Source organism: Herbaspirillum sp. WKF16, assembly GCF_028993615.1.
Taxonomy (GTDB): Bacteria; Pseudomonadota; Gammaproteobacteria; order Burkholderiales; family Burkholderiaceae_D; genus Herbaspirillum.
The window spans coordinates 3,335,718-3,449,882 of sequence record NZ_CP118632.1 but is presented as its reverse complement, the minus strand read 5'-3'; the positions used below and the strand labels follow the sequence as shown (position 1 = coordinate 3,449,882).

At 66.3% G+C, this 114,165-nt stretch carries 95 protein-coding genes, 2 tRNA genes and 1 pseudogene (2 of these 98 running past the window's edge); 63 read left to right on the top strand and 35 right to left on the bottom strand.

The features are described from left to right. Window positions 1-495 carry the 5' portion of a D-hexose-6-phosphate mutarotase gene (locus Herbaro_RS15655; RefSeq protein ID WP_275010542.1) on the bottom strand. 444 nt of this gene lie to the left of the window's left edge, so the window shows 495 of its 939 coding nt (coding positions 1-495); the start codon lies at window positions 493-495; the stop codon falls past the left edge of the window. Window positions 496-676: 181 nt separating this feature from the next. Here Herbaro_RS15655 and Herbaro_RS15650 point away from each other — a divergent pair, with 181 nt between their 5' ends. Next, on the top strand, window positions 677-1,591 hold the full coding sequence (locus Herbaro_RS15650) for a LysR family transcriptional regulator (RefSeq protein WP_275010541.1): 915 nt from the start codon (window positions 677-679) through the stop codon (window positions 1,589-1,591). Here the strand turns inward: Herbaro_RS15650 and Herbaro_RS15645 are convergent. Beyond that, window positions 1,588-2,508: a LysR family transcriptional regulator gene (locus Herbaro_RS15645; RefSeq protein ID WP_275010540.1), complete on the bottom strand. Its 921-nt coding sequence runs from the start codon at window positions 2,506-2,508 to the stop codon at window positions 1,588-1,590. The two genes, Herbaro_RS15650 and Herbaro_RS15645, sit on opposite strands and share 4 nt — an antisense overlap. Window positions 2,509-2,694: 186 nt before the next feature. Between Herbaro_RS15645 and Herbaro_RS15640 the strand changes: the two genes are divergently transcribed. The 3 genes from Herbaro_RS15640 (at window position 2,695) to Herbaro_RS15630 (ending at window position 6,825) form a co-directional block, all read left to right on the top strand. Then, complete coding sequence (locus Herbaro_RS15640) at window positions 2,695-3,213, top strand: sigma-70 family RNA polymerase sigma factor (protein ID WP_275010539.1); 519 nt, start codon at window positions 2,695-2,697, stop codon at window positions 3,211-3,213. Then, window positions 3,210-4,193: a FecR domain-containing protein gene (locus Herbaro_RS15635; RefSeq protein ID WP_275010538.1), complete on the top strand. Its 984-nt coding sequence runs from the start codon at window positions 3,210-3,212 to the stop codon at window positions 4,191-4,193. Before Herbaro_RS15640 ends, Herbaro_RS15635 begins: the two co-directional genes overlap by 4 nt. A 115-nt stretch (window positions 4,194-4,308) precedes the next feature. Further along, window positions 4,309-6,825 carry a TonB-dependent siderophore receptor gene (locus Herbaro_RS15630; protein WP_275010537.1) on the top strand — a complete coding sequence of 839 codons (2,517 nt, stop codon included), beginning with the start codon at window positions 4,309-4,311 and terminating at the stop codon, window positions 6,823-6,825. A gap of 77 nt (window positions 6,826-6,902) precedes the next feature. Here the strand turns inward: Herbaro_RS15630 and Herbaro_RS15625 are convergent, their stop codons facing one another. Then, window positions 6,903-7,970, bottom strand: coding sequence for a substrate-binding domain-containing protein (locus Herbaro_RS15625; protein WP_275010536.1), 1,068 nt, complete (start codon window positions 7,968-7,970; stop codon window positions 6,903-6,905). 219 nt (window positions 7,971-8,189) lie between these two features. Between Herbaro_RS15625 and Herbaro_RS15620 the strand changes: the two genes are divergently transcribed. From Herbaro_RS15620 to Herbaro_RS15540, 17 genes are all read left to right on the top strand, one after another. Further along, window positions 8,190-9,839 carry an OFA family MFS transporter gene (locus Herbaro_RS15620; protein ID WP_275010535.1) on the top strand — a complete coding sequence of 550 codons (1,650 nt, stop codon included), beginning with the start codon at window positions 8,190-8,192 and terminating at the stop codon, window positions 9,837-9,839. A 469-nt stretch (window positions 9,840-10,308) separates the two neighbouring features. Then, window positions 10,309-10,788 carry a formate dehydrogenase subunit gamma gene (locus Herbaro_RS15615; protein ID WP_275010534.1) on the top strand — a complete coding sequence of 160 codons (480 nt, stop codon included), beginning with the start codon at window positions 10,309-10,311 and terminating at the stop codon, window positions 10,786-10,788. Beyond that, window positions 10,785-12,344: a formate dehydrogenase beta subunit gene (locus tag Herbaro_RS15610; RefSeq protein ID WP_275010533.1), complete on the top strand. Its 1,560-nt coding sequence runs from the start codon at window positions 10,785-10,787 to the stop codon at window positions 12,342-12,344. The genes Herbaro_RS15615 and Herbaro_RS15610 overlap by 4 nt, the downstream gene beginning before the upstream one ends. A gap of 30 nt (window positions 12,345-12,374) precedes the next feature. After that, window positions 12,375-15,248 carry a formate dehydrogenase subunit alpha gene (gene fdhF, locus Herbaro_RS15605; RefSeq protein WP_275010532.1) on the top strand — a complete coding sequence of 958 codons (2,874 nt, stop codon included), beginning with the start codon at window positions 12,375-12,377 and terminating at the stop codon, window positions 15,246-15,248. Between the two features lie 224 nt (window positions 15,249-15,472). Continuing rightward, window positions 15,473-16,318, top strand: coding sequence for a formate dehydrogenase accessory sulfurtransferase FdhD (gene fdhD, locus Herbaro_RS15600; RefSeq protein WP_275010531.1), 846 nt, complete (start codon window positions 15,473-15,475; stop codon window positions 16,316-16,318). Between the two features lie 44 nt (window positions 16,319-16,362). After that, a complete protein-coding gene (locus Herbaro_RS15595) occupies window positions 16,363-16,590 on the top strand; it encodes a formate dehydrogenase subunit delta (RefSeq protein WP_275010530.1) in 228 nt (75 codons plus the stop codon). Window positions 16,591-17,013: 423 nt separating this feature from the next. Then, window positions 17,014-18,114 carry a LacI family DNA-binding transcriptional regulator gene (locus tag Herbaro_RS15590; RefSeq protein ID WP_275010529.1) on the top strand — a complete coding sequence of 367 codons (1,101 nt, stop codon included), beginning with the start codon at window positions 17,014-17,016 and terminating at the stop codon, window positions 18,112-18,114. A gap of 242 nt (window positions 18,115-18,356) precedes the next feature. Next, window positions 18,357-19,160 carry a transporter substrate-binding domain-containing protein gene (locus tag Herbaro_RS15585; RefSeq protein ID WP_275010528.1) on the top strand — a complete coding sequence of 268 codons (804 nt, stop codon included), beginning with the start codon at window positions 18,357-18,359 and terminating at the stop codon, window positions 19,158-19,160. Window positions 19,161-19,306: 146 nt separating this feature from the next. After that, window positions 19,307-20,002 (top strand): amino acid ABC transporter permease, encoded by a 696-nt coding sequence (locus Herbaro_RS15580; protein ID WP_275010527.1) that lies wholly within the window; start codon window positions 19,307-19,309, stop codon window positions 20,000-20,002. Continuing rightward, window positions 20,002-20,652: an amino acid ABC transporter permease gene (locus Herbaro_RS15575; RefSeq protein WP_275010526.1), complete on the top strand. Its 651-nt coding sequence runs from the start codon at window positions 20,002-20,004 to the stop codon at window positions 20,650-20,652. Before Herbaro_RS15580 ends, Herbaro_RS15575 begins: the two co-directional genes overlap by 1 nt. Further along, the gene (locus Herbaro_RS15570) at window positions 20,639-21,373 is read left to right on the top strand and encodes an amino acid ABC transporter ATP-binding protein (protein WP_275010525.1); all 735 of its coding nucleotides are present in this window, start codon (window positions 20,639-20,641) and stop codon (window positions 21,371-21,373) included. The genes Herbaro_RS15575 and Herbaro_RS15570 overlap by 14 nt, the downstream gene beginning before the upstream one ends. Beyond that, a complete protein-coding gene (locus Herbaro_RS15565) occupies window positions 21,370-22,113 on the top strand; it encodes a sugar phosphate isomerase/epimerase family protein (RefSeq protein WP_275010524.1) in 744 nt (247 codons plus the stop codon). Before Herbaro_RS15570 ends, Herbaro_RS15565 begins: the two co-directional genes overlap by 4 nt. A gap of 16 nt (window positions 22,114-22,129) precedes the next feature. Next, complete coding sequence (locus Herbaro_RS15560) at window positions 22,130-23,080, top strand: sugar kinase (RefSeq protein WP_275010523.1); 951 nt, start codon at window positions 22,130-22,132, stop codon at window positions 23,078-23,080. 33 nt (window positions 23,081-23,113) lie between these two features. After that, a complete protein-coding gene (locus Herbaro_RS15555; RefSeq protein ID WP_275010522.1) occupies window positions 23,114-24,073 on the top strand; it encodes a 2-hydroxyacid dehydrogenase in 960 nt (319 codons plus the stop codon). Window positions 24,074-24,303: 230 nt separating this feature from the next. Next, window positions 24,304-25,059, top strand: coding sequence for an electron transfer flavoprotein subunit beta/FixA family protein (locus Herbaro_RS15550; protein WP_275010521.1), 756 nt, complete (start codon window positions 24,304-24,306; stop codon window positions 25,057-25,059). A 2-nt stretch (window positions 25,060-25,061) separates the two neighbouring features. Beyond that, the gene (locus Herbaro_RS15545; protein ID WP_275010520.1) at window positions 25,062-26,000 is read left to right on the top strand and encodes an electron transfer flavoprotein subunit alpha/FixB family protein; all 939 of its coding nucleotides are present in this window, start codon (window positions 25,062-25,064) and stop codon (window positions 25,998-26,000) included. Between the two features lie 136 nt (window positions 26,001-26,136). Beyond that, window positions 26,137-27,921 (top strand): acyl-CoA dehydrogenase, encoded by a 1,785-nt coding sequence (locus tag Herbaro_RS15540; protein WP_275010519.1) that lies wholly within the window; start codon window positions 26,137-26,139, stop codon window positions 27,919-27,921. Window positions 27,922-28,008: 87 nt separating this feature from the next. Here the strand turns inward: Herbaro_RS15540 and Herbaro_RS15535 are convergent, their stop codons facing one another. Further along, entirely contained in the window at window positions 28,009-28,431 is a 423-nt protein-coding gene (locus Herbaro_RS15535; protein ID WP_275010518.1) for a TM2 domain-containing protein, read from the bottom strand. Between the two features lie 314 nt (window positions 28,432-28,745). Between Herbaro_RS15535 and rpsP the strand changes: the two genes are divergently transcribed. From rpsP to trpS, 11 genes are all read left to right on the top strand, one after another. After that, complete coding sequence (rpsP, locus tag Herbaro_RS15530) at window positions 28,746-28,997, top strand: 30S ribosomal protein S16 (RefSeq protein WP_275010517.1); 252 nt, start codon at window positions 28,746-28,748, stop codon at window positions 28,995-28,997. A 69-nt stretch (window positions 28,998-29,066) separates the two neighbouring features. Next, window positions 29,067-29,684, top strand: coding sequence for a ribosome maturation factor RimM (gene rimM / locus Herbaro_RS15525; protein ID WP_275010516.1), 618 nt, complete (start codon window positions 29,067-29,069; stop codon window positions 29,682-29,684). 77 nt (window positions 29,685-29,761) lie between these two features. Beyond that, entirely contained in the window at window positions 29,762-30,511 is a 750-nt protein-coding gene (trmD, locus tag Herbaro_RS15520) for a tRNA (guanosine(37)-N1)-methyltransferase TrmD (protein WP_275010515.1), read from the top strand. A gap of 177 nt (window positions 30,512-30,688) precedes the next feature. Next, complete coding sequence (gene rplS / locus Herbaro_RS15515) at window positions 30,689-31,066, top strand: 50S ribosomal protein L19 (protein WP_141912584.1); 378 nt, start codon at window positions 30,689-30,691, stop codon at window positions 31,064-31,066. A 107-nt stretch (window positions 31,067-31,173) separates the two neighbouring features. Further along, window positions 31,174-31,845: a CoA pyrophosphatase gene (locus Herbaro_RS15510; RefSeq protein ID WP_275010514.1), complete on the top strand. Its 672-nt coding sequence runs from the start codon at window positions 31,174-31,176 to the stop codon at window positions 31,843-31,845. 131 nt (window positions 31,846-31,976) lie between these two features. After that, window positions 31,977-32,936, top strand: a complete 960-nt coding sequence (locus Herbaro_RS15505; RefSeq protein WP_275010513.1) for a CobD/CbiB family protein — start codon at window positions 31,977-31,979, stop codon at window positions 32,934-32,936. A 324-nt stretch (window positions 32,937-33,260) separates the two neighbouring features. After that, entirely contained in the window at window positions 33,261-33,608 is a 348-nt protein-coding gene (locus Herbaro_RS15500; RefSeq protein WP_275010512.1) for a DUF3579 domain-containing protein, read from the top strand. A gap of 289 nt (window positions 33,609-33,897) precedes the next feature. Further along, window positions 33,898-35,286 (top strand): class II fumarate hydratase, encoded by a 1,389-nt coding sequence (gene fumC / locus Herbaro_RS15495; protein ID WP_275010511.1) that lies wholly within the window; start codon window positions 33,898-33,900, stop codon window positions 35,284-35,286. A 324-nt stretch (window positions 35,287-35,610) separates the two neighbouring features. After that, the gene (locus Herbaro_RS15490; protein WP_275010510.1) at window positions 35,611-35,937 is read left to right on the top strand and encodes a hypothetical protein; all 327 of its coding nucleotides are present in this window, start codon (window positions 35,611-35,613) and stop codon (window positions 35,935-35,937) included. Between the two features lie 70 nt (window positions 35,938-36,007). Then, window positions 36,008-36,568 (top strand): glycine zipper family protein, encoded by a 561-nt coding sequence (locus tag Herbaro_RS15485; protein ID WP_275010509.1) that lies wholly within the window; start codon window positions 36,008-36,010, stop codon window positions 36,566-36,568. Between the two features lie 302 nt (window positions 36,569-36,870). Continuing rightward, window positions 36,871-37,905, top strand: coding sequence for a tryptophan--tRNA ligase (trpS, locus tag Herbaro_RS15480; protein ID WP_275010508.1), 1,035 nt, complete (start codon window positions 36,871-36,873; stop codon window positions 37,903-37,905). Window positions 37,906-38,107: 202 nt separating this feature from the next. Here trpS and Herbaro_RS15475 read toward each other — a convergent pair whose 3' ends face one another. Then, the gene (locus Herbaro_RS15475) at window positions 38,108-39,487 is read right to left on the bottom strand and encodes an ATP-binding protein (protein ID WP_275010507.1); all 1,380 of its coding nucleotides are present in this window, start codon (window positions 39,485-39,487) and stop codon (window positions 38,108-38,110) included. Next, window positions 39,484-40,221 (bottom strand): response regulator, encoded by a 738-nt coding sequence (locus Herbaro_RS15470; protein WP_275010506.1) that lies wholly within the window; start codon window positions 40,219-40,221, stop codon window positions 39,484-39,486. The genes Herbaro_RS15475 and Herbaro_RS15470 overlap by 4 nt, the downstream gene beginning before the upstream one ends. Window positions 40,222-40,441: 220 nt before the next feature. Here Herbaro_RS15470 and Herbaro_RS15465 point away from each other — a divergent pair, with 220 nt between their 5' ends. From Herbaro_RS15465 to Herbaro_RS15445, 5 genes are all read left to right on the top strand, one after another. Continuing rightward, entirely contained in the window at window positions 40,442-40,984 is a 543-nt protein-coding gene (locus Herbaro_RS15465; protein ID WP_275010505.1) for a Spy/CpxP family protein refolding chaperone, read from the top strand. Between the two features lie 381 nt (window positions 40,985-41,365). Then, complete coding sequence (locus Herbaro_RS15460) at window positions 41,366-42,958, top strand: MdtA/MuxA family multidrug efflux RND transporter periplasmic adaptor subunit (protein WP_275010504.1); 1,593 nt, start codon at window positions 41,366-41,368, stop codon at window positions 42,956-42,958. A 9-nt stretch (window positions 42,959-42,967) separates the two neighbouring features. Next, a complete protein-coding gene (locus tag Herbaro_RS15455) occupies window positions 42,968-46,114 on the top strand; it encodes an MdtB/MuxB family multidrug efflux RND transporter permease subunit (RefSeq protein WP_275010503.1) in 3,147 nt (1,048 codons plus the stop codon). An 11-nt stretch (window positions 46,115-46,125) separates the two neighbouring features. After that, the gene (locus tag Herbaro_RS15450; protein WP_275010502.1) at window positions 46,126-49,362 is read left to right on the top strand and encodes an efflux RND transporter permease subunit; all 3,237 of its coding nucleotides are present in this window, start codon (window positions 46,126-46,128) and stop codon (window positions 49,360-49,362) included. A gap of 32 nt (window positions 49,363-49,394) precedes the next feature. After that, window positions 49,395-50,900 (top strand): efflux transporter outer membrane subunit, encoded by a 1,506-nt coding sequence (locus Herbaro_RS15445; RefSeq protein WP_275010501.1) that lies wholly within the window; start codon window positions 49,395-49,397, stop codon window positions 50,898-50,900. A 139-nt stretch (window positions 50,901-51,039) separates the two neighbouring features. Here the strand turns inward: Herbaro_RS15445 and Herbaro_RS15440 are convergent, their stop codons facing one another. Further along, entirely contained in the window at window positions 51,040-52,167 is a 1,128-nt protein-coding gene (locus tag Herbaro_RS15440) for a nuclease-related domain-containing protein (protein ID WP_275010500.1), read from the bottom strand. A 343-nt stretch (window positions 52,168-52,510) separates the two neighbouring features. Next, window positions 52,511-54,334 (bottom strand): chorismate-binding protein, encoded by a 1,824-nt coding sequence (locus Herbaro_RS15435; RefSeq protein ID WP_275010499.1) that lies wholly within the window; start codon window positions 54,332-54,334, stop codon window positions 52,511-52,513. A 136-nt stretch (window positions 54,335-54,470) separates the two neighbouring features. Here Herbaro_RS15435 and Herbaro_RS15430 point away from each other — a divergent pair, with 136 nt between their 5' ends. From Herbaro_RS15430 to Herbaro_RS15420, 3 genes are read left to right on the top strand one after another with little or no spacing between them, the layout of a single operon-like run. After that, window positions 54,471-55,889: an MFS transporter gene (locus tag Herbaro_RS15430; RefSeq protein WP_275010498.1), complete on the top strand. Its 1,419-nt coding sequence runs from the start codon at window positions 54,471-54,473 to the stop codon at window positions 55,887-55,889. A 24-nt stretch (window positions 55,890-55,913) separates the two neighbouring features. Then, entirely contained in the window at window positions 55,914-56,810 is an 897-nt protein-coding gene (locus Herbaro_RS15425) for a DMT family transporter (protein ID WP_275010497.1), read from the top strand. A gap of 51 nt (window positions 56,811-56,861) precedes the next feature. Then, the gene (locus Herbaro_RS15420; RefSeq protein ID WP_275010496.1) at window positions 56,862-57,848 is read left to right on the top strand and encodes a magnesium and cobalt transport protein CorA; all 987 of its coding nucleotides are present in this window, start codon (window positions 56,862-56,864) and stop codon (window positions 57,846-57,848) included. Between the two features lie 39 nt (window positions 57,849-57,887). On the opposite strand, the gene Herbaro_RS15415 is transcribed toward Herbaro_RS15420, so the two are convergent. The 4 genes from Herbaro_RS15415 to Herbaro_RS15400 are packed head-to-tail and all read right to left on the bottom strand — an operon-like array spanning window position 57,888 to window position 60,750. After that, entirely contained in the window at window positions 57,888-58,595 is a 708-nt protein-coding gene (locus Herbaro_RS15415; RefSeq protein WP_275010495.1) for a glutamine amidotransferase, read from the bottom strand. Next, entirely contained in the window at window positions 58,592-59,398 is an 807-nt protein-coding gene (locus tag Herbaro_RS15410; protein WP_275010494.1) for a YggS family pyridoxal phosphate-dependent enzyme, read from the bottom strand. Before Herbaro_RS15410 ends, Herbaro_RS15415 begins: the two co-directional genes overlap by 4 nt. Further along, entirely contained in the window at window positions 59,398-59,931 is a 534-nt protein-coding gene (locus tag Herbaro_RS15405) for a carboxymuconolactone decarboxylase family protein (protein ID WP_275010493.1), read from the bottom strand. Before Herbaro_RS15405 ends, Herbaro_RS15410 begins: the two co-directional genes overlap by 1 nt. 57 nt (window positions 59,932-59,988) lie before the next feature. Continuing rightward, a complete protein-coding gene (locus Herbaro_RS15400) occupies window positions 59,989-60,750 on the bottom strand; it encodes a hypothetical protein (RefSeq protein ID WP_275010492.1) in 762 nt (253 codons plus the stop codon). Between the two features lie 93 nt (window positions 60,751-60,843). Between Herbaro_RS15400 and Herbaro_RS15395 the strand changes: the two genes are divergently transcribed. After that, window positions 60,844-61,728 carry an AraC family transcriptional regulator gene (locus Herbaro_RS15395; protein ID WP_275010491.1) on the top strand — a complete coding sequence of 295 codons (885 nt, stop codon included), beginning with the start codon at window positions 60,844-60,846 and terminating at the stop codon, window positions 61,726-61,728. Between the two features lie 10 nt (window positions 61,729-61,738). On the opposite strand, the gene Herbaro_RS15390 is transcribed toward Herbaro_RS15395, so the two are convergent. The 6 genes from Herbaro_RS15390 to Herbaro_RS15365 all read right to left on the bottom strand — a co-directional run bounded on the left by Herbaro_RS15390 (window position 61,739) and on the right by Herbaro_RS15365 (window position 71,317). Further along, complete coding sequence (locus tag Herbaro_RS15390; protein WP_275010490.1) at window positions 61,739-62,185, bottom strand: cupin domain-containing protein; 447 nt, start codon at window positions 62,183-62,185, stop codon at window positions 61,739-61,741. A gap of 74 nt (window positions 62,186-62,259) precedes the next feature. Next, window positions 62,260-63,570 carry an MFS transporter gene (locus Herbaro_RS15385; RefSeq protein WP_275010489.1) on the bottom strand — a complete coding sequence of 437 codons (1,311 nt, stop codon included), beginning with the start codon at window positions 63,568-63,570 and terminating at the stop codon, window positions 62,260-62,262. 69 nt (window positions 63,571-63,639) lie between these two features. Further along, window positions 63,640-64,398, bottom strand: a complete 759-nt coding sequence (locus Herbaro_RS15380; RefSeq protein WP_275010488.1) for an aldolase — start codon at window positions 64,396-64,398, stop codon at window positions 63,640-63,642. Window positions 64,399-64,547: 149 nt separating this feature from the next. Continuing rightward, the gene (locus tag Herbaro_RS15375) at window positions 64,548-65,426 is read right to left on the bottom strand and encodes a LysR family transcriptional regulator (protein WP_275010487.1); all 879 of its coding nucleotides are present in this window, start codon (window positions 65,424-65,426) and stop codon (window positions 64,548-64,550) included. 77 nt (window positions 65,427-65,503) lie between these two features. Then, window positions 65,504-69,523: a translocation/assembly module TamB domain-containing protein gene (locus Herbaro_RS15370; protein ID WP_275010486.1), complete on the bottom strand. Its 4,020-nt coding sequence runs from the start codon at window positions 69,521-69,523 to the stop codon at window positions 65,504-65,506. A 36-nt stretch (window positions 69,524-69,559) separates the two neighbouring features. Beyond that, a complete protein-coding gene (locus Herbaro_RS15365; protein WP_275010485.1) occupies window positions 69,560-71,317 on the bottom strand; it encodes an autotransporter assembly complex protein TamA in 1,758 nt (585 codons plus the stop codon). Between the two features lie 299 nt (window positions 71,318-71,616). On the opposite strand from Herbaro_RS15365, the gene Herbaro_RS15360 reads away from it, so the two are divergent. Together Herbaro_RS15360 and Herbaro_RS15355 are read left to right on the top strand one after the other, a co-directional pair. Next, window positions 71,617-72,402, top strand: coding sequence for a ferredoxin--NADP reductase (locus Herbaro_RS15360; RefSeq protein WP_275010484.1), 786 nt, complete (start codon window positions 71,617-71,619; stop codon window positions 72,400-72,402). 107 nt (window positions 72,403-72,509) lie between these two features. Then, window positions 72,510-73,223: a response regulator transcription factor gene (locus Herbaro_RS15355; RefSeq protein WP_275010483.1), complete on the top strand. Its 714-nt coding sequence runs from the start codon at window positions 72,510-72,512 to the stop codon at window positions 73,221-73,223. 126 nt (window positions 73,224-73,349) lie between these two features. On the opposite strand, the gene Herbaro_RS15350 is transcribed toward Herbaro_RS15355, so the two are convergent. The 4 genes from Herbaro_RS15350 to Herbaro_RS15335 all read right to left on the bottom strand — a co-directional run bounded on the left by Herbaro_RS15350 (window position 73,350) and on the right by Herbaro_RS15335 (window position 76,678). After that, a tRNA-His gene (locus Herbaro_RS15350) sits at window positions 73,350-73,425 on the bottom strand. Between the two features lie 129 nt (window positions 73,426-73,554). Next, window positions 73,555-74,376, bottom strand: a complete 822-nt coding sequence (gene murI, locus Herbaro_RS15345) for a glutamate racemase (RefSeq protein ID WP_275010482.1) — start codon at window positions 74,374-74,376, stop codon at window positions 73,555-73,557. Between the two features lie 106 nt (window positions 74,377-74,482). Beyond that, entirely contained in the window at window positions 74,483-76,024 is a 1,542-nt protein-coding gene (locus Herbaro_RS15340) for a fumarate hydratase (RefSeq protein WP_275010481.1), read from the bottom strand. 33 nt (window positions 76,025-76,057) lie between these two features. Further along, window positions 76,058-76,678 carry a YqhA family protein gene (locus tag Herbaro_RS15335; protein ID WP_275010480.1) on the bottom strand — a complete coding sequence of 207 codons (621 nt, stop codon included), beginning with the start codon at window positions 76,676-76,678 and terminating at the stop codon, window positions 76,058-76,060. Between the two features lie 400 nt (window positions 76,679-77,078). Between Herbaro_RS15335 and acs the strand changes: the two genes are divergently transcribed. The 3 genes from acs to Herbaro_RS15320 all read left to right on the top strand — a co-directional run bounded on the left by acs (window position 77,079) and on the right by Herbaro_RS15320 (window position 80,678). Then, entirely contained in the window at window positions 77,079-79,061 is a 1,983-nt protein-coding gene (gene acs / locus Herbaro_RS15330) for an acetate--CoA ligase (RefSeq protein WP_275010479.1), read from the top strand. Window positions 79,062-79,246: 185 nt separating this feature from the next. Then, a tRNA-Ser gene (locus Herbaro_RS15325) sits at window positions 79,247-79,337 on the top strand. A 405-nt stretch (window positions 79,338-79,742) separates the two neighbouring features. Then, on the top strand, window positions 79,743-80,678 hold the full coding sequence (locus Herbaro_RS15320) for an exopolyphosphatase (RefSeq protein ID WP_275010478.1): 936 nt from the start codon (window positions 79,743-79,745) through the stop codon (window positions 80,676-80,678). A 101-nt stretch (window positions 80,679-80,779) separates the two neighbouring features. Here Herbaro_RS15320 and Herbaro_RS15315 read toward each other — a convergent pair whose 3' ends face one another. The 3 genes from Herbaro_RS15315 to Herbaro_RS15305 all read right to left on the bottom strand — a co-directional run bounded on the left by Herbaro_RS15315 (window position 80,780) and on the right by Herbaro_RS15305 (window position 82,492). Then, window positions 80,780-80,983, bottom strand: a complete 204-nt coding sequence (locus Herbaro_RS15315) for a hypothetical protein (RefSeq protein ID WP_275010477.1) — start codon at window positions 80,981-80,983, stop codon at window positions 80,780-80,782. A 205-nt stretch (window positions 80,984-81,188) separates the two neighbouring features. Next, window positions 81,189-81,929 (bottom strand): SOS response-associated peptidase, encoded by a 741-nt coding sequence (locus tag Herbaro_RS15310; protein ID WP_275010476.1) that lies wholly within the window; start codon window positions 81,927-81,929, stop codon window positions 81,189-81,191. Window positions 81,930-82,039: 110 nt separating this feature from the next. Continuing rightward, a complete protein-coding gene (locus Herbaro_RS15305) occupies window positions 82,040-82,492 on the bottom strand; it encodes a hypothetical protein (protein ID WP_275010475.1) in 453 nt (150 codons plus the stop codon). A 313-nt stretch (window positions 82,493-82,805) separates the two neighbouring features. Here Herbaro_RS15305 and Herbaro_RS15300 point away from each other — a divergent pair, with 313 nt between their 5' ends. Continuing rightward, entirely contained in the window at window positions 82,806-83,603 is a 798-nt protein-coding gene (locus Herbaro_RS15300; RefSeq protein WP_275010474.1) for a transporter substrate-binding domain-containing protein, read from the top strand. Window positions 83,604-83,769: 166 nt separating this feature from the next. Beyond that, entirely contained in the window at window positions 83,770-85,401 is a 1,632-nt protein-coding gene (locus Herbaro_RS15295; protein WP_275010473.1) for a methyl-accepting chemotaxis protein, read from the top strand. A 644-nt stretch (window positions 85,402-86,045) separates the two neighbouring features. On the opposite strand, the gene Herbaro_RS15290 is transcribed toward Herbaro_RS15295, so the two are convergent. From Herbaro_RS15290 to Herbaro_RS15260, 7 genes are all read right to left on the bottom strand, one after another. After that, window positions 86,046-86,843: a transporter substrate-binding domain-containing protein gene (locus Herbaro_RS15290; protein WP_275010472.1), complete on the bottom strand. Its 798-nt coding sequence runs from the start codon at window positions 86,841-86,843 to the stop codon at window positions 86,046-86,048. A gap of 37 nt (window positions 86,844-86,880) precedes the next feature. Further along, window positions 86,881-87,864, bottom strand: coding sequence for a M14 family metallopeptidase (locus tag Herbaro_RS15285; RefSeq protein ID WP_275010471.1), 984 nt, complete (start codon window positions 87,862-87,864; stop codon window positions 86,881-86,883). Window positions 87,865-88,093: 229 nt separating this feature from the next. Further along, entirely contained in the window at window positions 88,094-89,002 is a 909-nt protein-coding gene (locus tag Herbaro_RS15280; protein ID WP_275010470.1) for a LysR family transcriptional regulator, read from the bottom strand. A gap of 261 nt (window positions 89,003-89,263) precedes the next feature. After that, window positions 89,264-90,055: a MetQ/NlpA family ABC transporter substrate-binding protein gene (locus Herbaro_RS15275; protein WP_275010469.1), complete on the bottom strand. Its 792-nt coding sequence runs from the start codon at window positions 90,053-90,055 to the stop codon at window positions 89,264-89,266. Between the two features lie 46 nt (window positions 90,056-90,101). After that, window positions 90,102-90,773, bottom strand: a complete 672-nt coding sequence (locus tag Herbaro_RS15270) for a methionine ABC transporter permease (protein WP_275010468.1) — start codon at window positions 90,771-90,773, stop codon at window positions 90,102-90,104. Beyond that, window positions 90,770-91,780: a methionine ABC transporter ATP-binding protein gene (locus Herbaro_RS15265; protein ID WP_275010467.1), complete on the bottom strand. Its 1,011-nt coding sequence runs from the start codon at window positions 91,778-91,780 to the stop codon at window positions 90,770-90,772. The genes Herbaro_RS15270 and Herbaro_RS15265 overlap by 4 nt, the downstream gene beginning before the upstream one ends. A 2,413-nt stretch (window positions 91,781-94,193) precedes the next feature. Next, a complete protein-coding gene (locus tag Herbaro_RS15260) occupies window positions 94,194-95,399 on the bottom strand; it encodes an aminotransferase class V-fold PLP-dependent enzyme (RefSeq protein WP_275010466.1) in 1,206 nt (401 codons plus the stop codon). A gap of 285 nt (window positions 95,400-95,684) precedes the next feature. Here Herbaro_RS15260 and Herbaro_RS15255 point away from each other — a divergent pair, with 285 nt between their 5' ends. The 10 genes and pseudogenes from Herbaro_RS15255 to gcvH all read left to right on the top strand — a co-directional run bounded on the left by Herbaro_RS15255 (window position 95,685) and on the right by gcvH (window position 106,704). Further along, the gene (locus Herbaro_RS15255) at window positions 95,685-96,620 is read left to right on the top strand and encodes a LysR family transcriptional regulator (RefSeq protein ID WP_275010465.1); all 936 of its coding nucleotides are present in this window, start codon (window positions 95,685-95,687) and stop codon (window positions 96,618-96,620) included. Window positions 96,621-96,764: 144 nt separating this feature from the next. Further along, window positions 96,765-98,222, top strand: coding sequence for a SidA/IucD/PvdA family monooxygenase (locus tag Herbaro_RS15250; protein WP_275010464.1), 1,458 nt, complete (start codon window positions 96,765-96,767; stop codon window positions 98,220-98,222). Then, window positions 98,219-99,193: an ABC transporter permease gene (locus tag Herbaro_RS15245; RefSeq protein ID WP_275010463.1), complete on the top strand. Its 975-nt coding sequence runs from the start codon at window positions 98,219-98,221 to the stop codon at window positions 99,191-99,193. The genes Herbaro_RS15250 and Herbaro_RS15245 overlap by 4 nt, the downstream gene beginning before the upstream one ends. 14 nt (window positions 99,194-99,207) lie before the next feature. Further along, window positions 99,208-100,143 carry an ABC transporter permease gene (locus Herbaro_RS15240; protein WP_275014035.1) on the top strand — a complete coding sequence of 312 codons (936 nt, stop codon included), beginning with the start codon at window positions 99,208-99,210 and terminating at the stop codon, window positions 100,141-100,143. Further along, entirely contained in the window at window positions 100,140-101,150 is a 1,011-nt protein-coding gene (locus Herbaro_RS15235) for an ABC transporter ATP-binding protein (protein WP_275010462.1), read from the top strand. Before Herbaro_RS15240 ends, Herbaro_RS15235 begins: the two co-directional genes overlap by 4 nt. Beyond that, window positions 101,143-102,147: an ABC transporter ATP-binding protein gene (locus Herbaro_RS15230; RefSeq protein ID WP_275010461.1), complete on the top strand. Its 1,005-nt coding sequence runs from the start codon at window positions 101,143-101,145 to the stop codon at window positions 102,145-102,147. Before Herbaro_RS15235 ends, Herbaro_RS15230 begins: the two co-directional genes overlap by 8 nt. A gap of 93 nt (window positions 102,148-102,240) precedes the next feature. After that, window positions 102,241-103,827 (top strand): ABC transporter substrate-binding protein, encoded by a 1,587-nt coding sequence (locus tag Herbaro_RS15225; protein WP_275010460.1) that lies wholly within the window; start codon window positions 102,241-102,243, stop codon window positions 103,825-103,827. Window positions 103,828-103,831: 4 nt separating this feature from the next. Beyond that, window positions 103,832-105,163, top strand: a complete 1,332-nt coding sequence (locus Herbaro_RS15220; RefSeq protein WP_275010459.1) for an acyl-CoA thioester hydrolase/BAAT C-terminal domain-containing protein — start codon at window positions 103,832-103,834, stop codon at window positions 105,161-105,163. Next, a pseudogene (locus Herbaro_RS22480) lies at window positions 105,160-106,295 on the top strand (CMD domain protein). Before Herbaro_RS15220 ends, Herbaro_RS22480 begins: the two are co-directional and overlap by 4 nt. Window positions 106,296-106,326: 31 nt before the next feature. Next, window positions 106,327-106,704: a glycine cleavage system protein GcvH gene (gene gcvH / locus Herbaro_RS15205; protein WP_275010456.1), complete on the top strand. Its 378-nt coding sequence runs from the start codon at window positions 106,327-106,329 to the stop codon at window positions 106,702-106,704. Between the two features lie 214 nt (window positions 106,705-106,918). On the opposite strand, the gene ssuD is transcribed toward gcvH, so the two are convergent. Continuing rightward, window positions 106,919-108,046 (bottom strand): FMNH2-dependent alkanesulfonate monooxygenase, encoded by a 1,128-nt coding sequence (ssuD, locus tag Herbaro_RS15200; RefSeq protein ID WP_275010455.1) that lies wholly within the window; start codon window positions 108,044-108,046, stop codon window positions 106,919-106,921. Window positions 108,047-108,545: 499 nt separating this feature from the next. On the opposite strand from ssuD, the gene tauA reads away from it, so the two are divergent. The 3 genes from tauA to Herbaro_RS15185 are packed head-to-tail and all read left to right on the top strand — an operon-like array spanning window position 108,546 to window position 111,231. Then, entirely contained in the window at window positions 108,546-109,541 is a 996-nt protein-coding gene (gene tauA / locus Herbaro_RS15195) for a taurine ABC transporter substrate-binding protein (RefSeq protein WP_275010454.1), read from the top strand. Window positions 109,542-109,585: 44 nt separating this feature from the next. Continuing rightward, window positions 109,586-110,362 (top strand): taurine ABC transporter ATP-binding protein, encoded by a 777-nt coding sequence (locus Herbaro_RS15190; RefSeq protein WP_446719337.1) that lies wholly within the window; start codon window positions 109,586-109,588, stop codon window positions 110,360-110,362. Beyond that, window positions 110,359-111,231 carry an ABC transporter permease subunit gene (locus Herbaro_RS15185; RefSeq protein ID WP_275010453.1) on the top strand — a complete coding sequence of 291 codons (873 nt, stop codon included), beginning with the start codon at window positions 110,359-110,361 and terminating at the stop codon, window positions 111,229-111,231. Before Herbaro_RS15190 ends, Herbaro_RS15185 begins: the two co-directional genes overlap by 4 nt. Window positions 111,232-111,237: 6 nt before the next feature. Here Herbaro_RS15185 and Herbaro_RS15180 read toward each other — a convergent pair whose 3' ends face one another. Next, window positions 111,238-112,122, bottom strand: a complete 885-nt coding sequence (locus tag Herbaro_RS15180) for a LysR substrate-binding domain-containing protein (RefSeq protein WP_275010452.1) — start codon at window positions 112,120-112,122, stop codon at window positions 111,238-111,240. 76 nt (window positions 112,123-112,198) lie between these two features. On the opposite strand from Herbaro_RS15180, the gene Herbaro_RS15175 reads away from it, so the two are divergent. Both Herbaro_RS15175 and Herbaro_RS15170 read left to right on the top strand, forming a co-directional pair. After that, window positions 112,199-113,365 (top strand): MFS transporter, encoded by a 1,167-nt coding sequence (locus Herbaro_RS15175; RefSeq protein ID WP_275010451.1) that lies wholly within the window; start codon window positions 112,199-112,201, stop codon window positions 113,363-113,365. 126 nt (window positions 113,366-113,491) lie between these two features. Continuing rightward, on the top strand, window positions 113,492-113,647 hold the full coding sequence (locus tag Herbaro_RS15170; RefSeq protein ID WP_275010450.1) for a hypothetical protein: 156 nt from the start codon (window positions 113,492-113,494) through the stop codon (window positions 113,645-113,647). Window positions 113,648-113,673: 26 nt separating this feature from the next. Here Herbaro_RS15170 and epsC read toward each other — a convergent pair whose 3' ends face one another. After that, window positions 113,674-114,165 carry the 3' portion of a serine O-acetyltransferase EpsC gene (epsC, locus tag Herbaro_RS15165; RefSeq protein ID WP_275010449.1) on the bottom strand. 447 nt of this gene lie beyond the right edge of the window, so 492 of the gene's 939 nt are visible here — the last part of the coding sequence; its start codon lies off the right edge, out of view — the gene reads right to left on this strand; the stop codon is at window positions 113,674-113,676.

Genomic DNA, 114,165 nt, shown 5'->3' with positions numbered 1-114,165 from the left:
GCGGGTGACCAGGTTCAGGTGCAGGCGCTCGTCCAGCAGGATCTCCAGGCGCAGCGACAGGCCCGCCGGCAAGTGGCGCAGGCTGGGCGAATCGGTGACCGGCGGGATCGCCAGCGACAGGCGCACGCTGTCGCCTTCGATGGCGTGTTCCGTCAGGATCCAGTCGATGCCGCGCACCAGGCCGTGCGCCGGCAGGCGGCCGCCCGAATGCAGCGCCTGCACCTGCGGCGGATTGCGCATCAGGTCGCCGAACCAGGGCCAGCAGACTGGCACCCCGCCGCGCACCGCGTTGCCGGTTTCGAAGGCGGCTTCCTCGCTCATCCAGATGATCGGCTCCTGGCCGTGCTCCTGGTAGCGCAGCACTTGCGCGCCTTGCTCTGCGATCAGCAGCTCGGCCCTGGCGGTCTGCACCCGCAGGCATTGCAGCTGGTTGACCTCGATGCGCTGGATATGCGGCAGCTCGGCCGGGACTTCCTGGTCCTCTGTGAAGATCATGCTGTGAAACTCCGAAAGATCATTGCAATGCCGCAAGCCTGCCACATTTCGGCAGCGCGCGGGAGGGATTTCCCTGTCCGCGGCCGCCAATACCCGGGCTTCTCATGACAAAACGGCAAAGCGCATGGTCCGGCGCGGCTGGCTATAATCCACGCATCGTTGACTTGATCAGACACAAAACGTGAACAATTCCCCTTTGCTCGAAGACCTGCGCCTGTTCTGCGTGGTCGCCCGCCGCAGCAGCTTCGCCGAGTCGGCCAAGGAAGTCGGCGCCTCGCCTGCCTATATCAGCAAGCGCATCGCGCTGCTGGAGCAGGCGCTCGGGGTGCGGCTGTTCCACCGCACCACCCGCAGCGTGGTGATGACGGAGGAGGGCGGCAACGTCCATGAATGGGCGCGGCGGATTCTCGACGATGTGGAACAGATGATGGAAACCGTCAGCAGCGCCAAGCGCGTGCCGCGCGGGCTGCTCAAGGTCAGCACCAGCTTCGGGCTGGGGCGCAAGTTCGTCTCGCCCATCCTGTCGCAATTCGCGGCGCTGCATCCGGAACTGAAGATCCAGCTGGAGCTGGTGGACCGGCAGATCGACCTGGTCAACGAAGGCATCGACCTCGATATCCGCGTCGGGCCGGGGCATGAGCAGCACCTGTTTTCCAAGCGCCTCCTGCCCAGCCAGCGCGTGCTGTGCGCCAGCCCGGCCTATCTCAGGAAGCATGGCGCGCCGGCCGACCTGGCGGCGCTGCGCCAGCACCAGTGCCTGGTGATCCGCGAGCGCAACCAGGCCTTCGGCATCTGGCGCATGATGGGGCCCAAGGGCTTGGAGACGGTGAAGGTGTCGGGCGGCCTGGCGTCCAACCATGGCGAGATCATCCACCAGTGGGCGGTCGACGGCCACGGCATCATCCTGCGGTCAATCTGGGACGTCGCCGAGAGCCTCAAGCGCGGCCGCCTGGTGCGGGTGCTGCCGCAATACCACCAGGAGGCCGACCTGTGCGCGGTCTATCCGCTGCAGCTGAAGAATTCGGCCAAGGTGCGCGAATGCGTGCGCTTCCTGCAAAAGCACCTGGACGTGAACGCCCCGGCGCTGACGCTCTAGCGGCCGGCGACGTGCCGGCGCACCACGCGTTCCAGCGCCTGGGCCACATGCACGACGGCGATGTCGTCGTCGCTGCGCTGGTGGCGCAGCAGGTGCAGCGACAGGCCGGCCACCGGCAGCGGCGGCCGCAAGCAACCCAGCGGCACCGGATGGGCGGCGGTGGCGGCCGGCACGCAATGCATGGGCATCAGGGCAATCAGGTCGGAGGCCTGCAGCAGCGGCGCGGCCATCAGGAAATTGGGGACCGACACGCCGATGCGCAGCGCCAGTCCCTGCGCCGCCAGTTGCTCGTCCAGCATGCGATTGAGCGTGTCGTGGCTGGAGACCCGCAACTGCGGATAGGCCAGCCATTTCTGCAAGGTCAATTGCTGCGCCGCCGGGTGGTCGTGGCGCATCACCGCCACGCAGCGTTCCTGCAGCACCTCGCGGCTGTAGATCGGGCCATGCAACGGCGCCGGCGAGCCGATCACCAGGTCGACCTCGCCGCGCTCCAGGCGCAGGGCGGCGTCGGCGTTGCTGCGCCAGGGCTGGAACTCCAGATCCAGCCGCGGCGCGCTGGCCGCCAGTTCCGCATACAGCGGCTGCGCCACCGCCTGGGCCGGGTAATCGGCCATCAGCAGGCGCACGCGTTGCGCGATGCCGGCCACGCCGGCTTCCCGCTCGGGCCGGCCGTGGCCGGCGGCGGCCAGCGCCAGGCGCAAGGGCTGGCGCAGGGCCTGCGCCGCGCTGGTCAGGCGCATCGCCTGGCCGCCGTCTTCCAGCAGGGGATCCTGGAACAGCTGGCGGCAGCGCTCCAGCGCGCTGGCCGCGGCCGGCAGCGGCAGCCCGACGCGGGCGGCGGCGCGCGCCAGGTGGACTTCGTCGAATACGGCGTTGAGCAGGAAGAGAAGCTTGGGGTCGACTGAGGCGAGATTCATGAAACTGAGTGGTCCGGTTCTTCCAGGCCGGCGGCGGCGATGTATCGCGGCCGGCGCAGGGCGCGGCAGTTTAGCGTGATCGGATAGGCTGGACAAGCGGCGTACCGGTGCAATGCTGGTAGAATGATATTTATTCTCATTCAATAAATGCCGGCAACCGGCTCCTTCGCCCCTCGATAGCGCCCCATGTCTACGACCGATCCGCAGCATCGGCATCTGGCGATGCTCTACAGCGACCACCACGGCTGGCTGAAAACCTGGCTGCGCGGCAAGCTGGGATGCGCGGCCGATGCCGCCGACCTGGCGCAGGACACCTTCCTGCGCCTGCTCAATCGCGACGAGCCGGCGGCGGCGATGCAAGGCCTGCGCCAGCCGCGCGCCTACCTGACCCGCATCGCGCAGGGGCTGGTGATCGACCATTGGCGCCGGCGCGATGTCGAGCGCGCCTACCTGGATGCCCTGGCCGGCCAGCCGGAAGCGCAAGCGCCGTCGCCGGAGACGCGCGCGCTGATCATCGAAACCCTGGTGCGCATGGACGCCGCGCTGGACGCGCTCAAGCCCCGCACGCGCGAGGCCTTCCTGCTGGCGCAGCTGGAGGGCATGAGCGGCCCGGCCATCGCCGAGCGCCTGGGCGTCTCGCTGGCCACCGTCGAGCGCGACCTCAACGCCGGCTGGCAGCAGTGCTATCGGGTGTACTTCCTGTGAGCGCCATCCCGACGATCGATCCCAAGCTGGTCGACCAGGCCATTGCATGGAGCGTCCGGCTGCGCCTGCACGCGGCCGACCCGCGGCAGTTGCAGGCCTTCCAGGCCTGGCGCCGCGCCGATGCCGGCCATGAGGCCGCCTGGCAGCGCATCGAGGCGATGCAGCAGGCGATCTCCGCATTGCCGCCGCAGGTAGCCGGCCAGGTGCTGGCCGCGCGCGCGGCCGGGGCATCCGGCCGCAAGGGGCGCCGCCAGGCGCTTAAGCTGATGCTGGGCGCCGCCATGGTGGGCGCGGGCGCCTATGCCGGCCGCGATACGCCATGGGCGCAGCAAGCCATGGCGGACTACGCCACCGGCACCGGCCAGCGCCGCCAGGTGGTGTTGGAGGACGGCACCGAACTGCTGCTCAATACCGGCACCGCGCTCAATGTGCGCTACGCGGCGGGCCAGCGGCTGGTGGAGCTGCGGCGCGGCGAAGTCATGATCACCACCGGGCGCGACGAGGCCTCGCCCCAGCGCCGTCCCTTCCTGGCCAGCACCAGCGACGGCGCGATGCTGGCCAAGGGCACGCGCTTCCTGGTGCGCAAGGACGAGGACCGCACCCGCCTGACCGTGCTGGAACACGCCGTCGAGCTCGACAATGCCGCCGGCGCGCCGGTGCTGGCGCAGGCCGGCGACAGCTACTTCATGTCGCGCCAGGCGATCTGGAGGGCCGACGCGGCCGAGTTCGACCCCAGCGCCTGGACCGAAGGCCTGATCGCCGCGCGCGAGATGCGCATGGATCGCTTCCTGGCCGAGCTGTCGCGCTATCGCCCCGGCTTGCTGCGCTGCGACCCGGCGGTGGCCGGCCTGCCGGTGTCGGGCATCTTCCAGCTGGCCGACACCGACCGCACGCTGGAAGTGCTGCTGGCCACGCAGCCGGTCGCGGCGCACTACCGCACGCGCTGGTGGGTGACCATCATCCCGCGCCGGCCGGAATGAGGCGCCGCGCCGGGCGCACGAAAAAATAATCGAAAAGCATGAGGGGATTGGCGATTTGCAGCGGCATACCAGTTGAAGCTCCCATCAACCTGACCCGATGCCCCATCCCAATCCCATGTCTACCGGAAACAAACTGTCCGCCGCGCCCGCCGCCGCGCTCCACGTCCCCGCTCTTCGTCCGCTCGCGCATGCCGTCGCCGGCGCCTTGCTGATCCTGGCTTTCGGCCTGCCGGCGGCGCAATCGGCGCGGGCGCAAGGCGTCCCCGGCAGCGCCGCGGCGCACGCCTATCGTATTCCCGCCGGTCCGCTGGACGCGACGCTGGACCGCTTCGCGCGCGAAGCGCGCATCACCCTGGCCTATGACGCCGCCAGCCTGCGCGGCCTGCAAAGCGCGGGCCTGAACGGCAGCTATACCGTCGACGCCGCGCTGGGCGCGTTGCTGGCCGGCAGCGGCATGGGCGCGGTGCGCCTGGCCGACGGCGACTACACGGTACGCCCGGCCGGCGCCGCGCAGGCGGCCGCGCCGGTGTCGCAGGCCTTGCCGACGGTGGTAGTCAAGGAGCGCGCCGAGGCTGAAACCGCCTTGACGCCGGTGGTCGGCAACGTGGCGCGCGTGAGCCGCTTCGGCACCAAGACCGACACCTCGCTGAAGGAAACCCCGCAGTCGATTTCCGTGATCACGCGCGACCAGCTCGACGCCCAGGGCGTGGAAAGCCTGGCCGAAGGCCTGCGCTACACTCCCGGCGTGGTCACCCAGTACGGCAACACCGACCTGCGCTACGACTGGCTGACGGTGCGCGGATTCGTGCCGGGCCGCTACCTCGACGGCCTGCGCCTGCCGTTCGGCTCGCGCGGCTATTCGCAGCCGCGCATCGAACCCTTCGGCCTGGAGCGCATCGAGGTGCTGAAGGGGCCGTCCTCGCTGCTCTACGGGCAGGCGGCGCCGGGCGGCCTGGTCAACATGGTCAGCAAGCGTCCCACCACCGACACCGTGCGCGAGGTGGAGCTCCAGTACGGCAACAACAACCGCAAGCAGCTGGCCCTGGACCTGGGCGGCCAGTTCGACGAGCACAGCGACCTCAGCTACCGCCTGGTCGCGCTGGCGCGCAAGAGCGACACTTCCTACGACTATGTGAACGAAGAGAAGACCTACTTCGCGCCCTCGCTGACCTGGCGTCCGGACGCTTCCACCCAGCTCACGCTGCTGGCCCAGTACCAGAAGATCGATTCCAGGGGCGGCGGCGGGGCGCCGGTGCTGCCGGCCAACGGCACGCTCTACACCAGCGTCTACCCGGCGCTCTCGCGCAGCACCTTCGCCGGCGAGCCGAACTACGACCGCTTCACCAACGAGCAGTATTTCATCGGTTATGAGTTCGAGCACCGCTTCAACGACGACTGGAGCGTGCGCCAGAACCTGCGCTTCGGCGAGGTCGCTGCCGACACCCGGCGGGTGCAGGCCTTCTGCCTGTCCGCCGCCGCGTGCAATCCGAGGTCGCTGCTGCGCTATGCCTGGGCCTTCCCCGAGACCTCGCGCATGTGGACCATCGACAACCAGCTGCAGGGCAAATTCAATCTCGGCGCCACCCGCCATACCTTGCTCGTGGGCGCGGACTACTCTTCGGAGAGCAGCCACTATGAGGAGAGCAGCCTGAGCGTGCTGGCCGGGACCTTCAACGCCTATGCGCCGGTGTACGGCAGCTACGGCGGCGCGGTGCCGCCGGTGGCCACGCGCATCCAGCAGGATCGCGACCAGTTCGGCGTCTACCTGCAAGACCAGATCCGCCTCGACCGCTGGACCCTGGTGGCCGGCGGCCGCTACGACTGGGCCGACACCGATACCCTGACCACCACCGCCACCACGCGCGTGGCAGCCAGGCAGCGCGACAGCGCCTTCACCGGCCGCCTGGGCCTGCTGTACAGCTTCGACAACGGCATCACGCCTTACCTCAGCTATTCGACCTCGTTCCAGCCGACGGTGGGCGTGAGCCGCACGCAGGACGTGTACAAGCCGACCAAGGGCAAGCAGACCGAAGCCGGCGTGAAGTACCAGCCGGACGGCTCGCGCACCATGGTCACGCTGTCGGCCTATGAGATGACCCAGCAGAACGTCACCACGCCCGATCCGCTCAATACCAGCTTCAGCGTCCAGACCGGCGAAGTGCGCGTGCGCGGCGCCGAGCTGGAAGGCAAGGTGCAGATCGACCGGGGCCTGGATCTGATCGCTTCGTATGCCTATACCGACAGCAAGATCACCAAGGCCAACACCAGCGGCGGCGTCAACACCACCGGCAACCGCCTGGCCTTCGTGCCGCGCAACCAGTTCAGCGCCTGGCTCGACTACACGGTGCAGGACGCCGCGCTGGCCGGCCTGGGCGGCGGGGTCGGCGCGCGCTACCTGGGCGAGAGCTATGGCGACAACACCAACCTCTATCACGTGCCCGGTGTGACGCTGTTCGATGCCGCGCTGCGCTACGACTTCGGCAAGACCAATGCGCAACTGAAGGGGTTGCGCATGGCGCTCAACGCGTCCAACATCTTCAACAAGACCTACGTCGCCGCCTGCCTCTCGGCCGCCGGCTGCTACTACGGCGACGGACGCAGCATCTACCTGACGATGAAGTACGGCTGGTAAGCGGGGGGGGGGAAGGCAAACGGCGCGCACTGCTGCAGTGCGCGCCGTTTTCTTTTGGCGATGGCGGATGGACGGCGTCAGCCGAAGGCTTCCTTGAGCGTCTGGATCTTGCCCATGTCGGCGGCGTCGTAGCCGGCCAGGCCGTTGACCACGGCGCGGAAGGCGTCGGATTGCAGGATGTCGATCACCGAGCGGATCAGCGGATCGTGCAGTGAGGCGGCCGGCAGCGCGAAGAAGTAGCGCTCCCGCACCAGCGGGATGAATTCCAGGCCGAAGCGTTGCGACGCGGTCTGCACGCCGAAGCCGACGTCGGCCATGCCGCTGGCGATGAAGGCCGCCACCGCCGAGTGCGTGAACTCGGTGTTCTCGAAACCGTTGATCTTCTTGTGCGCGATGCCGGCGCCGGCGAGCATGAGCTCGAGCAGCATGCGCGTGCCCGAGCCGGCCTCGCGGTTGACGAAGCGCAGGTCGGGCCGCGTCAGGTCCTGCAGCGAGCGCACGTTCTTGGGATTGCCCGGTTCGACGAACAGGCCCTGCGCGCGCACCGCCAGGTGGATCAGGCAGTCGCTGCGCTTGTTGAGCCACTTGGCGTAGGTGGCGATGGCCGGTTTCTCGAATTCGCCCAGCGGCACATGAAAGCCCGCCAGGTCGCACTCCTGGCGCGACAGCGCGGCCACGGCATCGGTGCTGTGCCGGTAGCGCACTTCCACCGGCAGCCTGGCGTCATTGATCTTGCCCAGCAGCGCGGCCACCGCGAAACCGTGGCTGGCGTTCAGGCGCACCGTCTCCGACTTGCCCTCCACCGTCTTGCCCAGCTCGATCTCCAGCTCCGAGGCCAGGCTGTCGAGCGTGGGCGACAGGCGCGCCGCCACCAGGCGATCGGCCCACAGCAGCTTGTTGGCGAAATCGGTCAGCGTGGTGCCGCGCCCGCGGCCGCTGGTGATGAGCGAGTTGCCGAAGATGCGCTCGGCGTCGCGCAGCAAGCCCCAGGCATGGCGGTAGGAGTAGCGGATCTGCTGCGCCGCCTGCGCGATGGAGCCGCTCTGATGGATGGCGGTCAACAGCGTGAGCAGGTTGGCCGTATCCAGCGGCGCCTCGTTGTCGTAGGCGATTTCCCAGTGGGGTTTGATGTGGACTTTATACATTTATGTAAAAGATAGCATATTGAGCTTGCCGTTTTTAGGTGATAATTTCGCCGCATCCTGCATAAATGATAAAAAATATATGCAGTGTTGTGCATATATAAACAGAGAGAGATATCGTCGCAAAGATGGGTCGGCCACACGAACCGCCCCTACCGGCTTTGCCGCGCATTTCCTCCTGGATCCACCACATCAATCATCAAATAAATATTCGGAGGAATAATGGCTTTCGATTTCCTGGACAAGGAACGTACAGTCGCCAAGCCTGGCTTCAACCGTTGGCTGGTGCCGCCAGCCGCGCTCGCAATTCACCTGTGTATCGGGATGGCCTATGGCTTTTCCGTGTTCTGGTTGCCGCTGTCCAAGGCGCTGGGCGTGACCGCGCCCATCGCTTGCGGCGCCGACGTCGGCTTCTTCGCGCAGATCTTCTCGTCCACCTGTGACTGGAAGATCTCCATGCTGGGCTGGATGTACACCATGTTCTTCGTGCTCCTGGGCATTTCCGCCGCGATCTGGGGCGGCTGGCTGGAACACGCCGGTCCCCGCAAGGCCGGTGTCGTGGCAGCCGTGTGCTGGTGCGGCGGCCTGCTGATCTCGGCGCTGGGCGTCAAGACCCACCAGCTGTGGCTGATGTGGGTCGGCTCCGGCGTCATCGGCGGCGTCGGCCTGGGCCTGGGCTACATCTCGCCCGTCTCGACCCTGATCAAGTGGTTCCCGGACCGCCGCGGCATGGCGACCGGCATGGCCATCATGGGCTTCGGCGGCGGCGCGCTGGTCGGCACTCCGCTGGCCGATGCGCTGATGAAGAAGTTCGCCACCCCGACCTCGGTCGGCGTGTGGGAAACCTTCGTGGTCATGGCCATCATCTACTTCGTGTTCATGATGGCCGGCGCCTTCGGCTACCGCGTCCCGCCCTCGGGCTGGAAGCCGGCCGGCTGGACCCCGCCCGTGGCAGCCGCCAACAGCGGCACCATGATCACCCAGAACCACGTGCACGTCTCCAAGGTCTGGGGTATTCCCCAGTTCTGGCTGGTGTGGCTGGTGCTGTGCCTGAACGTGTCGGCCGGCATCGGCGTGATCGGCATCGCTTCGCCGATGCTGCAGGAAGTGTTCGGCGGCCACCTGCTGGGCGTGGACGTCGGCTTCAACGACCTGTCGGTCGAGCAGAAGGCCGCGATCGCCGCCCTGGCGGCGGGCTTCACCGGCCTGATCAGCCTGTTCAACATCGGCGGCCGTTTCGCCTGGGCCTCGTGCTCCGATTTCTTCGGTCGCAAGCTGACCTACGCGATCTTCTTCGTGCTGGGCTTCGTGCTGTACGTCAGCCTGCCGTGGTCGGCCAAGGGCCACAGCATTGCGCTGTTCGTGGGCGCGGTCTGCATCATCCTGTCGATGTACGGCGGCGGCTTCGCCACCGTCCCGGCTTACCTGGCCGACCTGTTCGGCACCCAGATGGTGGGCGCCATCCACGGCCGCCTGCTGACCGCGTGGGCGACCGCCGGCATCCTGGGCCCGGTGGTGGTGAACTACATGCGCGAGTACCAACTGTCGCTGGGCATGCCCAAGGACCAGGTCTACAACACCACGATGTACATCCTGGCCGGCATGCTGGTGCTGGGCCTGATCTGCAACCTGCTGATCCGCCCGGTCGCCGCCAAGCACTTCATGACGCCGGACGAACTGGCGCATGAAAAGAAGCTGGCGCACGAGAAGTCGGCGGCCGAAGCGGCTGCCACGGCTTCCTCGGACGATATGTCGAAGATCGGTTCCGGCGGCAACCCGCTGATGATCGGACTGGCATGGGCCGCGGTGGGCATCCCGCTGATCTGGGGCATCACCCTGGTGCTGCAGAAATCGGCCGTGCTGTTCCGTTGATCGGCCACTGAAGCAAGGCAATACCGGCCGGCGTCCCTCGGGATGCCGGCCAGCGGCGAAAGCCGCTGACACAACCCGCAAGGGGAGCGCATCCGCAGGCGGGTTGTGTCAGCGACTATCAAAAAAAGCAGGAGCAGGGCCCGGTCCTCCGGTATGGCCGGGCCCGCATCCTCAGTGTTCAGTACCAACCGTAAAGGCAGGGAGAACATGCGACAACGGAGACCAGCTGTAACCACCCACAGGGCCAGCTTTCCCGGCCCCGGGCGCGCCTTTGCCATTGCAATTGCCATTGCGTCGGCCGGCGGCCGCGCCCGCTCCGTGCTTTTCCTTCCTTCTTCATACGACATGTTTCAAGCAGGCCGCGCCCGCTTCAAAGGCGCAGCCATACCCGGTTTCATTTGAAATTAGCGGCTGGCCAACCAGATCCCGAAGGGACGACGGCCGCATCATCGCAAGGCAGGAGACTTCAATGAACAGGCAACAGATTTTCGACGTGGCGGCGGTGCGCGGCATCATCGCCGAACGCAAGGGCATGGCGGGCGCCATGCTGCCCATCCTGCACGGGATACAGGAGAAGGTCGGCTACATCCCGGCCGACGCCGTCCCCATGATCGCCGGCGAGCTCAACCTCTCGCGCGCCGAGGTGCACGGCGTGATTTCCTTTTATCACTTCTTCCGCCAGCAGCCGCCGGGCAAGCATGTGGTGCAGGTATGCCGCGCCGAGGCCTGCCAGGCGCGCGGCTCCGAGGCGCTGGCCGGGCAGGCGCAGGATCTGCTGGGTTGCGCCTTCCACGAGACCAGCGCCGACGGCCAGTTCACGCTGGAGCCGGTGTATTGCCTGGGGCAGTGCGCCTGCGGCCCCAATATCATGATCGACGACGAGCTGCATGCCCGGGTCGGCGCCGACAAGCTGCAGCGGCTGGTGCAGGCCAAGCGGGAGGCGACATGAGCCGCGACGCCATCACCGTCTATGTCCCGCGCGACTCCACCGCGCTGGCGCTGGGCGCCGACCACGTGGCCGCCGCCATCGCGGCCGAAGCCGGCCGGCGCGGCCTGAAGGTGGATATCGTGCGCAACGGCTCGCGCGGCATGTTCTGGCTGGAGCCGCTGGTGGAGGTGGGCACGCCGGTGGGCCGCATCGGCTACGGACCGGTGGACGCCGGCGACGTGCCGGCCCTGTTCGACGCCGGACTGCTGGGCGGCGGCGACCATCCGCTCAGGCAGGGCGAGGTCGACGCCTTGCCCTACCTGAAGAATCAGGAACGCCTGACCTTCGCTCGCGTCGGCATTACCGACCCGCTGTCGCTGGAGGACTACCTGGCGCATGAAGGCTACGCCGGTCTGACCCGTGCGCTGGCCATGGAGCCCGAGGCGATCGTCCAGACAGTGCTGGACTCCGGCCTGCGCGGCCGCGGCGGCGCCGCCTTCCCGACCGGCATTAAATGGAAGACCGTGGCCGGCGCCAGGGCGGCGCAGAAGTACGTGGTCTGCAACGCCGACGAGGGCGATTCCGGCACCTTCTCCGACCGCATGGTGATGGAAGACGATCCCTTCATGCTGATCGAAGGCATGACCATCGCCGGCATCGCCGTGGGCGCCACCCACGGCTACATCTACGTGCGCTCCGAATATCCGCACGCCATCGCCACGCTCGACGAGGCCATCGCCATCGCGCGCCGGCGCGGCTATCTCGGCGACGACATCCAGGGATCCGGGAAACGTTTCCACCTGGAGGTGCGCAAGGGCGCCGGGGCCTACATCTGCGGCGAAGAGACGGCCATGCTGGAAAGCCTGGAGGGCAAGCGCGGCGTGGTGCGCGCCAAGCCGCCGCTGCCGGCGCTGGAAGGGCTGTTCGGCAAGCCCACCGTGATCAACAACCTGATCTCCTTGGCTTCGGTGCCCATCATCCTGGCGCGCGGGGCGGAGTTCTACAAGAACTACGGCGTGGGCCGCTCGGCCGGCACGCTGCCGTTCCAGCTGGCCGGCAACATCAAACGCGGCGGCCTGGTGGAAAAGGCGTTCGGCCTCACCTTGCGCGAGCTGCTGGAAGACTTCGGCGGCGGCAGCGAGAGCGGGCGTCCGATCCGCGCGGTGCAGATGGGCGGTCCGCTGGGCGCCTACATGCCGCAGCAGCAGTTCGACACGCCGCTGGACTACGAGGCCTTCGCCGCCATCGGCGCCATGATCGGCCACGGCGGCCTGGTGGTCTTCGACGATACGGTCGACATGGCCAGGCAGGCGCGCTATGCGATGGAGTTCTGCGCGGTGGAGTCCTGCGGCAAGTGCACGCCGTGCCGCATCGGCTCGACCCGCGGGGTGGAGGTGATCGACAAGCTCATCGCCAACCAGGACCGGCCGCAGCAGGTGCACCTGCTGCGCAGCCTGTGCGACACCATGGTCAACGGCTCGCTGTGCGCCATGGGCGGGATGACGCCGTTCCCGGTGCTGTCGGCGCTGAACCATTTCCCGGAAGACTTCGGCACGCCCAATGAGAAGGCTGCCTGATCCACTTATCGAATTGCGGAGGTTTGCATCATGAATCAGCTCAATGAAACGGATTACGGCACGCCGGCGCGCGTCTCGGAGCAGGAAGTCACGCTGGAGATCGACGGCGTCCAGGTCACCGTGCCGGCCGGCACCTCGGTCATGCGGGCCTCGGTCGAGGCCGGCATCAACGTGCCCAAGCTGTGCGCCACCGACAGCCTGGAGCCGTTCGGCTCCTGCCGCCTGTGCCTGGTGGAAATCGAGAAGGACGGGCGCAAGATGAAGGGTTATCCGGCCTCTTGCACCACGCCCTGCGAACCGGGCATGAAGGTCAGCACGCAGACGCCCAAGCTGGCCGAGATCCGCCGCGGCGTGATGGAGCTCTACATCTCCGACCACCCGCTGGACTGCCTGACCTGCCCGACCAACGGCAACTGCGAACTGCAGGACATGGCCGGCGCCGTCGGCCTGCGCGAGGTGCGCTACGGCTACGAGGGCGAGAACCACCTGAAGATGAAGAAGGATGAATCCAATCCCTACTTCACCTACGATCCCTCCAAGTGCATCGTCTGCAACCGCTGCGTGCGCGCCTGCGAAGAGACCCAGGGCACCTTCGCGCTGACCATCGACGGCCGCGGCTTCGAGTCGCGCGTCTCGGCCGGGCAGATGGACAGTTTCATGGAGTCCGAATGCGTCTCCTGCGGCGCCTGCGTGGAAGCCTGCCCGACCGCGACGCTGACCGAGAAGACCGTGATCATGATGGGCCAGGCCGAGCACAGCGCAGTCACCACCTGCGCCTACTGCGGCGTGGGCTGCGCCTTCAAGGCCGAGATGAAGGGCAATGAAGTGGTACGCATGGTGCCCTACAAGGACGGCAAGGCCAACCACGGCCACTCCTGCGTGAAGGGCCGCTTCGCCTGGGGCTACGCGACCCACAAGGATCGCATCCTCAATCCGATGATCCGCAAGAGCATCAGCGATCCCTGGCAGGAAGTGTCGTGGGAAGAAGCGCTGTCGTATGCCGCCAGCGAGTTCCGCCGCATCCAGGCCAAGCACGGTAAGGATTCCATCGGTGGCATCACCTCCTCGCGCTGCACCAACGAAGAGACCTACCTGGTGCAAAAGCTGGTGCGCGCCGCCTTCGGCAACAACAACGTCGACACCTGCGCGCGCGTGTGCCATTCGCCGACCGGCTACGGCCTCAAGCAGACGCTGGGCGAATCGGCCGGCACCCAGACCTTCGATTCGGTGATGAAGTCTGACGTGATCATGATCATGGGCGCCAACCCGGCCTCCGGCCACCCGGTGTTCGCCTCGCAGATCAAGCGCCGCCTGCGCCAGGGCGCCAGGCTGATCGTGATCGACCCGCGCAGCACCGAGATGGTGAAGTCGCCGCACGTCCAGGCCGACTACCACCTCAAGCTGCGCCCCGGCACCAACACCGCCATCATCACCGCGCTGGCGCATGCCATCCTCTCCGAAGGCCTGCAGCAGGAGGACTACATCCAGGAGCGCTGCGACGTGAAGTCGTATGAGGACTGGAAGGCCTTCGTGCTGCGCCCCGACAACTCGCCCGAAGCCATGGCCGAGGTCACCGGCGTGCCGGCCGAGGCCATTCGCGGCGCCGCCCGGCTGTTCGCCACCGGCGGCAATGCCGCGATCTACTACGGCCTGGGCGTGACCGAGCATGCGCAAGGGTCGACCACCGTGATCGGCATCGCCAACCTGGCCATGTGCACCGGCAACGTCGGCCGCGAAGGCGTGGGCGTGAACCCGCTGCGCGGCCAGAACAACGTGCAGGGTTCCTGCGACATGGGCTCCTTCCCGCACGAGCTGCCGGGCTACCGCCACATCTCGGACTCCACCGTGCGCGGCCAGTTCGAACAGGCCTGGGGCGTGACGCTGAACCCGGAGCCGGGCCTGCGCATCCCCAACATGTTCGACGCCGCGCTGGAGGGCAGCTTCAAGGGCCTGTACTGCGAAGGCGAGGACATCGTCCAGTCCGACCCCAACACCCAGCACGTGGCGGCGGCCCTGGAAGCCATGGAATGCATCGTGGTGCAGGACCTGTTCCTCAACGAAACCGCCAAGTACGCCCACGTGTTCCTGCCCGGCTCCTCCTTCCTGGAGAAGGACGGCACCTTCACCAACGCCGAGCGCCGCATCTCGCGCGTGCGCAAGGTGATGCCGCCCAAGGCCGGCAAGTCGGACTGGGAAGTCACGGTGGCGCTGGCCGAAGCGCTCGGCTACCCGATGCCGTACAATCATCCCTCTGAAATCATGGATGAAATCGCCGCGCTGACGCCGAGTTTCCACGGCGTCAACTACGCCAAGCTGGAGAAGCTGGGCAGCATCCAGTGGCCATGCAACGACGCCGCGCCGGAGGGCACGCCGATCATGCATATCGGCAGCTTCATCCGCGGCAAGGGCAAGTTCCTCAACACGCAATATTTCGCCACCGACGAGAAGGTGACGCAGCGCTACCCGCTGATCCTGACCACCGGGCGCATCCTGTCGCAGTACAACGTCGGCGCCCAGACGCGCCGCACCGAGAACTCGCAGTGGCACAGCGAAGACGTGCTGGAGATCCATCCGCACGACGCCGAGGATCGAGGCATCCGCGAGGGCGACTGGGTCGGGATCGAGTCGCGCGCGGGCCAGACCGTGCTGCGCGCCACCGTGAGCGAGAAGGTGCAGCCGGGCGTGGTGTACACCACCTTCCACTTCCCGGAATCGGGCGCCAACGTGATCACCACCGACAACTCGGACTGGGCCACCAATTGCCCCGAGTACAAGGTGACCGCGGTGCAGGTGCTGCCGGTGAGCCAGCCGTCCGAATGGCAGCGGCACTACCAGCGCTTCAACCGCGAGCAGCTTGATTTGCTCAAGGGCGAGAAGGCGACGGAACCGTTGGTGACGAAGTGATGGGTGGCAGGTGCGGCGTCACGATGATCCGCCCGGTTGCTGTCGAAAGATAAACCGTCATCCCGGCGCAAGCCGGGATCCAGCGACGTTAAACGGCCGTGGATGCACCACGAACGTCACTGGGTTCCGGCTTTCGCCGGAACGACAAGGAGGTGGCGGCATTAACGTGATTTCTCCGTAGCAGCATCATCGTCATACCGTTACACAATGAACCGCAGGAAAGCATGAACGCACGCATCCCCCCATCACCGAACATCGATGAAGACACCGGCGAATTCGCCACCTCCGCCCGCGTCCAGGTCGACCGCTGGCGCGACGGCCGGCGCGAGACGGTGGAGGACGTGGTCGCCGAGGAGGTGCCGATCGCATTGGAATACAACGGCATCTCGCACGCCGTGATGATGGCCACGCCGGCCGACCTGGAAGACTTCGCGCTGGGCTTCTCGCTGACCGAGGGCATCGTCGCGGATCCGGGCGAGTTGTATGAGTGCGAGATCGTGCCCGGCTGCGAAGGCGTGCAGGTGCAGATGCGCATCGCCACCGAGCGCTTCGTGGCGTTGAAGGAGAAGCGCCGTAACCTGACCGGCCGCACCGGCTGCGGCCTGTGCGGCGCCGAGACGCTGGAGCAGGCGGTGCGCCATCCCAAGGCGGTGGCCGCGGGCGGCGCCGGCTTCACGATCGCGCAGATCCATGCCGCGCTGGAAGAGATGCAGGGCGGCCAGCAGTTGCAGCAAGCCACCGGCGCCACGCACGCCGCCGCATGGCTGGGCGCGGACGGCAAGATCGCTTTGGTGCGCGAGGACGTGGGGCGCCACAACGCGCTGGACAAGCTGATCGGCGCGCTGGCCGAGGACGGCGCCGACTTCTCGCAAGGCGCGGCCATCATCACAAGCCGCGCCAGCTACGAGATGGTGCAGAAGGCCGCCACGGTCGGCATCGGCTTCATCGCCGCCATCTCCGCGCCCACCGCGCTGGCGATCCGGCTGGCCGAGGAGACCGACGTCACCCTGCTGGGCTTCGTGCGCAAGCAGGGCCATGTGGTCTACGCGCGGCCGCACCGGCTGCGCTGAGGCATCCATCGAACGACAAGACAGAGAGCGCAGGAGGCACACACATGAACACCGAACACCTGATCAAGATGGCCAACCAGATCGGCAGCTTTTTTTCCACCATGCCAGACCGCGAGCAGGCGGTGGCCGACCTGGCCTCGCACCTGAAACGCTTTTGGGAACCGCGCATGCGCCGCGCCTTCCTGGCGCACATCGAGCAGACGCAGGGGGAGGGAGTCGATCCCATCGTGCTGGAGGCGGTGAGCAAGCATATGCAGCAGCTGGCGGCATAAGCCGCCGCCTTCGCGAGATCAAAAAAGCCGCCCTTGGGCGGCTTTTTTCGTGACGATCCGGCATCGGTGATCAATAGCGATAACCCAGCGTCAGCATCACGGTGCGGTCATCTCCCAGCGCCGCCGCCTTGGTCGGCTGAGCAAGGGCGGGTTGCGCTGCAGAATGCGGGGTTGGGCGCGATCTTGCCTGCCGAGAATGGGGTTGCCAAGGCGCTCCATTGCCCCTTGGCATCTTTCTTTTTCACCGCTTGCGCTTCATCCTTGCGCCTCAAATTTTTCATCTGAAACCGTTTGCCAAACGATTTTTGCGCTGCTATCTTGGAACCGGTTCCAAAAGATTCAATAAATGAGCAGCCCGGAACCCAGGAAGCACAAATCGACTGACAACGATCGGATGGACGATCAAAGATTTGGCGGGCAACAGTGAGACAAAACACAAAGACCGGCGCCGACCGGGTCACTATCGCGCAGGTTGCGCGTGAGGCCGGGGTGTCGAAAACCAGCGTATCGCGTTTCCTCGGCGGCGAGTTCGATGCCCTGTCGGTGCGCCTGCGCGACCAGATTGGCAAGACCATCGCGCGGCTGGGTTATCAGCCCAGCCAGATGGCGCGCGGCTTGAAGGGCGGGCGCACCAGGCTGATCGGCATGCTGGTGGCCGACATCCTCAATCCGTATTCGGTGGCGGTGCTGCACGGCGCCGAAGCGGCCTGCCAGAAGTACGGCTACACGCTCATGCTGTGCAATACCGGCAACGACGAGGAGCGCGAGAAGCAATCCCTGGCCGCGCTGCATTCCTACAGCGTGGAGGGCTTGCTGTTCAACACGCAGGGACGCAATACCACGCCGCTCAAGGAACTGGGGCAGGCGGCCTTCCCGGTGGTGCTGCTGGATCGCCGCATCGAGGGTTGCGACTTCGACCTGGTGGGGCTGGACAACGTGAAGGCGGCGCAGCTGGCTACGCGGCACCTGCTGGCGCAAGGCTATACGGATATCGCGCTGGTGGTGCAGCCGCTGTACGGCGTGAGTTCGCGCCAGGGGCGCCAGGCCGGTTTCCTGCAAGCGATGTCGGAGCAGCCTGCGTGCCATGGCGAAACGCTGGAAGTGCACATCGACCAGCCCGGCCATGTGGCCACGGTCCTGCGCGAGTTCCTGGCGCGCCGGCGTGCGAGCGAGGGACGCATCGCCATCCTCGCGGGCAACGGCATGGTGTCGCTGCAGATCGCGCTGGCGCTGCAGAGCATGAAGCTGCGTTTCCCCGAGGACGTGGGCTTGCTGTGCTTCGACGAGCTGGCCTGGTCGCCGCTGGTGGGCAGCGGCATCAGCACCATCGAGCAGCCGACCTACGAGATCGGTTTCACCGCCATCGAGCGGCTGCTGGTGCGCATCAACGGCGAACGTTCGGTGCGCATGGAGATCCTGCTCGACGGCCGCCTGATCACCCGCGGTTCGAGCGCTATCGCGCCGGGCGGAAAAGCGGCGCGCAAAAGCGTGCGCGCGAAGGCCGAGAGCGACATCGCGGCCTGAAAGGACGGCGGCGCTGGAACCGGTACCAGCCGCCATGCGCCTTTATGGTAAGACCTTAAAACAGGACGGAAGAGCCTGGCAGCGCTGAACGAATTCATGAATCCACATACAGGACCGGCCCACAAGGCCGCACAACAGACCTGAGGCAGATCAGGCGAGCAGCAAAGAGGGGCGCAAGAGCCCGGAGGGGTTCGGAGCCACACGGACTGCCGTGTATCACGGCGCAATTTCAGGAGACTAGGATGAGCATCAAGAAGCTTTTCAGCACCAAATTCATCGCGCTGACCCTGGCCGCGACCTGCGCGGTCGCAGGCGCCGCCAGCGCCAGCGCGCAAAGCATCGCCGAGCTGACCAAGAAGGGCAAGATCACCATCGGCGTGGTCAGCGGCACGCCGCCGTTCGGCAGCGTCGACGCCAAGGGCGTGCCCATCGGCTACGACGTCGATGTCGCCAACCTGATCGGCAAGTACCTGGGCCTGCCGGTGGAAATCGTTCCGCTGGTGCCGCCGGCACGCATCCCGGCGCTGGAGTCGGGCAAGGTCGACATGCTGGCCGCGACCCTGGCGCCGACGCCCGAGCGCGCCAAGGCGGTGCTGTTCACGATTCCCTACAGCGGCTTCGAGCTGTCCATCGTCGGCCCGGTCGGCGCCAACTACAAGAAGCTCGACGACCTGGTGAAGAAGAAGGTCGGCGTCTCGCGCGGCTCCACCAACGACACCGCGCTGACCCGCCTGGCGCCGCCGGGAACCACGCTGGTGCGTTTCGAGGATGACTCCACCGTGACCCAGGCCCTGCTGTCGAACCAGGTGGATGCGATCTCGATCCCCAACACCATGGCCACCGAAATCGTGAAGACCCGCGGCCAGGGCAAGATCGAAGTCAAGTTCCCGTACTCGGTGCAGCCGAACTCGATGACCGTGCGCAAGGGCTCCTACGAGCTGCAGCAGTGGCTCAACAACTTCATCTACTACGTCAAGCTGAACGGCGAGCTGGATGCGATCTCGCGCAAGTGGGCCGGTCCGCTGCCGAACCTGCCGGTATTTTAAGACACGTCGATTTCATGCAGTGTCGTCCCTGCGAAAGCAGGGACCCAGTGTCTTTAAATCAGGTTGTCAACGCACTTAACGTCGCTGGATCCCTGCTTTCGCAGGGATGACGGCGCGTATTTTTGGTGCAAGGCAAGGAGCACACAATGCACTATGACTTTCAGTTCGCGTTCATCTTCCAGCATCTCGACCAGTTGCTGATGGGCGCGCTGCTTACCATCCGGCTTTCCGCGCTGTCGATGATCTGCGGTTTGGCGGTGGGTATCTTCGGGGCGATCGTGAGCATTCACGGTTCGGCGCCGGCCCGCTTCGCGGTGACCTCCTATGTGGAGCTGATCCGCAGCACGCCGTTCCTGGTCCAGCTGTTCATCATTTTCTTCGGCCTGCCTTCCATCGGCGTGCAGGTCGACGCCAACATCGCCGCGCTGGTGGCGATGACGGTCAACCTCGGCGCCTATTCCACCGAGATCGTGCGCGCCGGCATGATGGCGATCCATCCCTCGCAGGTCGAGGCGGCGCAGGCGCTGGCCATGACGCGCGGCCAGGTGATCCGCCACGTGGTGCTCACGCCCGCGCTGGAAAAGGTCTACCCGGCGCTGGCCAGCCAGTTCACGCTGATGATGCTGGCCTCCAGCATCGTCTCGGCGATCTCCGCCGAAGAACTGACCGCCACGGCCAACCTGCTCGATGCGGAGACCTTCCGCAGCTTTGAAATCTACCTGGTGGTGATGTTCCTCTACATCGCACTGGCGCTGCTGTTCCGGCTGGCCTTCTGGCTGATCGGCCTGGTTGTGTTCAAACGCCGCCGCCGTCTCGGCGTGGCCCGTCCTAGGAGGATGTAATGCTCGCCGAATTTTCCTTCGATAACTTCATGTTCCTGCTGGAGGCGGCGCAATGGACGCTGCTGCTGTCGGCGCTGGCCTTCGTCGGCGGCGGCATCGCCGGCTTCATTGTGGCGCTGATGCGGACCTCACACGTGCCGGCGCTGCGCCTGCTGTCGGCGGTCTACATCCAGATCATCCAGGGCACGCCGGTGCTGATCATCCTGTTCCTGTCGTTCTACGGACTGGCGATCTTCGGCTACAAGCTGCCGCCGATGGTGGCCGCGACCATCGCCATGACCATCTATTCCAGCGCCTACCTCGGCGAGATCTGGCGCGGATGCATCGAGGCGGTGCCGGTGCCGCAATGGGAGGCCTCGACCGCGCTGGCCATGACGCGCTGGCAGCAGCTGCGCCACGTGATCCTGCCGCAGGCGGTGCGCATCTCGCTGCCGCCCACCGTCGGCTTCCTGGTGCAGATCGTCAAGAACACCTCGATCGCCTCGATCATCGGCCTGGTCGAGCTGGCGCAGGCCGGCAAGCTGGTCAGCAACGCGACCTTCCAGCCCTTCCTGGTGTTCCCCATCGTGGCCGCCATCTATTTTGTTTTCTGCTATCCGCTGTCGCGGTTCAGCTTTGCCCTGGAGAGGAAATTACATGCCCATCGTTGAGATTGACAACATCACCAAGAGCTTCGGCAGCAACCAGGTCCTCAACGGGATCTCGCTGTCGGTCGAGCGCGGCCAGGTGGTGGCGATCATCGGCCGCTCGGGTTCGGGCAAGAGCACCATGCTTCGCTGCATCAACGGCCTGGAGACCATCGACGGCGGCAGCATCACCGCGGCCGGCCACAAGCTTACCAACAAGCACGAACACCTGATCGAGCTGCGCAAGGACGTGGGCATGGTGTTCCAGCACTACAACCTGTTCCCCCACCTGACGGTGGAGGAGAACATCATGCTCTCGCCGCGCATCGTCAAGAAGACCGCCACCGAGACCGCCCGCGATACCGCCATCAAGGTCTTGAAGCAGGTCGGCCTGGAACACAAGCGCGACGCCTATCCCGAGCAGCTTTCGGGCGGCCAGCAGCAGCGCGTGGCGATCGCGCGCTCGCTGGCGATGGAGCCGCAGGTGATGCTGTTTGACGAAGTGACCTCGGCGCTGGATCCGGAACTGACGGCCGAAGTGCTGAAGGTGATGGAAGAGCTGGCGCGCGGCGGCATGACCATGCTGCTGGTCACGCACGAGATGGAGTTCGCGCGCCGCGTGGCCGACCTGACCGTGTTCATGCACCAGGGCCGCGTGTGGGAGGCGCGACCGTCCAAGGAGTTCTTCGCCGACCCGCAGACCGCCGAGGCCAAGCAGTTCATCGGCGCGGGTTCGATCAAATGACGCCGGTCCTGGTCGCCGCTTCCGCCTATGGCGCCGAGCTGGTGCGTCGCGTCGGCCATGCCGACCTGGTGCCCATGGTGGCCGACGCGGGGGCGGCCGGCCTGGAAATCCGGCGCGAGCTGTTCGACGGCGCGCAGGACCTGACGGCGCTGCGCGCGTTGCTGGAGCAGCGCAAGCTGTTCTCGGTGTACTCGGCGCCGATCGAGCTGTTCGCCGCCGACGGCAAGTTCGATCGGGCGCAGGTCGCGCAGGCCATGGGCGAGGCGGAGGAAGTGGGCGCGCGTTACCTCAAGGTTTCGCTCGGGCATTTCTCCGCCGCCAGCGACTTGCCGAACCTGCTGCGCTACCTGTCGCAGGCGCCGGTCGAAGTGCTGCTGGAAAACGACCAGACGCCGCAGGGCGGCAAGCTTGAACCCATCGTCAGCTTCCTGTCGCTGTGCACCGGCAACGGCGTGTCCTTCGGCATGACCTTCGACATGGGCAACTGGCGCTGGAACGGCGTCGATCCCGAGCTGGCGGCGCGCACGCTGGCGCCGCATATCCGCTATGTCCACTGCAAGGGCGTGCGCGACGATCACGGCAAGCTCAAGGCGGTGCCGCTGCAAGCGCAGGACTCGGAGTGGCAGCAACTGATCGCGCACTTCCCCAAGGGCATCATGCGCGCCATCGAGTTCCCGCTGGTGGGCAGCGACCTGGAAGAGGTCACGCGGCGCTACGTGGCCATGCTGGCCGCGGTTTGAAACAAGAAGGAAGACGATGAACGAGAGTGCGGTGCAGCTGGATGTGGCGACCTACGGCGAGGCGCTGGCCTTGCTGGTGGCCGATGAGGTCGGGGCCTTCGAGGACGTGGAAAAGTACACGCGCCGCCTGGCCGGCGCCGAGACCAATGTCGCCATCGGCCTGGCGCGCCTGGGGCTGAAGGTGGGTTGGGCCAGCCGGGTGGGCAACGACTCGTTCGGGCGCTTCATCAGCAAGCGCGTGGCGCAGGAAGGCGTGGACGTAAGCCGGGTGATCACCGACATGGAGTTCCGCACGGCGATCCAGTTGAAGGCGCGCGCGGTGGGCGGCGCCGATCCCGCCATCGAGTATTACCGCAAGGGCTCGGCGGCCAGCCACCTGTCGGTGGACGACTTCGACGAGAGCTACTTCGGCAACGCGCGCCACCTGCACGCCACCGGCATCGCGCCGGCGCTGTCGGCGACCACCATGGCCTTCGCGCATCACGCGCTGGACTTCATGCGCGCGCGCGGCAAGACCATCTCCTTCGATCCCAACCTGCGGCCGATGCTGTGGCCTTCGCAGGAGGAGATGGCGCGGCAGCTCAACGCGTTGGCCTTCAAGGCGGACTGGGTGCTGCCGGGGCTGTCTGAAGGAAAAATCCTGACGGGTTACACTCAGGCTCGCGACATCGCCGCCTTCTACCTGGAGCGCGGCGTGTCGATGGTGGTCATCAAGCTGGGCGCCGAAGGCGCCTACTGGCGCAATGCCGATGGCGAAGGCACGGTGGCCGGCGTGAAGGTGGCGGAGGTAGTCGACACCGTGGGCGCCGGCGACGGCTTCGCCGTGGGCGTCATCAGCGGCATGCTGGAAGGCTTGCCGGTGGAGCAGGCGGTAATGCGCGGCAACCGCATCGGCGCCTTCGCCATCCAGGTCGTCGGCGACATGGAAGGCTTGCCGACCCGCGCCCAACTGGAGGCGGCCGGCTAGACCACCCCCTCAACACTTTTCTCAGGAAGACCGATGAAGCAGCGCGTAGTGGTGTACAAGACATTGCCGGAACATCTGAACCGGCAACTGCAGGCCGAATTCGACGTTACCTTCTTCGACCGCGTCAACGACGGCAACCGCGCCGCCTTCCTGGAGTCGCTCAAGACCGCGCACGGCATCCTCGGCGCCAGCCTGGCCATCACCAACGAGATGCTGGACGGCGCGCCCGAGCTGAAGATCGCGTCCACCGTCTCGGTCGGCGTCGACAACTTCGACCTGCACTACTTCAGGCGGCGCGGCCTGATGCTGGCGCACACGCCGGGCGTGCTCAACGAGGCTACCGCCGACACCATCTTCTCGCTGATCCTGGCCAGCGCGCGACGCGTGGTGGAGCTGGCCGAATACGTCAAGGCCGGCAACTGGAAGGGCAGCATCGGCGAGGCGCAGTTCGGCGTGAACGTGCACGGCAAGACGCTCGGCCTGATCGGCATGGGGCGCATCGGCAGCGCTGTGGCGCGCCGCGCGCATCACGGCTTCGGCATGAAGATCCTCTATAACAACACGCGGCCCAACCCCGAGGCCGAGCGTGAGCTGGCCGCCACGTTCGTTGGCAAGGACGAGCTGCTGGCGCAATCCGACTTCGTTTGCCTGATGCTGCCGCTCACGCCCGAGACCGAGCGCATGTTCGGCGCCCGCGAGTTCGGCCTGATGAAGCGCAGCGCGATCTTCATCAACGCCTCGCGCGGGCGCATCGTCGACGAGGCCGCGCTGATCGCGGCGCTGCAGGACAAGACCATCTACGCCGCCGGCCTGGACGTGTTCGAGGTCGAGCCGCTGCCGGCGGACTCGCCCTTGCTCAAGCTCTCCAACGTCGTGGCGCTGCCCCACATCGGTTCGGCCACGCATGAAACCCGCCTGGCCATGGCCGAGCTGGCCGTGGCCAACCTGATCGCCGGCCTGCGCGGTGAGAAGGTCGCGCACCTGGCCGCCTGATCCCGCCGAGGCCGGCGTTCTTGCTCCCGCGAAAGCCCGGGACGCCGCCGTTTCGGCGCCAAGTTTTTTCGCGCGAGGCGGCATTTTCTCTTCCGCTCGAAGAAATTAGTGTGTATGCTTCGAACATTAAAAAGAACGATCGTGCTAAATTTCGATAGCCGCTTCGTTTTGCTTTTATAATTCCGCAGAAGTTTACGTTTACGTCAATTCCTTTTTGCAAGGGCCATGCGATGAAAGTATTAGTACCAGTCAAGCGCGTCGTGGATTACAACGTCAAGGTGCGCGTCAAGAGCGACGGCAGCGGCGTGGATATCGCCAACGTCAAGATGTCGATGAACCCGTTTGACGAAATCGCGGTGGAAGAAGCCGTGCGCCTCAAAGAAGGCGGCAAGGTGACCGAAGTGATCGCCGTCTCCGCCGGTGTGGCGCAGTGCCAGGAAACCCTGCGCACCGCCATGGCCATCGGCGCCGACCGCGGCATCCTGGCCGAAGTCGGTGCGGATGTGGAGCTGCAGCCGCTGGCCGTGGCCAAGATCCTCAAGGCGCTGGCCGAGAAGGAGCAGCCGCAGCTGATCATCCTGGGCAAGCAGGCCATCGACGACGACTGCAACCAGACCGGCCAGATGCTGGCCGCGCTCCTGGGCTGGCCGCAAGCCACCTTCGCCTCCAAGGTGGTGCTGGAAGACGGCAAGGTGACGGTCACCCGCGAAGTGGACGGCGGCCTGGAAACCCTGGCCTTGACCCTGCCGGCCATCATCACCACCGACCTGCGCCTCAACGAGCCGCGCTACGTGACGCTGCCCAACATCATGAAGGCCAAGAAGAAGCAGCTCGACAACGTCAAGCCGGAAGAGCTGGGCGTGGACGTGGCGCCGCGCGTGAAGACCCTCAAGGTCGTCGAGCCGCCCAAGCGCAGCGCCGGCGTGAAGGTGCCGGACGTAGCGACCTTGGTGGCCAAACTGAAAAATGAAGCAAAGGTGATCTGATCATGACCGCACTCGTTATTGCCGAACACGACAACGCCAGCCTGAAGGGCAGCACCCTCAACACCATCACCGCCGCCACCCAGGTCGGCGGCGACGTCCACGTGCTGGTGGCCGGCGCCAATGCCAAGGCCGTGGCCGACGCCGCCGCGCAGGTCGCGTGCGTGTCCAAGGTCCTGCTGGCCGACGGCGCGCAGTTCGCCGACGGCCTGGCCGAGAACGTGGCCGAGCAGGTCCTGGCCATTGCCAAGGACTACAGCCACATCCTGGCGCCCGCCACCGCCTACGGCAAGAACATCCTGCCGCGCGTGGCCGCCAAGCTGGACGTGGGCCAGATCTCCGACATCACCAAGGTCGAGTCGCCCGATACCTTCGAGCGCCCGATCTACGCCGGCAACGCGATCGCCACCGTGCAGTCGGTCGATCCGGTCAAGGTCATCACCGTGCGCACCACCGGTTTCGACCAGGCCGCGCAGGGCGCCCAGGGTACTTCTGCCGCCGTGGAAAACATTTCGGCCGTGGCCGATTCGGGCAAGTCCAGCTTCGTCGGCCGCGAGGTCGCCAAGTCGGATCGTCCGGAGCTGACCGCCGCCAAGATCATCGTCTCCGGTGGCCGCGGCATGGGCTCCTCGGAAAGCTTCAAGATCCTGGAGCCGCTGGCCGACAAGCTCAACGCCGCCATGGGCGCCTCGCGCGCCGCGGTGGACGCCGGCTACGTGCCCAACGACTGGCAGGTCGGCCAGACCGGCAAGATCGTGGCGCCGCAGCTCTACATCGCCGTCGGCATCTCCGGCGCGATCCAGCATTTGGCCGGTATGAAGGATTCGAAGGTGATCGTGGCGATCAACAAGGATGAGGAGGCGCCGATCTTCTCGGTGGCCGACTACGGCATCGTCGGCGACCTGTTCGAGGTCGTGCCTGAGCTGGTCAAGCAGCTGGGCTGATTCCGGCAGCATCCGCAGCAGTTCCCGCCCCGGCTTTTGCCGGGGTGTTTTCATCCGGCCGCGTTTTGTCGCCGGAAGTGTTTTCGAAAGCAAGGAGCGACGCCAGATCGCTTCAGTTTTACTCAGGAGGTTGGAGATGAGTTACACCGCGCCATTGAAGGATATGTTGTTCGTCATGAACGAGCTGGCCGGCCTGGCCGCAGTCAACGCCATGCCGGGCTGCGAGGACGCCACGCCGGAGACGGCCGAGGCCATCCTGGAGGAGAACGCCAAGTTCTGCAGCGAGGTGGTGGCGCCGTTGAATCATTCCGGCGACCAGCAGCCCAGCTCCTGGTCCGACGGCCGCGTCACCACCAGCGCCGGCTTCAAGGAAGCCTTCCGGCAGTTCGGTGAAGCCGGCTGGCAGGGCGTGCAGCATCCGGTGGAGTTCGGCGGCCAGGGCTTGCCCAAGCTGCTGGCCACGCCCTGCATCGAGATGCTGAACTCGGCCAACCTGTCCTTTGCGCTGTGCCCGCTGTTGACCGACGGCACCATCGAAGCGCTGATGACTGCCGGCACCAAGGAGCAGCAGCAGACCTACATCGCCAACTTCATCTCCGGCAAGTGGACCGGCACGATGAACCTGACCGAGCCGCAGGCCGGTTCCGACCTGGCCCTGGTGCGCACGCGCGCCGTGCCGCAGGGCGACGGCACCTACAAGCTCTCCGGCACCAAGATCTTCATCACCTACGGCGAGCACGACATGGCGGAGAACATCGTGCACCTGGTGCTGGCGCGCACGCCGAACGCGCCCGAGGGCGTGAAGGGCATCTCGCTGTTCGTGGTGCCCAAGTTCCTGATCAACGCCGACGGCTCGCTGGGAGAGCGCAACGACGTGCATTGCGTGTCGATCGAGCACAAGCTGGGCATCAAGGCCAGCCCGACCGCGGTGCTGCAGTTCGGCGACCACGGCGGCGCCATCGGCACGCTGGTGGGCGAGGAGAATCGCGGACTGGAATACATGTTCATCATGATGAACGCCGCGCGCTTCGCCGTCGGCGTGCAGGGCCTGTCGGTCTCCGAGCGCGCCTACCAGAAGGCCGTGGCCTACGCCAAGGATCGCGTGCAGTCGCGCGACCTGGCCGGCTCGGCCGGCGCGGTCACCATCATCCACCAGCCCGACGTACGCCGCATGCTGATGTCCATGCGCGCCCAGGTTGAAGGCGCGCGCGCGCTGGCGTATGTGGCCGCGGCGACTTCCGACGCCGCCCACTTCCACGCCGACGAGGCGACCCGCAAGGCCAACCAGGCCTTCTATGAATACCTGGTGCCCATCGTCAAGGGCTGGTCCACCGAGCTGGCCATCGATGTCACCTCCACCGGCGTGCAGGTGCACGGCGGCATGGGCTTCATCGAGGAGACCGGGGCCGCGCAGTACTATCGCGACGCCCGCATCCTCTCGATCTACGAAGGCACCACGGCGATCCAGGCCAACGACCTGGTCGGCCGCAAGACCGTGCGCGACGGCGGCGCGGTGGCCAAGGGCATCATCGCCCAGGTGCGCAAGACCGCGGCCGGGCTGGAAGGCGACGCCCAGCTCAAGCTCATCGGCCTGCGCCTGAACGAGGCGGCCGGCGCGCTGGAGGAGGTGGTCGATTACGTGGTGGCCAACTTCAAGGGCGAGATCAAGTCGGTGTTCGCCGGCAGCGTGACCTATCTCAAGATGGCCGGCGTGGTGCTCGGCGGCTGGCAGATGGCGCGCGCAGCAGCGGTGTCGGCGGCGAAGCTGAAGGCCGGCGAGGGCGACGCCAAGTTCTATGAGGCCAAGCTGGTCACGGCGCGCTTCTTTGCCGACCAGATCCTGCCGCAAGCGCTGGCTTATCGCACCGCCATCGTGGAAGGCGCCGGCTCGGTGCTGGCCCTGTCCGAAGACCAGTTCTGACGCGTTCCGCCTTGCGCGCGGCAGGCGCAGGCAATAAAAAGCCCGGAGGCCGTTCAGGTCCGCCGGGCTTTTTTCATCGCGCCGCGCTCAGCCGAAGGCGCCGCCGGTGAACAGCAGGTCGAAGCTGCGCGCCAGCAGGGCGATCAGGCCCATCGCGCCCAGGCCTGTGGTCAGGACGATGATCACCGCCAGGATCCAGTGCGATTCCGATTGCCTGCCGCTGGTGGCGTTATGTTTCAGGTCCCACTTGTCGTCGGGCGTGAGGCCGATCACCAGCGCCTCCAGGCAGCCGCACAGCACGGAGAGGACGAAGGGCAGGCCGGTGAACAGCTGCGGCGCCCCCGGGTTGGCCGCCATCAGCGCCAGCGACAGCGGAATGGACAGCACATGCAGCCAGCCGAAGCGGTCGCGCGCGCCATGCAGGTAGAAACGGTGCAGGCCGACGCCGCCGGCGAGGGCCGCGATCAGGGTGGCCAGGGTCTTGTTCTTGTGCTTGCCGGATTGTTGCATCTGGTAATGTCTCGTTCCCGCCGTCCGGCGTGGCCGGCGGCGCTGTTGTCGTAGGGGTAGCGGGCGAGTATAGCCCATCGGCAGCGCCGCTTTCCCTTGCAGCAAGAGAAGCCAGTATTGTCGTTTCGACAGCGGCGGTCATCGCCATGGCCGCCGTATCCCTTGCCCTGATGTAATTTGGCATCAGAATCGGTGGCGTTTGCGGGCTTTCTGCGTTGGATAAGTACACAAAAGCGGCAAGCAGGTTGCCCAGTCGGGTGGAAGTCCGTTATAATCTGCGGCTTTTCCGTGTCCGTATTCTTACTGGAACCATTATGGTCGTTATTCGTTTAGCTCGTGGCGGCGCCAAGAAGCGCCCCTTCTACAACATCGTTGCAACCGATTCGCGCAACCGTCGTGACGGTCGCTTCATCGAGCGCATCGGCTTCTACAACCCGGTCGCATCGGGCAAGGAAGAAATCGTTCGCGTCGCCGCAGACCGTCTGGCCTACTGGCAAGGCGTTGGCGCGCAACTGTCGCCGACCGTGGCTCGCCTGGTCGCCAGCGCCGGCAAGGCCGCTGCCTAAGCAAGTTCATCGGGCCTGTCGTCCGGCGTCCCTCGGGGCGCATGGGTACAGGCCAGGTAAGGCGCATCAGTGACCAGTTCAGCCCAGGCGGGTTTCTCCGCACCCGACGATCTCGTGACCGTCGGCCATGTGACAGGAGCCTATGGCATTCAGGGCTGGATTCGCGTGCGTCCGTATTCGGCCGAGGCGGAAGCCTTGCTGAATGCAAAGACCTGGTGGCTGGAGAAATCCGGCGCGCCGAAGCAAGACGTTGAAGTCATGCAGTCCAAGGAGCACAGCGGCGATGTCGTTGCGCGCCTGACCGGGGTAGCCGACCGCAATGCGGCCGAAGCGATGAAGGGCACGGTGGTTTCCATCTCCCGCAAGCACTTCCCGGCGCTGGATGACGACGAATTCTATTGGGTTGACCTGATCGGCTCAACGGTGGAAAACCTGCAGGGCAAGCAGCTGGGCGTGGTGTCCGACATGATGGACAACGGCGCCCACCCGATCCTGAGGGTGGTTGCGCCGGTGCAGGACGCAGAACCCGGTGCGGCGCAGCCTGAAGAAGCCGCGCCAGCCAGGAAGGGCGCGAAGGAGAAATCCGCCGCCGCGTCCGAGATGCTGATTCCGTTCGTCGACCAGTTCGTCAAGACGGTGCAGCAGACAGAAAAGAAGATCATCGTCGACTGGGACGTGGACTACTGACTGCGGTCAGTTTTTTCATTTCCGGCGCCGGCGATGCCAGCAACAGTGCAACAGGATTCATTGGGGATGGAGGCGTGATGCAGTTCGATGTCGTCACTCTGTTCCCCGAGATGTTCGCCGCGCTGACGCAATCCGGCATTACCCGCCGGGCGCTGGAGCAGAAACGCTGGGGCCTGTCGCTGTGGAATCCGCGCGATTTCACCACCGACAACCACCGCACCGTGGATGACCGCCCCTACGGCGGCGGCCCCGGGATGGTGATGCTGGCCAAGCCCCTGGAGGCGACCATCGGCGCCGCGCAGCGGCGCCAGCAAGAACTGGGACTGGCCCGGCCGCGGGTGATCTACCTGTCGCCGCAAGGCGCGCCGCTGACGCATGAGCGGGTAGTGGGCCTGTCGCAGGAGCCGGGCGTGGTGCTGCTGTGCGGCCGCTATGAAGCGATCGACCAGCGCCTGCTCGACAAGTGCGTGGACGAGGAAATCAGCATCGGCGATTTCGTCCTCTCCGGCGGCGAGTTGCCGGCGATGGCGCTGATGGACGCGGTGATCCGCCTGTTGCCGGGCGCACTCAACGACGGCGCCTCGGCGGTGGAAGACAGTTTCGTCAACGGCCTGCTGGATTGCCCGCATTACACGCGGCCCGAGGTCTACGAAGGCGAACCGGTGCCCCCCATCCTGCTGGGCGGCCATCATGCAGAGATCATGAAGTGGCGCCGCCAGAAGGCGCTGGAAGCAACCCGGGCCAAGCGGCCGGACCTGATCGCCAAAGCGCGCGCAGCCGGATTGCTGAGCAAGGCGGATGAAAAGTTTTTGAGCGGCTTGCCCTGACATGCGGGCCGCGGATGCCCAGGCATCCCGTAAGGAAGTAGCACCAGCAGTACCGCCGGCATGCGCCGGCAGCAACTTGCAGCGGCTTTGCCGCTGTCATTGAAACCCCATCCTCTACCGGGCAACAAGGAAGGTCGCAAGACCCCGGCGCCGGCAAGATGGTTACAGGAGCAAAAAATGGATCTGATCCAGCAACTCGAGCAAGAAGAGATCGCGCGTCTCGCCAAGAACATTCCCGATTTCGCCCCCGGCGACACCGTGATCGTCAGCGTCAACGTGGTTGAAGGCACCCGCAAGCGTGCCCAGGCCTACGAAGGCGTCGTGATCGCACGTCGCAACCGTGGTCTGAACTCCAACTTCATCGTTCGCAAGATTTCGTCCGGTGAAGGCGTCGAGCGTACTTTCCAGCTGTACTCGCCGCTGATCGCTTCGATCGAAGTGAAGCGTCGTGGTGATGTCCGTCGCGCCAAGCTGTACTACCTGCGTGAGCGTTCGGGCAAGTCGGCTCGCATCAAGGAAAAGCTGCCCAGCCGCGCTGCAAAGGCTGCTGAGTAATTCCCGGCATGCATATGCTCTAGGAAAAGGGGTGTCTCGCGACGCCCCTTTTTCTTTTCCGTCACAATCCGACGGTATCCCGTTTTCCAACCTGATCCGATCACGCCGTGGCCAGTTTCGATCCAGTCACCTTGCCAGTTGATGCCGTCGCCGGCGAGCGCGCGCTGGATGCCGCGCGCCTCAATGCCGACTGGCTGCGCCGCCGCTTCTCGGACCCGCCGCGCTGGGAGCCGGAGCACAGCGGCGACCAGCTCGCGCGCATGGTCGAGGCCAACGGCCGCTTCCGGCTGGCCTCGGTGCTCATTCCCATCGTGCTGCGTCCCGAGGGGCTCACGGTGCTGTTCACCCAGCGCACCGCCGACCTCAAGGACCATGCCGGCCAGATCAGCTTCCCCGGCGGGCGTCGCGAAGACTACGACGGTTCGGCCATCGAGACCGCGCTGCGCGAGACCGAGGAGGAGATCGGCCTGGGGCGCGGCCATGTCGAGGTGATCGGTTCGCTGCCGGACTATTTCACCGGCACCGGCTATCGCGTCACCCCGGTGGCCGGACTGATCGCGCCGCCGTTCGACACCGTGCCCGAGTCGCGCGAGGTGGCGGAGATCTTCGAGGTGCCGCTGGCCTTCCTGATGGACGGCCTGAACCACCAGCGCCGCTCCGTGGAGCTGCCGCAGCCGGTGGGCCGCCGCAGTTTCTACACCATGCCCTACCAGCGCTATTTCATCTGGGGCGCCACCGCCGGCATGCTGCGCAACCTCTTCCACTTCCTGCGCACCTGAACACACGGCGCGCATCCACGCGCGCAAAATGGCGCGGCGTTTCACTATTGATTCGCCTCAATGAATCAATTGTTTGATTCCCACCATGCACTGCGTTATCGTACGGCCTATAGGGACAATAAGGCCGCTTGATGACATTCCTCTCCATTCTCTTTGCGCTGTTAATCGAACAACTCAAACCACTGCGTGCAGACAATCCGGTGTATGCATCGATCAAGTCTTTCGCCGGCAGCATCGAAGGCTGGTTCAACGCCGGCCACGTCCATCACGGGCGGCTGGGCTGGGCCGTGATGGTCGGCGCGCTGACCGTGCCGGTGGCGCTGGTCTATTGGCTGTGCGTGCACATCAGCCCGATTGCCGCATTCGCCTGGAACGTGCTCATCGTCTACCTCACGCTGGGCTTTCGCCACTACAGCCACTACTTCACCTCGATCCAGCTGGCCTTGAACAGCGGCGACGAGATGACCGCGCGCGCATTGCTGGCCGAGTGGACCAAGCAGGACACGACCACCCTGGACGTCAGCGAGATTTCCCGCATCGCCTCCGAGCGCGCGCTGATCACCACCCATCGCCACGTGTTCGGCGTGTTCTTCTGGTTCCTGATGCCGGTCGGTCCGGCGCTGGCCGTGATGTACCGCGTGGCGGAGTACCTGTCGCGCGCCTGGAACGAACCCGACCACATGAAGCATGAGGCCTTTGGCCGCTTTGCCGCGCGCGCGTTCTACTGGATCGACTGGATCCCGGCGCGCCTGACCGCCGCCGCCTTCGCCGTGGTCGGCAATTTCGAGGATGCCATCTACGCCTGGCGCAACTTCGCCAGCCGCTGGGACGACGAGGCGGCCGGCATCATCCTGGCAGCCGGCGGCGGCGCCATGGGCGTGCGCTTCGGCACGCCGCAGGAAGCCGCGGCGGGCATCATCCTGCCGGTCGATGCCGCCACCGTCGACACGCTGCCCGAAGAGACCGACGGCCTGCCGGGCGACACGCCGTCGCCGCGCACCCTGCAAAGCGCCGTGGGCCTGGTGTGGCGCGCGCTCCTGCTGTGGATGTTCCTGCTGCTGCTGTTGTCGGTGGCGGTGTGGATGGGCTGAGCCCGGTCGTAATCCAGATAAGCGGGCTTAGGCCCGCTTAGTTTTTTGCAACGCAAAATCGCCGTCCCGGTATACTTGCGGTTTGTGCTTGAAGGCGGCGCCCGCATTGTTTCGCCGCGTCAAGATGCATGAATGACAAGCCCGTCGAGGGCGCGCTCGCACGGGGGCGAGGGGAGCAGGGTAGAAGCCAAGTCTTCTATAAGATATAATACTTAAAGCCGCAGGCACCCACGCAGATCACCGCGAAGGCACCTCGGACATCAGGGCTCCAGTCCCATCAGGACAAGGGCATTCGGTTGCAAGCGCTTTAGAAGAACTGCATGTATGGCTGATCCCATCAAACCCTCCAACGCGCCGGCGAAAGAATTCATCATCCTGGGCAAGACCAAGGATGGCAGGCAGTTCCGCCCCAGCGACTGGGCCGAGCGGCTGTGCGGCGTGATGTCGTGCTTCCGTCCCGAGGGCAGCGGCGGCCGCAATGCCCACCTGCAATATTCCCCCTACGTGCTGCCGACCCACATCGACGGCGTGCGATCCGTGGTGGTCAACGAGGCGCTGCGCGACCTCGATCCCCTGGCCTACCATTTCGTCGTCAATTTCGCCAAGGACAACGACCTGCAGGTGCTCGACGCCTGTGTCCTGCCGGATCCGCCGAAAGACAAGCAGGCCTGACAGCCCCTCCCGGCCGGCGCCATGCCGTCCGGTCCCGCGTATCGACAACACGCCAGCATCCCCGCCGCCGCGCATGCAGGCGGCCTCGCCAGCAGTTAAACTAAACAGGTTTTCACACGCCGCGCCGACCACTTCGCGCGGCCCGGTTTTCAGCATCTCCTATTGCTCAGCCTGCAATGCTTTGCCAGAGCCGTAAGGGGTTATCGGGCCTTCCGGCCCAGAACGAGCCGCTGACGAGGCGCCGCCGGCGTCATCTCGTGAGCGATCAACGATATGGAGAACAAGCATCATGAAACACCGTATGGAGCGCGACACCTTTGGCCTGATCGAGGTCCCCGACGACAGGCTCTGGGGCGCGCAGACCGAACGCTCGCTGCACCACTTCCATATTTCCACCGAGCGCATGCCGGCCGAGCTGATCGTCGCCCTGGCCGCGGTCAAGCGCGCCTGCGCCACCGTCAACCGCGACCTCGGCAAGCTTGACGGCAAGAAGGCCGACGCCATCATCGCCGCCGCCGACGAGGTGATCGCCGGCCGCCATCCGCTCGAGTTCCCGCTGTCGGTATGGCAGACCGGCTCGGGCACCCAGAGCAACATGAACATGAACGAGGTGCTGGCCAACCGCGCCTCGGAACTGCTGGGCGGCGTGCGCGGCGAAGAGCGCCTGATCCACCCCAATGACGACGTCAACCGCAGCCAGTCCTCCAACGACATCTTCCCGACCGCGATGCACGTGGCCGCCTGCATGGCGGTGGCGGCCCACCTGATTCCCTCGCTGCACAAGCTGCGCGCCACGCTCGAAGAGAAATCGGCCAGGTTCGCCGACGTGGTCAAGATCGGCCGCACCCACCTGCAGGACGCCACCCCGCTGACGCTGGGCCAGGAGTTCTCCGGCTACGTCGCCCAGCTGGCGCATGCCGAAGGCGCCATCATCGCCACGCTCAACGGCATCTCCGAACTGGCCGCCGGCGGCACCGCTGTGGGCACAGGCCTTAACGCGCATCCTGAGTTCGGCGAGCGCGTCGCCGCCGAGCTGGCCAAGCATTTCGGCTTCCCCTTCAAGACCGCGCCCAACAAGTTCGCGGCGCTGGCCGGCCACGATGCGCTGGTGGCCTCGCACGGCGGCCTGAAGACGCTGGCCGCGTCGCTGATGAAGATCGCCAACGACGTGCGCTGGCTGGCTTCCGGCCCGCGTTCCGGCCTGGGCGAGATCACCATCCCCGAGAACGAGCCTGGCAGCTCCATCATGCCGGGCAAGGTCAACCCGACCCAATGCGAGGCGCTCACCATGCTGTGCGCCCAGGTCTTCGGCAACGACGTGGCGCTCAACATCGGCGGCGCGTCCGGCAACTTCGAGCTCAACGTGTTCAAGCCGGTGATCATCCATAACTTCCTGCAAAGCGTGCGCCTGCTGGCCGACGGCATGGCCAGCTTCGAGGAGCACTGCGCGCGCGGCATCGAAGCCAACCGCGACCGCATCGCCGACCTGATGGAGAAGTCGCTGATGCTGGTGACCGCGCTGGCGCCGCATATCGGCTACGACAAGGCCGCCAAGATCGCCAAGCAGGCTCACCACGACGGCACCACCCTCAAGGAGGCGGCGCTGGCGCTGGGCTATGTCACCGAGCAGCAGTTCTCCGAGTGGATCAAGCCGGAAGAGATGACTCGTCCGGGTTGATTTCCGGGCCGGCGCGTTGACGTGAAGACGGGGCAGGGATGCGTGGCATCCGTGCCCCGTTTTGCTTGGCCGCCGCAAGGCGCGAGACCCTGATTGCAAAGGCGATGCAGCCTTATGTATAACAATATTGATTTGGGTTACGAATTGAAACAACTCCGGATTTCGGCCGGGTCGCGGCGTATATTGTTTTCATGCGCTCTTTGCGTCCGCCGGCAGTACGGGGAGGCGGGCAGGGTAGCGCGGCAAGAATGAACGGCGCCCCCAGGCGCATCAGGAGAACCGGTCGCGGGGCGACCGAACTAGGGTGATTCCCAGAGGCAAAACATGAAGAAACTAGCGGCAATCGGAATTTGCGGCGCACTCGCCGTGGCCGGCCTGATGGCCAGCGCGTCGACCTACGCGCACACGCGCTTCTACGGCGGAGTGATGATCGGCGGCCCGGTCTGGGTGCCGCCGCCGGTCTACTACCCGCCGCCGGTGTACGTCGAGCGGGTGCCGCCGCCGGTCTATATCGAGCAGCCGCGCCAGGACTTCTGGTACTACTGCCAGGAATCCAAGGCCTACTATCCCTACGTCCAGAGCTGCCCCAGCGCCTGGATGAAGGTGGTGCCCAATACGCCGGCTCCTGCGGGCTACGGTCCGCCGCAGTAAGCGCCGGCAGCCGACCATCGACGCACAACGATAAAACGCCATGCCGCGCAAGCGGCGCAAAGGACACAACGTGAAACCCATCTACAAGACAGCCGGCGCGCTCACCGCCATCGGCGCCCTGCTGGCGCTGGGCGGCTGCGTGAGCGTGCCGACCGGGCCCTCGGTCATGGCCATGCCGGGCAAGGACAAGAGCTACGAGCAGTTCCGCGCCGACCAGCAGCTGTGCCAGCAGTATGCGCAGGACGCCATCGGCGGCCAGGCCCAGCAGACCCAGAACAACGCCGCCAACAGCGCCGCCGTGGGCACCGCCGTCGGTGCGGTGGCGGGCGCCCTGATCGGCGCCGCCTCGGGCAATGCCGGCGCCGGCGCGGCCATCGGCGCCGGCGGCGGCTTGCTGGTGGGCAGCGCGGCGGGCAGCAATGCGGCCGCCGGCGGCAACTACTCCATGCAGCAGCGCTACGACATGACCTACACCCAATGCATGTACAGCAAGGGCAACCAGGTCGAGACCCAGCGCCAGGCCACGGCCTACACCTACCACCCGCGCCGCTACTACTACGCGCCGCCTCCGCCGCCGGGCTACTACGGTCCGCCGCCGGGATATTACGGCCCGCCCCCGGGCGCCTATTGAGCCGTCGCGCCCAGCCGCAACCGCATCCACGGACGCGGTTTTTTATTGCCCGCGCCGCCGCTTTTTCGGCGCCGGCGCGCGATGCGCCGCAACATCGTGCCGCCGGGATGCTATACTCGCCGCCATGCTTTTCCGACTTCAACTTGCGATAATCCAGCATTGGTGGCGCGCCTGACCCGGGCGGCCCGCGAAGTGATTCGCTTTCACACAGTTTCACCATGTGATGCCGCCGGTTCCGGCGGCATTGTTTTTACGCTTCGGGACCGGCGGCATTCCAGACAGATAAACGATCAGGAATGACCATGTCTTCGAACGCACCAGCCAGCACTTCCGCAGCACGTCCCACCGTCCTCACCGGCGACCGTCCCACCGGGCCGCTGCACCTCGGCCATTACATCGGCTCGCTCAAGTCGCGCGTGGCGCTGCAGGAAACCGCCAACCAGTTCCTGCTGCTGGCCGACACCCAGGCCATGACCGACAATGTCGGCCGCCACCAGAAGGTCACCGACAACGTGCTGGAAGTGGCGCTGGACTACCTCGCCGTGGGCATCGATCCGGAGAAGTCGACCATCTTCATCCAGTCCCAGGTGCGCGAGCTCTACGAGCTGTCGATGGTGCTGCTGAACCTGGTGACGGTGTCGCGCCTGGAGCGCAATCCCACCATCAAGGAAGAGATCCGCCTGCGCGGCTTCGAGCGCGACATCCCGGCCGGTTTCCTGACCTATCCGGTCAGCCAGGCCGCCGACATCACCGCCTTCAAGGGCCAGCTGGTGCCGGTGGGCAGCGACCAGCTGCCGATGATCGAGCAGACCAACGAGCTGGTGCGCAAATTCAACGCCACCGTCGGGCGCGAGGTGCTGGTCGAATGCAAGGAAGTGCTGTCCGAGACCGGTCGCCTGCCGGGCATCGACGGCAAGGCGAAGATGAGCAAGTCGCTGGGCAATTCCATCGCCCTGGGCGCCTCGGCCAAGGAAATCAAGCAAGCCGTGCATCAGATGTACACCGACCCCAACCACCTGCGCGTGGACGACCCGGGCCAGGTGGAAGGCAACGTGGTGTTCACCTTCCTCGACGCCTTCGACCCCGACCGCGACGCCGTGGCCGAGCTCAAGGCGCACTACACCCGCGGCGGCCTGGGCGACAGCGTGGTCAAGCGCCGCCTGGAAGGCATCCTGCAGGAAATGCTGGGGCCGATCCGCACCCGCCGCGAAGAGTTCGCCCGCGACCGCGGCGAAGTCATGGCCATCCTGAAGCGCGGCACCGATCGCGCCAGCGCGGTGGCGGCGCAGACCATGTCGGAGGTGAATGCGGCGCTGGGGTTGAATTACTTCGGCTGAGCCGGTCAGTCCCGAATAAGAAAAGCCGCGCTTCCCGGGAGGGGAGCGCGGCTTTTTGCTTGTGTCGGCCTTGACTGCAAACGACGCTGGGTGGCTGCTTTCGCAGGAACGACAGGGCGGAGGCAACTTGCACCTCCAACGGTTGATCTATCTCACTACCTGTCGCCCCTGCGAAGGCAGGGGCACAGTGTCGTTCGCTTGCTCAAGCCCGCTTCGCCGCCATCACCGGCAGTTCCAGCGACACCTCCAGCCCACCCTCGGCCAGGTTGCGCAGCCTCAGCTGGCCATGATGGTTCTCGGCGATGTTGAGCGCGATGGTCAGCCCCAGCCCGGTGCCGCCGGTGTCGCGCGAGCGCGAGGTCTCCAGGCGGTAGAAGGGCTCGAACACCGATTCCAGTTCGGACTCCGGAATGCCCGGCCCCTGGTCGCGGATGCGGATGAGCACCTTTTGCTGCTCCGGCGCGATGGACACGCGCGCCGACTGGCCGTACTTGCAGGCATTGTCGATCAGGTTGGTCAGGCAGCGCCGCAGCGCGCCCGGCTGCGCCATCACGAAGGCGCGGGTGGCGCCTTCCAGCGTCACGTCCTGGCCGGCGTCGGCGGCGTCGGCGCAAACGCTGTCGAGCAGCGAGTCGATGTCCAGCGCCTGGATCTTTTCCGACGAGTCCATGCTGCGCGCCAGGTCCAGCCCTTCGCGCACCATGCCGTGCATCACGCCGAGATCGTCGATCAGCTTTTGCTGCAGCTCGCGGTCGGCCACCTTCTCCAGCCGCAGGCGCATGCGCGTCAACGGTGTTTGCAGGTCGTGCGTGATGGCGGCCAGCATGTGCGTGCGGTGCTGGATCTGGCGCCGGATGCGGGACTGCATGGCGTTGAAGGCGTGCGCCGCCTGGCGGATCTCGGTCGGGCCGGTCTCGGCCAGCGGCGGATGGTCGATGTCGCGTCCCAGCTGCGAGGCCGCGTGCGCCAGCTGGCGGATCGGACGGGTCGCCATGCGCGCCACCAGCCAGGCCAGGATCGCGATCAGCAGCAGGAACAGCGCAATGTACTGCGCGCCGAAGAAGCCCTGGCCATGCCCGCGCAGCGCCGGCGGTTCGCCCGGCTGGTGCAGGCGCAGGCGCATCAGGGCCTGGTCATGCAGGCTGATGTAGATCACGCGGCAGGTTTCGCGGCGCGGGCCGTCGCCGCCTTCGCGGCCGTCAGGGCGGCGCGGGGGCGCGCACTCGGTCTCGCGCTGCACGGCGATCTTGCGCTGCGCGCCCAGGCGCGCCTGCAGCATGTCGACCATCGGGCTGGTGCTGGCATTGGCGCCGACGGCGTCGTTCATGTCGTCCACCATGCTGGCTTCGAAGCCGAAGTTGGCTGCGGCCTGCAGCACGATGGGGCGCTGCTCGGCCGGGATGTCGTCGATCGCCTGGACGATCTGCTCGACGCGGTCGGCCAGGTGCTGGAAGCGCACCTCGCGCAGCGTGCTCTTGCGCTCGTTGGAGGCCAGCCAGATGGTGGCCATCACCGACAGCACGATGCCGGCCAGCAGCAGCACGAAGATGCGGTTGCCGATGGAACCCAGGAAGTTCTTCATGGGGCGCGGTCCGCGCTGTCGGCGGCGACCGTGGTGGCCAGCACATAACCCTCGTTGCGCACGGTCTTGATGATGGTCGGCGTGCGCGCGTCGTCGCCCAGCTTCTGGCGCAGGCGGCTGATCTGGATATCCACCGAACGGTCGAAGGGATCGGACTCGCGGCCCTGGGTCAGCTCCAGCAACTGGTCGCGGTTGAGCACGCGGTTGGGATGATCGAGGAACACCTTGAGCAGGCGGAATTCGGCGCCCGAGAGCGCCACCACCACGCCGTCCTGGTTCACCAGGTGGCGCGCGGTCAGGTCCAGCGTCCAGCCGGCGAAGCGCATGGCCGCCACGTCCGGCTGCGCCATGTTGGGCGGCAGCGCCTGGGTGCGGCGCAGGACGCTGCGTATGCGCGCGAACAGCTCGCGCGGCTCGAAGGGCTTGGCCAGGTAATCGTCGGCCCCCATCTCCAGCCCGAGGATGCGGTCCAGCGGATCGCCGCGCGCGGTCAGCATGATCACCGGCACGTTGGAGGTGGCGCGCAGGTTGCGGCACAGCGTCAGGCCGTCCTCGCCGGGCAGGGTGAGGTCGAGCACGATCAGGTCCACGCGTGACTCTTCCAGCACGCGGCGCATGTCGGCGCCGTTGGTGGCGGTGAGCGTGCGCAGGCCGTTGCCGTCCAGGTATTCGGCCAGCAAGGTGCGGATGTCGCGGTCGTCGTCGACGATGAGGATGTGAGTATTTGTATCCATGGCTGAATTATGCCGAACTTGTTAAGTCCCGGACGCCGGATTTGTATCGCCTCTTAACAATGTTAGCGATCGACATACAACGATACCCGGCAGGGGCCGGAATATACAAAACGATACAAATGCCGCCACAGGGGAAAAACTGGCGTTACACGCTGCCGGTTAAATGTGAAGCGTGCAAAGACAGCACAGCAACAGCAGGACACACCGAAAGGAGCAAATCATGTTGAAACTCAAGACCCGCATCCTGGCCGGCATCGCCGCCGTCAGCATCAGCGCCGTGACCGTAGCCGCCTTCGCGCAGGTCCCGCCGCCGGGAGGCCCGCACGGTCGAGCTCCCAGCGCCGAGCAAATCGCCAAGTTCGAGCAAATGCGCGCCAGGCACCAGGCCCAGCTGCACGACAAGCTGAAGATCAGCGCCTCCCAGGAAGCCGCCTGGAAGCTGTTCCTCGACAAGACCAAGCCGGCCCCCTTCGACCCGGCCGCCCGTCCCAGCAAGGAAGAGTTCGCCAAGCTGAGCACGCCGGAACGCCTGGACAAGAAGCTGGAGTTCATGCGCAAGCGCGAAGCATTCGCCGAGCAGCGCGTGGCGGCCACCAAGGAGTTCTACGCGACCCTGTCGCCGGAGCAGCAAAAGACCTTCGACGCCGAGTTCGAACGGATGGAGCGCCACCGCTTCGACCACATGCGCCATCACGACGAGCGCCGCGGCCCGCCGCATGGCGCCAAGCCGGCGCCTGACGCGGCCGCTCCGGCCGCCAAGTAAGGCGCCGGCATCTTCCGCGGGCCGCCGAAACGGGCGGCTTGCGGATCTCCCCAGAGGCCTTGCGATCCAAGCGCAAGGCTTTTGGCGTCTTGAGGCGGCAACTTCGGGCGCCGCCGCCTGCCGGGCGCTGTTGCCGATGGCGCAAGCCCGGTTTGCTCGGTACACTGCCAGCCTTGCCGCCAGCGCGCCGGAGCAAATGTTGCAATGATGTAAGGTTGTTGCGGGAAAATACCGGATGGCGGCCTGCCTGCTCCAAAAGAGCGGGCAAGCCGCCATCCAGTATCTTTTTGCGTTTTTTGCGCCTTTTGCCATTCCACACAGCAGTCGCCGGCGCGGCCGATAACGGCCGGCCTACCGAGATCAGTTCGTTGGCTCCATAACATGACAAACACACCAAATTCCGGACAGCACTCTCCCTCCAACCCGACGCCGCCGCAGGGCGGCCGTCCCCCGGCCAAGGGCAGCGTGCTGCGGCGCTGGTGGTTCTGGGTGCTGGTGGCGGCGCTCGCGGCCGGCGGCGGCTACAAGTACTGGAGCAAGAAAAAAGCCCAGCAGGAACAGATGGCCGCCATGGGCATGGGCGGTGCGGGCGGACCCGGCGCGCGTCCCGGCGGCGGCCGGCCCGGCATGGGCGGCCCCGGCGGCCCAGGCGGTTTCGCCCAGACCATGCCGGTGGGCGTGGCCAAGGCCCGCGTGCAGAACGTCGACGTCTACCTCAACGGCCTGGGTTCGGTCACCCCGACCGCCACCGCCACCGTGCGCGCCCGCGTCGACGGCCAGCTGATGAAGCTGCATTACACCGAGGGCCAGCTGGTCAAGTCCGGCGACCTGCTGGCCGAGATCGATCCGCGCCCCCTGCAGGTCGCCGTGACCCAGGCCGAAGGCCAGCTGGCGCGCGACCGCGCCTTGCTCAATTCGGCCCGCCTCGACCTGAAGCGCTACCAGACCCTGCTGTCGCAGGACTCCATCGCCAGCCAGCAGGTCGACACCCAGGCCGCGCTGGTCAAGCAATATGAAGGCACCGTCAAGTCCGACGAAGGCGCGCTGGCCAGCGCCAGGCTGCAGCTGTCGTTCACCCGCGTGACCGCGCCCATCGGCGGACGCCTCGGCCTCAAGCAGGCCGATGTGGGCAACAACATCACCACCGGCGACACCAACGGACTGGTGATCATCACCCAGCTGCAACCGATCACGGCCATCTTCAGCATCCCCGAAGACAATATTCCCAGCGTGCTGCGCCAGCTGCAAAGCGGCCGCAAGCTGCCCTCCGAGGCCTGGGACCGCGAGCAGAAGAAAAAGCTGGCCGACGGCGTGCTGCTGACCATCGACAACGTGGTCGACGCCACCACCGGCACGGTCAAGTTGAAGGCGCAGTTCCCCAACAAGGACTACGCGCTGTTCCCCAGCCAGTTCGTCAACATCCGCCTGCTGCTCAACACCGAAGAGGGCGCCACGGTGATCCCGACTGCCGCCATCCAGCGCGGCTCCAAGGGCCTGTTCGTGTACGTGGTCAAGGAAGACAACACCGTCACCGTGCGCAACATCAAGACCGGCGCGGTGCAGGGCGACCTGACCGCGATCACCGACGGCGTGGCCGCCGGCGAGACGGTCGTGATCGACGGCATCGACCGCCTGCGCGAAGGCGCCAAGGTCGAGGCCGTCACGCGCGGCGGCGCCGACGATCCGGCCGCCAGGCTGTCCACCGAGAACCCGAACGCGCGCCGCCACAACAGGGGCGGGCAGGGCGCTCAAGGCGGGCAGGGCGGCAGCCAGGCCGACATGACGCCGGAAGAGCGCCAGAAGCGCTGGGCCGAGATCAACAAGCGTATCGACGCCGGCGAGTTCGGCGAAGAGATCAAGAAGTTGCCGGAAGACCAGCGCCGCCAGAAGATGATGGAACTGCGCCGCCAGCGCGAGGGCGCGGCCAATGGTAGTGCGGGCAATGCGGGCAGCGCCGGCAACGGCGCGAAGTAAGGCGGGCGCATGAATCCATCCCGCCAGTTCATCCTGCGGCCGGTCGCCACGTCATTGCTGATGCTGGCGATCCTGCTGGTGGGCATCGTCGCCTACCGGCTGCTGCCGCTGTCGGCCTTGCCCGAGGTCGATTACCCCACCATCCAGGTCACCACGCTCTATCCCGGCGCCAGCCCGGATGTGATGACCTCCTCGGTCACCGCGCCGCTGGAGCGCCAGTTCGGCCAGATGCCGGGCCTCAAGCAGATGTCGTCCACCAGTTCGGGCGGCGCTTCGGTGATCACGCTGCAGTTCAACCTCGACCTGAGCCTGGACATCGCCGAGCAGGAAGTCCAGGCCGCCATCAACGCCGGCGGCAACCTGCTGCCCTCGGACCTGCCGATGCCGCCGGTCTACAGCAAGGTCAATCCGGCCGACACCCCCATCATCACGCTGGCGGTCACCTCCAAGACCATGCCCCTGCCCAAGGTGCAGGACCTGATCGACACCCGCCTGGCGCAGAAGATCTCGCAGCTCTCCGGCGTCGGCCTGGTGAGCCTGTCGGGCGGCCAGCGCCCGGCCGTGCGCATGCAGCTGAACCCGCGCGCCATCGCCGCGCTGGGCCTGAACCTGGACGACATCCGCACCGCCATCGGCAACGCCAACGTCAACCAGGCCAAGGGCAGCTTCGACGGCCCCACGCGCGCCTCCACCATCGACGCCAACGACCAGCTGCGTTCGGCCGACGAATACAGGAACCTGATCATCGCCTACAAGAACGGCGCGCCGATCCGCGTGTCCGACGTGTCCGACGTGGTCGACGGCGCCGAGAACGTGCGCCTGGGCGCCTGGGCCAACGAGCAGCCGGCGGTGATCGTCAACATCCAGCGCCAGCCCGGCGCCAACGTGATCGCCGTGGTCGACAGCATCAAGAAGATCCTGCCGCAGCTGCAGGCCAGCCTGCCGGGCGCCATCGACGTCCACATCCTGACCGACCGCACCACCACCATCCGCTCCTCGGTGGCCGACGTGAAGTTCGAGCTGCTGCTCTCGGTGGTGCTGGTGGTGATGGTGATCTTCGTGTTCCTGCGCAACGTGCCGGCCACCATCATCCCCAGCGTGGCCGTGCCGCTCTCGCTGGTGGGCACCTTCGCGGTGATGTACGTGGCCGGCTTCTCGATCAACAACCTCACGCTGATGGCGCTGACGATTGCCACCGGCTTCGTGGTCGACGACGCCATCGTGATGATCGAGAACATCTCGCGCTACATCGAAGAAGGCATGAAGCCGATGCAGGCCGCGCTGAAGGGCGCCGAGCAGATCGGCTTCACCATCATCTCGCTGACCTTCTCCCTGATCGCGGTGCTGATCCCGCTGCTGTTCATGGGCGATGTGGTCGGGCGCCTGTTCCATGAATTCGCCGTGACGCTGGCGGTTTCCATCCTGATCTCGGCCGTGGTGTCGCTGACCTTGACGCCCATGATGTGCGCGCGACTGCTGCGTCATGTGCCCGAAGAAAAACAGGGCTGGTTCTATCACAGGAGCCAGCTCTTCTTCGACCGCGTGATCGCGCGCTACGGTGTCATGCTGGAGTGGGTGCTGCAACGCCAGAAGCTGACCCTGCTGGTGGCCGCCGGCACGCTGGCGCTGACCTTCCTGCTGTACGTGTTCGTGCCCAAGGGCTTCTTCCCACTGCAGGACACCGGCGTGATCCAGGGCATCTCGGAAGCCACGCAGTCGGTCTCCTTCGGCGCCATGGGCGAGAAGCAGCAGCAGCTGGCCCGTGTGGTGCTGGCCGATCCAGCGGTGGACAGCCTGTCTTCCTTCATCGGCGTGGACGGCACCAATGCGACGCTCAACAGCGGCCGCATGCTGATCAACCTGAAGCCGCATGAAGACCGCGACGTCTCCGCCGCCGACGTGATCCGCCGCCTGCAGCCCAGGCTCGCGCAGCAGGTCCCGGGCGTGACGCTCTACATGCAGCCGGTGCAGGACCTGACCATCGAGGACAGCGTCTCGCGCACCCAGTACCAGTTCACGCTGGAAGACGCCGACCCCGACACGCTCAGCGAATGGGTGCCCAAGCTGATCGAGCGCCTGCAGAAGCAACCCGAGCTGGCCGACGTCGCCAGCAACCTGCAGGACAAGGGCTTGCAGGCCTACATCCAGATCGATCGCGACGCCGCCTCGCGCCTTGGCATCACCACCGCCGCCATCGACAACGCGCTGTACAACGCCTTCGGCCAGCGCCTGATCTCGACCATCTACACGCAATCCAACCAGTACCGCGTGGTGATGGAGGTCAAGCCGGAGTTCCAGCGCGGCCCGCAGGCGCTGGACAGCATCTACCTGGTGACCTCGGCCGGCCGCCAGGTGCCGCTGTCCTCGATCGCCACCGTCACCGAGCGCACCGCGCCGCTGGTGGTGAACCACGTCGGCCAGTTCCCGGCGGCCACCATCTCGTTCAACCTGGCGCGCGGCGCGGCGCTGGGCGAGGCGGTCAAGGTGATCAAGGCGGCCGAGGAAGAGATCGGCATGCCGGCCTCCACCGTCACCAATTTCCAGGGCGCGGCGCTGGCCTTCCAGGCCTCGCTGTCGAACACGCTGTGGCTGATCCTGGCGGCGATCGTGACCATGTACATCGTGCTGGGCGTGCTCTACGAGAGCTACATCCACCCGATCACCATCCTCTCGACGCTGCCCTCGGCCGGCGTCGGCGCGCTGCTGTCGCTGATGATCTCGGGCACCGACCTGGGCATCATCGGCATCATCGGCATCATCCTGCTGATCGGCATCGTCAAGAAGAACGCCATCATGATGATCGACTTCGCGCTGGAGGCCGAGCGCCACGAGGGCAAGAGCCCGCGCGAAGCGATCTACCAGGCCTGCCTGCTGCGCTTCCGCCCGATCCTGATGACCACCATGGCGGCGCTGCTGGGCGCGCTGCCGCTGATGCTGGGCACCGGCGTGGGCTCCGAGCTGCGCCAGCCGCTGGGCATCACCATGGTCGGCGGCCTCCTGGTGTCGCAGGTGCTCACGCTGTTTACCACGCCGGTGATCTACCTCGGCTTCGACAGCCTGGCGCGCCGCATGCGCGCGCGCTTCGGCCAGGGCGAGCCGGGCCGCGGCGATGACGACGACCATGGCCAGGCGGCGCCGCTGCCGCCGGCGGTGTAAGCGCAAGCGCAATGAATATCTCGCTTCCCTTCATCCAGCGGCCCATCGCCACCACGCTGCTGACCATCGGCATCGCGCTGGCCGGCATCGTCGCCTTCCGCCTGCTGCCGGTGTCGCCGCTGCCGCAGGTGGATTATCCGACCATCTCGATCTCGGCCTCGATGCCCGGCGCCAGCCCGGAAACCATGGCCGCGACGGTCGCCACGCCGCTGGAGCGCTCCATGGGCGCGATCGCCGGCGTCACCGAGATGACCTCGACCAGCTCGCAGAACTCGACCCGCATCACGCTGCAGTTCGACCTCTCGCGCGACATCGACGGCGCCGCGCGCGACGTGCAGGCGGCGCTGAACGCGGCGCGCAACCTGCTGCCCACCGGCATGCCGAGCAACCCGACCTATCGCAAGGTCAACCCGGCCGACGCCCCCGTCATGATCCTGGCGATGACCTCGGACACCATGACCCAGGGCCAGATGTACGACGCCGCCGACAGTATCGTCGCGCAAAAGCTCTCGCAGGTGCGCGGGGTGGGGCAGGTCAGCGTGGGCGGCAGTTCGCAGCCGGCGGTGCGCATCGAGCTCAACCCGACCGCGCTCAACAAGTACGGCATCGGCAGCGCCGACGTGCGCACCGCGGTGGCCGCCACCAATGCCAACCGCCCCAAGGGCATCCTGGAGGACGGCGACCGCAACTGGCAGATCTACGCCAACGACCAGGCCGGCACCGCCGCCGAATACGCGCCGCTGATCGTCTCCTACCGCAACGGCACGCCGGTGCGGGTGCGCGACGTGGCCGAGGTGCGCGACTCGGTGGCCGACGTGCGCAACGCCGGCTCGGCCAACGGCAAGCCCTCGGTGCTGGTGATCGTCAACCGCCAGCCCGGGGCCAACATCATCGACACGGTGGACGCGGTCAACGCGCTACTGCCGCAACTGCAGGCATCCATTCCCGCCGCCATCGACATGAAGGTGGTGATGGACCGCACCCCCACCATCCGCGCGTCCTTGAAGGAGACCGAGTTCACCCTGATCATGTCGGTGGCGCTGGTGATCATGGTGGTGTTCCTGTTCCTGCGCAGCTGGCGCGCCACGCTGATCCCGGCGGTGGCCGTGCCGGTGTCGCTGATCGGCACCTTCGGCATCATGTACCTGGCCGGCTTCAGCCTGGACAACCTGTCGCTGATGGCGCTCACCATCGCCACCGGCTTCGTGGTGGACGACGCCATCGTGGTGCTGGAAAACATCTCGCGCCACATCGAGGCCGGCATGAAGCCGGTCAAGGCGGCCCTGCTGGGCGCGCGCGAGGTGGGCTTCACGGTGCTGTCGATGAGCATCTCGCTGATCGCCGTGTTCATTCCCATCCTGCTGATGGAGGGCATCGTCGGCCGCCTGTTCCGCGAGTTCGCCATCACGCTGTCGGTGGCCATCCTGGTCTCGCTGGTGGTGTCGCTGACCACCACGCCGATGATGTGCGCCAAGCTGCTGCGCCACGACCCGCGGGCCGACGAGGAGCGCCGCCGGCGCCGCCATCCGCTGCTGCAGAAGCTGGCCGACCAGAGCGAGCACATGTTCAACGACATGCTGCTGGGCTACGAGCGCTCGCTGGCCTGGGCGCTGCGCGCGGCTCCCCTGATGATGCTGATCCTGCTGGCCACCATCGCCCTGAACGTCTACCTGTACAAGGCCATCCCCAAGGGCTTCTTCCCGCAGCAGGACACCGGCCGCCTGGTCGGCGGCATCCGCGGCGACCAGGCGATTTCGTTCCAGGCCATGAAGGTCAAGTTGAACGAGTTCATCGACATCGTCAGGGCCGACCCCGCCGTGGCCGACGTGGTGGCTTTCACCGGCGGCCAGCGGCGCAACGGCGGCAACATGTTCGTGACGCTCAAGCCCCTGTCCGAACGCAAGGAGTCGGCCGACCAGGTGATTGGGCGGCTGCGCATCAAGACCGCCAAGGTGGCCGGCGCGCGGGTGTTCCTGGTGCCGGTGCAGGACATCCGCATCGGCGCGCGCCAGAGCGATTCGCAGTATGAGTATTCGCTCAAGTCCGACGACGTGGCGCTGCTGCGCGTGTGGGAGCCCAAGATCCGGGCCGCGCTGACCAACCTGAAAGAGCTGGAAGACCTCAGCACCGACCAGCAGGACAACGGCCTGCAGACCACCCTGACCATCGACCGCGAGACCGCGATCCGCGCCGGCGTCACGCCGCAGCTGATCGACGCCACGCTGTCGGACCTGTTCGGCCAGCGCCAGATCTCCACCATCTACAGCGGCATGAACCAGTACCACGTGGTGATGGAAGCGGCGCCGCAATATTGGCAGAGCCCCGAGACCCTGCGCGACACCTACGTCAGCCTGGCCGGCTCCAGCAACCTGTCGCCCACCACCTCCACGCTGTCGACGCCGCCGGCGCTGTCGGCCGCCGGCAAGCTCAATTCCAACAGCGGCCTGGCGCAGACCATCTCCACCGCGGCCTCGACGCAGATCCCGCTGGCCGCCTTCTCGCGCTTCGAGCCGACCACCACGGCGCTGTCGGTCAGCCATGAAGGGCAGTTCGTGGCCTCGACGCTGTCGTTCAACCTGGCCGAAGGCGTATCGCTGTCGCAGGCCACCGAGGCGATCGACCGCGCGATGGCCTCGCTGGGCGTGCCCACCGGCGTGCACGGCACCTTCGCCGGCACCGCCAACGCCTTCCAGTCCTCGCTGTCGTCGCAGCCCATCCTGATCCTGACGGCGCTGCTGGCGGTCTACATCGTGCTGGGCATCCTCTACGAAAGCCTGATCCACCCGATCACCATCATCTCCACGCTGCCCTCGGCCGGCGTGGGCGCCTTGCTGGCGCTGCTGGTCACCGGTACCGACTTCAGCCTGATCGCGCTGATCGGCGTGATCCTGCTGATCGGCATCGTCAAGAAGAACGCCATCATGATGATCGACTTCGCGCTGGACGCCGAACGCAACCGCGGCCTGTCGCCGCGCGACGCCATCTTCGAGGCTTGCAAGCTGCGTTTCCGCCCGATCATGATGACCACCATGGCCGCCTTGCTGGGCGCGATCCCGCTGGCCATCGGCCATGGCGACGGCGCCGAGCTGCGCCAGCCGCTGGGCATCGCCATCGTCGGCGGCCTGGTGGTGAGCCAGCTGCTCACGCTCTACACCACGCCGGTGGTCTACCTGTACATGGAGCGGCTGCGCGCCTGGAGCCAGCGCCGCTTCGGCCGCAAGAACAAGACCCAAACCTCGGCGGCATGATGCAAGCCAATGCCGCCGCCATGGAGAGAACAATGAAACAGCACCAATCCAAGCTCAAGCCGCTGCTCCTGGCGCTGGCGGCGAGCCTCGCGCTGGCCGCCTGCTCGGTCGGCCCCGACTATGTGCGTCCGCAGATGGACGAGGCGCCGGCCGTGTTCAAGGAAGGCCAGGACTGGAAGCCGGCGCAGCCGCGCGACCTGGCCGCCGGCGGTAAATGGTGGGAGATGTTCGGCGATGCGCAGTTGAATGCGCTGGTGGACCAGGTCGAGATTTCCAACCAGAACCTGGCGCTGGCCGAGGCCAACTTCCGCGGCGCCATGGCGCTGGTGCAGAGCTCGCGCTCGGCGCTGTCGCCGACGCTGGACGCCTCGGCGTCGGCCTCGCGCGGACGCGCCGGCTCGGGCACTTCCTCGTCGTCGTCGTCCAGCTCGGGCGTGCGCAATTCCTATTCTTTCGGTTTGACAGCCTCGTGGGAGGCCGACATCTGGGGCCGCGTGCGGCGCGACATCGAAGCCAGCACCGACAGCGCCCAGGCCAGCGCCGCCGATCTCGCCGCGGCCCGCCTCTCGGCCCAGGCCTCGCTGGCGCAGAGTTACCTGCAATTGCGCGTGCTGGACGCCCAGCAGCAGCTGCTGGAAGACACGGTGCAGGCCTACCAGCGCTCCTACCAGCTCACGCAGAACCAGTACGCCGCCGGCATGGCCGCCAAGTCCGACGTGATCCAGGCGCAAAGCCAGCTGAAGTCGGCCCAGGCGCAGGCCTTGGACAACGGCGTCACGCGCGCCCAGGTCGAGCATGCGATCGCGCTGCTGGTGGGCAAGACGCCGTCCACCTTCGCCTTGCCGCGCGCGCCGCTGGCGGCCGCCGCGCCGCCGGTGCCGCAGGGCGTGCCCTCGATGCTGCTGGAGCGCCGCCCCGACGTCGCCGCCGCGGAGCGCCGGGTGGCCTCCGCCAACGCCAGGATAGGCGTGGCCAAGGCGGCCTATTTCCCCAGCCTGACGCTGTCGGCCTCGGGCGGCTACCAGAGCTCCAGCTTCGCCGACTGGTTCTCGCTGCCGGGCCGGGTGTGGTCGCTTGGCCCGCAGCTGGCGCAGAACATCTTCGACGGCGGCGCCCGCCGCGCCGCCACCGCGCAAGCCATCGCCACCTACGACGGCACGGTGGCGCAATACAAGCAGGCGGTGCTGACCGCGTTCCAGGAGGTGGAGGACAACCTGGCCGCGCTGCGCATCCTGGAGCAGGAAGCCGACGTCCAGAACGAAGCCTTGCAGGCCGCGCGCCAGGCGGTGACGCTGGTCACCAACCAGTACAAGGCCGGCACGGTCAGCTACGTCAACGTGATCACCGCGCAGGCGACGGCCTTCTCGGCCGAGCGTACTTCGCTGGATATCCTGAACCGCCGCATGGCCGCCAGCGTGCTGCTGGCCAAGGCCCTGGGCGGCGGCTGGGACGCCGCCAGCCTGGCCGACCTGCAGCCGCTGGCGGAGCAGAGTGCGGAGAAGGCCAAGGGTTTGAAGGAGAATGCTTCGCTGCGTTGAGGCAGCTTAACGCCGCTGGGTCCCGGCCTGCGCCGGGACGACAGGTAAGGGATGGCCTCGAGCAACCAAGGGTTCCAGTTTCTCTTCCGTGTCGTCCCGGCGCAGGCCGGGACCCAGCGTCTTTCGATAAGACGAAACCTCAATCCGGCACGCAGCTCGCATCGTCCGCGTGGAACCCTGCGGGGCATTGCGGCATATCGAAGACGCCAACGCGACCGTTGCAACCGAGGCGATCTACATCCGCCGGACAAACGATCTGATTGGTTGGCACTGTCGCCGGGGCAGGCGTTGACGGATCTGCGTTCGGAATCGGCGTCACGGGGCTGGCGATGCGCTTATCGCCATGCTGTCTTGGAGCAGGCCCGGCAACAGGTTTTGCCTTCGGCTTCTTTTCCGGAGAAGGAGCCTTCTTATGGTTATTGTCGATGAGGGGCGGGCGAGCATCGCGTTCATGCCAGAGAAAGGCTGCGAACCCCATCAGGCACAACAGAATCATTGTCGCTATCGCCCTTCGCCTTCTTTTGGCGCGAACATCCCTTTTCCGGTAAAGCGCTGGCCGTCTTGGTATCGGCGAAACCCAATACTGCCGGGCCGGATGCTGTCGCGCTTGCCTGAACTCCCAATCTGCCGACGGCCGGACTTCGACGAGCTTGTCAGGCGCAGTGCCATAGTAAGCCGGATTTTCCAGCGCATCGTCGATTTCAAAATAGCGGGTCAAGTTATGTTGCCGCACAAATTCCTCGACCTGGTGCCATGCCCACGGTTGCCGCAGTTTTTTCCTGTCGAGTATCTCGCTTAACTTATCCAGCCCGCAGATAATGATGCGAGGATCTTTTAGAAGATCATCGCCAAAATTGAAATCGGGAAGGATGGTGGGCTCGAATACCAATACACCCTGCGGAAAGTCATAGCGGTTATCTTGCCCCATCCACTGTGCGGTGGAATTCTTGATGGCCCGGCCATTCTTGATTGCCTGATCGTGGCCGTTGCCGTACTTGCTTGGCGTATCTTCAGGGTTTTCGTAGGCGAACCAATCGCCGTTGGTTCTCGCGATCAGATGCTTTTTTCTATAACCCTTCACTTCGATTTGAAGCGTGAACTTGTCGGTTGCGACAAACAGATCAATTTGTCGGCGCATGATCGTCACGTTAGACGCGATCAATGCTCTGATATTGCGATCTGAGAAATACTTCCTCAGATGATTCAATACGATTCTTTCGGCTGGCTCCAATCCTTTTGAGCCGTAGTAGAGTTCGATATCGCTCATCACTTCCCCGAATGCCCATTGTTATTGTTTGCTGTCTGTCGAGCCGGACATGGTGTGATTTTGCTTGCCACCGATGTTGTCCAGCACGGCAAATTCTAACAAAGCGGGAGTTGCGGAGGGGAAATGGAAGTCGTGAGTTCAGGGGCGCGACAGCGGGTCGAGAAGGCCAGGGGCTTGAAGGAGATGCGGCCTTGCGCTGAGGCGCGTTAACGTCGCTGGGTCCCCGCTTTCGCCGGGACGACAGGTAAGGGATGGCCTCGCACAACCGAGGGTTCAGGTTCTTGCATTCTTGTCGTCCCCGCGAAAGCGGGGACCCAGCGTCTTTCGCGATGCCGCCATGGCCTCAGCCGAGCGTCGCCCTGACCGCGCCGCGCAAGGCATTGCACACCACGATTTCTTGCGCCGCCAACAGTTCATCACGAAGCACGACCCGCTCGATGGCATCCCACGCCGCATCCGCCAGCAGCACCGAGCGCATCACCCCCGGCAATACCCCCGCCGACAAGGGCGGCGTCACCCAGCGTCCGGCTATCTTGACGAACACATTGCTGCGCCCGCCCTCGGTCAGTTCATCGCGCTCGTTGAAGAACAGCATGTCGAAGCCGCCGCGCGTTTCCGCTTCCTTCCATGCCGCATCGTAGATCTCGCGCCGCGTGCTCTTGTGGCGCAGGAGCAGGTCGCCGCTGTCGGTTTGCGCATCGGCCAGGAACACTTTCACGCTGTCGCCCAGCGCGGCCAGCGGCGCGTGCTGGATGGCGATGCCGCCCTGCGCGTCCAGCGCCAGCTTCATGCGATGCGCCGCTGCCGGATCCAGCGTGGCGCAGGCCTGCGCCACCTGCGCGCGGATCGCGGCCTCGTCGAAGGGGAAGCCGAAGGCTGCGGCCGACGCGGCCAGTCGCCGCAGGTGCAGCGCCAGGTGGCGGCAGCCGTCGCGGTCGGCGCGCATGGTTTCGAACAGGCTGAACTCATGCCCCAGGCCGGTCAGGAAGGCGGCTTTCAGGCGGCATTCGGCGAATTCGGAGGCGGCGTCGCTGTCGTAGACGATGCCGGCGCCCACGCCCAGCGCGCCGCGGAGCAGGCCGGCCGCCGGCGGGGCCAGTTCCAGCGTGCGGATCGGCACCGACAGGCAGAAGTCGCCGACCGCGTGAGCGTCGGCGCGGGGCGCTTCGAACCAGCCGATGGCGCCAGTGTAGAGCCCGCGCGGCGTCGACTCCAGCTCATCGATGATTTGCATGGTGCGGCGCTTGGGCGCGCCGGTGATGGAGCCGCAGGGGTAGAGCGCGGCGATGGTCTCGGCCAGGGTGGCGTCGGCGCGCAGGCGGGCGCGGATGGTCGAGGTCATCTGCAGCACCTGGCCGTAGCGACGCACGTCGAACAGGTGCGGCACCCGCACCGAGCCCGGCGCCGCCACGCGGCCCAGGTCGTTGCGCAGCAGGTCGACGATCATCAGGTTCTCGGCGCGGTTCTTCTCGTCGGCCGCCAGCGCCAGCGCGCGGCGGGCATTGATCGCATCGGCGTCCGCGTCGGCGCCGTCGGCGGCGCGCGCGGTGCCTTTCATCGGCTTGGCCTTGAGCATGCCGCCGCTGTGCGCCACGAACAGTTCGGGCGAGAAGGAGAGCGCCGCGCCGCCGTCTTGCTCCAGCACCAGCGCGCCGTAGGGCACCGGCTGGCGCGCGCGCAGGCGGCGGTAGAGGTCGATGGGATCGCCGTAGGCGTCGAAGCGCAGCCGGTAGGTGTAGTTGACCTGGTAGGTGTCGCCGGCGGCGATGTAGTCACGGATGCGGGCGATGGCCGCGTCGAATTGGTTGTCGTCGACGCTGGCGGCGATGTTGGCCACGCCGGCCGCGCCGTTCGCGGCGCGCTGCGCCAGCCAGGCATCGACCTGCGCAGCCCCCAGCAGCTCGCAGCGCGCGAACAGCAGCACGCGCGCCAGCGGGCCGCCGGCATGCCGGTGCGGCAGGCCCTGCATGGCGGCGCCCAGTTCGTAGTTCCACAGCGCCACGGCATGGCGGCCGGCGGCCAGCTCGGCCTGCATCTCGGCCAGCAGGGCCGGGAAGCGCGCGGCGTCATGGCAGGCCAGCGTGCGCAGGTAGCCGGTGAACAGGCGCGAGCGCGGCTCGGCCGGGGTGGCCAGGTGGTCGTCGAGGAGGGCGAAGCAGTCGGTCATGGGGCAGCGGGCAGGAAGGGCGGGGAGGCCGCGTCGGCAGCATCATAGCGTAAAAGGTATACTTGGCAGCTTGCCGCGGCCCTGCCGCCCGGGCTGACGGCCCTGCCGCGCCATGCACAACAATTCGCCGATATCGATGCCCATCCCACGCACCTTCATCATCCCCCTGATCGTCGCCTGTGCGCTGTTCATGGAGCAGATGGACTCGACCGTGATCTCCACCTCGCTGCCGGCGCTGGCGTTGGACATGCACGTCGATCCGATCTCGCTCAAGCTGGCCCTGACCTCCTACCTGGTCAGCCTGGCGGTGTTCATCCCGGTCTCCGGCTGGATGGCCGACCGCTTCGGCTCGCTCACCATCTTCCGCTCGGCCATTTGCGTGTTCATGCTGGGCTCCATCCTGTGCGGGGTGTCGTCGACGCTGCCGCAGTTCGTCGCCGCGCGTTTCTTCCAGGGCATAGGCGGCGCCATGATGGTGCCGGTCGGCCGCCTGGTGATCCTGCGCAGCGTGGAGAAGGTCAACCTGGTCAAGGCGCTGTCCTACCTCACCATTCCCGCGCTGTTCGGGCCGGTGCTGGGGCCGCCGCTGGGCGGCTTCATCACCACCTACTTCCACTGGCGCTGGATCTTCTTCATCAACATCCCGATCAGCATCCTCGGCCTGTACCTGGCCACGCGCTTCATCCCCGACCTCAAGGCCGATGAGGTCTCGCCGCTGGACTGGCCCGGCTTTGCGCTGTCGGCGCTGGGCTGTTCGCTGCTGATGATGGGCCTGGCCACCGCCGGGCGCCACCTGATCTCGGGCGAGGTCTCGCTGGCCTGCGTGGCGGCCGGCGTGGTGTTCCTGGCGATCTACGTCCGGCACGCGCGCCGCGCCAGGGCGCCGCTGATCGACCTGCGGCTGCTGAACATACCCACGCTGCGGGCCGGCGTCTTTGGCGGTTCGCTGTACCGCATCGGCATCGGCGCCATTCCCTTCCTGCTGCCGCTGATGCTGCAGCTGGGCTTCGGCTACACGCCGTTCCATTCGGGCCTGCTGACCTGCGCCTCGGCTGCCGGCGCCATGTTCATGAAGACCATCGCCTCGCGCTTCTTGCAGCGCTTCGGCTTTCGCACGGTGCTGCTGGTCAACGGCGCGCTCGGTATCCTGGGCCTGTGGGCCATCGCGCTGTTCACGCCGCATACGCCCTACATCGTGATGATGCTGGTGCTGCTGGTGGGCGGCTGCTTCCGCTCGCTGCAGTTCACCAGCCTGAACGCCATCTCCTACGCCGACGTCGATCGCGCGCGCCTGAGCCAGGCCACCAGCATGGCCAGCGTGGCGCAGCAGCTGTCCATCGGCATGGGCGTGGTGCTGGCCGGCTTTGCGCTGCAGGCCTCCAATGAACTGCAGGGCCACGCCACGCTGGTGGCGTCCGACTTCTGGCCGGCCTTCCTGGCGGTGGGCGCGGTGGCGTCGTGTTCGCTGCTGATGCTGCGCCGGCTGTCGCCCAACGCCGGCGCCGAGCTGTCCGGCCGCGCGGCGGCCCCGGCCAAGTCCACCGGTCCGGCCTGAACCCATTCCGACAAGAGAGCGCACATGCAACTGAAATACATCTGGTTCCCGCTGGGCGCCGTCCTGATCTGGGCCGGCAATACCGTCATCAGCAAGATGGCGGCCGCGGTGATCGCCCCGGAAGACATCTCCTTCTACCGCTGGCTGCTGGCCGCGGCGCTGATGTCGCCGTTCCTGGCCCGCCAGACCTGGCGCGACCGCGCGCGCATCCGGCCCCATCTCGGCAAGATCGCGGTGCTTGGCCTCTTGGGCATGGTGCTGTTCCAGAGCCTGGCCTATTTCGCCGCGGCGACCTCCTCGGCCACCAGCATGGGCATGATCGTCTCGCTGATGCCGCTGCTGACCTTGCTGCTGAGCATCCGCCTGCTGTCCGAGCCGCCCACGGTCGGCACCGTCGCCGGCGGCCTGGTCTCTCTGGCGGGGCTGTCGATCCTGATCGGCCGCGGCCACCCGCTGCAGCTGTTCGAGCATGGCGTGGTGGTGGGCGACCTGCTGATGCTGCTGGCGGCGGTGTTCTACGGCCTGTACGGCGTGCTGCTGCGGCGCTGGGCCTTGCCGCTGCCGACCTGGCAACTGCTCTACATGCAGGTGCTGACCGCGGTCGTACTGCTGTTTCCGGGCTTCGTCTTCGGCCATCATTCGCCGGTCAATGCCGAGAACCTGCCGATCCTGCTGTACGCCGGCATCGCCGCCTCCATCATTTCGCAGTTCCTCTGGATGCGCGGCGTCGCCCACCTGGGCGCCAACCGCTGTTCCATCTTCGTGAACCTGATGCCGGTTTTCACCGTCATAATCGCAGTGGCGGCGCTGGACGAGGAGCTGCACGGCTATCATGCCGTGGGCGGCCTGATCACGCTGGCCGGCGTGATCATGGCGCAGGCGCTCAAGCAGCGCCTGGCGCTGCGCGCCCGATCCGACTGAGCGCGCCGGGGTGCGCGGCAGGCGGACAATAACGAGAACAGGAGCCAAGACATGATCGACGCCAACATGATCGTCAACTGCACGGTCTACAAGAAGGGCAAGAAGCTGCGCGACATCACCCTCGACGAGATCAGCGATGTGCTGGAGGAGGAGGGCACCTTCGTCTGGCTCGGCCTGCTCGAACCCAACGTCGAGCTGATGAACAAGATCAAGGAAGAATTCAACCTGCACGAACTGGCGGTGGAGGATGCCTACGCCGCCCACCAGCGTCCCAAGATCGAGGAGTATGGCGACACCCTGTTCGTGGTGCTGCACACCGCCCAGCTCGCCGGCGGCGAAGTGCAGTTCGGCGAGACCCACATCATGACCGGCCCGCGCTTCGTGGTCACGGTGCGGCACGGCGCCTCGCGCAGCTACGCCAAGGTGCGCGAGCACTGCGAGATGCTGCCGGAACGCCTGGGCCGGGGCCCCAGCTTCGTGCTGTACGCCATCATGGACTTCGTGGTCGACAACTACCGTCCCATCATGGACGACCTCGAAGCCAAGTTCACCCAGTACGAGGGGCAGCTGTTCGACCCCGCCGCCAATACCGGCAAGGCCTACCTGCAGGAGCTCTATCAATTGAAGCGCCAGCTGATCCGCCTGCGCTCGGCGGCCTCGCCGCTGCTGGACGTGTGCACCCAGCTGCTGCGCTTCCACGAGGGGCTCATCACCAAGGAAGGCAAGGTCTATTTCCGCGACATCTACGACCACGTGGTGCGCTTCATCGACACCGGCGACCGCCTGCGCGAAATGGTGGAGTCGGCGGTGCAGATCAACCTGGCCCAGGTCACCATCCACCAGAACGAGATCGTGCAGACCCTGGCCGGCTGGGGCGCGATCCTGGCCATCCCGACCATGGTGTTCAGCCTGTACGGCATGAACTTCGCCAACATGCCGGGGCTGTCGTGGCAGTGGAGCTTCCCGGTGGTGCTGGTGGGCATCTTCACCTGCTGTTCGCTGCTCTGGCGCAGGCTGCGCAAGGCCGGTTGGCTGTAGCCAGGCCGGCGCGAGAAAAGCCCGCATCAGCGGGCTTTTTTATTGCCCAACCGTGAGCCGCGCCAGCCAGCGCGCCAGCACCTCGGCCGCCGCCGCTTCCAAACGCTTGCCCGATTGCGCCGCCTGCGCGCGCAAGGTGCGCGGGTCGATTCCGCATTGCGCCAGTTCGCCGGCGTGGCCGACCAGCCAGCGCTCCAGCGTTGCGGCCTCGGCCTCCAGGTGGAATTGCAGGCCGAGCACGGCGTCGCCCAGCGCGAACGCCTGGTGGGCGCCGGTGCCGGTGGCGGCCAGGTACGCGGCGCCGGCGGGGATGTCGAACTGGTCGCCGTGCCAGTGCAGCACCGGTACGCCCTCCAGCGGCGCGAGGGCTGAGGACTTGCCCTGCGTGGTCAGTTCGAGCGGGGCGTAGCCGATTTCCTTCACGCCCATCGGATACACCTTCGCGCCCAGGGCGCGGGCGATCAGTTGCGCGCCCAGGCAGATGCCCAGCAGCGGCCGCCGCGATTGCAGGCGCCGGCGCACCAGCGCCAGCTCCGCCTGCAGGAACGGATAGCGCGCCTCATCGAAGGCGCCGATCGGGCCGCCCAGCACGGCCAGCAGGTCGGGGGCGTGGGCGTCGACGGCGTCCAGGTCGTCGATGGCGGCATCGAGGTAGCGGACCGCGTAGCCGCGCTCCAGCAGCGCCGGGGCCAGGCTGCCCAGGTCTTCGAAGTGCACGTGGCGGATGGCGAGGACGGTGCGGGTCATGGTTCTTCCTTGTCGGTGGGGGAGGACGGGGGCGGCCAGTAGAAGCTGTCGGGCGTGGCGCGCGCGCCGAAGATGGCCTGGCCCACGCGCACCACGGTGGCGCCTTCCTCGATGGCCACTTCGTAGTCGCCGGACATACCCATCGACAGCTCTTCCAGGGCGATGCCGGTGGGCGCTTCCTGGCGCAGGCGCTCGCGCAGTTCGCGCAGCAGGACGAAGCAGGCGCGCACGCGCGCGATGTCGGCGGAGAACACGGCCAGCGTCATCAGGCCGCGCACGCGCAGCGCCGGGAAGGCCGGCAAGTGCGCCAGGAATGCTTGCGCATCCTGCGGCGCCAGGCCGAACTTGCTGGCCTCGCCGGAGGTGTTGACCTGTATGAACACATCCAGCGCGCGGCCCTCGGCCTGCAGCCGGCGATCCAGCGCCTCGGCCACGCGCAGGCTGTCCAGCGCCTGGAACTCGGCGGCGAAGCGCGCCACCAGCCTGGCCTTGTTGGTCTGCAGGTGGCCGATGACCGACCAGCGCAGATCGGCAAGGTCGGCCATCGCCTCCCATTTCCGGCCGGCTTCCTGCACCTTGTTCTCGCCCAGCTCGCGGCATCCGGCGGCGTAGGCCAGCCGGATGCGCTCCTCGGGCACGGTCTTGCTGACCGGCAGCAGCCGCACCGACGCCGGGTCGCGCCCGGCGCGCGCGCAGGCGGCCGCGATGCGCCGCCTGACCGCGGCCAGGTTGCGGTGGAAGTCTTCCACCGAATCCGCCTGCGGCCAGTGCTGCTGCTTTCCGTGATGGAAATGCCCGTGCATCACTTCAGCGCGACCTTGGGGAAATCGACCGGCACGTCGAAGGCCACGTTGACGTAGTTGGTGAACAGGTTCAGCGCGATGTGGGCCATGATCTCGACGATCTGCTCGTCGCCGAAGCCGGCCTCGCGCAGGCGGGCGACATCGGCGTCAGTGATCTGCGCACGCTGCTCGACCACCTTCAGCGCGAACTCCAGCGCGGCGGCGGTCCTGGGATCGTCCGAGCGGCCGGCCTGGGCTTGATCCATCTGCGCGGCCGAAGCGCCGGCGTTCTTGCCCAGCACGGTATGCGCGGCCAGGCAATATTCGCAGCGGTTGCGGTTGGCGATGGCCACGGCGATCTGTTCGCCCAGCAGGGCGCCGATGCTGCCGCGGCCGAGCGCGCCGAAGGCGGCCCACATGCTCTGCAACGCGGCCGGCGAGTTGGAGACGGCCTTGAACATGTTGGGCGTGGCGCCGAAGGCGCGCTGGATTTGTTCGAGCAGCGGCTGGCTGGCGGCGGGGGAGCGCTGGGTATCGAGGTTGAGGCGGGACATGATGTTTCCTTTCGTTGATGAAGATCGGGTGAATTCAGTGGAGCCGCAAACGGCCGCTCAGCGGTTGACCTTGCCCGGCAGCGACAGATTGCCGGAGGCGACCTTGAAGACGTTGGTCACGCACAGCAGCGGGCTGTGCACGCTGGCGTTGACGCGCAGGGCCGCGCTCACGCCGTCGAAGGCGCCGGCCTCGACCGCGCCGATATCGTCGAAGGGCACCCGCACTTCGACCACGCCGCCCTTGAAGCTGGGCGACCAGCCGGGACTGTCGATGAGGATGGGCAAGCCCGGCCAGGTCTTGGGCAGCCTGGGTTTGGCGCCGGCCGGGATGTCGACCACCTTGAGCGCGTCCTTGCCGCAGGCGGCGTCCGGTTGCAGCACGACCCAGTGCGAATGCCAGACGTCGCCATCGTTGTTGGGATCGCCGTCGCCGTTCTCGTCGAACAGCGGCGTGTCGTCGAAGTCGGGATGCGAGGTCACGGCGAAGGCCAGGATGCCCGACTTGGGCTCGAAGCCGACCACCGAGGGATCCAGGCTGGTGGGCCAGACGTAGGAGAACACTTCGCTGCCGGCCAGCTTGCCGGATTTGGCCGGATGGATCGCGCCGGCCTTGCCGGATACCGCCATGTGGAAGATCGCGACCTTGCCCTCGGTGGTGATGCGGGTATGCACGATGTCGAACGGCGCGTTCACCGCCTGGTCGGGCTTGCCGGCGATGCCGCCTTGGTGCGGCTTGTCGTGCGCCGCAGCAGTCCCGGCCAATCCAGCCAATCCGGCCAGGATGGCGGCGGCGAGGAGGGAGGTTTTCAGTGAGTACATGCTTGCCCTTGGTGTGTGGAAGGAGAGGCCAGTATGGAGAAAACGCATGTACAATAAGGTTCATTTTGTAAATTAAACGTACCATTTAGTTCAATGCAGCCCTTGCCTCCCATCGATCGCCTCTCCGGCATCCTCGAACGCTTCCGCGTGCAGGCGCAGCTGCACCACAGCGGCGTGCTGTGCGGCCACACCCACTTCGATGCCGGCGCCGGCTTCGGCTACCTGCACGTGCTGAGGCGGGGCGAGCTGAAGGTGTCCCACCCGGGCGCGCGCGAGGTGCCCAGGGCCATGCATTTCGATGAACCTACCTTGCTGTTCTACCCGCGTCCCTTCACGCATCACTTCCACAATCCGCCCAGGGAAGGCTCGGACTTCACCTGCGCGCGCCTGATCTTCGACGGCGGCCCGCAGAACCCGCTGGCGCGGGCCTTGCCGGCGCTGATCGCCTTGCCGCTGGCGACCGTGCCGGGGCTGGACGCGGCGCTGGAACTGCTGTTCGCCGAAACCGACCGGGTGCGCTGCGGCCAGCGGCTGCTGGCCGACCGCCTGTTCGAGGTTGTGGTGTTGAAGCTCTTGCGCTGGCTGCTGGATCACCCGCAAGAGGCGGGCATACAGCCGGGATTGGTGAGCGGCCTGGCGGACCCGCGCCTGGCGCGCGCGCTGGTGGCCATGCATGACGATCCGGGCCAGGCCTGGACGCTGGACCGCATGGCCGGCTGCGCGGGCATGTCGCGCACCGCCTTCGCCAACGCCTTCCGCGAAACGGTGGGGCAGACGCCGGCCGACTATCTGGCCAACTGGCGCATCGCGCTGGCGCAAAGCCGGCTGCGCGAAGGACGGCCGGTCAAGCAGCTGGCGCAGGAGCTGGGCTATGCCAACCCTTCGGCGCTGTCGCGCGCCTTTGCCGCCAGGACCGGCCTGTCGCCGCGCGACTGGCTGGCCCGCGACAGCCTGGCGCGGTCGGACGCCCGCGACTAGGCACGGCGCCTCACGCCGGCTTGCGCCGGGTGGCGATGCGCTTGCCGCCGGCGGCGTCAAAGCCGGCGCTGTTCTTGAAGATGTTCGGCTTGCGATAGATCGCCAGGATCACGCAGCCTTCCTCACTGTAGGTTTCATGCAGCGAATCCTTGCTGCGCCAGACGTATTCGCCGGCGCGGGCGATGCCGTCGTGGTCGGAGAACGAACCTGCCAGCACGTAGCTCTGCTCCAGTTCCGCATGCTTGTGCATCGGCAGCTGCGTGCCGGGCGCCCAGCGCAGCAGGCAGGTCATCTCGCCGGCGGCCTTGTCCTCGTACAGGACCTTGATGTCCACGCCCTCGAATTGCGAAGGCTTCCATTCCATGTCCTGCGGCCGCACGTAGGTGGAGCCGCCGACGGTGGGGGTGGGCTTGCCGGTGAGGCGCTCGTCGAAGGATGGGGCGCGTTGCGTTGTCATGATGCTTCCTTTCCGATAGGGGAAACCTGCAAGGAGATGCGGCCGCGCAAGGCGGCCGCAGGTCAGGCCTTCGTTCAGTCGCCCGACTTCATGCGCGAGACGCTGATGACCGCGATCACGCCCAGTCCCGTGAGATAGCCGGCCAGCAGCAACGGGTGGCCGTCGCCCAGCTTGAGCAGCCAGGTGGCCACCAGCGGCGCCAGTCCGCCGCCGATGGCGCCCGACACCTGCACCGCCAGCGAGATGCCGCTGTAGCGCACGTGCGGCGGGAACTGCGCCGAGAACAGGTTGCCCTCGGGGCCGTACAGCAGCGAATAGATCACGCCGATGGCGATCACCATGGCCAGGTAGACATAGCCGCTTTGCCCCGCGGCCAGCAGCTTGAAGAAGGGGAAGCCGAACAGGCAGATGCCGACGGCGCCGATGGCGAAGATGCGGCGATGCCCGAAGCGGTCGCCCAGGATCCCGGTCAGCGGCATGAAGAACAGGGCCAGCAAGGCGCCGCAGATGATGGCGTTGAGCATCAGGCCCTTGGTCAGGCCGAGTTGCAGCGTGCCGTAGGAAAGGGCGAAGGTGGCCACCGTGTAGAACCAGGTGACCTCCGCCAGGCGCGCGCCGCACACCTTGAGCAGGCTGCGCCAGTGGTTCCTGAGCACGTCCAGCACCGGCAGGCCGACCTCGTCGCCGCGTTTCTTCATGGTCTCGAAATCCGGCGACTCGGCCACCTTGATGCGGATGAACCAGCCCACCATCAGCAGCAGCACGCTGGCCACGAAGGGGATGCGCCAGGCCCAGCCCAGCATGTCCTGCTCCGGCAGGCTGGCGACCCCGGCCATGGCCAGCGAGGACAGGATCAGGCCCGGCGCCACGCCGGTCTGCGGCAGGCTGCCGAAGAAACCCTTCTTGCCCTTGGGCGCGTGCTCCACCGCCATCAGCACCGCGCCGCCCCATTCGCCGCCCACCGCCAGGCCCTGGATGATGCGCATGATCACCAGGATCACCGCGGCCCAGTAGCCGATCTGTTCATAGGTCGGGATCAGGCCGATGATGATGGTCGGCACGCCCATCATCAGCAACGTGATCAGCAGCATCGACTTGCGCCCGACCTTGTCGCCGAAGTGGCCGAACACGATGCCGCCCAGCGGACGGGCCAGGAAGCCCACGGTGTAGGTGGCGAAGGAGGCCAGCGTTCCGGTCAGCGGATCGAAGGCGGGAAAGAACAGCTTGTTGAAGATCAGCGCCGCGGCGGTGCCGTAGATGAAAAAGTCGTACCACTCGATGGTGGTGCCGAGCATGCTGGCGACGCCAGCGATGACGTGTTGGCGACGGTTGCGAACCGTCCCCGCCGGCGATGCCTCGCCGGCGGCGCTCAGGTGGCCTTGCATGATGATCCCCTTCTGTTGTGATGTGGGCGCCGCGCAGGGCGGCGCTGTCTCTGTCCCGTTCTTTTGTCGTCAGCGCAGCGCGTCGGCCTGGCGGCACCAGTAGTCGAACGTGCCCTTGACGATGGAGGGCTTGAGCAGGTAGTCGTGGGCCTCCGCCGCCAGCGCGTCCGGCAGCGGCGTCAGCGGGCCGAAGATGCGCGCGCGCACCTGCATCCGGGCGGCGCGTTCGAGGTAGACGGCCAGGTAGGTCGCTTCTTCCACGCAGTCGCCGGTGGTCAGCTGGCCGTGGCTGGCCAGCAGGATGGAGCGCTTGCCGCCCATGGCCTCGGAAATGATCACGCCTTCCTGGTCGGCGATGGGCACGCCCGGCCATTCGGCCAGGAAGGCGCAGTCGTCGTGGAACGGCGTCATGTCCATCTGCGACACCACCAGCGGCTGTTTGGCCGCAGCCAGCGCCGAGACGTAGGGCGAGTGCGTGTGGATGATGCTGTGGCGATCCGGGCGCGCCTTGTAGACCCACAGGTGGAAGCGGGTGGCGGGGTTGGCCATGCCTTCGCCGGAGAGGGTGTTGAGGTCGCCGTCGACCTCGATGAAATCCTCGGGCGTGGCCTCGTCGAATCCCAGGCCGAAACGCAGCGTCCAGTAGGCGCCGGGGCGTTCCGAGCGGGCGCTGATCTGGCCTGCCAGGCCGGCTTCCTGCCCGGTCATGGCCAGGATCCTGGCGGCGTAGGCCAGCGTCTCGCGCAGCGGGCGCCGGCTCTGCTTCAGGTGCTGCTGCATTTCCTGCGTGGCGCGCTGGTCGAAATATTCCTTGCTTCGCAGATCCATCTTTTCTCCTCGTGATCGTGGCGCGCCGCATTCATCACACGATTGAAAGGAATGCGGGGCGGTGCGAGGATTATTGGTGACGGATGCGGATCAATCCATGACGCCGCAGTCATAGCTGCTATGCGCGGGGGCAGGGCGGGCGCCGGCCTTCAGCCCTTGTGCTGCAAGGCAATCTCCAGGATGAAGCTGGCCAGCGGCGAGCGCGTGCGCGCCTTGTTGGTGATGGCCACGATGCGGCGCTTGAGCGCGGGACGCTCCAGCGGCACCCGCACCAGTCCATAGTCCGACAGCAGTTCGGTGGAGATGCGGTCGGGCAGGATGCAGTGGCCGCCGGTCAGCGAGACCAGCTTGAGCATGGCGTCCACGGTCTCGACTTCGGCCGAGATGCGGGGGCGGAACCCCTGCCGCTCCAGCATGCGGCGCAAGGCGTAGTGCTGCGGGAAGCTCACCAGCGGCAGGTCCAGCGCCACCAGGTCGATCGAGGCCTGCTGCGCGGCGAAGGAGGCGGCGCAGGCGACCAGCGCCATTTCTTCCTCGAACAGCGGGATGATCTCCACGGCATCGGTGTCGACCGCGGTGTCGTAGACGAAGCCGATCTCGGCCTTGCCGCTGGCCACCAGCTCGACCACGTCGGGCGAGGCGCGGCCCACCACCGAGATGTTGACCGCCGGGCGCTGGCTCATGAAGCTGGCCACCACGTCGCCCATGAAGTAATAGCTCAGCGTGTGGATGGTGGCCACGCGCAGCGCGCCGCTGGTGACGCCTTGGGCGGTCTTCAACTGCTCCAGCGCGTCGTCGACGCTGTCGTAGGCGGGCTGGGCGGCGTCGCGCAGCTTGACGCCGGCATCGGTGAGCTGCACGCCGCGCCCGTTGCGCTCGAACAGCGCGTGGCCCAGGTGCGTCTCCAGCGCGGCCAGCGTGCGGCTCAGGCCGGACTGGCTCATGTCGAGCTTGTCGGCCGCCTCCGAGAGCGACTGGCAGCGGCAGATTTCAAGGAACTGGCGGATGTGATGGTCGAGATTCTTCATGGCGCCTGGCGAGAGAATGCATGCGGCTATCTTACGCAAGATTCAGACCACGCAGGCCCATGACGGCGACGCCAGCCTCAGTCGAAGCGCCGGTTGAACAGGATGTTGAGGCCGTTGATGGTGCCGGCGCGCGCCACCACCGACCAGCGCCGCGAGATCTGCCAGGTGGCCTTGGCCACGCTGGCCGCGCCCTGCAGGCTCTGCTCGTAGCCCAGCGTGATCTTCTCGGTGATGGCCTTGCCGAGGTTGACCACCTGGTCGTTGGTCAGGCCGGACTCGCTGGAGCCGATCGAGAACTGGTCCAGCCCGATGTCCTTGGCGATGCGCTTGCCGCCCATGTTGCCCACCAGCGCCAGCGCCTGGCTGCTGGCGCTGCGCTGGCCGATGCTGGAGCTGTCGGTGCCGTGGCCGAACATCATCCACGAGAGCTTTTCGTCGTCCGGCACGTTGGGTTCGGACACCAGCTGCACGCGCGGCTGGCTGACGTTGCCGGTGACCGAGACGCCGGCCTCGACGTCCTGGTTGCGGCGCATGGCCAGGATGTTGATGTTGGGGTTGGCGATCGGCCCCTGGAAGTTGATGATGCCGCGCTCGATGTTGAGCTTGGTGCCGAAGGCCTCGTAGGTGCCCTCGGCGACGTTGATGGTGCCGGTGGCGCGCAGCGGCGAGAGCGGCTCGCTGCGTACGGCCATGTCGCCGCGCAGCCGCAGGTCGGCGCCGCTGCCGCGGAAGCGGAAGTTGTTGCCCAGGTCCAGCGCGAGGTCGATCACCGGCGCGAACTTGCCGGCCGGCTTTTCGCTGGCGGCCTGCAGTTTCTCCTTGGAGCTGGCGTTGGCGCCGACCTTGTTCTTGCCGTCGCGCCGGATCACCACGACATCGTCGCCCAGCTTGGGCGCGCTGCTCTTGGGCAGGTCGAACAGGGCGCGGTCGACGGTGAACTTGCCGTCGATGCGCAATTGTTCCTTGACGTTGGCGATGGCGCCGCGGCCCGACAGCATCAACTGGCGGTCCGGGCTGGCGAACAGCTCCAGGCGGTCGGCCGTGATGGTGGCATTGAGGTCGGGGTTCTCGGCGCCCAGTTGCACCTTGCCGGCGGCCTTGAGGGTGCCTTTGCCGCCGTGGAATTCGATCTGGCGCAGCTCGATCACGTTGCTGTCCATGACGATGCGCACGATGCCGTCCTTGAGCTGGATGCCCTGATCGAATTGCGTCAGCGCCAGGTTGTCGCCATTGATGGCGCCCGAGAGCTTGGGCTGGCCGAGCGTGCCGGCGGCCGTCAATTCGGCGCCCAGCTTGCCGTTCAGGCTCACCTGCGGACCGATCAGGTCGCCCACGCGCTTCAGTTCGGGCACGTCGAGCCTGGCCTTCAGGTTCAGCGGCGAGCCGTCGGCCAGCGTCAGCAACTGGTCGATGCGCTGCAGGCCGATCTCGCCGTCCAGCGCCAGCGTGCCGATGCGGGCGGCATCGACGCGGCCGTTGACGCGCATCTGCTGGCCCTGGAAGTCGCCGCGCAGCTTCAGTTCGGACAAGCCCAGGCCGGCTTCGCCATTGCTGGCGCTCACGCGCACGTCGCCCGACTTGCGCTGGATCTGCACATGGCCCGCGGCGCTTTCGGCCAGCGAGAAGTCCCAGTCGGCATCCAGCACCAGGTCGGTCTTGACCGGCGGCGGCGCGCCGGTGAATTCCTGGGCGATCTCCAGCAGGCGGCCGATGTCCAGCGCGCTGGCCTGGCCGGCCGAGGCGATGCGGCCCTGGCGGTAGGACAGGCGCTTGAGGTCGATTGCCATGCGGTCGATGGCGATGCGGGTGCTGCCGGCCTCGACCATGTCGGCCGCCGCCTCCAGCGTGAGCGGGCTGCTCATGGCGATGCGCGGGAATCCCTGGTTGTCGAACCTGGAGATGACGCCGGCCCAGCCGTAGTTGCCCTTGGTTTTTTCGGTGACCCGGCCGCGCGCGGCAAAGCTCAGGTCCAGCGGATGCTGCAGCAGGCGACCGTCGGCCCGCAGGTCCAGGGTATGGTCGGCCCAGGTGCCGTCCAGCTTGAGCGCAAGCTTGTTCAGCTCGGCTTGCGGGCCGCTGTAGCCTTCGCCGTCCAGCGTCAGCGCCATGCGGTTGTCGGGCGAGGCGACGCCGGCGGCGAGGTTGGTGCGCAGGTCGGCTTCGCCGGCCAGGCGGCGCAGGCGGTGCGCGCCGAACACCAACTGCTCGGCCTGGTAGGCGGCGCGCAGGTTGGGGCGCTGCCGCGTGCCGCTCAACTGGCCGTCCAGCTTCAGCAGGCCCGACAGGCCATAGCCCAGGCGCTGCAGCTGCGGCGCGTCGATCTTCAGGTTCAGGCGGTCGGACACGGCGCCGAAGCTGCCGTCCAGGTCCAGCGTATTGCCCGCCACCTGCAGGTTGGCCTTGCTGGGCAAGAGGCGCATGCCGGCCAGGTTGATGTTGCCGCGCCCGCCCATGGGCAGCTCGCCGTAGGTGCTGTCGTGGACGGCGAAGGCCAGTTTCAGGCGCAGCTCCGGGGAGAGGCTGCCGGCGGCGTCGAAGTCCATGTTGATCTTCGCCGGCACCGGTTTGGAGGCGGCCGGCGCCTTCCTCGCGCCTGCCGCGGCTTTGCCCTGAGGCTCCACCGCATGCAGCACGGCGCTGGGGTCGAAGTCCACCAGCTTGCCCTTGAATGCGTAGTCCATCGCACCCACGGTCTTGAGCGTGCCGGCCGCCTCCAGGCGCGAGGCGCCGGCGGCCAGGCTGGCCTGGGCCAGTTCCACCTGTTGCGGGGTGATGGTGCTGTCCACGCGCAGCTTCAGGTTGCGGTCGTCCAGCGCCAGCGCGATCTTTTGCGAACCGGGCGCCAGCGTCACCTCCAGCGGACCCGACAATTGGGTCGGCTTGAGCTGGCGATGGATCTGGTTGAGGTCGAGGCCGGCGATGCGCAGCTTGAAGTTGCCGGCCAGGTCTTCCTTCTTGCCGTCTTCCTCGCTGCCGGGGCGGAACTGGCCGCCGCCTTCGATGCGCGCATTCTGCGGCAGCCGGATGTCGAGATCGGAGAGCGTCTGCCGGCGCAGGTCCAATTCAAGCTTCGCCCTGGCGGACAGCAGGGGCAGCAACTGCCGGTCGATGCTGCCCGGCCTGGCGTTGTCGATGGCGACCTGGCCGGCCACTTTCAGGGGCGCATCCGCCGCGGCCTGCCGGACCGGCGCCAGGTCGGCGCGCACGCGCAGGTCGGCTTGCGGCGCGCCGGCATGGAAGGCCTGCGGATTGATGTGCTGCAGGTCGACCCGCGCGCTCTTCAGCGGCACCGGGGCGAACGGCGTGGCCTCGATGTCGGCCGAGCCGTTGAGCTTGTCGCCGCTGGCCTTGAGCGCGATGCCCAGGTCCTGCAGCGAGCCCGACAGTTGCGCGGCGAGCCGGTATTTTTCCTGGAGGCCGGGGGTCTTGTATTCCCCCGCCAGTTCCAGCCCGCCGCTGACGGCGAACGGCGCGCGGCCGTTCAGGTGCAGCAGGGCGGTGGCGTCGCCGTAGGGCGTGGAAAGGCTGTCGAGCACCAGCGTGTGCTCGGTGCCGTCGGAGTCGCCATGCAGCTTCAACCCGGCCAGCTCGGTGGTGGAGGTGCCTTGGGTGAAGCTGAGCTTGCCCAGCGAAACCTCGCCGACCTCCAGCGCCAGCGGCAGCCGCAGCGAGGTTGGCATGGCGCTGGGCTCGGGCGGGGAGGGCTGCTGGTTCAACTGCACCGTACCCACGCGCAGGTAACGCACGGTGAGCTTGCGCCGCGCCAGCGACAGATGCCAGTCGCCGTCGATGCTGTCGATGTCGAGGATGCGCTTGTCATCTTTGTAATGCAGGTCGCGCAGGCGCAGGCCGTCGGCGATGGTGCCGCCCAGCAGGCGCCCGGAGAGCTTGCCGCCGAGCGCGCCGGCGGCGGCGTTCCACACCAGGCGCGCGCCGCTCTCGGTCTTGAGCGCGTAGAGGGCGGTGCCGGCCATGGCCAGCAGCGCCACGGCGACGGCGCCGCCGGACCACAGCGCGATGCGGCTGCCGCGGCCGCGATGGTGTGGCGCGGGCGGCTCCCGGTCTTGCTGCGGCGATGGCGATTGCGGTTCGGTCATGCGTGTTCGTCGTTCGATGCGTGGTCGCGGGCCGCCTCAGAAGGCGATGCCCAGCGAGATGTGCGGCCGGATCTGGCGTTTCTGCACGCCATACGCCAGGTCCAGGTTGAGCGTGCCGACCGGGCTGCGCCAGCGCGCGCCGGCGCCCACGCCGTTGTAGAAGGTCTTGTTGTTCCAGTTGTCGGCGGCCGCGCCGATGTCGTAGAACAGCGCCGCGCCCCAGCTCTCGGTGAGCCAGTGCTGGTACTCGGTGCTGCCCACGGCCAGGTACTTGGTCGGGTAGACGGTGCCGTTCTGCTCGTTGCCGATGCTCTGGTAGCTGTAGCCGCGCACCGAGTCGTTGCCGCCGGTGCGAAACAGCAGCGAGGCCGGCACCGAGGAGGCGCGGCCGGCGGTGAACACCCCACCCAGTTCGGCGCGCAGCAGCACCACGTCGCGCTTGCCGACCGGCAGGAACTGCTTGAAGCGGCCGTACAGGCGGCCGAAGCTCTGGTCGGTCAGCACGCCCTTGACGGCGAAGCCGGCCTCCAGCGTCAGCAGGTTGCCCCGGCGCGGGAAGATCGGGTTGTCGACATTGCGGCGCGCCCAGGAGAAACCCGGCACCAGCGCGCGGTGCTTGCCCGGCGTGACGATGGTGTTGGCCGGTACGGCGGCGCCGTTTTCCTGGGTCAGTTCGTCGCGGTAGTAGGTCAGCGAATAGGCGGTGTCGTAGAACTCGCCGTTGCGGGCCCGCTTGAAGCCGAGCTGCTGGCTGCGCAGGTCGATGCCTTCGAGCGTGGTGCGGTCGTAGGTGGTGTTGATGCTGTTGACGAAGGACTTGGCGTCCGGCGGCATGGCCAGCGACAGCTGGCCGTACTGGCGCTTCTGCTCGAGCCGTGCCTGGCTGTCGAAGACGTAGGCCCGGTTGAACATGTTGTAGTGCGAATAGCGGCCCTCGACCTGGGCGCCGGTGTCGGTGCCGTAGCCGACGCCGGCGCGCACGCGCTGGATCGGGAATTCGGTGACCTGCACCTTCACCGGCGCCAGGTCGGGATGCGCGGGATCGTCGTCGATGCCGACGATGGCGTTGGAGAAATAGGGCGTGTTCTGGATCTGCCGCTGCAGCGCCAGCAGGCGGTCGACGTCGTAGGGCTCGCCCTCGGCCAGCGGGTTGACGTTGCGGATGATGGATTCGGGATAGCGCCGGGTGCCTGTGATCTGCAGCGCGCCCAGGGTGAAGGCGGGGCCGCTGTCGTACTGCACCGCGAGGTCGGCGCGGCGTTCGTCGGGGTCGATCTCGGCCTGCGAGCCGGCGATGCGGGCGGCGGCGTATTTCTTCTGCTGCAGCGCTTCCAGGCCGGCGTTCTTGGCCTTGTCCCAATCCTCCTGGCGGAACGGCTGGCCGGCGGGCAGGCTCCAGTTGTCGCGCAGCGCGGCCACGCGTGCGGCGTCCTGCTGCGCCGCCACGCCGCGCACCTCGACCTCGGCCGAGGAGACCGTGGTGCGCGGGCCGGGATCGACGGTGACCAGCACGCGCCTGACCTCGCCCTCGGTCTTCAGGTCGACCTTGGTGACCGGGCTGAAATAACCCTCGGTCGAGGTCAGCTCGCGCACCTGGTCGCCCAGGGTGTCGATCATGAACTTGAGCTGTTCGTCGCTGATGTCGTCACGGTCCTTGTAGCGCGACAGGTCGAGGAAATCCTTGAGCAGCGACTGCACCGGCTTGGGCGCTTCGATATCCACCCTGTAGGCGGCATAGGCTGTATCGGCGGCGCACCACAGGAACGCGATGGCCAGGCTGCAGGTCCATTTCATTGAATCACTTTTCGTCGGTTGAAGCGCCCGGCCGGACCCGGCGGCGGCAGCGGCGCCTGCGCAAAGTCGGGTACGATGGCGTATTCGGGACGGCGCGCCGGCATGCCGGCTGATTGGCTGACTGCCGCGCGGCGGGGATAGTTCCTGACCATCCCCGCGGCGGCGCTGGTATTGGCTGTTCTGGCGCCGCCGCCCGGGTCATGCATGCCGCCATTGTAATGCGCGCGGGGCGTTGCGGCGACCCCGCCGGTTGATTGAAGGTTTTCTTATGTTGGGCTGGACAAGCAAGGAGAAGCAGGGTGAGTGTTGACGTCTATTCGGAAAAGGCCAGTTGCGAGCGTTTGCTGTCGGTGCACCGCTGGACCGACAAGCTGCTGACCTTCCGCACCACGCGCCCGGCCGGCTACACGTTCACCGCCGGCCAGTTCGCGCGGCTGGGGCTGGAGATCGACGGCGAGATCGTCTCGCGCGCCTACTCGATCACCTCCGCGGTCGCCGACGACGAGCTGGAGTACTACGCCATCATCGTCCCCGGCGGCAAGTTCACCACCCGCCTGGACGCGCTGCGGCCGGGCGACACGGTGTGGGTGGAAAAGCTCAGTTACGGCTTCATGACCGCCGACCGCTTCACCGACGGCAAGCAGCTGTGGATGCTGGCCACCGGCACCGGCCTGGGGCCCTATCTCTCCATCCTGCAACAGCGCGACGTCTGGGAGCAATTCGAGCAACTGGTCGTGGTGCACGGCGTGCGCCACCGCGAGGAGCTGGCCTACGCCGACCAGCTGGAGGGCCTGCGCGCGCAAGCCGTGGCGCAAGGCTTGCCGGCCCGGCTGCACTACCTGCGCACGGTGACGCGCGACCCCGCCGCGGCCGACGGCCTGCTGGCCGGGCGCATCACCGCGCTGCTGCGCGACGGCGCGCTGGAGCAGGCGACCGGCCTGGCCATCGGCGTGGAGCAGTCGCGCTTCATGGCCTGCGGCAATCCGGAGATGGTCACCGAGGTGCGCGAGATCCTGCGCGAGCGCGGCATGACGCCGCTGCGCCGCACCGGCGGCGGGCAGTTCGTCACCGAAGATTATTGGTGATGCGGGCGAAAAACTAATTTTGAGACAATTCTCAAACTAATACGAGGAACCAGGCGAGAACCCATCAGGTCGAGGAATACATGTTGATTGCGTCGCGCATCCGGGGGATGCTCGGCGTCCAATACGCATGTTCAGCAATCATTCGATATGGGGGTAGTATGAGTACGAAGAGAATCTTGCAGATCGCCGTCGCCGACGATCATCCTATGGTTCTTGCAGCCTTGAAGAACGAACTTCTCAGGATCCCGGAGGCGCGCGTGAACGTCGAGGCCGGCACCGGCGAAGGCTTGCTGGCCGCCTTGAAGCGCCACCCCTGCGAGGTCGTCGTCACCGATTTCACGATGCCGGGCATGGACAGCGAGGATGCCGACGGCCTCCTGCTGATCAAGCGCCTCAAGGCCGAGCAGCCCTCCACCAAGATCATCGTGTACACCGCGATGAGCAACCCGGCAGTGATCAAGCGGCTGTACCGCATGGGCGTGTTCTCGGTCATCAACAAGCGCGAGAAACTGGACGAACTGATCAACGCCTGCCAGGCCACGCTGAGCGCCAAGCAGGTCCATTTCCCGACCTCGCTGCGCGGCGAGCTGGAAGTCAGCTGGGCCCAGGGCGACGCCTTCGCGGTGCGCCGCGACCTGACCACCAGCGAACTGGAGGTGGTGCGCATGATCGTCGAAGGCAATTCGCTCAATGAGATCTGCCGGCGCCTCTCGCGCACGCCCAGCACCATCAGCACGCACAAGAACAACGCCATGCGCAAGCTGGGGTTGAACACCGACGCCGAACTGATCAAGTATGCGTATTCCTCGGGGATGCTATGAGGAGCGGGAAGGGGTGGCAAGAATGAGGGAAGGGCGACGCTGGATGCGTCGCCTTTTTTCTTTTGCGGCGGATTGCCGGCGCAGAAAACAAAACAGGCGCCTGAGCGCCTGTGTTGAGGTATTCCTTGGGGTGGCTGACGGGACTCGAACCCGCGACAACAGGAATCACAATCCTGGACTCTACCAACTGAGCTACAGCCACCATTGATGTGCGGGAAACTGCTGCCCGTCACCAGTGAAGCTCGCAATTATATAAAGTATCGTGGAGGATGGCAATACAATTCGCGCCCTGATTGAATAAAGTTTCCCGCAGGGGCGGGCCGGCGTCCGCCTATCCCTGGCCCAGGGCGTGGACCGGGGGATTGAGCTGCAGCAGCCCGGCGAACGCATGTTCCAGCGTGGAGCGGCTGGCCGTGGTGTAGCCGGCCAGCGATCCCGCTCCGCCGGCGCGATGCAGCCCGCGGGCGTCCAGCAGGCGCAACAGCTGGCGCGTGACCGCCTCGCCGGTATCGACGATGGCCGGCGTGCGCGCGCACAGCCGGCGGCACACGCCCTCGATCGCCTCGCGCACGAAGGGGTAGTGCGTGCAACCCAGCACCAGCGTATCGGCGCCTTGTTCCAGCAATGGCGCGAGGTAGCGTTCCAGCAAGCCCACCGTGGCCGGCGAATACAGTTCGCCCTTCTCGATCAGGTCCACCAGGCCGACGCAGGCCTGCGGCAGGAAACGCACCGGGTACTGGCTTTCCATCTGTGCGCGCAATTGCGCGAAGCGCTTGCTGGCCAGCGTGCTGCGCGTGGCCAGCACGCCCACGACGCCGCTTCCGCTCTGCTGCGCGGCCGGCTTCAGGCCCGGCTCGATGCCCACCACCACCAGTTCCGGCCAGCGTTCGCGGATGGCCTGGATGGCCGCCGCGGTGGCGGTATTGCACGCCACCACCAGCGCCTTGACGCGCTGGCCGGTGAAGAAGGAGCCAATGGCCAGCGAGCGCGCCACGATTTCGTCTTCGCTCTTGTCGCCATAGGGGGCATAGCCGGAGTCGGCAAAGTACAGCAGCGCCTCGCGCGGCAGGGCGGCGTGGATATGGCGCAGCACCGACAGGCCGCCGATGCCGGAATCGAAAATGCCGACGGCAGCGTCGGCTGCCGTCGGCATTGAAGTTGTCGCATGGCCGGTCTGCGTCATCGCGGAAGAACCCTCTGTACCTGGTTGCTGCATGTTACCGAGAGTTCTCCCGCAATGGCATCGGCCCGGCCCCGGCTTACGCCGTGGTGACCGGGATCTTGGACAGCGACACGCTCTGCGCGATCTTTTCCTTCCATTCGGCCGGACCGGTGTTGTGCACCGAGATGCCGTTGGCGTCGACCGCCACCGTCACCGGCATGTCCTTGACGTCGAACTCGTAGATCGCTTCCATGCCCAGGTCGGCGAAGCCCAGCACCTTGGCCGACTTGATCGCCTTGGAGACCAGGTAGGCCGAGCCGCCCACCGCCATCAGGTAGGCCGACTTGTGCTTCTTGATCGCCTCGATCGCGGCGGGGCCGCGCTCGGACTTGCCGATCATCGAGATCAGGCCGGTCTGCTCCAGCATCATGTCGGTGAACTTGTCCATGCGGGTCGCGGTGGTCGGGCCGGCCGGGCCCACCACTTCGTCGCGCACCGGATCGACCGGGCCGACGTAGTAGATCACGCGGTTGGTGAAGTCCACCGGCAGCTTCTCGCCCTTGGCCAGCATGTCCTGGATGCGCTTGTGCGCGGCGTCGCGGCCGGTCAGCATCTTGCCGTTCAGGAGCAGGGTCTGGCCCGGCTTCCAGGATGCGACTTCTTCGCGGGTCAGGGTGTCCAGGTTGACGCGCTTGGACTTCTCGGTGTCCGGCACCCAGTGCACTTCCGGCCATTCCGACAGCGACGGCGGTTCCATGTAGGCCGGGCCCGAGCCGTCCAGCACGAAGTGGCCGTGGCGGGTGGCGGCGCAGTTGGGGATCATCGCGACCGGCTTGGAGGCGGCGTGGGTCGGATGCATCATGATCTTCACGTCCAGCACGGTGGTCAGGCCACCCAGGCCCTGCGCGCCGATGCCCAGCGCGTTGACCTTCTCGCACAGCTCGATGCGCAGCTCTTCGGTCTTGTTGTTGGGGCCGCGCTTCTTGAGCTCGTACATGTCGATGTCGTCCATCAGCACTTCCTTGGCCATCAGCATGGCCTTCTCGGCGGTGCCGCCGATGCCGATACCCAGCATGCCCGGCGGGCACCAGCCGGCGCCCATGGTCGGCACCGTCTTGAGCACCCAGTCCACCAGGTTGTCGGACGGGTTCAGCATGACGAACTTGGTCTTGTTTTCCGAACCGCCGCCCTTGGCCGCGATGCGCACGTCGACCGTGTTGCCCGGCACCAGCTCCATGTGGATCACCGCCGGGGTGTTGTCCTTGGTGTTCTTGCGCTCGAACTGCGGGTCAGCCACGATGGAGGCGCGCAGCACGTTGTCCGGGTGCATGTAGCCCTGGCGCACGCCTTCGTTGACGGCGTCGGCAATCGAGCCGGAGAAGCCTTCGAAGCGCACGCCCATGCCCACCTTCAGGAACACGTTGACGATGCCTGTGTCCTGGCAGATCGGGCGACGGCCTTCCGCGCACATGCGCGAGTTGGTCAGGATCTGCGCGATCGCATCCTTGGCGGCCGGATTCTGTTCGGCCTCATAGGCGCGCGCCAGGTGCTGGATGTAATCCACCGGGTGGTAATAGCTGATGTACTGCAGCGCGGCGGCTACGGATTCGATGAGATCGTCTTGCTTGATGATGGTCATGGCTGGTTCTCTCGGGTTTGGAATAGGGCGTCGTCAGTGCGGCTTGTCGGGCGAATCGGGCGACGGCGCGGGATGTGCCATCAGCTTGTCGCAGTAGGCGATGGCGATGGCGGAAACGAGAAAGGTCACGTGGATGCCGGTCTGCGCCAGCAGGGTCTTCACGTCGTACAGGTTGGCGTTGATGAAGGTCTTGAGCAGGTGGATCGAGGAGATGCCGATGATCGCCGTGGCCAGCTTCACCTTCAGCACCGAGGCGTTCACGTGCGACAGCCACTCCGGCTGGTCGGGGTGGCCTTCCAGGTTCATGCGCGAGACGAAGGTCTCGTAGCCGCCCACGATCACCATGATCAGCAGGTTGGAAATCATCACCACGTCGATCAGCGCCAGCACCACCAGCATGATGGTCTGCTCGTTGAGTTTTTCCGGACGCGGCGCGCCGGCGATGGCCACCGCATCGAGGATGTGATCCAGCGATGCAGCGTTGCCCATGGCCGCGCCGATCAGGTCGGACAGTTCGACCCAGAAGTGATACACGTAGACGCACTGCGCCAGGATCAGGCCCAGGTAGAGCGGCAGCTGCAGCCAGCGGCTCATGAAAATCAGGTTGGGCAGGATGCCGATCTTGCGCGGAGCTTGGGGTTTCGGATCTGTCATGAAGGTGAATGGGTCGCTTGATACTTGATTCTGGCGGGTATGGCTGGATCCGATTATGGGCTTCGAATTTGGGGCCGTATTTTACACGCCCTTGGCCGCGCCTTCGCGGCGCGGCGCAAGAGAATCGCCGCCCAAATGCGAGCGCGGCAGTGCCTGCGAGAAACATCGGCCTGTGCCACAATATCCGGGCTGTGAACATCTCGACATCATTCCGGTCTCCTGGATGGAGCTGTGCGCCGGGTTCACCCGCATCCAAGTATTGCCGCCGAGCCGGGCGATTGCCCGCAAAGCCCTGTCGCAGCGGCGTTCCCGGCCGGGAACATTGCCAGTTGTGTAAGGACTGAGTAAGTGAAGCGGCCTATGTTTTGCGGAAAGCAAAAATTATCCTCTGGAGACTATCGTGGCAGACATCGAAACTTTCAAACAAGAGAACCGCGTCTTCGCGCCGCCGGCCGAACTGGTCAAGAACGCCGCCATTTCCGGCATGGACGCCTACCAGGCCCTCAACGCCGAATTCGAGCGCGACTACGAAGGCACCTGGGCCCGCCTGGCCAAGGACAACCTGAAGTGGAACAAGCCCTTCACCAAGACCCTGGATGAATCCAACGCGCCGTTCTACAAGTGGTTCGACGACGGCAAGATCAACGTTTCCTACAACTGCCTCGACGTCAACCTCGAGAACGGCAACGCCGACAAGACCGCCGTCATCTTCGAGTCCGACGACGCCAAGGTCACCAAGGTCAGCTATCGCGAGCTGCACCAGAAGGTTTGCCAATTCGCCAACGGGCTCAAGTCGCTGGGCATCAAGAAGGGCGACCGCGTCGTCATCTACATGCCGATGTCGGTCGAAGGCGTGGCCGCCATGCAGGCCTGCGCGCGCATCGGCGCCACCCACTCGGTGGTGTTCGGCGGCTTCTCCGCCAAGTCGCTGCAGGAGCGCGTGATCGACGCCGGCGCCGTGGCCGTGCTGACCGCCGACTACCAGGTGCGCGGCGGCAAGCAATTGCCCTTGAAATCCATCGTCGACGAAGCGCTCGCCATGGGCGGCTGCGACACCATCAAGAACGTGGTCGTCTACAAGCGCGCCGGCGCCGAGATCAACTGGGTCGAAGGCCGCGACCGCTGGCTCTCCGACGTCGTGGCCAACCAGCCCGACACCTGCGAGCCGGAGTGGGTCGACGCCGAGCATCCGCTGTTCATCCTCTACACCTCCGGTTCCACCGGCAAGCCCAAGGGCGTGCAGCACTCTTCGGCCGGCTACCTGCTGTGGGCCGTGCTGACGATGAAGTGGACCTTCGACATCAAGCCCGACGACATCTACTGGTGCACCGCCGACATCGGCTGGATTACCGGCCACACCTATATCGCCTACGGGCCGCTGGCGGTGGGCGCCACCCAGATCGTGTTCGAAGGCGTGCCGACCTATCCCAACGCCGGCCGTTTCTGGGACATGGTCGCGCGCCACAAGGCCACCATCTTCTACACCGCGCCGACCGCGATCCGCTCGCTGATCAAGGCCGCCGACGCCGACGAGAAGGTGCACCCGAAACAGTACGACCTGTCCTCGCTGCGCATCCTCGGCTCGGTGGGCGAGCCGATCAATCCGGAAGCCTGGATCTGGTACTACAAGAACGTCGGCAATGAGAAGTGCCCGATCGTCGACACCTTCTGGCAGACCGAGACCGGCGGCCATATGATCTCGCCGTTGCCGGGCGCCACGCCCCAGGTGCCGGGTTCCTGCACGCTGCCGCTGCCGGGCATCACCGCCGCCATCGTCGATGAGACCGGCAACGACATCCCCAACGGCAACGGCGGCATCCTGGTCGTCAAGCGCCCCTGGCCCTCGATGATCCGCACCATCTGGAACGACCCCGAGCGCTTCAAGAAGAGCTACTTCCCCGAAGAACTGGGCGGCAAGATCTACCTCGCCGGCGACGGCGCCGTGCGCAACAAGGACACCGGCTACTTCACCATCACCGGTCGCATCGACGACGTGCTCAACGTCTCCGGCCACCGCATGGGCACGATGGAAATCGAATCGGCCCTGGTCGCCAACAGCCTGGTGGCCGAAGCCGCCGTGGTCGGCAAGCCGGATGAAACCACCGGCGAATCGATCTGCGCCTTCGTGGTCTTGAAGCGCCCGCGCCCCACCGGCGACGAAGCCAAGCAGATCGCCAAGGAGCTGCGCGACTGGGTCGCCAAGGAAATCGGCCCCATCGCCAAGCCCAAGGAAATCCGCTTCGGCGACAACCTGCCCAAGACCCGCTCCGGCAAGATCATGCGCCGCCTGCTGCGCGTGCTGGCCAAGGGCGAAGCCATCACCCAGGACGTCTCCACGCTGGAAAACCCGGCCATCCTGGATCAGCTGAAGGAAGCGCAATAAGGCCGGACGCATGAGCGGCCCCGGGTCATCGGGGCCGGAAGGCCGGCGGGGCAGGGCGCCAGCGTGATGGAAGCCCGCTGCGCCGGCTTTTTTCATTGTTGAACAGGAAAAATCCGCGGAAAAGGCTTGGAAAGCTGAAAAACCTTGCTATAATCTGCGGCTTCGCTAAACGCGACCCGAATCCTGGAGAGGTGGATGAGTGGTTTAAGTCGCACGCCTGGAAAGCGTGTATAGGTTAATAGCCTATCGGGGGTTCGAATCCCCCCTTCTCCGCCAGTACGATAAGCCCCTGATTTCGTTAGAAATCGGGGGCTTTTTCTTTTCACGCACTGAATTTTCCTGTCTTTATTTTTATCCGGCGATTTGTCGGCAACTGTCTCCGCGCCAAAGAAAAACCTGCGTGAAATTTTGATGATGCCGCGTAGCGCGAAATCCTCAGCCATCCATCCACAACACTGTTGGTCTGCTCCCGAAATGCTGGCATGATGGCAAGCCTGTGCATCTGTCGCGGCAAAAGAAATTCAACCGATCGGGAGAAAGTGATCTACGCTGAAATGCATCGGCTGCGGCATGCGCCGCAGGCGCGTGTCTTGCGCTGGTCATTCCCGGGTTGCGCGATGGGCGCTTGAATTTCCATCAGGAAATTTGCAAGAATTTTAACCAACGAGGGAGGGAAAACTCATGTCCGAACAAAAGAAATATCGCCTGGTCACGCGCAGCGACTTCGATGGCCTGGTCTGCGCGGTCCTGCTGAAGCACCTGGACATGATCGACGAGATCCTGTTTGTGCATCCCAAGGATATGCAGGACGGCAAGATCGCGATCAGCGATAGCGACATCACCACCAACTTGCCCTTCGTGCCGGGCGTCCACCTCGCGTTCGACCACCATCTGTCCGAGACCATCCGCAACACCGGCGAGCGCAAGAACCACGTGATCCATCCCGAGGCGCCATCGGCCGCGCGCGTGGTGTACGACTACTACGGCGCCGAGAAAGCGTTCCCCGCGTCCTGGGGCGACATGATGGCTGCCGTCGACAAGGGCGATTCGGCGCGCTTCAACGAACAGGAAGTGCTCAATCCGCAAGGATGGGACCTGCTCAATTTCCTGATGGATGCCCGCACCGGCCTGGGCCGTTTCCGCGATTTTCGCATCTCCAACTACAACCTGATGATGGACCTGATCGAGCTGTGCAAGACGCACACCATCGACCAGATCATGGCCTCGCCGGACGTGAAGGAGCGCAAGGATCTCTACTTCGAGCATGCGGAGAAGTGCAAGGATCAGATCCGCCGCTGTGCCAGCGTGCACGGCAATCTCGTCGTGCTGGACCTGCGCAAGGAGGAGACCATCTTCGCCGGCAACCGCTTCATCATCTACGCGCTGTTCCCGCAGACGAACATTTCCATTCACGTCCTGTGGGGCCTGAAGAACCAGAACACCGTGTTCGCCACCGGCAAGTCCATCCTGAACCGCACCTCGAAGACCAATATCGGCGCGCTGATGCTGGAATACGGCGGCGGCGGGCATGAAAACGCCGGCACCTGCCAGGTGGAGAATGAGCGCGCGGAAGAAGTGCTGGGCGCACTGGTGACGCGCATCAACGCGGATGGCTGATGGTCGATGGCGGGGATGTCCGGACGCGGACGTCCCGCGCAAGCACCGGCAAGACATGAAAAAGGCTCCCGACGGGAGCCTTTTTCATGCGCGGCGCAGGGTCAGTTTCTGACTGCGATGTCAATGGCGCGGGCGATCGCCACGGCCTTCTCGATGACCTCGGCCTGGCTGGCGACCTGCATGCTTTTCTTGAGCGCGTGCAGGTCCTCTCTCGTCTTCTTGCTCACCGGTACATTGATGAAGCCGTCAGGTTGCGTAACGAAGTCAGGATCCTGCGCGTTTGCCAGCTTGGACTTCCTCGGCATCATTATCTCCTGTGCAATGGTGGGGTGAATTATAAAAATTATGGCTACACCGATTCTAAACAGTTCCGCTTCATTTCAAGAATCATGGTTTCTTAGCTTGCAAGAATTCAACGATATATGAGGCGGGATGGCGACTCTTTTACATAAAAAGACCGTTTCCCTGCCGTGCCGGCCGGTATCGGCGGCTTTATCCGCGGCTGCCCGCTTAGAAATCGAAGGCGCCCTGGGCGTCCCCGCTTTTAGTCTTTGCCAGGGCGCGATCCGGTTTGCCGGGCAGCTTTACCTTGGCGCTGCGCGCGCCGCCATAAGCTTGTTGCGCCGGCCAGGCCGTCATCAGTTCGGAGGGGTACAGGTCGAGCATCGACCACGCCGCCTGCGCCGAGCCGGCGTTGAGCCAGGCGCGGTATTGCGACTTCGGCACGACCACCAGGCTGCGTTTTTCATCCTCGGGTTTCTGGAAGCGCTTCATCAGCGGATGGTGGTCGGCGTTGACGGTGATCTGCGTGAACGAGAAACTGTAGCCGGCCTCGGCTTCCTCCCAGGCGCGCCACAGGCCGGCCACGCAAAACGGTTCGCCATCGGCCATGCCGATCGACCAGCGTTGCGCGCGGCTGCCGTCCGCTTCGTAGTTCGGCTCGCAGAACCAGTGCATGGGCAGCAGGCAAGTCTGCGCGCGGCGCCAGGCCTGCGCATAGCTGCGCCGCTCGGCGATGGACTCTGCGCGCGCGTTCATGGTGGAGATGCGCACCCCCGGCTCCAGCTTGCGCTTGGGGATCATGCCGTAGGTGCCGACGACCAGCTCCGGCGCGCCGCCTTCATCGGCGCGCACCAGCGGCGCGGCGTAGTCCTGCCAGGTCTCCTCCGGCCAGTCGGGCGTGACGGAAATGTCGGCGCCCGTGAGCTCGGCGACGGTCGGTTTGCTGGCGGGTTTGTAGTTGACGCACATGCGTCGATTTTGCCACAAGCCTGTCCTTGCGACGGAGCATAAAAAAGCCGCGCCCGAAGGCGCGGCAACAGAGGGTGACTATAAAAGTCGCCAGGGAAACCGTAAGAAGATCAGCGACGCCCGGGCAGGGCGCGGTCGAGATCGCGCACGATCCAGCGCACGGCGCCGGTCAGCTGCGCATCGTCCATTGCGGGCATGAAGGCGATCTCGAAGCGCCGGCCGCGCGCGGTCAGCAGGTAGCGGCCCAGCAGGATGCCGACGTCGAGATCGATGTCGTGGTCGAACACCTGATGGCCGCCGGCGGCATGGCGCAGGCGCAGGGTGAAGCCCGGGCCTTCGTGGTCGTCGTCGCCGTTCCCATCGAGCGCGACGAAGCCGCCGTCGTCGCCGCGCCGCCCGATGGTGCAGGCCCCGGCGCCGAGGTAGAGCTGTTCCATCATCTTCTGCTGCAAGCGGCGCACCAGGTAGGCGCGCGGGAAACCGAAGCGCAGCGGCGCGGCCGGCGCCCGTGCGACGGCCGCGGTTTCCGCGCAGGCAAGTTGCTGCTGGGACGATGGGGGCATGCCGTTCTCCGCGAAGATGGCCGCTGCGCAAGCTGCGCGCAACGGACGATTGAATTGGCGGCAAGTGTAGGTGCGCGCCCGGCGGCTGAATTGCGTTTTCGGCACAGGCGCGTGCCGAATGCATCACCGGCCTGCGCTTCCCGCGCCGCAGGAATCGTGCGTGGCCGCGCCATGCGGCGCCTTCTGTTTCCTGTCGTTGGCACAGTCCTTGCAAACCGTGATGCGAGCCACGCAGATCCACGTAGCCAACCACGCGGGGCGAGGCAAGACCTCCAACCGCATTTCAACGTGATGTTCAATACAGGGGAAAACCATGAAGTTCGTCAAGACCGCGCTGGCCGCATCGATCGGCCTGATGGCCGTGTTCGCAGGCGCCGCCCGCGCCGATACGCTGGCCGATATCCAGAAGGCAGGCGTGGTGAAGATCGGCGTGCCGCAGGATTTCGCGCCCTACGGTTCGGTCAATGCCGACCTGCAGCTGCAAGGCCTGGACATCGAGGTCGCCAAGCTGGTGGCCAAGGGCATGGGCGTGAAGGCGGAGCTGGTGCCGGTGCCCATCTCCAGCCGCATGGCCTTCCTGCAGACGCACAAGATCGACATGATCATCTCCACCCTGGGCAAGAATGCCGAGCGTGAAAAGGTGATGGATTTCTCGCAAGGCTACGCGCCGTACAACAACAGCGTGTTCGGCGTGGCGGCGATCAAGGTGGCGGGTCCGGCCGACCTGGCCAACCAGACCGTGGGCGTGGCGCGCAGCACCTTCGAGGACCTGATGCTCACCGACAGCGTGCCCAAGAGCACCGTGCTCAAGCGCTATGAAGACAACAACAGCCTGATCGCCGCCTATATCTCGGGCCAGGTGCAGATCGTCGGCACCGGCGACTTCGTGGCCTACGCCCTGGCCGAGAAAACGCCGACCAACAAGCCGCTGCTGAAGTACATCATCAACGTCTCGACCTGCTACGTGGGCATGAACAAGGGCGAGACCGCGCTGGTGGCCAAGGTCAACGAGGCGCTGACCGCGTCCAAGAAGAGCGGCGAACTCAATGGCATCGTCAAGAAATGGCTCAACGTCCCGTTGTCCGAGAAGATCGCCACCACCTACCAGTAAGCCTGTCGGTCCGCCGCGTCCTGCGGCGGACTTCCTCTTCCCCCACCCATCGCAATACCGCTGTGCGCGGCCCCGACGCCCTGTGCGCGGGTACGTTTCTTGCTGGAAAAATGCAAGGCAGCAACGCGGCTGCCGGGACCACAGCAAAAAACAAGGGGAAGTGGAAATGAAGGTTTTCGGAAACATGAAAATAGGCAGCCGCCTTGCCGTCGGCTTTTCGGTGGTGCTGGCGCTGTCGATCCTGATCATGGCCATCGGCGTCTGGCGCCTGCAGGTGGTGTCGGACGTGACCCACGAGATGGTCAGCCAGTCGGTGCGCAAGGAGCGCCTGATCTCGGCCTGGTACGGCAACCTGCGTGCGGCCATCCTGCGCACCATCGCCATGTCGCGCAGCACCGACCTGACGCTCAACAACTACTTCCTCAACGAGGAGCTGGCCTCGGGCAAGGAAAGCGCGGAACTGCAGAAGGAACTCACGCAGATGTTCGATACGGATGCGGAGAAAACGCTGTACGCGGAGATCGCTGGATATCAGAAGGACTACAAGGCCATCTACCTGAAGATGATGGACATGAAATCCACCGGCGACCAGGACGGCGCCAACAGCGTGCTGATCCAGGAATTCATGCCCTTGTCCAAGAAGTACCAGGCGGCGATGCAGAAACTGCAGAAGGCCGAGCAGGCCGAGATCGACGACGCCTCGGACAACATCGAGCGCCTGGCCAGGCAGAGCGGCGTCTTGCTGATGGCGCTGGAAGCGGCGGCGCTGGCGTTCGGCGTGCTGTGCGCCTGGCTGCTCACGCGCGGCATCGTGCGTCCGCTGAAGCAGGCGGTGGCGATTTCACAGCGCGTGGCCGACGGCGACCTTGGCGCGCAGATCGTGGTGAGCTCGCGCGACGAGGTCGGGCAGCTGCTCGGCGCGCTGCAGGACATGAACGCCAAGCTGCGCGGCATCGTCACCCGCGTGCGTCACGGCACCGACGCCATCGCCACCGCGTCCGGCGAGATCGCCGAAGGCAACCAGGATCTCTCGGCGCGCACCGAGCAGCAGGCCGGCGCGCTGGAAGAGACCGCCTCTGCCATGGAAGAATTGATTTCCACCGTGCGCACCAATGCCGACAACGCGCACGAGGCCAGCCGTCTGGCGGCATCGGCCTCGGGCATCGCCGGTGAGGGCGGGGCAGTGGTCGGGCGTGTGGTGCAGACCATGGACGAGATCAACGGTTCGTCGAAGAAGATCGTCGACATCATCAGCGTGATCGACGGCATCGCCTTCCAGACCAATATCCTGGCCCTGAACGCGGCGGTGGAAGCGGCCCGCGCGGGCGAACAGGGGCGCGGCTTCGCGGTGGTGGCGTCGGAAGTGCGCTCGCTGGCGCAACGTTCGGCGGCCGCGGCCAAGGAGATCAAGCTGCTGATCGACGATTCGGTGCAGAAGGTCGGCGCCGGCAGCGCGCTGGTCGAGCAGGCCGGCGCGACCATGGCGCGGGTGGTGGAGAGCGTGCAGCACGTCAACGCCATCGTCAACGAGATCAGCGTGGCCAGCGCCGAGCAGACCGAGGGGATCCAGCAAGTCAACGATGCGATCTCGCAGCTGGACGACGTGACGCAGCAGAACGCGGCGCTGGTGGAGCAGGCGGCCGCCGCGGCGGCCTCGATGCGGGGGCAGGCCGGGGAGCTGATGCAGCTGGTGAGCGTGTTCAGCGTCGAGGAGCGCGGCGTGGCGCAGCTGGAACTTGTCGAGCCGGTTGCCGGGACGCAGCCGGCCTTGCTGGGCAGGGAGATGGCTCGGGCTTGATCTGTGGCTTGCGCCTCCATGCGCTCGAGTCATCCCATTCCCCGTCGTCGCCGCGAAAGCGGGGACCCAGCGACGTTGGTTGCGCATCGCCGGCCGCTGAACGACGCTGGGTTCCTGCGTTCGCAGGAACGACAGTGAGGAGGTGGCCTGCGCCTCCATGCGCTCGAGTCATCCCGCTCCCCGTCGTCCCCGCGAAAGCGTGGACCCAGCGACGTTGGTTGCGCATCGCCGGCCGCTGAACGACGCTGGGTTCCTGCGTTCGCAGGAACGACAGTGAGGAGGTGGCCTGCGCCTCCATGCGGTCGAGTCATCCCACTCCCCGTCGTCCCCGCGAAAGCGGGGACCCAGCGACGTTGGTTGCGCATCGCCGGCCGCTGAACGACGCTGGGTTCCTGCGTTCGCAGGAACGACAGTGAATAGGTGGTCTGCGCCTCCATGCGCTCGAGTCATCCCGCTCCCCGTCGTCCCCGCGAAAGCGGGGACCCAGCGACGTTGGTTGCGCATCGCCGGCCGCTGAACGACGCTGGGTTACTGCGTTCGCAGGAACGGCAGTCAGGCGGTTGCCTGCACCTCCACACCTCGCCAAGCGCGAAAAAAAACGGCGGAAAAATCCGCCGTCTCTTGCTTGGCCCTTCAGCCGCACATCACTGGAACGTCGTCGCCATCTTCTGCGGCAGCGGCACGTTGAGCCACTTCTTGACGATGCCGTTGATCTCGCCGCTCTTCTTGGCGGCGGTGATGACTTCATTGACCTTGGCCAGCAGGGCGCCTTCGCCCTTGTTGAGGCCGACGCTGCAGCTCGATTCGTTGATGATGTACTTCAGCACCGGCTTGTTGTCCGGCGCCTTTTCACCCAGCGCGTAGGCGACGAAGTCGCCGGTGCCCACCAGCTGCACCTGGCCCGAGACGTAGGCCGAGATCATGGCGTTGTTGTCTTCGTAGCGCTTGATGGTGGCGCTCTTGGGCGCGGTGTCGGTGAGCTGGATATCCTGGAAGGTGCCGCGGGCGACGCCCACGGTCTTGCCTGCCAGGTCGGCGGCGTTGGCGACCTTGACGCTGGCTACGCCGAACACGCTGTTGTTGTACGGGGCGTAGGCTTGCGAGAAGTCGATCACCTTTTCACGCTCGGCGTTCTTGCCCAGCGTGGAGATGACCAGGTCGGCCTTGTGCGTCTGCAGGTAGGCGATGCGGTTGGCGCTGGCCACCGGCACCAATTGCACCTTCACGCCCATCTTCTGCGCGATCAGCTTGGCGACGTCGATGTCCAGGCCTTGCAATTGCAGGTCGGCGTTGACCGAGCCGAACGGCGCGAAATCCTGCGGCACGGCGATCTTCACCACGCCGGATTTCTGGATGTCGGCCAGCGCGTCGGCGTGGACGTTGGCGGCGAGCATGGATAGCAGGCCGAAGGAAGCGGCCAGCGCCGGTTTTGCAAACTTCATATGTTCCCCTTGAAAGTGGATTGCTGATCTTGCTGATTTAGCGGGCGATCTCTTTGCCCAGCCGGACCACCGTGACGCCCGGGCCGATGTGCCGCAAGGAGGGCATGACCAGCGTGCAGTCGTCGTAAGGCGTGGCGATCTCGCGTCCGTTTTCTTTTGCAATGACCGTGCCAGCCTTGGCGAAGACTTCCATGCCGCGGTAGTCGCCGGTGAATTCCAGTTCCATGCCTTGCGCCACCACCGGTTCGGTGACGCCGATGAAGCGCTGCGCCGGCAGCTCGCCGGGCTGCATCAGCGCGGCCACGTCGGCTTGCTCCACCACCCCGGCGGCAAGGAGGAAGCGCGCCGCCACGTCTTGCGCCACCCGTTCGCTGGCGGCGGAGAAGTGCTGGCCGCATTCGACCAGCAGCGCGTTCCTGGCGCTGGCGGGGTCGCCGAAGCCGGCGTAGTCGCGCATGCGCACGCCGTTGGGATGGCCGCGGTCGACCACCACGTGCTGCGGCGTGCCCAGTTGCGCGGCCAGCGCCATGCCCTTGTCCAGCGGGCCGCTGACGATCAGCGGCGGCGCGGCCTCGTGCATGGAGTGCAGGTCCAGCATGAAGTCGACCGTGTCGATGATGGGGCGCAGCTCGCGCGCGCGGCGCAGTTCGGAAGAATCCTCGGCGCCGTCCAGGCGCGCGGCGCTCCAGACGCGGTTCATGTCTTCGTCGATGTAGCGCGAGGCGTCGGCGTCCTGCGGATCGAAGCGGGCATACGCGGCGACGTTGCCGAAGCCCAGCGTGACGCGGCCCTTGACCGGATGCAGGCCTTGCTTCAGCAGGCGGTCGACGGCGATGGCGCCGCTCACTTCGTTGCCGTGCATGAGCGCCAGGATCATCACGTGCGGGCCGTCGACGTGGCTATCGAAGGTGTGGACGTAGTCGATGCCGGTGTTGCCGAAGCGCCAACGGTCGATGTCCGGGAATTCCACTTCGACGGGATATTGCGGCAGCGCCGCGCGGATCTGCTCCAGGGTCTTCATGGATGCCTTGGTGGTTGCCTGAGTGAAGTTTTCGCCGCCGAGTATAGGCAGGCGCGCGGAGGCGTTCGTGCCGATTCGGCACAGGCTTGTGCCGTTTGGAGCGCGGCGCCGCGCGGGTGCGGGAGCATGCGGCGCGCGCGGATTTGGGGCGCGTTCTCACCAATAGCGTGCCGGCTCGCAGTGCAGTCCCGTGTGCCGGGAACGCAGCGTCCGGCCGCGGTGCGCGGGCCTACCCGGGCGGCTTCTCCGGCGCGGCGGCGTAATCCCAGATGGCGTTGACCAGTGCATTGGCGCTGCCGCGCACGCGGTACAGCGAGACGTCGAAACGCACGCGCAGGTGCGGCTCGCCGGCGATCAGCAGGCGTCCCTCCGCCAGGTCCTTCTGCACCAGCCGCTGCGGCAGCCAGGCCACGCCGGTGCCGCGCAACGCCATCTCCTGTATCGCCTCGTAGGAATCGGCCTGGTAGACCATCTTCAGCGCCGGCTTCTGCTCCAGCTCGGCCAGGTGCTTGGCCAGCACGCCGCGCAGCGTGAGCGTCTGCGAGAAGGCCAGCCAGGGCATGGCGCCGGCCTTGGGGCCGAGGCGGTAGAGCGGCTTGCCGCGCTTGTCGGGCGCCGAGACCGGCAGCAGCAGCTCATGCGCGATGGTCTGCGACTCGTAGCGCTGGTGGTCGATCAGCATGCGGGTGGCGGGGCTGGAGTAGATCATCAGCAGGTCGGCCTCGCCGGCGGCCAGCTTCATGATCACGTCCTGCGCGCCGCCGGTGGCGATCGACACCGGGAACACGCCGCAGTGCTGGCGGATGCCCTCGTACCAGTCCGGGAAGAAGGTTTGCGACAGCGTGCGGCCGGTGGCCAGGCGCAATATGTTCTCGGTCTCGGCCGGCGTCTCCTGCAATTGCGCGCGCGCCGCGTAGAGCACGTCCACCGAGTTATTGGCCGCATCCAGGAAGAGTTTGCCGGCGCGGGTGAGCGTCACCGGCTGGCTGCGCGTGACCAGTTCGGCGCCGACCCATTGCTCCAGCGCCTTGATGCGGCGGCCGAAGGCGGGATGGGTGACGAAGCGGTTCTCGGCCGCGCGCGAGAAGCTGCGCGTGCGCGCCAGTTCGATGAAGTCTTCCAGCCAGACGAGATGCACTTGCGGTTCCTTTGCGAGAGGCGCGCAAGATGCGCGCGGTATCAATCGGAGCGGAAAGAGCAAGAGCTGTTCCAAAGCACGGGCTGCTTGCATTGGAGCCGGATTGTAGCGCCAAACCGGGCGGGCGCCGGCATGCGCGGATGAAATAAAAAAGGCCACGGATCGCTCCGTGGCCGGCAGTGAAAGGCACGGTCAGGGCGCTTCGCGCGCTTCTGCGGCCGCGCTCGAGGCAGCGGCCGGTCCGTGCAGCAGGGAGACGGTTCAGAAGGCCGGCACCACGGCGCCCTGGTATTTTTCTTCGATGAACTTCTTGACCTCAGGCGAGTTCAGCGCGGCGGCCAGCTTCTTGATGGCCGGGCTGTCCTTGTTGTCTTCGCGCGCCACCAGTAGGTTGGCGTAGGGCGAGTTGGCGTCTTCGATGAACAGCGAGTCCTTGACCGGGTTCAGCTTGGCTTCCAGCGCGTAGTTGGTGTTGATCAGGGCGACATCGACCTGGTTCAGCACGCGCGGCAGGGTCGCCGCTTCCAGGGCGCGGAACTTCAGCTTCTTGGGATTTTCGACGATGTCCTTCTGGGTCGACGAGATGTTGGAGGTGTCCTTGAGCTTGATCAGGCCGTTGCGGGCCAGCAGCAGCAGGGCGCGGCCCGAGTTGGACGGGTCGTTCGGAATGGCGATGGTGGCGCCGTTGGGGATATCGGCGGTCTTCTTGTATTTCTGCGAGTAGGCGGCGAAAGGCTCGACGTGGACCTTGGCCACCGGCACTTCGATGTCGTTCTTGTGGCTCTTCTTGAACTGGTCGAGGTAGGGCTGGTGCAGGAAGAAGTTGCCGTCGACCTGCTTCTCGTTGGTCTGCGCCGCCGGTTGCACGTAGTCGGTGAAGACCTTGATCTGCAGGTCGATGCCTTCCTTGGCCAGGGCCGGCTTGATGTGCTCGAGGATCTCCGCGTGCGGCACCGGGGTGGCGGCGATCACCAGCTTGTCGGCGGCGTGCGCGCCGATGGAAAACGCCAGTGCGGCGCCGGCGAGCAGGGGGGAAATCAGTTTGCGGGACATGTTTGCTCCAGTCTTGTTGTGAGAGTTCAAGTGTTGAATCGAAACGTCATTTGCGGGTAAAGCGCAGCACCAGGCGGTCGCCGAAGAACTGCAGCAGCTGCACCAGCACCACGAGGATAGCCACCGTCACTACCATCACCTCGGTCTGGAAGCGCTGGTAGCCGTAGCGGATGGCGAGGTCGCCCAGGCCGCCGCCGCCGATCACGCCCGACATGGCGGCATACGACATGAGCGTGATGGCGGTGATGGTGACCGCCGCCAGCAGCCCCGGCAGGGCTTCGGGCAGCAGCGCGCCGAAGATGATCTGGCGGCGCCGCGCGCCCATGGCGGTACAGGCCTCGATCACGCCGCGGTCGATCTCGCGCAGCACGCTTTCGGTCAGGCGCGCGAAGAATGGCGCGGTGCCGATCACCAGCGGCGGTATCGCGCCGGTCACGCCCAGCGAGGTGCCCACCAGCCACAGCGTGAAGGGAATCAGCACGATCAGCAGGATCAGGAACGGCACCGAACGCAGCACGTTCACCAGCAGCGACAGCGCCAGGTAGATGCCGCGCTGCGCCAGCAACTGGCGGCGGTTGGTCAGGAACAGCAGGATCCCCAGCGGCAGGCCCAGCAGGATGGTGAAGAACAGCGAGCCGCCGGTCATGGCCAGGGTTTCCTGGGTGGCCTCCCACACCTCGCTCCAGTCGATCTGGGACAGGTCGATCAGCGCGCTCATGCCAGCACCTCGTGCTCGATCCCTGAGCGGCGCAGGCGTTCCAGCACTTGCGCCACATCCTCCTCGCCGCCGGAGAACTCCACCAGCAGCTGGCCATAGGGCGTGTCCTTGATGCGCGAGACCGTGCCCTGCACGATGGTCGCCAGCGCCGCCGTGGCCGCGGTCAGTTGCGACAGGATGGGCTGGGACGCCAGCTCGCCGGCGTAGGTCAGGCGCACCAGCTGGCCGCCGGGGCGGCGCTGGTAGAAGTCGCCGGCCTGGTCGTAGGCGTGGCTCTCGGCCAGCAGGGCGCGCGTGACCGCGTGGCGCGGGCGCAGGAAGATATCCACCACCTTGCCGTGTTCGGCCACGGCGCCGGCGTCGAGCACGGCGACGCGGTCGCAGATGCTGCGGATCACATCCATCTCGTGGGTGATCAGGACGATGGTCAGGCCCAGCTTGCGGTTGATCTCCAGCAGCAGGCGCAGGATGGATTGCGTGGTTTCCGGGTCGAGCGAGGAGGTGGCCTCGTCGCACAGCAGCAGGCGCGGCGTGTTCGCCAGGGAACGGGCGATCCCGACGCGCTGCTTCTGGCCGCCCGACAGCTGCGACGGATACTGGTCGCGATGATCTTGCAGGCCCACCAGCTGCAGCAGCTCGTCGACGCGCCGGGCGCGTTCTTCGCGGCTGTAGCGGCCGGTGATCTTGAGCGGCCAATCGATGTTCTGGGCGACGGTCTTGGCGTTGAGCAGGTTGAAGTGCTGGAATACCATGCCCACGCGCTGGCGCAGTTCGAGCAGGCCGTCATGGCCGAGCGTGGTGATGTCTTCGCCGTCGATCAGGATGCGGCCCTGGTCGGGGCGTTCGAGCAGGTTGAGCGTACGGATGAGTGTGCTCTTGCCGGCGCCGGAACGGCCGATGATGCCGAAGATCTCGCCTTGGGCGATGTCCAGGTTGATGTCCTGCAGGGCGATGATGTCGCGCTTGTTGGCCTGGTAGGTCTTGTGGAGGTGCTCGATGCGGATCACGGTCGATCAATTCTTATAGGATGATCGAGTCTAACTTTTGGTTATTTGGGCGGGAAGTTCTTATTAGTTTTTTGCTTATGCGAAAAAGCAATTAAGGAATTGTTGGTTTGTTATGTTGGAGGGATGGTGGCGGGTATGTCGTGAGAGATATGGATGGCGAGTAGCTTGTACCTAACCGTCTTCCTGCCGTCCCGGCGCATGCCGGGATCCAGCGTCGTTTGTCGCGCCTCCTTGGATTCCGTTCGGGCTGAGTGGCCGCTTTGGCGGCGTATCGAAGTCGGCGTGGATGCAGTCGTTGTTGTTTGGGTAGTCTGGTCTTGCTGCCTGCAGATGTACCGGCTTTAGCCTTATCTTTCTCCGGTCGGGCCGGAGCGCCGGGGGCGGCCCGGCAGCCGCTCACTTTTCTTGCTCCGCCAAGAAAAGTAAGCAAAAGAAGGCGGCCCCTAAGTGCCAGCCCCTTCGGGGTACCCGTCGGAGCGTCGCAAAAAGTGGGGTCGTCAGAGTCGCTGCGCTCCGACTGACGCCCTGATCCACTTTTTGCGCCGCTCCGACGGCTGGCCCACAAGGGGAACAGCATATCCGGCTCGCCTGCGGCATCGCGCTGTCTCCGACTCGCCTGCGGCATCGATTCCTTGGCTCGCGATCTCAATTAATCCGTCGTCCCTGCGAAAGCGGGGATCCAGCGACTTTCGTTGCGCTCCTTGGATTCCGTTCGGACTGAGTAGCCGCTTTGGCGGCGTATCGAAGTCGGCATGGATGCAGTCGTTGTTGTTTGGGTAGTCATGTCTTGCTGCATGCAGATGTACCGGCTTGATACTTATCTTTCTCCGGTCGGAAGGGAGCGCCGGGGGCGGCCCGGCAGCCGCTCACTTTCTTTGGCCCGCCAAAGAAAGTAAGCAAAGAAAACGGCCCCTAAGTGCCAGCCCCTTCGGGGTACCCGTCGGAGCGGCGCAAAAAGTGGGGTCGTCAGAGTCGCTGCGCTCCGACTGACGCCCTGATCCACTTTTTGCGCCACTCCGACGGCTGGCCCACAAGGGGAAAGCGTATCCGGCTCGCCTGCGGCCTCGCGCTGTCTCTTACTCGCCTGCGGCTTTGTCTTGCTTGTTGCTCGTTGGCGGTTCCCTTGGGCGACTCGCTATCTCATTTAATCCGTTGTCCCCGCGAAAGCGGGGATCCAGCGACGTTCGTTGCGCTCCTTGGATTCCGTTCGGACTGAGTAGCCGCTTTGGCGGCGTATCGAAGTCGGCGTGGATGCAGTCGTTGTTGTTTGGGTAGTCAGGTCTTGCTGCATGCAGATGTACCGGCTTGATACTTATCTTTCTCCGGTCGGGCCGGAGCGCCGGGGGCGGCCCGGCAGCCGCTTACTTTTCTTGCTCCGCCAAGAAAAGTAAGCAAAAGAAGGCGGCCCCTAAGTGCCAGCCCCTTCGGGGTGCCCGTCGGAGCGGCGCAAAAAGTGGGGTCGTCAGAGTCGCTGCGCTCCGACTGACGCCCTGATCCACTTTTTGCGCCACTCCGACGGCTGGCCCACAAGGGGAAAGCGTATCCGGCTCGCCTGCGGCATCGCGTGGTCTCCGACTCGCCTGCGGCTTTGTCTTGCTTGTTGCTCGTTGGCGGTTCCCTTGGGCGACTCACTATCTCATTTAATCCGTCGTCCCCGCGTAAGCGGGGATCCAGCGACTTTCGTTGCGCTCCTTGGATTCCGTTCGGACTGAGTAGCCGCTTTGGCGGCGTATCGAAGTCGGCGTGGATGGCGTCTTTGTTTGGGTAGTCTGGTCTTGCTGCGTGCAGATGTACCGGCTTTAGACTTATCTTTCTCCGGTCGAGAGGGAGCGCCGGGGGCGGCCCGGCAGCCGCTCACTTTCTTTGGCCCGCCAAAGAAAGTAAGCAAAGAAAACGGCCCCTAAGCGCCAGCCCCTTCGGGGTGCCCGTCGGAGCGGCGCAAAAAGTGGGGTCGTCAGAGTCGCTGCGCTCCGACTGACGCCCTGATCCACTTTTTGCGCCGCTCCGACGGCTGGCCCACAAGGGGAAAGCGTGTCCGGCTCGCCTGCGGCATCGCGCTGTCTCCGACTCGCCTGCGGCATCGATTCCTTGGCTCGCGATCTCAATTAATCCGTCGTCCCCGCGAAAGCGGGGATCCAGCGTCGTTCAACGCGCGTCGATACAAACAAACGGGCAATAAGTATCTTGAAGATCAGGAGGTGTTGTCTATCTCTTCCATGTCATCCCGGCGTAGGCCGGGATCCAGCGTCGCTCAGCGGACGTTGAGGCATAACAAACGCCACTGGGTTCCTGCTTTTGCAGGAACGACGGAGGCGGTTGGAAAAACGGCAGTGCAGGAATCAAGACAAAAGCCGAAGGCGAGTACCCAAGCAGTTCAACAACAGCAATCAAGAGCAAACCACCACGCAATGGCTTACCTGCCCACCGGTACCGGTTCCAACGCCTCCAGCGCAAGCACCTGCCTCACCGTCGCCGCCACGTAATCGATCTCGCCCTGCGTGGTGCCGCGCCCCAGCGAGAACCGCACCGCGTTGCGCGCCGCGTCGGGCGTGCAGCCGATGGCCAGCAGGACGAAAGAGGGCGCGGAAGCGGCCGAGTTGCAGGCTGAGCCGGCCGACACCGCGATGCCCAGCAACTGGCTGGCCAGCGTGCCGTAGCGCGTCGGCGGGAAGCTGACGTTGAGGTTGTGCGGCACGCGGTTGATCGCGCAGCCGTTGAGCTGCACGCCGGGCAAGCCGGCGATGCCGTTCCACAAGCGCTCGCGCAGGGCGCGGATGCGTTCGCCTTCCTCTTCCAGCAGGCGCCCCGCCAGTTCGAAGGCCTCGCCCATGCCGACGATCTGGTGCGTGGCCAGCGTGCCGGAGCGCATGCCGTTCTCATGGCCGCCGCCGTCGATCTGGGCTTGCAGCCTGAGGTCGGGATTGTGGCGCACGTACAGCGCGCCGATGCCTTTGGGGCCATAGACCTTGTGTGCCGAGAACGACATCAGGTCGACCTTCAGGCGCTTGACGTCGACGGCGATCTTGCCGGCCGCCTGCACGGCGTCCACATGGAACACGATGCCGCGCCCGGCGCAGATCTCGCCCAGTTCGGCGATGGGCTGGATCACGCCGATCTCGTTGTTGACGTACATCACCGAGGCCAGGATGGTGTCGGGACGCAGCGCTTCACGGAACTGCTCAGGCGTGACCAGGCCGTCCGCGCCGGGTTGCAGGAAGGTGACGTCGAAGCCGGCGCGCTCCAGCGTGTGCATGGTGTCCAGCACCGCCTTGTGCTCGGTGGCGACGGTGACCAGGTGCTTGCCGCGGCCCTGGGCGCGCAGCGTCAAGGCGGCGCCTTTCAGGGCCAGGTTGTTGGATTCGGTCGCGCCCGAGGTCCAGACGATCTCGGCGGGCTGGGCGCCGACCAGGCCGGCCACCTGCCCGCGCGCCTTTTCCACCGCGCGCCGCGCTTCCCAGCCGAAGGGGTGGGAGCTGCTGGCGGCGTTGCCGAACTTGTCGGTCAGGAAGTCGCACATCACCCTGGCGACCTGCGGATCGACCGGCGTGGTGGCGCCGTAGTCGAGGTAGATGGGGAAGCTCACGCCGGCGGGCGGGCGACAGGGGGGGCGGGTGTTCATGGCGGACGAATCCAGGTAATCCAGCGAAGACGGTTTGACATTACGCCACGCCTGCGGCCGGAAAACCATGGTCGAGCGCATTGTTCATCTGCAACTTCGAATGATTCGCCAGGGGCGGACGGCGGGCCGTGCGGGAGGGTCGGGCCGATTCCCGGCCGGCCTGGCGCCTCATGCATTAGCTTATACAAAATTATTATACTGAAATAGAATAAATACAAACCTATAATCCGAAAATCATATGCAAGGATCCGGATCAAGGATTCGCCAGGATTCCCAGGGATTGCGATGGATTTGAACCAGCTCGAGGCATTTGCCGCGGTGATGACGATAGGCAGCGTGACCGGCGCCGGGCGCAGCCTTGGCCGTTCGCAGCCGGCCGTCAGCAAGGCCATCGGCGACCTGGAAGCCGAGCTGGGCTATGCGCTGTTCGACCGCAACGGGCCGCGCGTGACGCCTACCGGCAAGGCCTTCCTGCTGTACGAGGAGGTCGAGCGTTCGCTGGTCGGCCTGCGCAGCATCCGCGAGCGCGCCGCCGAGATCGGCCGCGAAGAGGCGCAACCGGTGCACCTGGTGGCCACGCCCGCGCTGGCCTCGACCATCGCGCCGGCCGCCTTGCAGCAGGTGGCGCAGGGCGGCTTCGGCTTGCCCGAGCACATCCACCTGCGCAGCGCCTCTGCCGAGCAAGTAGTGCATGCGGTGCTGCACCGTACCGTCAGCCTGGGCCTGACCAGCCTGCCGGTGGCGCATCGCGGGCTGGACCTGCACTGGATAGGCGAGGCGCCCTGCGTGGCGGTGTTGCGCGCCGACCATCCGCTGGCGAAGAAGGACAAGATCAGCCGCGCCGCGTTGCGCGGCGAGCGCGTGATCACCATGTCCAATCGCTATCGCTTGCGCCAGCGCATCGAAACCGCGCTGGGCGACGATCATCCGCTGGACGTGGCGATCGACACCAACACCTCCTTCAACGCCATCATGGCCGCGCATGCCGGGCTGGGAGTGGCGCTGGTGGAGCCGATCACGGCGCTGGGCATGCCCATCGAAGGGTTGGTGGTGAGGAAGCTGGCCATCGACATCCCGTTCTATTTCGGCGTGGTGACGCCGTTCGGCAAGCCGGTGGAAGGCATCACCCGCGCGCTGATCGACGCGGTGGAGAGCTCGGCGCGCAATATCCTGCACGGCTTCGTCAAGCGCGACGCGGCCGAGCACGACGAATTGCTTTGAATGACGCAAGGCCATGGCAGGCGCACCGGGAAGGCGCCGCCGGGCCGGCAGCAACAGGCAGGACCAACGAATAACCAACGAGAGACGGCAGCGGGGCGCAGCGATGCGGGCCGCCGCGTCTCTTTCATGCATTGAAGGGGCGACATGCTCAATATCGACAACACGGCGCCGATCGGACTGCCCGCGCTGGAAGCGCGCCTGCGCCAGGACCTGGAATGGCTGGCGCTGCCCGGCAAATCGTGGACACCCAAGGTCGAGCGCGACGGCGCGCCGGTGCAGGACGTGGCCATCGTCGGCGGCGGCCAGGCCGGCATGGCGGCGTCGGTGGCGCTGTCCCACCTGGGCATTCCCAATGTCATCTACGACCAGTCGCCCGAGGATTTCGAAGGCCCCTGGGCCACCACTGCGCGCATGGAAACGCTGCGCTCGCCCAAGACCCTGACCGGCCCCGCGCTGGGCTTTTCCACGCTGACCTTCCGCGCCTGGTTCGAGGCCCAGTTCGGCCTGGCGGCCTGGGAGGCGCTGGACAAGATCCCGCGCCTGCAGTGGATGGATTACCTGCGCTGGTTCCGTCGCGTGATGCGGCTGGATGTGCGCAACGAGCATCGCGTGCTGGCCGTGCTGCCGCGCGCCGACGGCCTGGTCGAGCTGAAGCTGCGTTCGCCCGCGGGAGAGTCGTCGGTGCTGGCGCGCCGGGTGGTGCTGGCCACCGGCCGCGACGGCCTGGGCGGCGCCTACCTGCCGCCGCTGGCGCAGCAGCTGCCGCGCGACCGCTGGGCGCATTCCTCCGACGTGTTCGACTATGCCAGCCTCAAGGGCAAGCGTGTGGGCGTGGTCGGCGGCGGTTCGTCGGCCATGGACAGCGCGGCTACCGCGCTGGAAGAGGGCGCCGCGCGCGTGGACCTGCTGATCCGCCGCAAGGAACTGCCGCGCATCAACAAGGGCAAGGGCTCGGGCAACCCCGGCCTGGTCAACGGCCACCAGCACCTGCCGGACGCCTGGAAATGGCGCATCCGCCACTACGTCAACATCCAGCAGGTGCCGCCGCCCTCGGGCAGCACGCGCCGCGTGTCGCGCTTCGCCAATGCGCGCTTCCTGCTCGGCACCGCCATCGAGAGCGCCGCCGCGCGGGACGATGGCGCGTTGCTGCTGCAGACCAATCGCGGCCCGCTGGAACTGGATTTCCTGTTCTTCTCGACCGGCTTCCAGGTGGACTGGTCGGCGCGTCCCGAATACGCCGCCATCGCCCCGCATATCCTGTCCTGGGGCGAGCGCTACACGCCGCCGGCCGGCGAGGAAGACGCCGAGCTGAGCAGCATGCCCTATCTCGGCCCCTTCTTCGAGTTCCAGGAAAAGCAAGCCGGCGACTTGCCCGGCCTGGAGCGCGTACACTGCTTCTGCTATCCGGCCACGGCCAGCCACGGCACCGTCTCGGGCGACATTCCCGCCATCAGCGACGGCGCCTATCGCCTGGCGCAAGGCATCGCCTCGCTGATGTACGGCGAGGACGTGCAACACCATTACCGCAACATCCAGGCGTACGAGGAGCCCGAACTGGTGGGCGACGAATGGACGCCTTCCGCATGGGAACTGCCCCGATGAGCATGGCGATCGCGAAGAGCGTGCTGCAGGCGCTGATGGTGGTGCTGTTGATGACGGTGATCGTCTTCTTCGGCCTGCACCTGATCGGCAACCCGGTCGACATCCTGATCGGCCAGGACGTCGACCAGGTCGACCGCCTGCGCATCATCAAGGAGCTGGGCCTGGACCAGCCGGTGTGGCGCCAGTACCTGTCCTTCCTCAACGGCGCGCTGCACGGCAACCTGGGCAACAGCTTCGTCTACAACTCGCCGGCCATCCTGCTGATCTTCCAGCGCCTGCCGGCCACGCTGGAGCTGGCCTTCGCCGCGCTGATCCTGGCGCTGCTGATGGGCGTGCCGCTGGGCCTGTTCGCCGGCCTCAAGCCCGAGCATCCCTTCTCGCGCATGGTGATGACCGGCAGCATCCTCGGCTTCTCGCTGCCGACCTTCTGGATCGGCCTGATGCTGATCATGGTGTTCGCGGTCTCGCTGGGCTGGCTGCCCTCCGGCGGACGCGGCCAGACCGCCGGCCTGTTCGGCATCCAGTGGTCGTGGCTGACACTGGACGGCTGGCGCCACATCATCCTGCCGGCCATCAACCTGTCGCTGTTCAAGATTTCGCTGGTGATCCGCCTGACCCGCGCCAACGTGCGCGAGGTGCTGCCGATGGACTTCGTCAAGTTCGCCCGCGCCAAGGGGCTTTCGCCGGCGCGCGTGGTGCTGATGTATGTGCTGCGCAATACGCTGATCCCGCTGGTCACCGTGGTCGGCCTGGAGTTCGGCTCCACCATCGCCTTCGCGGTGGTCACCGAGAGCGTGTTCGCCTGGCCCGGCGCCGGCAAGCTGATCCTGGACAGCATCAATGCGCTGGATCGTCCGGTGATCGTGGCCTACCTGATGGTCATCGTGTGCTTGTTCGTCACGCTCAACCTGGTGGTCGACGTGCTCTACAAGCTACTGGATCCGCGAGTGCGGGTGGAGGCGAGGGCATGAGCGCGCAACCCGAGATGACGCAGGAAGAGGTGCGCGCCCGCATCTCCGAGCTGTCGGCGTTCCAGGCGCCGCGCCGGGAGTCGCCGTGGCGGCGCGTGGCGCGCCATTTCTTCGCCTCCCGCACCGCCACGCTGGGCCTGGCCATCGTGCTGCTGCTGGCGGTCTGCGCCATCGCCGCGCCCTGGATCACGCCGCAGAACCCCTACGACCTGGGCCAGGTGGACGTGCTGGACTCCCGCATGCCGCCCGGCACGCTCAACGGCGGCGGCAGCTTCAGCTACTGGCTGGGTTCCGACGGCCAGGGCCGCGACCTGCTCTCGGCCATCGTCTACGGCCTGCGCATCAGCGTGGGCATCGGCGTCGGCTCGGCGCTGATCGCCGGCGTGATCGGCACCCTGGTCGGTCTGCTGGCCGCCTATGCCGGCGGCAAGACCGACACGCTCCTGATGCGCCTGGCCGACCTGGTGCTGTCGTTCCCGTCGATCCTGGTGGCGATGCTGATCCTGGCCTATGTCGGCAAGGGCATCCTCAATGTGATGGCCACGCTGGTGGTGCTGGAATGGGCCTACTATGCCCGCACCGCGCGCGGACAGGCGCTGGTGGAGCGCCAGAAGGAATACGTCGAGGCCGCGCGCGGCCTGAACCTGTCATCGTGGCGCATCATGGTGCGCCACATCCTGCCCAACTGCCTGCCGCCGCTGATCGTGATCGGCACGCTGCAGGTGGCGCGCGCGATCACGCTGGAGGCGACGCTGTCCTTCCTCGGCCTTGGCGTGCCGGTCACCGAGCCTTCGCTGGGGCTGCTGATCTTCAACGGCTACCAGTTCATGCTCTCGGGCGAATACTGGATCAGCTTCTACCCCGGCATCGCGCTGCTGGTGGTGATCGTGGCCATCAACCTGGTGGGCGACCGCCTGCGCGACATCCTGAATCCGAGGTGGCAGAAGTGAGCGCGCCGAACAACAGCCCGACCCTGGAAGTGCGCGGCCTGCGCACCCATTTCTTCACGCCCGATGGCGTGCTGCCGGCGGTGGACGACGTCTCGCTGGCGGTCGCCCGCGGCCGCATCCTCGGCCTGGTGGGCGAGTCCGGTTCCGGCAAGAGCGTCACCGGCTTCTCGATCCTGGGCATGGTCGATGCGCCGGGCAAGATCGTCGGCGGCGAGATCCTGTTCCAGGGCCGCGACCTGGTGGGCATGGACCGCGCCGCGCTGCGCGAACTGCAGGGCAACCGCATCGCCATGATCTTCCAGGATCCGATGATGACCTTGAACCCGGTGCTCAAGGTCGAGGCGCAGATGGTCGACGCCGTGCTGGCGCACAGCAAGATGAGCCGCCAGGCCGCGCGCGAACTGGCGCGCGACACGCTGGGCGCGATGGGCATCGCCAGTCCTGAGGAGCGGCTGCAGGCTTACCCGCACCAGCTCTCCGGCGGCATGCGCCAGCGCGTGGCGATCGCCATCGCCATGTTGCACAAGCCCGACCTGATCATTGCCGACGAGCCGACCACGGCGCTGGATGTCACCATCCAGGCGCAGATCCTGTCCGAAGTGCAGAAAATGGCGCGCCAGCACGGCACCGCGCTGATCTGGATCACCCACGACCTGTCGGTGGTGGCGGGGCTGGCCGACGAGGTGGCGGTGATGTACGCCGGCCGCATCGTCGAGCAGGGCAGCGTGGCAGAGGTGCTCGACGCGCCGCTGCATCCCTATACCCAGGGCCTGATCGGCAGCCTGCCCAGCAACAACCGGCGCGGCGCGCGGCTGCGCCAGATTCCCGGCATGACGCCCAACCTCCTGCACCTGCCGCCGACCTGCGCCTTCGCCGCGCGCTGCGAGCGGGTCAGCCAGCAATGCCTGGCGGCGCCGGCCATCAGCGAACCGCTGCCGGGCCACCTGGTGCGCTGCTTCCATCCGGCGCAGGCAAGCAATACCGAAGTGAAGGCGCAACATGGATAAGGCAGTCATTCCCCTCATCGAAACCCGCGCCGTCAGCCGCCGGTTCGGCGAGCGCCGCCAGGGCTGGCTGGAGCGCCAGCTGCAGCAGCGCGGCTGGACGCGCGCGCCGGCCGTCACGCGCGCGCTCGACCGGGTCGACCTCAAGGTCATGCCGGGCGAAGTGGTCGGGCTGGTCGGCGAATCCGGCTGCGGCAAGTCCACCCTGGGCCGCATCGCCTGCGGCCTGCTCGATCCGTCGGACGGCCAGGCGCTGGTGGGCGGGCGCGACCGCGCCGCGCTGACCCGCGCCGGGCAGGACGCCGCGCGCCTGCAGGTGCAGATGATCTTCCAGAACCCTTACGCCAGCCTCAACCCGCGCCTGCGGGTGGACCAGATCGTCGGCGAAGCGGCCCAGGTCAACGGCAAGGTCGAGGGCGAACTGGACGACTACGTTTGCCGCCAGCTGCTGCGCGCCGGCCTCGATCCGGCGCTGCGCGACCGCTATCCGCACCAGTTCTCCGGCGGCCAGCGCCAGCGCATCGGCATCGCCCGCGCGCTGGCCGTGCAGCCCGAGATGCTGGTGTGCGACGAGGCGGTGGCGGCGCTGGACGTGTCGATCCAGGCGCAGATCCTCAATCTCTTCATGGACCTGCGCGAAGAGCTGGGCCTGACCTATCTCTTCATCAGCCACGACCTGGGCGTGGTGGAGCACGTCTCCGACCGCGTGGTGATCATGTACCTGGGACGGGTGGTCGAAAGCGCGCCGGTGGGCGAGCTGTTCGGCCGTCCCAACCATCCCTACACGCAGGCGCTGCTGGCCGAGGTGCCGCGCATGTCGGCGCGCAAGAAGGAGTTCACGGCGATCAGGGGCGAGATCCCCAGTCCGTTGAACCCGCCGGGCGGCTGCCACTTCAACCCGCGCTGCCCGCATGCCACGCAGCGCTGCCGCGAGCAGCAGCCGGCCTTGAAGGAAATCGCGCCGGGCCACATGAGCGCCTGCCATCTCAACGATGGCTGAGCCGGCGCGCCGGCCCCTATTTTTGCAGCACCGAAGTAAAGAATTAAAGAATCCACGATTGCTTACAACCTGACCAACACAGAGGAACAGCACATGAAAAAGACCCTTCTGACCCGCCTGCTGGCAGTCGCCCTGACCGGCGTGGCGCTGGCCGCCGCCGCCGACGCGGCGCGCGCCCAGAACCTCAACATCGCCTTCGCCGACCCCTTGTCGTCGATGGATCCGCAGTTGAACAACCACGCCGGCGACCGCTCGGTGGACCTGCACTTCTGGGACCTGCTGGTCCAGAACGACTACAACAAGCTGGTGCCGGGCCTGGCGGTGAGCTGGAAGAACATCGACCCCAAGACCTGGGAATTCAAGCTGCGCCCGAACGTGAAGTGGCAGGACGGCAAGCCCTTCACCGCCGATGACGTGATCTTCTCCTACCAGCGCGCGCGCGCCGTGCCGGGCAGCGTGGCCACCTTCGCCGGCTACCTGCGCACGGTGGAGTCGGTCACCGCCAAGGATCCGCTGACCCTGGTGATCAAGACCAACATCCCCAACCCGGACCTGCCGCTGAACCTGGCCTCGGTGCACATCGTCAGCAAGCACGTGGGCGAGAAGTCGCAGACGGAGAACTACAACAGCGGCGCCGCCGTGGTCGGCACCGGCCCCTACAGGTTCGTCTCCTACACGCCGGGCGACCGCGTGGTGATGCAGCGCAACGACGCCTACTGGAACGGCAAGCCGCTGTGGGACAAGGTCAACTACCGCTACATCAACAACGGCGCGGCGCGCACCGCGGCGCTGCTCTCGGGCGACGTGGACGTGATCGACAAGGTCTCGGTGTCGGACCTGGGCAAGCTCAAGCAATCGCCCAACGTCACCGTTTATCCGTACAACGGCCTGCGCGTGCTGCTGATCCAGCCGAGCTTCCACCAGGGCCCGAGTCCCTTCATCACCGACAACGCCGGCAAGCAGCTGGAAAAGAACCCGCTGCTGGACGTGCGCGTGCGCCGCGCCATGTCGCTGGCGATCAACCGCAAGGCCATCATCGACCGCATCCTGCAAGGCGCGGCCACCGAGGCCAACCAGTGGATGCCCACCGACACCTTCGGCTATAACCCGGACATCAAGAACATCCCCTTCGACGCCGCCGAGGCCAAGAAGCTGTTGGCCGAAGCCGGCTTCCCGGACGGCTTCAAGCTGACCATCCACGTGCCCAACGACCGCTATCCGCAAGCGCCTGAAACCATGCAGGCGGTGGCGCAGTTCTGGACCCGCATCGGCATCAAGACCCAGGTCGAAGTGCTGCCCTGGGCCTCGTACTCCTCGCGCGCCAACAAGAACGAGTTCGCGGTTTCCGTGCTGGCATGGGGCAACGGCACCGGCGAGGCCAGCTATGCGCTGGTCAACGTGCTGGGCACGGTCGACGCCAAGAAGGGCATCGGCGCCTCCAACTGGAACCACTACAGCAACCCGGCCGTGGACCGTGCGCTGGCCGATTCCACTGCCGAGTTCGACGCCGGCAAGCGTGAAGCCATCCTGCGCGCTTCGGCCAAGGTGGTGTCCGACGACGTCGGCGTGATCCCGATGTACCACTACCAGAACATCTGGGCCGCGAAGAAGGGCCTGAAGGTCACGCCCATCAGCAGCGACCGCACCACCGCCATGATGGTCACCCAGGAAAAGAAGTAAGGCCATGCCCAACTTCGCCATCTCGGCCACTCCGGCCGACGCGCTGATCGACGTGCCGCGCCGCATCGTGGTGAGCGGCGCGCTGCCGGGCGAACCGGTGCGGGTGTCGTCGGCCACCGTGCGCCATGGCGTGGAATGGCGCAGCAGCGCCTGCTTCCTGGCTGACGCCAGCGGTTGCGTGGACCTCAGCATGAGCCCGGCCATCGACGGCGACTACCAGGGCATCGACCCGATGGGCCTGCTGTGGTCGCAGCAGCCGGCCCAGCCGGGCCGGCGCGACAACTTCCACGCCGACGTCATGGCGCCGCTGGAAACCACGCTGACGGTGTCGGCGGTGGCCGACCTCGGCATCGAGCAATGCCGTCCGGCCAGCACGCGGCTGGTGCAGCGGCTGGCGGCCGAGGGCGTCATCCGGCGCGAGGTGAGGGAAGCGGGGCTGGTCGGCACGCTGTTCCTGCCGGCCACCCCGGGCCCGCATCCGGCGGTGATGATCGTCAACGGTTCCGGCGGCGGCATCAACGAGCCGCGGGCGGCGCTGTATGCCTCGCGCGGTTATGCCGCCTTCGCGCTGGCCTACTTCAAGGCGCCGGGCTTGTCCGACTACATCTCCAATACGCCGCTGGAATATTTCGAGCGCGGCCTTGACTGGCTGCGCGCCGAAGTGCGGCCGCAGGACGATTTCGTCGCCATCAGCGGCCAGTCGCGCGGCGGCGAGCTGGTGCTGCTGCTGGGCGCGACCTTCCCGCAAAAGGTCTCGGCGGTGCTGGCCTACGTGCCCAGCGCGCTGGTGCACAGCGGCCAGAACGCCGCCGATCCGGCGGTGGGCAGGGAAGGGCCGACCTGGCTGCTGCGCGGCCAGCCCTTGCCGCACCAGTGGCAAGGCAACCGCAGCGCCAGCTGGCAACCCTTCGACGACGGACCCGCGCCGCACCGCCATGAACTGGCGATGCTCACGGCGCTGGAAGATGAAGACGCGGTGGCGCGCGCGCGCATCCCGGTCGAGCGTATCGCCGCGCCGGTGCTGCTGTTGTCGGCCACCGACGATGGTTCCTGGCCTTCCAGCATCTACTGCGGCATGGTCGCCGACAAGCTGGCCGAGGTCGGACACGCTTGGCCGGTGCTGTGGCGCAACTACGCCAACGCCGGTCACTCCATCCTGTTCCCGTTCGTGCCGACCACGCAGACCACCTATGCGCACCCGGTCTCGGGCCGCATCAGCACCGGCGGCGGCGAGCCCTCGGCCAATGCGCGCGCCGACCTCGATTCATGGCAGCAGGCGCAGCAGTTCCTGCGCGATGCCGTCTCCAAACACACGCTCCCAAAGGAAAAAGCATGAGCACTCCCGTCTACGACATCGGCCGCGATGTCATCGACCAACTGGCCGGCCTTGAACCGGGCAGCCCGCTGCACACCCTGCGTCACCAGCGCGACAAGGTCGCCGCCGCCTCGCAGGGCAGCTACGACACCCTGTTCGATCCGGCGCTGGAAGGCATCGCGCTCGACGAGCGTCTGCTGGTCGCCCTGTACGCCTGCCGCCTGGCCGGCGCCGCCGACGTGGCCGCGCATTACCGCGCCCGCCTGCAAGCCTTGCCGGCCGATGCGGCGCAGCTGGCCGCGGCCGACACCGGCACGCCGGAGCAATTGCCTGAAGGGCGCCTGCGCGCCATGCTGGTGTTCACGCGCGCGCTGACGCAACGTCCGGTGGAAGGCGACAAGGCCGCCATCGAAAAGCTGCCGGCCGCCGGCATCAGCACTCCCGCGGTGGTCGCGCTGTCGCAGCTGATCGCCTTCATTTCCTACCAGCTGCGCGTGATCGCCGGCCTCAAGGCCATGCAGGCCGCCGCCGGCAACTGAGGAGAACAGACATGAGCGAAATCATCAAAGCCAACGGCTTCACCAACGAAAGCCTGGAATGGGATGCGTGGCTGGACGTCGTCGCCCTGGAAGACGCCAGCGAAGACCAGATCAAGGTGCTGGAAGAGAGCAACGTCAAGGCCAAGACCTCCGACTACTACCTGTTCCTTGCGCACCAGCCGGACATCCTGCGCCAGCGCTCGGCCGCCTTCAACGCCATCATGTACGCCCCCGGCGGCATGTCGCGCGCCGAGCGCGAGCTGGGTTCGCTGGTGGTCTCGCGCATCAACGGCTGCGTCTATTGCGCCTCGGTGCACGCGCAACGCTTCGAGCAGCTGGCCAAGCGCAACGACACCGTCAGGCAAGTGTTCGACACGCCCTACGGCGCCGGCGTCGATGCGCGCGAGCAGGCCATCGCCAAATTCTCGGCCGAGCTGACCGAGCAGCCGGGCGACATCGGCGCGGCGCAGGTCAAGGCGTTGACAGACGCCGGCTTGAACGAGCTGGAAGTGCTGGACCTGATCCACTCGGTGGCCATCTTCGCCTGGGCCAATCGCCTGATGCTCAACCTGGGCGAACCGGTCTACCCGGACGGCAGCAAGGCCGAAGGCTGAGTTTTTTCAACAGACAAGCAAAGGAGACGCCATGCTGATTCCCGATCATCTCGTCTATGCCGAGACGCACGAGTGGGTGAGGGTGGAGGGCGACGGCACGCTGGTCGTCGGCATCACCGACTTCGGCCAGGAGCAACTGGGCACGCTGGTGTACGTGGACCTGCCTGCGGTGGGCAAGCAGTTGAAGCGCGGCGGCGAGTGCGGCATCGTCGAGTCCAACAAGACGGCCTCGGACCTGCACGCGCCGGTGGACGGCGAGGTTATCGCCATCAACGAGACGCTGGTGGATACGCCAGACGCCATCAACGGCGCGCCTTACGATCAGTGGATCTTCAAGCTGAAGCCGGCTGTGCCGTTTTCGGTGGAGGGGTTCTTGGATGCTGCCGGTTATATCAAGCTGGTGTCCTGATTTTTCTCCGTCGCTCCTGCAAAAGCAGGAGCCCGGGGTCGTACGTCAATGGAGGTAGCCAAGTGGGGCAGCCTCCGATCACGACACTGGGTACCTGCTTTCGCAGGGACGACAATGCGGAGATGGCTTGAACCTGCGCCTGTTTGATCCAATCTCTTGACTGTCGCTCCTGCGAAAGCAGGAGCCCAGCGTCGTTCGCCGCACATCAACGCCTTCAGGACGCCGAACGCGCCGCCCGAATATCAAACGCTCCACCCGTCTGCGCCCGGTCGCGCAAGGTCACCGCCTGCTTGCCCAGCAGGGGGAACACCAGCTCGGCGAAGCGTATCGATTCTTCCAGGTGCGGATAGCCGGACAGCACGAAGGTATCCACCCCGAGATCCACATATTCCTGCAGCCGCTCGGCCACCGTGGCGGCATCTCCCACCAGCGAGGTGCCGGCGCCGCCGCGCACCAGTCCCACGCCGGCCCACAGGTTGGGCGCGATTTCCAGCTTGTCGCGCCGGCCGCCATGCAGCGCGGCCATGCGCTGCTGTCCCACCGAATCCATGCGCGCGTAGTTTTGCTGCGCGCGGGCGATATCGTCGTCGGTCAGCTTGCTGATCAGGCGATCGGCATCGGCCCACGCCTCTTGCGTGGTCTCGCGCACGATCACGTGCAGGCGTACGCCGAAGCGCACCGTGCGTCCCCGTTTCGCGGCGCGCTCGCGCACGTCGGCGATCTTCTGCGCCACCGCCGCCGGCGGTTCGCCCCAGGTCAGGTAGGCATCCACGTGCTTGGCCGCGAGATCGTGCGCGGCCTCCGACGAGCCGCCGAAGTACAGCGGCGGATGGGGCTGCTGCACGGCATGGTGGAACACCTGTCCCTTCCTGATGCGGAAGTGCTTGCCTTCGTAATCCACCGTTTCGCCCTGCAGCAGGCGGCGCCAGATGGTGAGGTATTCGTCGGCGGCCTCATAACGCTCGTCATGCCTGAGGAACACGCCATCGGCCTCCAGCTCGGTGGCGTCGCCGCCCGGCACGACGTTGAGCAGCAGGCGGCCGTTCAATGCCTGGTCCAGCGTGGCGGCCTGGCGCGCGGACGGTCCCGGCCCGCCCAGCGAAGTGCGCAGCGCCACCAGCAGCTTGATCTTCTGCGTCACCGGCACCAGGCTGGCGGCCACGACCCAGGGATCCAGGCAGGATGCGCCGGTGGGGATCAGCAGGCCGTCATAGCCGAGGTTCTCGCTGGCGACGGCGATCTGGCGCATGTAGTCGATGGTCGGCGCGCGGCCGAAATCGGAGGTGCCGAGGTAGCGGGTGTCGCCGGAGGTGGGGAGGAACCAGAAGATGTCGGTGGCCATGCGGGTGTTTCCTTGCGTGATGCGGTCGTTGGGTTGGGCCGGACGGCCGGTTTGTTATTAGAGCGCCGCTGGGGTGGGATGACTAAGAATGTTTTTGCATTTTCTTAGTTGGGAAATGTGATTGGGCGCGATGCGCTCGCGAAGGCTGTCCTGAGCAGGCTACCCAAGGGCAGCGAGAGTCACGCTGACTTCGATACGCCGTTTCACGGCTACTCAGTCCGAACGGAGGATGGGGGAGGCGCCACGGACGACGCTGGGTTCCTGTTTTCGCAGGAACGACAAGGAGGAGGTCGCGTCGGGCGTCACGGGCTCGCGTCACGCCACTACCTGTCGTCCCTGCGAAAGCAGGGACCCAGCGTCGTGCGCCGTACACCCGGCATCGCGTCACGACGCCAAGAGAACCCAAACCGGACCGCATAAGCTTTCACGGAAATATTCGTGTCCGCGCAAAACGCCCCTTCCTATACTGGAACGCCCAAATTCAACAACAAGAAATCCAATGAAGACACTGCTGAAGACCCTTGCCCTGTCCGCCGCCGTCCTGTTCACCGCCAACGCCGTGGCGCAATCCAAGGAAGTGGTGATCGCCTACCAGGACATGGTCGTGCCCTGGCGTTATGCGCAGGACGCGCAGGCGCTGGAGAAGAAGACCGGCTACAAGGTCACCTTCCGCAAGCTGGCCAGCGGCGCCGATGTCATCCGCGCGCTGGCTTCCGGCTCGGTGCAGATCGGCGAGGCCGGCTCCGCGCCGATCGCGTCCGGCCTGTCGCAAGGCCTGGATATCCAGCTGTTCTGGATCCTCGACAACATCAACGACGCCGAAGCCCTGGTGGCGCGCAACGGCAGCGGCGTCAATGCGCTGGCCGACCTGAAGGGCAAGCGCCTGGCCGTGCCTTTCGTCTCGACCTCGCACTTCCACGCCTTGCTGGCGCTGGAAAACGCCAAGGTCGATCCGCGCGGCGTGAAGATCGTCAACTTGCGTCCGCCCGAGATTGCGGCGGCATGGGAGCGCGGCGACATCGACGCCACCTTCATCTGGGATCCGGTGCTGGCCAAGGTCAAGAAGAACGGCGCCGTGCTGACGACCTCGGGCCAGATCGCCAGGCAAACCGGCAAGGCCACCTTCGACGGCATCGTGGTGAGCCTGGCCTTCGCCAGGGACAACGACGCTTTCCTGACCGACCTGGTCAAGGTGCTGGCCGAGACCGACGACAACTACCGCAAGAACAAGGCTGCATGGAACGCCGATTCGGCGCCGGTGAAGGCGGTCGCCAAGTGGTCCGGCGCGGAGGCGGCGGAGGTGCCGGCGAGCCTGGCGCTGTACGAGTTCCCGACGCTGCAGCAGCAGGCCTCGGCCGAATGGCTGGGCGGCGGCGCAGCCAAGTCGCTGGCGGCGACCGCGGCTTTCCTGAAGAGCCAGGGCACCATCCAGAACGTGCTGCCGGATTACGCGACCGGGGTGAATGCCACCTGGGTGCGCAAGGCGGCGCAGTGAGCCAGGCGGCTTTCCTGAACTCCGGCCAGCCGGCCGGCGGACGTATCGAGGCGCACCGCTTGTCGGTGCGTTTTGCATCTTCCGGGCCGGATGAGCCGCTGGCGCTGGCGGGTGTCGATCTTGCCATCGCGTCCGGCGAGTTCGTGGTGGCGCTGGGGCCGTCGGGCTGCGGCAAGACCACCTTGCTCAATTGCCTGGCCGGCTTCATCGGCCCATCGCAAGGGCAGGTGCTGCTGGACGGCGCGCCGGTTTCCGGCCCCGGGCCGGCCTTGGGCGTGGTGTTCCAGAAGCACGCGTTGATGCCGTGGCTCAACGTCGAGGACAACGTCGCGCTGGGCCTGCGCTTTCGGGGGCTGCCGCGCGCGCAGCGACTGGCGCTGGCGCATGAGAAATTGAAGCTGGTGGGACTGGAGCGCCAGGCGAAGTCGCCGGTGTACCAGCTCTCCGGCGGCATGCAGCAGCGCGTCGGGATTGCGCGCGCGCTGGCCAACGATCCGCGCGTGCTGCTGATGGACGAGCCCATGGGCGCGCTCGACGCCCTGACGCGCGAGAGCGTGCAGGAGCTGCTGGCGCAGGTATGGGCGCGCACCGGCAAGACCGTCTTCTTCATCACCCACAGCGTCGAGGAGGCGCTGTTCCTGGGCAGCCGGGTGATTGTGATGTCGCCGCGGCCGGGCCGCATCGAGCATGATTTCGAGCTGCCGTTCCTGCGCCGCTATGTCGATACCGGCGACGCGCGCGCGGTGAAGTCGTCGCCGGATTTCATCGCCTGGCGCGAGCGCCTGTTGCAACTGGTGCATGGACTGGGAGCGCACGCATGAGCAACGCCGACCACGCTTCCCCTGCCATTGCCGCCGCGCGTGAAGCGCCGCACGCGCCTTCGGCGCAGCTGCCGCCGGCGCGCATCCATCCGCGGCCGGGCAGCGGCTCGTCCACCGGCATTGCGGCGGTGACGGTCGCGGTGGCATTGCTGCTGTGGTGGGGCGCCACCGCGGCCGGCTGGATCGCGCCGCTGTTCCTGCCGCCGCCGGCGGCGGTATGGCAAGCCGCGACGCAGGCCTGGGACGGCAACGTCCAGGGCGGCCTGCCGCTGTGGCAGCACATCGCCTGGAGCCTGCTGCGGGTGTTCGGCGCCTTCCTGCTGGCGGCGCTGGCCGCGGTGCCGGTGGGGCTGCTGATGGGCGCCAGCCGCATCGCGCGCGGCGTCTTCGACCCGTTGCTGGAGTTCTACCGGCCGTTGCCGCCGCTGGCCTATCTGCCGCTGATCGTGATCTGGTTCGGCATCGACGAGACCGCCAAGCTGCTGCTGATCTGGCTGGCCTGCTTCGCTCCCATCGCCGTGTCTACCCGCGCCGGCGTGGCCGGCGTGCCGGCCGAGCAGCTGCATGCGGCGCAGTCCATGGGCGCGACGCGCTGGCAGCTGTTGCGCCACGTGATCCTGCCGGCGGCGCTGCCGGACATCCTCACCGGCCTGCGCATCGCCATCGGCTTCGGCTGGACCACGCTGGTGGCAGCCGAGATGGTGGCGGCCACGGCCGGGCTGGGGCAACTGGTGCTCAACGCCTCCAGCTTCCTGCGCACCGACGTGGTGGTGATGGGGATCATATTGATCGGCCTGATCGCGTATCTGTTCGACCTGGCGATGCGGCGCCTGGCCGATGCGCTCACGCCGTGGCGCGGGCATCGCTAGCGGGCGTCAGGCCAGCAGGCGGTTCTCGCCCAGCCATTTGGCGAACAGCTGCGCCTCGGCGCCGGCCTGCGGGCTGATGCCGAGGTAGTAGGGCGCCAGCGGCAGGCGCAGCTCGGGCAGCGGGCAGACCAGGCGGCCCGAGCGCAGGTCGTTGTCGGCCAGCGAGACCGGCGACAGCGCCAGGCCGAGGCCGTCGACCGCCGCCTGCAGCACGAAGTGCACGTGATCGAAATGCAGCATGGGCTGGGTGCGCGAGCGCTTCAGGCCGGCCAGCTTCTTCCACTCCTCCCAATCGCCGCGGCGGCTGCGCGAGAGCAGCAGCGTGTGTTCGGCAATCGCGCGGGCCTCGGGCAGCGGCGTGTTCCTGAGCAGCGCGGGCGAGGCCACCAGCAGCAGCTCGTCCTCCATGAAGCGTTGCACCTTGAGGCTCTCCGGCCAGTTGGTCTCGCCGCGCCGGATGGCAATGTCGAACGGTCCCGGCGCGCGGCTGACGATGGCGGTGCTGGTGGCCACGCGCGGCTCGATGCCGGGATAGCGTTCGACGAAGCCGGAGAGGTGCGGGATCAGCCAGCGCACCGCGAACGAGGGCCGCACGTTGATGCTGACCGGTCGCGTGGGCGCATCGCGCATGACGCGGCGCGCGGCGCCGGCCAGCATCTCCAGCGCCGGGCTGGCCTCTTCGAAGAACTGGCGGCCGCGCTCGGTCAGCAGCACCTGGCGGATGCGGCGCTCGAAGAGCGGCATGCCGAGGTAGTCTTCAAGGTTCTTGATCTGGCGGCTGACGGCGCCGTGGGTGACGTTGAGTTCTTGCGCCGCCAGTGTGAAACTCTGGTGGCGCGCGGCCGCGAGGAAGGCGCGGATGGCGTTGAGCGGGAGGGTGAGTTCGGCCATGCGTCAGATTTTATCACGCATGGCCGGAATTAATATCGTTTGTCAGCCCTCGCGCGCGCGCCGCATGATGGCAGCCATGACCACACCAGACCTGCATCAGGCCGACCTGCGGCGCGCCGATCTCGATTCGCGCCACGCCGCCATGTCGCTGGCCGCCGCCTTGCCTTGCGACATCGTGCTCTACCTGCTCCTGCCGATGTACGCCGAGCAGTTCCACGTGACGCTGGCCGAGGTCGGCGTCCTGCTGGCGGCCAACCGCCTGGTGCGCATCGCCGGCTATCGCTGGGTGACGCGTTTCTACTCGCGGCGCGGCGACCGCCCGACCTGCTTCTACGCAGTCTGCGCGGCCATCGCCTGCGCGCTGGGCTATACGGTGGCCAGCGGCTTCTGGGCGCTGCTGCCGCTGCGGCTGCTGTGGGGCATGGCCTTTGCCGGCCTCAATCTCTCGACCCAGGCCATGTCCACTTCCAACCCGATCGGCGCCGCGCGCCGATCGGGCCGCTCGCGCGGGGTGATCGCCATCGGGCCCATGCTGTGGCTGCCGCTGGCGGCGCTGCTGGCCAGCCACTACGGGCCGCGGCCGGTGTTCGCGCTGGTGGCGCTGACGGCGGTGATCGGCCTGTTTGCCGCGCGCCGCCTGCCGCAGCATGCCTATCCGCCGCTGCCGGCGCGCCGCTGGAAGCTGCCCAACGCACTGGACTGGTGGTCCTTCCTCGAAGGACTGACGCTGGACGGTTTGTTCATCGTCGGCCTGGCCTACATGAGCAAGCAGTCGTTTTCGGAACATGCGGAGCTGATCGCCGGCGTGCTGATGGCGCTGCGCTACTTCGGCGAGATCGTGCTCAGTCCGCTGGGCGGCTGGCTGGCCGAGCGCTTCGGCGCGGTGAAGGTGCTGGTGACGCTGTCGCTGGCGACCTGCGCGGCGCTGGTCGGTTTCGGCGGCGGCTTGCTGTGGCTGTTCGCCGGCTTCATTGTGATCCTGCGCGCCCTGCAACTGCCGCTGTTGCCGCCCATCGTCGCCGCCCGCACGCCGCCGGCCGAGCGTGTGCACGCGCTGGCCGGCCGCGCGATCTGGCGTGACATCGGCGCCGGCATGGGGCCGATGCTGGCGGGCTTGCTGTTGCCGGTGATGTCGTCGCTGTGGATCTACAGCATTTCCGCCGCCGCGCTGGCGCTGGCGGCAGTGGCCTGCGGGCGAGAGCCGGCCCATGCGCCGGCCGCGGCCGGGCCGCTCAAGCAGTAGGACGCAGCAAGAAGCGGAGGGAAGGCGCTTATGCGCCGGGCGGATATGCATGCGCGTATCGCTTCGTTCCCGGCGGGCGCGGTATTGCTTAGGATGGGCGCATCGAAACCTGCAAGCGGAGTGCGCATGAACGATCCCCAACTGTTCCAGGAGCTCGGCACGCTGGCGCTGGAGCCGATGCAGCCGACCGACAAGAAGCTGATCGCCGCCGTGTTCTTCGTCGGCCTGGCCTTGCTGGGCGCGCTGTTCTTCGTGCAGCGCTGGCTCCCCCTGGCGGGCTGAGCGCAGTCCGCCTTACTCTCTTTTTCCTACAGCCGGGTGCACTCGCTGAGCATTTCCGCCTGCGAGACGTTGCTGCCGGGCGGCACGCTGTGCGTGAGCCAGACGTTGCCGCCGATGACCGAACCCTGGCCGATGGTGATGCGGCCCAGCACGGTGGCGCCGGCATAGATCACCACGTCGTCCTCGACGATGGGGTGGCGTGGGATGCCCTTGACCAGCGAACCGTCGGGCTCGCTCGGGAAGCGCTTGGCGCCCAGCGTGACGGCCTGGTACAGGCGCACGTTGCGGCCGATGATGGTGGTTTCGCCGATCACCACGCCGGTGCCGTGGTCGATGAAGAAGCTGGGCGCGATCTGCGCCGCCGGATGGATGTCGATGCCGGTGGCGGAGTGCGCGATGTCGGCCACCAGGCGCGCCAGCAGCGGCGAGCCCAGCTTGTGCAGGGCATGCGCCAGGCGATGGCAGATGATCGCCGTAGTGCCGGGATAGCACAGCAGGATTTCCGAAATGCTCGATGC

Excerpts from the sequence above, each read along its gene's own strand:
- tauA (WP_275010454.1), top strand. The coding sequence starts at position 108,546 with ATGAAGACACTGCTGAAGACCCTTGCCCTGTCCGCCGCCGTCCTGTTC.
- fdhF (WP_275010532.1), top strand. The coding sequence starts at position 12,375 with ATGAATCAGCTCAATGAAACGGATTACGGCACGCCGGCGCGCGTCTCG.
- Herbaro_RS15230 (WP_275010461.1), top strand. The coding sequence starts at position 101,143 with ATGGATAAGGCAGTCATTCCCCTCATCGAAACCCGCGCCGTCAGCCGC.
- Herbaro_RS15425 (WP_275010497.1), top strand. The coding sequence starts at position 55,914 with ATGCAACTGAAATACATCTGGTTCCCGCTGGGCGCCGTCCTGATCTGG.
- Herbaro_RS15400 (WP_275010492.1), bottom strand. The coding sequence starts at position 60,750 with ATGTACTCACTGAAAACCTCCCTCCTCGCCGCCGCCATCCTGGCCGGA.
- Herbaro_RS15640 (WP_275010539.1), top strand. The coding sequence starts at position 2,695 with ATGTCTACGACCGATCCGCAGCATCGGCATCTGGCGATGCTCTACAGC.
- Herbaro_RS15220 (WP_275010459.1), top strand. The coding sequence starts at position 103,832 with ATGCCCAACTTCGCCATCTCGGCCACTCCGGCCGACGCGCTGATCGAC.
- Herbaro_RS15560 (WP_275010523.1), top strand. The coding sequence starts at position 22,130 with ATGAACGAGAGTGCGGTGCAGCTGGATGTGGCGACCTACGGCGAGGCG.
- Herbaro_RS15625 (WP_275010536.1), bottom strand. The coding sequence starts at position 7,970 with ATGTATAAAGTCCACATCAAACCCCACTGGGAAATCGCCTACGACAAC.
- Herbaro_RS15390 (WP_275010490.1), bottom strand. The coding sequence starts at position 62,185 with ATGACAACGCAACGCGCCCCATCCTTCGACGAGCGCCTCACCGGCAAG.
- Herbaro_RS15465 (WP_275010505.1), top strand. The coding sequence starts at position 40,442 with ATGTTGAAACTCAAGACCCGCATCCTGGCCGGCATCGCCGCCGTCAGC.
- gcvH (WP_275010456.1), top strand. The coding sequence starts at position 106,327 with ATGCTGATTCCCGATCATCTCGTCTATGCCGAGACGCACGAGTGGGTG.
- Herbaro_RS15295 (WP_275010473.1), top strand. The coding sequence starts at position 83,770 with ATGAAGGTTTTCGGAAACATGAAAATAGGCAGCCGCCTTGCCGTCGGC.
- Herbaro_RS15355 (WP_275010483.1), top strand. The coding sequence starts at position 72,510 with ATGCTCGGCGTCCAATACGCATGTTCAGCAATCATTCGATATGGGGGT.
- fdhD (WP_275010531.1), top strand. The coding sequence starts at position 15,473 with ATGAACGCACGCATCCCCCCATCACCGAACATCGATGAAGACACCGGC.
- rpsP (WP_275010517.1), top strand. The coding sequence starts at position 28,746 with ATGGTCGTTATTCGTTTAGCTCGTGGCGGCGCCAAGAAGCGCCCCTTC.
- Herbaro_RS15610 (WP_275010533.1), top strand. The coding sequence starts at position 10,785 with ATGAGCCGCGACGCCATCACCGTCTATGTCCCGCGCGACTCCACCGCG.
- Herbaro_RS15580 (WP_275010527.1), top strand. The coding sequence starts at position 19,307 with ATGCACTATGACTTTCAGTTCGCGTTCATCTTCCAGCATCTCGACCAG.
- Herbaro_RS15285 (WP_275010471.1), bottom strand. The coding sequence starts at position 87,864 with ATGAAGACCCTGGAGCAGATCCGCGCGGCGCTGCCGCAATATCCCGTC.
- murI (WP_275010482.1), bottom strand. The coding sequence starts at position 74,376 with ATGCCGACGGCAGCCGACGCTGCCGTCGGCATTTTCGATTCCGGCATC.
- Herbaro_RS15370 (WP_275010486.1), bottom strand. The coding sequence starts at position 69,523 with ATGACCGAACCGCAATCGCCATCGCCGCAGCAAGACCGGGAGCCGCCC.
- Herbaro_RS15475 (WP_275010507.1), bottom strand. The coding sequence starts at position 39,487 with ATGAAGAACTTCCTGGGTTCCATCGGCAACCGCATCTTCGTGCTGCTG.
- Herbaro_RS15405 (WP_275010493.1), bottom strand. The coding sequence starts at position 59,931 with ATGTCCCGCCTCAACCTCGATACCCAGCGCTCCCCCGCCGCCAGCCAG.
- ssuD (WP_275010455.1), bottom strand. The coding sequence starts at position 108,046 with ATGGCCACCGACATCTTCTGGTTCCTCCCCACCTCCGGCGACACCCGC.
- Herbaro_RS15380 (WP_275010488.1), bottom strand. The coding sequence starts at position 64,398 with ATGGATCTGCGAAGCAAGGAATATTTCGACCAGCGCGCCACGCAGGAA.
- Herbaro_RS15240 (WP_275014035.1), top strand. The coding sequence starts at position 99,208 with ATGACGCAGGAAGAGGTGCGCGCCCGCATCTCCGAGCTGTCGGCGTTC.
- Herbaro_RS15270 (WP_275010468.1), bottom strand. The coding sequence starts at position 90,773 with ATGAGCGCGCTGATCGACCTGTCCCAGATCGACTGGAGCGAGGTGTGG.
- Herbaro_RS15245 (WP_275010463.1), top strand. The coding sequence starts at position 98,219 with ATGAGCATGGCGATCGCGAAGAGCGTGCTGCAGGCGCTGATGGTGGTG.
- Herbaro_RS15430 (WP_275010498.1), top strand. The coding sequence starts at position 54,471 with ATGCCCATCCCACGCACCTTCATCATCCCCCTGATCGTCGCCTGTGCG.
- Herbaro_RS15255 (WP_275010465.1), top strand. The coding sequence starts at position 95,685 with ATGGATTTGAACCAGCTCGAGGCATTTGCCGCGGTGATGACGATAGGC.
- Herbaro_RS15645 (WP_275010540.1), bottom strand. The coding sequence starts at position 2,508 with ATGAATCTCGCCTCAGTCGACCCCAAGCTTCTCTTCCTGCTCAACGCC.
- Herbaro_RS15260 (WP_275010466.1), bottom strand. The coding sequence starts at position 95,399 with ATGAACACCCGCCCCCCCTGTCGCCCGCCCGCCGGCGTGAGCTTCCCC.
- Herbaro_RS15460 (WP_275010504.1), top strand. The coding sequence starts at position 41,366 with ATGACAAACACACCAAATTCCGGACAGCACTCTCCCTCCAACCCGACG.
- Herbaro_RS15630 (WP_275010537.1), top strand. The coding sequence starts at position 4,309 with ATGTCTACCGGAAACAAACTGTCCGCCGCGCCCGCCGCCGCGCTCCAC.
- Herbaro_RS15185 (WP_275010453.1), top strand. The coding sequence starts at position 110,359 with ATGAGCAACGCCGACCACGCTTCCCCTGCCATTGCCGCCGCGCGTGAA.
- Herbaro_RS15310 (WP_275010476.1), bottom strand. The coding sequence starts at position 81,929 with ATGTGCGTCAACTACAAACCCGCCAGCAAACCGACCGTCGCCGAGCTC.
- Herbaro_RS15375 (WP_275010487.1), bottom strand. The coding sequence starts at position 65,426 with ATGAAGAATCTCGACCATCACATCCGCCAGTTCCTTGAAATCTGCCGC.
- Herbaro_RS15315 (WP_275010477.1), bottom strand. The coding sequence starts at position 80,983 with ATGCCGAGGAAGTCCAAGCTGGCAAACGCGCAGGATCCTGACTTCGTT.
- Herbaro_RS15455 (WP_275010503.1), top strand. The coding sequence starts at position 42,968 with ATGAATCCATCCCGCCAGTTCATCCTGCGGCCGGTCGCCACGTCATTG.
- Herbaro_RS15440 (WP_275010500.1), bottom strand. The coding sequence starts at position 52,167 with ATGAGCGATATCGAACTCTACTACGGCTCAAAAGGATTGGAGCCAGCC.
- Herbaro_RS15565 (WP_275010524.1), top strand. The coding sequence starts at position 21,370 with ATGACGCCGGTCCTGGTCGCCGCTTCCGCCTATGGCGCCGAGCTGGTG.
- fumC (WP_275010511.1), top strand. The coding sequence starts at position 33,898 with ATGAAACACCGTATGGAGCGCGACACCTTTGGCCTGATCGAGGTCCCC.
- Herbaro_RS15170 (WP_275010450.1), top strand. The coding sequence starts at position 113,492 with ATGAACGATCCCCAACTGTTCCAGGAGCTCGGCACGCTGGCGCTGGAG.
- Herbaro_RS15420 (WP_275010496.1), top strand. The coding sequence starts at position 56,862 with ATGATCGACGCCAACATGATCGTCAACTGCACGGTCTACAAGAAGGGC.
- rplS (WP_141912584.1), top strand. The coding sequence starts at position 30,689 with ATGGATCTGATCCAGCAACTCGAGCAAGAAGAGATCGCGCGTCTCGCC.
- Herbaro_RS15175 (WP_275010451.1), top strand. The coding sequence starts at position 112,199 with ATGACCACACCAGACCTGCATCAGGCCGACCTGCGGCGCGCCGATCTC.
- Herbaro_RS15595 (WP_275010530.1), top strand. The coding sequence starts at position 16,363 with ATGAACACCGAACACCTGATCAAGATGGCCAACCAGATCGGCAGCTTT.
- Herbaro_RS15555 (WP_275010522.1), top strand. The coding sequence starts at position 23,114 with ATGAAGCAGCGCGTAGTGGTGTACAAGACATTGCCGGAACATCTGAAC.
- Herbaro_RS15275 (WP_275010469.1), bottom strand. The coding sequence starts at position 90,055 with ATGTCCCGCAAACTGATTTCCCCCCTGCTCGCCGGCGCCGCACTGGCG.
- Herbaro_RS15490 (WP_275010510.1), top strand. The coding sequence starts at position 35,611 with ATGAAGAAACTAGCGGCAATCGGAATTTGCGGCGCACTCGCCGTGGCC.
- Herbaro_RS15410 (WP_275010494.1), bottom strand. The coding sequence starts at position 59,398 with ATGCACGGGCATTTCCATCACGGAAAGCAGCAGCACTGGCCGCAGGCG.
- Herbaro_RS15545 (WP_275010520.1), top strand. The coding sequence starts at position 25,062 with ATGACCGCACTCGTTATTGCCGAACACGACAACGCCAGCCTGAAGGGC.
- Herbaro_RS15300 (WP_275010474.1), top strand. The coding sequence starts at position 82,806 with ATGAAGTTCGTCAAGACCGCGCTGGCCGCATCGATCGGCCTGATGGCC.
- Herbaro_RS15320 (WP_275010478.1), top strand. The coding sequence starts at position 79,743 with ATGTCCGAACAAAAGAAATATCGCCTGGTCACGCGCAGCGACTTCGAT.
- Herbaro_RS15540 (WP_275010519.1), top strand. The coding sequence starts at position 26,137 with ATGAGTTACACCGCGCCATTGAAGGATATGTTGTTCGTCATGAACGAG.
- trpS (WP_275010508.1), top strand. The coding sequence starts at position 36,871 with ATGTCTTCGAACGCACCAGCCAGCACTTCCGCAGCACGTCCCACCGTC.
- Herbaro_RS15305 (WP_275010475.1), bottom strand. The coding sequence starts at position 82,492 with ATGCCCCCATCGTCCCAGCAGCAACTTGCCTGCGCGGAAACCGCGGCC.
- Herbaro_RS15335 (WP_275010480.1), bottom strand. The coding sequence starts at position 76,678 with ATGACAGATCCGAAACCCCAAGCTCCGCGCAAGATCGGCATCCTGCCC.
- Herbaro_RS15615 (WP_275010534.1), top strand. The coding sequence starts at position 10,309 with ATGAACAGGCAACAGATTTTCGACGTGGCGGCGGTGCGCGGCATCATC.
- Herbaro_RS15180 (WP_275010452.1), bottom strand. The coding sequence starts at position 112,122 with ATGGCCGAACTCACCCTCCCGCTCAACGCCATCCGCGCCTTCCTCGCG.
- Herbaro_RS15340 (WP_275010481.1), bottom strand. The coding sequence starts at position 76,024 with ATGACCATCATCAAGCAAGACGATCTCATCGAATCCGTAGCCGCCGCG.
- Herbaro_RS15505 (WP_275010513.1), top strand. The coding sequence starts at position 31,977 with ATGACATTCCTCTCCATTCTCTTTGCGCTGTTAATCGAACAACTCAAA.
- Herbaro_RS15585 (WP_275010528.1), top strand. The coding sequence starts at position 18,357 with ATGAGCATCAAGAAGCTTTTCAGCACCAAATTCATCGCGCTGACCCTG.
- Herbaro_RS15435 (WP_275010499.1), bottom strand. The coding sequence starts at position 54,334 with ATGACCGACTGCTTCGCCCTCCTCGACGACCACCTGGCCACCCCGGCC.
- trmD (WP_275010515.1), top strand. The coding sequence starts at position 29,762 with ATGCAGTTCGATGTCGTCACTCTGTTCCCCGAGATGTTCGCCGCGCTG.
- Herbaro_RS15225 (WP_275010460.1), top strand. The coding sequence starts at position 102,241 with ATGAAAAAGACCCTTCTGACCCGCCTGCTGGCAGTCGCCCTGACCGGC.
- Herbaro_RS15445 (WP_275010501.1), top strand. The coding sequence starts at position 49,395 with ATGAAACAGCACCAATCCAAGCTCAAGCCGCTGCTCCTGGCGCTGGCG.
- Herbaro_RS15395 (WP_275010491.1), top strand. The coding sequence starts at position 60,844 with ATGCAGCCCTTGCCTCCCATCGATCGCCTCTCCGGCATCCTCGAACGC.
- Herbaro_RS15415 (WP_275010495.1), bottom strand. The coding sequence starts at position 58,595 with ATGACCCGCACCGTCCTCGCCATCCGCCACGTGCACTTCGAAGACCTG.
- Herbaro_RS15500 (WP_275010512.1), top strand. The coding sequence starts at position 33,261 with ATGGCTGATCCCATCAAACCCTCCAACGCGCCGGCGAAAGAATTCATC.
- Herbaro_RS15450 (WP_275010502.1), top strand. The coding sequence starts at position 46,126 with ATGAATATCTCGCTTCCCTTCATCCAGCGGCCCATCGCCACCACGCTG.
- Herbaro_RS15385 (WP_275010489.1), bottom strand. The coding sequence starts at position 63,570 with ATGCAAGGCCACCTGAGCGCCGCCGGCGAGGCATCGCCGGCGGGGACG.
- Herbaro_RS15470 (WP_275010506.1), bottom strand. The coding sequence starts at position 40,221 with ATGGATACAAATACTCACATCCTCATCGTCGACGACGACCGCGACATC.
- Herbaro_RS15550 (WP_275010521.1), top strand. The coding sequence starts at position 24,304 with ATGAAAGTATTAGTACCAGTCAAGCGCGTCGTGGATTACAACGTCAAG.
- Herbaro_RS15290 (WP_275010472.1), bottom strand. The coding sequence starts at position 86,843 with ATGAAGTTTGCAAAACCGGCGCTGGCCGCTTCCTTCGGCCTGCTATCC.
- Herbaro_RS15575 (WP_275010526.1), top strand. The coding sequence starts at position 20,002 with ATGCTCGCCGAATTTTCCTTCGATAACTTCATGTTCCTGCTGGAGGCG.
- Herbaro_RS15535 (WP_275010518.1), bottom strand. The coding sequence starts at position 28,431 with ATGCAACAATCCGGCAAGCACAAGAACAAGACCCTGGCCACCCTGATC.
- Herbaro_RS15570 (WP_275010525.1), top strand. The coding sequence starts at position 20,639 with ATGCCCATCGTTGAGATTGACAACATCACCAAGAGCTTCGGCAGCAAC.
- Herbaro_RS15250 (WP_275010464.1), top strand. The coding sequence starts at position 96,765 with ATGCTCAATATCGACAACACGGCGCCGATCGGACTGCCCGCGCTGGAA.
- Herbaro_RS15365 (WP_275010485.1), bottom strand. The coding sequence starts at position 71,317 with ATGAAATGGACCTGCAGCCTGGCCATCGCGTTCCTGTGGTGCGCCGCC.
- Herbaro_RS15620 (WP_275010535.1), top strand. The coding sequence starts at position 8,190 with ATGGCTTTCGATTTCCTGGACAAGGAACGTACAGTCGCCAAGCCTGGC.